The 94,507-nt window shown below is 75.1% G+C and carries 59 protein-coding genes and 1 pseudogene; 37 read left to right on the top strand and 23 right to left on the bottom strand.

Features of this window, described 5'->3' with window-relative positions:
• Positions 1–198: 198 nt before the first annotated feature.
• Positions 199–1,044, bottom strand: a complete 846-nt coding sequence (locus tag ACWGKU_RS05365) for a ferritin-like domain-containing protein (RefSeq protein ID WP_380545078.1) — start codon at positions 1,042–1,044, stop codon at positions 199–201.
• A 328-nt stretch (positions 1,045–1,372) separates the two neighbouring features.
• Between ACWGKU_RS05365 and ACWGKU_RS05370 the strand changes: the two genes are divergently transcribed.
• Complete coding sequence (locus ACWGKU_RS05370) at positions 1,373–2,746, top strand: FAD-binding oxidoreductase (RefSeq protein WP_401051805.1); 1,374 nt, start codon at positions 1,373–1,375, stop codon at positions 2,744–2,746.
• A gap of 21 nt (positions 2,747–2,767) precedes the next feature.
• Here the strand turns inward: ACWGKU_RS05370 and ACWGKU_RS05375 are convergent, their stop codons facing one another.
• The 5 genes from ACWGKU_RS05375 to ACWGKU_RS05395 all read right to left on the bottom strand — a co-directional run bounded on the left by ACWGKU_RS05375 (position 2,768) and on the right by ACWGKU_RS05395 (position 8,254).
• Entirely contained in the window at positions 2,768–3,505 is a 738-nt protein-coding gene (locus tag ACWGKU_RS05375) for a methyltransferase domain-containing protein (protein WP_452177821.1), read from the bottom strand.
• A gap of 139 nt (positions 3,506–3,644) precedes the next feature.
• The gene (locus tag ACWGKU_RS05380; RefSeq protein WP_401051810.1) at positions 3,645–4,850 is read right to left on the bottom strand and encodes an MFS transporter; all 1,206 of its coding nucleotides are present in this window, start codon (positions 4,848–4,850) and stop codon (positions 3,645–3,647) included.
• On the bottom strand, positions 4,847–5,116 hold the full coding sequence (locus tag ACWGKU_RS05385) for a hypothetical protein (RefSeq protein ID WP_452177822.1): 270 nt from the start codon (positions 5,114–5,116) through the stop codon (positions 4,847–4,849). The genes ACWGKU_RS05380 and ACWGKU_RS05385 overlap by 4 nt, the downstream gene beginning before the upstream one ends.
• A 154-nt stretch (positions 5,117–5,270) precedes the next feature.
• The gene (locus tag ACWGKU_RS05390; RefSeq protein WP_452177823.1) at positions 5,271–6,722 is read right to left on the bottom strand and encodes a glutamate-cysteine ligase family protein; all 1,452 of its coding nucleotides are present in this window, start codon (positions 6,720–6,722) and stop codon (positions 5,271–5,273) included.
• On the bottom strand, positions 6,719–8,254 hold the full coding sequence (locus tag ACWGKU_RS05395; protein WP_452177824.1) for a flavin monoamine oxidase family protein: 1,536 nt from the start codon (positions 8,252–8,254) through the stop codon (positions 6,719–6,721). Before ACWGKU_RS05395 ends, ACWGKU_RS05390 begins: the two co-directional genes overlap by 4 nt.
• A 282-nt stretch (positions 8,255–8,536) precedes the next feature.
• Between ACWGKU_RS05395 and eccB the strand changes: the two genes are divergently transcribed.
• From eccB to ACWGKU_RS05440, 9 genes are all read left to right on the top strand, one after another.
• Positions 8,537–10,078, top strand: a complete 1,542-nt coding sequence (gene eccB, locus ACWGKU_RS05400) for a type VII secretion protein EccB (RefSeq protein WP_452177825.1) — start codon at positions 8,537–8,539, stop codon at positions 10,076–10,078.
• Between the two features lie 75 nt (positions 10,079–10,153).
• Positions 10,154–10,480, top strand: a complete 327-nt coding sequence (locus tag ACWGKU_RS05405) for a hypothetical protein (RefSeq protein ID WP_359899443.1) — start codon at positions 10,154–10,156, stop codon at positions 10,478–10,480.
• 32 nt (positions 10,481–10,512) lie between these two features.
• Positions 10,513–10,821: a WXG100 family type VII secretion target gene (locus ACWGKU_RS05410; protein WP_401052727.1), complete on the top strand. Its 309-nt coding sequence runs from the start codon at positions 10,513–10,515 to the stop codon at positions 10,819–10,821.
• 24 nt (positions 10,822–10,845) lie between these two features.
• Positions 10,846–11,214, top strand: a complete 369-nt coding sequence (locus ACWGKU_RS05415; RefSeq protein ID WP_401052724.1) for a hypothetical protein — start codon at positions 10,846–10,848, stop codon at positions 11,212–11,214.
• 92 nt (positions 11,215–11,306) lie between these two features.
• Positions 11,307–13,625: a hypothetical protein gene (locus ACWGKU_RS05420; RefSeq protein WP_452177826.1), complete on the top strand. Its 2,319-nt coding sequence runs from the start codon at positions 11,307–11,309 to the stop codon at positions 13,623–13,625.
• Between the two features lie 141 nt (positions 13,626–13,766).
• Complete coding sequence (locus ACWGKU_RS05425) at positions 13,767–14,216, top strand: YbaB/EbfC family nucleoid-associated protein (RefSeq protein ID WP_359899436.1); 450 nt, start codon at positions 13,767–13,769, stop codon at positions 14,214–14,216.
• The gene (locus tag ACWGKU_RS05430) at positions 14,209–14,508 is read left to right on the top strand and encodes a hypothetical protein (RefSeq protein WP_359899434.1); all 300 of its coding nucleotides are present in this window, start codon (positions 14,209–14,211) and stop codon (positions 14,506–14,508) included. Before ACWGKU_RS05425 ends, ACWGKU_RS05430 begins: the two co-directional genes overlap by 8 nt.
• A gap of 118 nt (positions 14,509–14,626) precedes the next feature.
• Positions 14,627–38,716 (top strand): ADP-ribosyltransferase, encoded by a 24,090-nt coding sequence (locus ACWGKU_RS05435; protein WP_452191356.1) that lies wholly within the window; start codon positions 14,627–14,629, stop codon positions 38,714–38,716.
• A gap of 25 nt (positions 38,717–38,741) precedes the next feature.
• Positions 38,742–39,389, top strand: coding sequence for a type VII secretion system-associated protein (locus tag ACWGKU_RS05440; protein WP_452179625.1), 648 nt, complete (start codon positions 38,742–38,744; stop codon positions 39,387–39,389).
• Between the two features lie 77 nt (positions 39,390–39,466).
• Here ACWGKU_RS05440 and eccD read toward each other — a convergent pair whose 3' ends face one another.
• Positions 39,467–40,834, bottom strand: coding sequence for a type VII secretion integral membrane protein EccD (gene eccD / locus ACWGKU_RS05445; protein ID WP_452191349.1), 1,368 nt, complete (start codon positions 40,832–40,834; stop codon positions 39,467–39,469).
• 203 nt (positions 40,835–41,037) lie between these two features.
• On the opposite strand from eccD, the gene eccCa reads away from it, so the two are divergent.
• Both eccCa and ACWGKU_RS05455 read left to right on the top strand, forming a co-directional pair.
• Positions 41,038–45,000, top strand: a complete 3,963-nt coding sequence (eccCa, locus tag ACWGKU_RS05450) for a type VII secretion protein EccCa (RefSeq protein ID WP_401050780.1) — start codon at positions 41,038–41,040, stop codon at positions 44,998–45,000.
• Positions 45,000–47,375, top strand: a complete 2,376-nt coding sequence (locus tag ACWGKU_RS05455; RefSeq protein WP_452179623.1) for a hypothetical protein — start codon at positions 45,000–45,002, stop codon at positions 47,373–47,375. Before eccCa ends, ACWGKU_RS05455 begins: the two co-directional genes overlap by 1 nt.
• A 13-nt stretch (positions 47,376–47,388) precedes the next feature.
• On the opposite strand, the gene ACWGKU_RS05460 is transcribed toward ACWGKU_RS05455, so the two are convergent.
• Positions 47,389–47,784 (bottom strand): DUF4259 domain-containing protein, encoded by a 396-nt coding sequence (locus tag ACWGKU_RS05460; RefSeq protein ID WP_452191358.1) that lies wholly within the window; start codon positions 47,782–47,784, stop codon positions 47,389–47,391.
• On the opposite strand from ACWGKU_RS05460, the gene ACWGKU_RS05465 reads away from it, so the two are divergent.
• The 4 genes from ACWGKU_RS05465 (at position 47,671) to ACWGKU_RS05480 (ending at position 54,362) form a co-directional block, all read left to right on the top strand.
• Positions 47,671–48,108 (top strand): hypothetical protein, encoded by a 438-nt coding sequence (locus ACWGKU_RS05465; RefSeq protein ID WP_380355891.1) that lies wholly within the window; start codon positions 47,671–47,673, stop codon positions 48,106–48,108. The genes ACWGKU_RS05460 and ACWGKU_RS05465 overlap by 114 nt on opposite strands.
• A 92-nt stretch (positions 48,109–48,200) precedes the next feature.
• Positions 48,201–49,685, top strand: a complete 1,485-nt coding sequence (locus ACWGKU_RS05470; RefSeq protein WP_452191351.1) for a hypothetical protein — start codon at positions 48,201–48,203, stop codon at positions 49,683–49,685.
• Positions 49,686–49,770: 85 nt separating this feature from the next.
• Entirely contained in the window at positions 49,771–53,121 is a 3,351-nt protein-coding gene (locus ACWGKU_RS05475) for a right-handed parallel beta-helix repeat-containing protein (protein WP_401053413.1), read from the top strand.
• On the top strand, positions 53,118–54,362 hold the full coding sequence (locus ACWGKU_RS05480; protein ID WP_452180695.1) for a S8 family serine peptidase: 1,245 nt from the start codon (positions 53,118–53,120) through the stop codon (positions 54,360–54,362). Before ACWGKU_RS05475 ends, ACWGKU_RS05480 begins: the two co-directional genes overlap by 4 nt.
• 187 nt (positions 54,363–54,549) lie before the next feature.
• Here the strand turns inward: ACWGKU_RS05480 and ACWGKU_RS05485 are convergent, their stop codons facing one another.
• Positions 54,550–55,539, bottom strand: a complete 990-nt coding sequence (locus ACWGKU_RS05485; RefSeq protein WP_452180694.1) for a hypothetical protein — start codon at positions 55,537–55,539, stop codon at positions 54,550–54,552.
• Between the two features lie 273 nt (positions 55,540–55,812).
• Here ACWGKU_RS05485 and ACWGKU_RS05490 point away from each other — a divergent pair, with 273 nt between their 5' ends.
• The gene (locus ACWGKU_RS05490) at positions 55,813–56,190 is read left to right on the top strand and encodes a hypothetical protein (RefSeq protein WP_401056232.1); all 378 of its coding nucleotides are present in this window, start codon (positions 55,813–55,815) and stop codon (positions 56,188–56,190) included.
• A 273-nt stretch (positions 56,191–56,463) separates the two neighbouring features.
• The gene (locus tag ACWGKU_RS05495; RefSeq protein ID WP_359899411.1) at positions 56,464–57,102 is read left to right on the top strand and encodes a sigma-70 family RNA polymerase sigma factor; all 639 of its coding nucleotides are present in this window, start codon (positions 56,464–56,466) and stop codon (positions 57,100–57,102) included.
• A gap of 69 nt (positions 57,103–57,171) precedes the next feature.
• Here the strand turns inward: ACWGKU_RS05495 and ACWGKU_RS05500 are convergent, their stop codons facing one another.
• Complete coding sequence (locus tag ACWGKU_RS05500) at positions 57,172–60,033, bottom strand: BTAD domain-containing putative transcriptional regulator (protein ID WP_452180693.1); 2,862 nt, start codon at positions 60,031–60,033, stop codon at positions 57,172–57,174.
• 325 nt (positions 60,034–60,358) lie between these two features.
• Between ACWGKU_RS05500 and ACWGKU_RS05505 the strand changes: the two genes are divergently transcribed.
• Both ACWGKU_RS05505 and ACWGKU_RS05510 read left to right on the top strand, forming a co-directional pair.
• On the top strand, positions 60,359–63,007 hold the full coding sequence (locus ACWGKU_RS05505; protein WP_401046756.1) for an AfsR/SARP family transcriptional regulator: 2,649 nt from the start codon (positions 60,359–60,361) through the stop codon (positions 63,005–63,007).
• A 319-nt stretch (positions 63,008–63,326) separates the two neighbouring features.
• Positions 63,327–65,696 carry an ATP-binding protein gene (locus tag ACWGKU_RS05510; RefSeq protein ID WP_452191353.1) on the top strand — a complete coding sequence of 790 codons (2,370 nt, stop codon included), beginning with the start codon at positions 63,327–63,329 and terminating at the stop codon, positions 65,694–65,696.
• Positions 65,697–65,833: 137 nt separating this feature from the next.
• Here ACWGKU_RS05510 and ACWGKU_RS05515 read toward each other — a convergent pair whose 3' ends face one another.
• Complete coding sequence (locus ACWGKU_RS05515) at positions 65,834–67,108, bottom strand: serine hydrolase domain-containing protein (protein WP_452179892.1); 1,275 nt, start codon at positions 67,106–67,108, stop codon at positions 65,834–65,836.
• Between the two features lie 334 nt (positions 67,109–67,442).
• Between ACWGKU_RS05515 and ACWGKU_RS05520 the strand changes: the two genes are divergently transcribed.
• On the top strand, positions 67,443–68,339 hold the full coding sequence (locus ACWGKU_RS05520) for an alkaline phosphatase family protein (RefSeq protein WP_380549397.1): 897 nt from the start codon (positions 67,443–67,445) through the stop codon (positions 68,337–68,339).
• Between the two features lie 10 nt (positions 68,340–68,349).
• Here ACWGKU_RS05520 and ACWGKU_RS05525 read toward each other — a convergent pair whose 3' ends face one another.
• On the bottom strand, positions 68,350–69,705 hold the full coding sequence (locus ACWGKU_RS05525; protein WP_452179893.1) for an MFS transporter: 1,356 nt from the start codon (positions 69,703–69,705) through the stop codon (positions 68,350–68,352).
• 84 nt (positions 69,706–69,789) lie between these two features.
• On the opposite strand from ACWGKU_RS05525, the gene ACWGKU_RS05530 reads away from it, so the two are divergent.
• Positions 69,790–70,401 (top strand): MarR family winged helix-turn-helix transcriptional regulator, encoded by a 612-nt coding sequence (locus ACWGKU_RS05530; protein ID WP_452179894.1) that lies wholly within the window; start codon positions 69,790–69,792, stop codon positions 70,399–70,401.
• A 59-nt stretch (positions 70,402–70,460) separates the two neighbouring features.
• Complete coding sequence (locus ACWGKU_RS05535; protein WP_452179895.1) at positions 70,461–71,045, top strand: hypothetical protein; 585 nt, start codon at positions 70,461–70,463, stop codon at positions 71,043–71,045.
• A 72-nt stretch (positions 71,046–71,117) separates the two neighbouring features.
• On the opposite strand, the gene ACWGKU_RS05540 is transcribed toward ACWGKU_RS05535, so the two are convergent.
• The 3 genes from ACWGKU_RS05540 to ACWGKU_RS05550 form a co-directional block, all read right to left on the bottom strand.
• Positions 71,118–72,185, bottom strand: a complete 1,068-nt coding sequence (locus tag ACWGKU_RS05540; RefSeq protein ID WP_452179896.1) for a trypsin-like serine peptidase — start codon at positions 72,183–72,185, stop codon at positions 71,118–71,120.
• Positions 72,186–72,315: 130 nt separating this feature from the next.
• On the bottom strand, positions 72,316–73,398 hold the full coding sequence (locus ACWGKU_RS05545) for a hypothetical protein (RefSeq protein ID WP_452179897.1): 1,083 nt from the start codon (positions 73,396–73,398) through the stop codon (positions 72,316–72,318).
• Positions 73,399–73,535: 137 nt separating this feature from the next.
• A complete protein-coding gene (locus ACWGKU_RS05550) occupies positions 73,536–74,018 on the bottom strand; it encodes a nuclear transport factor 2 family protein (protein ID WP_452179898.1) in 483 nt (160 codons plus the stop codon).
• Positions 74,019–74,118: 100 nt separating this feature from the next.
• On the opposite strand from ACWGKU_RS05550, the gene ACWGKU_RS05555 reads away from it, so the two are divergent.
• The 3 genes from ACWGKU_RS05555 to ACWGKU_RS05565 all read left to right on the top strand — a co-directional run bounded on the left by ACWGKU_RS05555 (position 74,119) and on the right by ACWGKU_RS05565 (position 75,279).
• A complete protein-coding gene (locus tag ACWGKU_RS05555) occupies positions 74,119–74,682 on the top strand; it encodes a TetR/AcrR family transcriptional regulator (RefSeq protein ID WP_401049037.1) in 564 nt (187 codons plus the stop codon).
• 263 nt (positions 74,683–74,945) lie between these two features.
• Positions 74,946–75,089 (top strand): hypothetical protein, encoded by a 144-nt coding sequence (locus tag ACWGKU_RS05560; protein ID WP_401049036.1) that lies wholly within the window; start codon positions 74,946–74,948, stop codon positions 75,087–75,089.
• Positions 75,082–75,279, top strand: a complete 198-nt coding sequence (locus ACWGKU_RS05565; RefSeq protein ID WP_401049034.1) for a hypothetical protein — start codon at positions 75,082–75,084, stop codon at positions 75,277–75,279. The genes ACWGKU_RS05560 and ACWGKU_RS05565 overlap by 8 nt, the downstream gene beginning before the upstream one ends.
• Before the next feature lie 4 nt (positions 75,280–75,283).
• On the opposite strand, the gene ACWGKU_RS05570 is transcribed toward ACWGKU_RS05565, so the two are convergent.
• Complete coding sequence (locus tag ACWGKU_RS05570) at positions 75,284–76,534, bottom strand: DUF5685 family protein (protein WP_401049032.1); 1,251 nt, start codon at positions 76,532–76,534, stop codon at positions 75,284–75,286.
• Positions 76,535–76,798: 264 nt separating this feature from the next.
• Between ACWGKU_RS05570 and ACWGKU_RS05575 the strand changes: the two genes are divergently transcribed.
• The 3 genes from ACWGKU_RS05575 to ACWGKU_RS05585 are packed head-to-tail and all read left to right on the top strand — an operon-like array spanning position 76,799 to position 79,627.
• On the top strand, positions 76,799–77,362 hold the full coding sequence (locus ACWGKU_RS05575) for a helix-turn-helix domain-containing protein (protein WP_401053333.1): 564 nt from the start codon (positions 76,799–76,801) through the stop codon (positions 77,360–77,362).
• Positions 77,359–78,903: an MFS transporter gene (locus ACWGKU_RS05580; RefSeq protein WP_452179899.1), complete on the top strand. Its 1,545-nt coding sequence runs from the start codon at positions 77,359–77,361 to the stop codon at positions 78,901–78,903. The genes ACWGKU_RS05575 and ACWGKU_RS05580 overlap by 4 nt, the downstream gene beginning before the upstream one ends.
• Before the next feature lie 28 nt (positions 78,904–78,931).
• Positions 78,932–79,627 (top strand): alpha/beta fold hydrolase, encoded by a 696-nt coding sequence (locus ACWGKU_RS05585; RefSeq protein ID WP_452179900.1) that lies wholly within the window; start codon positions 78,932–78,934, stop codon positions 79,625–79,627.
• A gap of 56 nt (positions 79,628–79,683) precedes the next feature.
• Here ACWGKU_RS05585 and ACWGKU_RS05590 read toward each other — a convergent pair whose 3' ends face one another.
• The gene (locus ACWGKU_RS05590; RefSeq protein ID WP_401053327.1) at positions 79,684–81,132 is read right to left on the bottom strand and encodes a DUF2252 domain-containing protein; all 1,449 of its coding nucleotides are present in this window, start codon (positions 81,130–81,132) and stop codon (positions 79,684–79,686) included.
• A gap of 228 nt (positions 81,133–81,360) precedes the next feature.
• On the opposite strand from ACWGKU_RS05590, the gene ACWGKU_RS05595 reads away from it, so the two are divergent.
• Positions 81,361–81,798 (top strand): ribosomal maturation YjgA family protein, encoded by a 438-nt coding sequence (locus ACWGKU_RS05595; RefSeq protein ID WP_452179901.1) that lies wholly within the window; start codon positions 81,361–81,363, stop codon positions 81,796–81,798.
• Between the two features lie 12 nt (positions 81,799–81,810).
• Here the strand turns inward: ACWGKU_RS05595 and ACWGKU_RS05600 are convergent, their stop codons facing one another.
• Positions 81,811–82,593, bottom strand: a complete 783-nt coding sequence (locus ACWGKU_RS05600; RefSeq protein ID WP_359899372.1) for an SGNH/GDSL hydrolase family protein — start codon at positions 82,591–82,593, stop codon at positions 81,811–81,813.
• 218 nt (positions 82,594–82,811) lie between these two features.
• On the opposite strand from ACWGKU_RS05600, the gene ACWGKU_RS05605 reads away from it, so the two are divergent.
• Positions 82,812–83,705, top strand: a complete 894-nt coding sequence (locus ACWGKU_RS05605) for a 4Fe-4S domain-containing protein (protein ID WP_452179902.1) — start codon at positions 82,812–82,814, stop codon at positions 83,703–83,705.
• Between the two features lie 251 nt (positions 83,706–83,956).
• Entirely contained in the window at positions 83,957–84,784 is an 828-nt protein-coding gene (gene ddaH / locus ACWGKU_RS05610; protein WP_452179903.1) for a dimethylargininase, read from the top strand.
• A gap of 6 nt (positions 84,785–84,790) precedes the next feature.
• Here the strand turns inward: ddaH and ACWGKU_RS05615 are convergent.
• The 3 genes and pseudogenes from ACWGKU_RS05615 to ACWGKU_RS05625 form a co-directional block, all read right to left on the bottom strand.
• A pseudogene (locus ACWGKU_RS05615) lies at positions 84,791–85,231 on the bottom strand (LutC/YkgG family protein); the annotation flags it as partial.
• Positions 85,232–85,300: 69 nt separating this feature from the next.
• A complete protein-coding gene (locus ACWGKU_RS05620) occupies positions 85,301–86,482 on the bottom strand; it encodes a globin domain-containing protein (RefSeq protein WP_452179904.1) in 1,182 nt (393 codons plus the stop codon).
• A 73-nt stretch (positions 86,483–86,555) separates the two neighbouring features.
• A complete protein-coding gene (locus tag ACWGKU_RS05625; protein WP_452179905.1) occupies positions 86,556–87,017 on the bottom strand; it encodes an RrF2 family transcriptional regulator in 462 nt (153 codons plus the stop codon).
• A gap of 313 nt (positions 87,018–87,330) precedes the next feature.
• Between ACWGKU_RS05625 and ACWGKU_RS05630 the strand changes: the two genes are divergently transcribed.
• The 3 genes from ACWGKU_RS05630 (at position 87,331) to ACWGKU_RS05640 (ending at position 90,837) form a co-directional block, all read left to right on the top strand.
• Positions 87,331–88,941, top strand: a complete 1,611-nt coding sequence (locus ACWGKU_RS05630; protein ID WP_401055279.1) for a beta-propeller fold lactonase family protein — start codon at positions 87,331–87,333, stop codon at positions 88,939–88,941.
• A 112-nt stretch (positions 88,942–89,053) separates the two neighbouring features.
• The gene (locus ACWGKU_RS05635) at positions 89,054–89,710 is read left to right on the top strand and encodes a helix-turn-helix transcriptional regulator (protein WP_380353810.1); all 657 of its coding nucleotides are present in this window, start codon (positions 89,054–89,056) and stop codon (positions 89,708–89,710) included.
• A complete protein-coding gene (locus tag ACWGKU_RS05640; RefSeq protein WP_452179906.1) occupies positions 89,707–90,837 on the top strand; it encodes an aminotransferase class I/II-fold pyridoxal phosphate-dependent enzyme in 1,131 nt (376 codons plus the stop codon). The genes ACWGKU_RS05635 and ACWGKU_RS05640 overlap by 4 nt, the downstream gene beginning before the upstream one ends.
• 120 nt (positions 90,838–90,957) lie before the next feature.
• Here ACWGKU_RS05640 and nagB read toward each other — a convergent pair whose 3' ends face one another.
• Together nagB and ACWGKU_RS05650 are read right to left on the bottom strand one after the other, a co-directional pair.
• Positions 90,958–91,740: a glucosamine-6-phosphate deaminase gene (gene nagB / locus ACWGKU_RS05645; protein ID WP_359899350.1), complete on the bottom strand. Its 783-nt coding sequence runs from the start codon at positions 91,738–91,740 to the stop codon at positions 90,958–90,960.
• A 288-nt stretch (positions 91,741–92,028) separates the two neighbouring features.
• Positions 92,029–92,436 carry a hypothetical protein gene (locus ACWGKU_RS05650; RefSeq protein ID WP_452179907.1) on the bottom strand — a complete coding sequence of 136 codons (408 nt, stop codon included), beginning with the start codon at positions 92,434–92,436 and terminating at the stop codon, positions 92,029–92,031.
• Between the two features lie 326 nt (positions 92,437–92,762).
• Here ACWGKU_RS05650 and ACWGKU_RS05655 point away from each other — a divergent pair, with 326 nt between their 5' ends.
• Positions 92,763–93,524: a serine/threonine protein kinase gene (locus tag ACWGKU_RS05655; RefSeq protein ID WP_359899347.1), complete on the top strand. Its 762-nt coding sequence runs from the start codon at positions 92,763–92,765 to the stop codon at positions 93,522–93,524.
• A partial coding sequence (locus ACWGKU_RS05660; protein ID WP_452191355.1) for a serine/threonine-protein kinase occupies positions 93,521–94,507 on the top strand: 987 nt, incomplete at its 3' end. The genes ACWGKU_RS05655 and ACWGKU_RS05660, both read left to right, overlap by 4 nt.

Consider the following 94,507-nt stretch of genomic DNA (forward strand, 5'->3'; position numbering starts at 1 on the left):
CCCACCTATACCAAAACTTGCTTGGGGGCGGGCTCCTTCTTTTGTTTTAACCCCCCGGGGGGCGCGGCGGCCCCCCCCGGGGGGGGGCGCCCGCCTCGGTATGAACCAGTGTTCGTTACTTGCTCGCGCGACGTGTGCTCACGCTGTACTTGTTGGCCGCCTTGGTCTCAGCGCGGACGGCAACCTTCTTGATCTCCATCACACCTCCATGTGTTCTCGCGTGGATTTTCGGCGCCGGGACAGTTCTTGCCGGTCGTCCCGGACGTTCAGGAGTACCCGCATGCGGGTGGCGTGTCGCGCCCGTAGCCAGGCGGCGACCCGTGGTGCCGGAGTACCGGGCAGCAGCCGGTGCACCAGCGAGGCCAGCTTGTCCACGTCGTTGTGCTTCAGCACCACCTGTTCGGCGGCGAGCAGCAACTCGGCGGGCATGCGGCGCAGTCGATCCGCGCCGGGGCCGTGGGTGAGGTAGGCCATGCCGAGCGCGACGTGGCGGGACTCGTCGCGGCGCACCAGCCGGTACACCTCGCCCAGGCCCTCCTCGCGCAGGCCCTCGTCGAACCAGCGGAACTCGTCGGCGGCGAAGCCCTCGGCCAGGGTGTGGGCCAGGAAGCGGGCGGTGTAGTCGTCCAGGGACCACAGGTCGCGCGACAACTCCTCGACGGCGTCGCCCGGATCCTTGACCGACCCGGCGACGGCGTGCGCGTAGCGGTGGAAGACTGCCGAGTGCTTGGCCTCGTCGGCCACCGCGGTGGCCAGCACCAGCTTCATGTCGCCCTCGGGGCAGGCGTGCAGCAGGCCGGCCGCCACGTCCATGCCGACCTGTTCGGCGTAGGTGCTGCCGCTCGCGAGCAGCCAGGAGAGCTCGGAGGGCTGGGCGGTCGCGGTCCGGTCCCGCAGGGCCCGGTGGACCACCTCGGCCGGCTCCCAGTCGTGCGAGCGGGCGTCGCGGATGAAGCGGTCGTGCAGGCCGGGAACGCCGCGGGTGCGGTAGCGGGCCACGCCCGACGGACGCGGCCGGTCCGGAGCGCCTTCGGTCCCAGCCATCCCTCACCCCGTTGCCGTCGTGCCGACCGATGTCATGTGCAGGGAAGCAAAACACGGCGGGCCCCGTTGTTCGAGCGCTTTCGTCGCTCCGGCCCCGCAAATGCGCCAAGATCCCGGTCGGCTGCGGGACTTGAGCGCTCCGCCGGGCGGTCCGAGGCTGACCAGCGGCGATCGGGGCCGGCCGGGTCGCCGGCGTGACCCGTCCGGGAGGGTTCGGCCCGGAACGGAGGATGGCCGAAATCTGATGGATCATCAAATCTTCACGCACACAGTGTCGACGGGCCACCTATCGTGTGTACGCCATGCATCGATCACGGGGGGTGCCGCCATGCCGGAGGACGACGTTCTGCCACGGGCGACACCGCCCGGGCACTGGCTGAGCCCCGGCGACGCCGGGTACGACGAGGCGCGCGCGGTGTGGAACGGGATGCACGACCGCCGCCCCGCCCGCATCGCCCGCTGCCGCACCGCGGCGGACGTGAGCGAGGCGCTGCGCCACGCGGCGGCCCACGGCCTCGACGTCACCGTCCGCGGCGGCGGCCACAACGTCGGCGGCAGCGCCGTCGCCGACGGCGCGCTGATGATCGACCTGTCGCCGATGCGCGCCGTCACCGTCGACCCGGGGGCCCGCACCGCCGAGGCCCAGGGCGGCTGCCTGCTCGGCGACCTCGACCGGGCCACCGCCCCGTACGAACTGGCCTGCCCCGCCGGCGTCATCTCCCACACCGGCCTGGGCGGACTGGCCCTCGGCGGCGGATACGGCTGGCTCGCCCGCCGCTGGGGCCTGACCTGCGACCACATCCTCGCCGCCGAGGTCGTCCTCGCCGACGGCTCGGTGGTCGAGGCCACCGAGGAGAGCCACCCCGAACTGCTCTGGGCGCTGCGCGGCGGCGGCGGGAACTTCGGCGTGGTCACCCGCTTCACGCTGCGGCTGCGCCCGGTCGGACCGGCGCTCTTCAGCATGGGCGTCCACGCGCTGGACGACGTCCCCGAGGCCCTGGCCGCCTACCGGGCGTACACCGCGCGGCAGCCGGCCGGCCTGCACGTCGTCGGCGGGCTGAAGCGCGCGGGCGAGCAGGAGTGGATACCGGAGCACCTGCGGGGGCGGCACGCGCTGCTGCTCCTGGCGGTGTGGACCGGGGACCCGGAGGAGGGCCGGGCGCGGACCGAGGCGCTCTACCGGGAGGTCGGGCCCGCGGCCCGCGTCAGCATCCCCATGACCTACCCGCAGCTGCAGGCGCTCGGCGACAGCAGCGAGCCCAAGGGCGACCGCTACTTCGTCAAGTCCCGCTACCTCCAGGATCTTTCGCCCGAGGCCGTGGCCCGGCTGGTCGAGGCGACCAGGGCCAACCCGTCCCTGCTCTGCTCGATCGACTTCGAGTTCCTGCGCGGCGCCATCGCGGACGTCCCCGAGGAGGACTCCGCCTTCCCCGGCCGCGCCGCGCCCTACCAGGTGACGGCGGAGGCGCACTGGACCGACCCGGCGCGGGACGCGGAGCACATCGCCTGGTCGCGGGCGACGGTGGAGGGCCTGGAGGCCTTCGGCACCGGCGGGGCGTACGCCAACTACGTCCAGGGCGAGGGCGACCGGAAGGCACGGGAGATCTACGGCCCGGAGCGCTACGCCCGGCTCGCGGCCGTGAAGAAGGCCTACGACCCGGCGAACGTCCTGCGCGGCAACCTGAACATCCGGCCCGAGTAGGGCCGGTCGGCCGCGCCGGGCTCAGAGCGGCGCGGACCCGCGCGGCCCGGCGACCAGCCAGTGCGCGGGCAGCTCGATCCGGGCGCCGTCGGGGGTGGACTCGGTGGTGGCCAGCGGCAGTTCACCGGTGGCGAGGACGTCGAGTCCGGCCGCGCGGAACAGCTCGGGGAAGACCGCGTCGGCGACCTCGGCCGGGGCGAGCCCGTGGGCGAACACGGGGCGCAGCTTCGGGGGCGGGCCGGACGGGCCGCGGACCAGCGCCTCCAGCACGCCCTTGGCCGCCTCGGCGAGCTCGAACACGAAGGCCCGGCCGCGGGCCCCGAGCAGGATGCGAATGCCTTCGGCCACGCGTTGGCGGTCGGCCGGCTCGCTCTGGTGGATCACCCCGCGCACGTACACGTTGGCGTCGCCGAGGCGCCGGTGGAGCGCCCGGACGGCCTCGGCGTCGGTGGCGTCCAACCGGGTGAACTCGGCCCGCCCGGCGGGGTCGCCGCGCCGGGCGCGGTCCACCGCGGCGGCGGACAGGTCGACCCCGAGGGCGAGCGGGACGTGCTCGGCGAGGAAGCGGGTCTGGGTGCCGTTGCCGCAGCCCAGGTCGACGACGGGCAGTGCGGGGTCGGCCAGGTGGGGGCGGAACAGTGTGAGGTGGCGTTCGGCACCGAGGGCCGGTTCGGCGTCCCAGATCACCGCGCCCGGTTCCCCGGGCGCATCGCGCCAGAAGGCCTCCCAGGCGTCCAGGTAGCGGCTCGTCACGCTCATGGCGGGGACCTCCGGGTGTCACGCAAGGTATCTGGCTCGTGTCTATCGGCACCCGGCCCGCGCGGCAAGCGGGTGCGGGCGGCACCCGGCGGGCGTGCGCGGGCGGCGCGCGACGGGCGTGTACGGGGGCGCGCGGGGGTCAGCTCCCGACGCGGCGCGCCTGGCGCAGCAGGTAGACGCCGGAGGCGGCGGCGAGCACGGCCATGCAGGCGGCGAAGACCAGACCCGCCTGGGCCAGGCCGAGCGGTCCGGTGAGCAGGCCCACCCCGATCACCGGGACCGAGATGCCGAAGTAGGCGACCACGAACAGCGCCGACAGGGCGCCGCCGCGGTGCTCGGCGGGAGCGGCCGCGGCCACCTCGCCCACCGCCCCGCGCAGGCCCATGCCCTGCCCGGCGCCGCCCACCAGGGCGCTGAGCACCAGCGGGAGCAGGGTCTCCCGGGCGAGCGAGGCGGCCAGCAGGGCCATCCCGGCGATCAGCACCAGGCAGCCCAGCGGGATCGCCCGGGCGGTGCCGAGCCGGGGCACCAGGAGCTGGCCGAGGGTGGAGGCGAAGAAGGCCGTGAAGACCACCAGGCCGATCACCGCGCGGTTGTGGACCCCCAGGTCGACGGCGAGGAAGGCGGGGCTGACCGAGGTGAACAGGCCCAGCAGGGAGAAGCCGGCGAAGGCGGCGACCGCGGCCGGCACGAACACCCGCCGGACCTCCGGCGGCAGGGACGGCCGGTCGGGCCGGGCCGTGCGCAGCGGGCGGGCCCCGGGGACCGTCTCGGGCAGCAGCCAGGTGAGCGCGAACGAGACGGCCAGCAGCCCCAGGTGCACGACGAACGGCAGGACCAGGGGGTTGGGTGCGTACTGCGAGAGCACGCCCGACAGCAGTGGCCCGCAGCCGAGCCCGCCCATGTTGGCGGCGGTCGCGACGAAGCCCGCGCGGGCCCGGTGCCCGGGCGGGGCGAGTTCCAGCACGTACGCCGTCCCGGTGCCGGTGAACAGGCCGGCCGAGAACCCGGACAGCAGGCGGCCCAGGCAGAGCAGGGCGACGCTGTCCGCGGTGAGGAAGACCACGGCGCTGGCCGCCGAGCAGACCAGCCCGCAGAGCAGCACGGGCCGGCGGCCGACGGAGTCCGAGACGTTGCCGATCAGCAGCAGGACGCCGATGACACCGAAGGCGTACACCGCGAACACGACCGTCACCGTCAGCTCGGAGAAGCCGAGCTTCTCCTGGTACAGCCCGTACAGCGGGGTGGGCAGGGTGGTGCCCGCCATGCAGACGGCGAAAGCGGCGGCGGCGACGAGGTACCCCACCCGGGCGACGCCGGGCCGGGCGGTCCGACGATCGGTCATTCGCCCACCATAGGCGCGCACCCCGGGTCGGGGCCGTGCCGTGCGGGGGAGCGCTGCGCCGAATGGCGGTCCGCGCCGGGCCGCCGCCGGGCGCGCGGGCCGGACGGGCGGCCGGCCGGGCGGGGCGTACCGATCGCGCCGAGCACGGTGTTGTCGAGCGGGCTGGCGGCCAGCCGGTCCAGCACCCGCGCGACGGCGGTGCGCAGGCCGTGGCCGTGGCGGGGCACGTCGGGGACGACGGAACGGAACCCAGCGAGGACGGACATGCGGCTCACCTCCGGGAGGACCTGCGGGTCGTGCAGGTGCGGTCCGTCCAGCTTCCGCCGGTTCGCGGCCGCCGCGGGCCGGATTGACGGGCTGCTGACACCGCGCTGACGAACTGCTGACGCGGAGGTGTCCGCCGCGGGGTCCGCCGGGGCGTCAGACCCGGTAGGCGGCGACGTAGCGGGCCGGGTCGCGGCGCAGGTCCCCGTGCCAGCGCTCGCGGCACTGCTCGGCGAAGGTCCGTCCGGTGGCGAGGATCTCCTCCAGCGGGTCCAGGTACCCGAGCACGTGCGGCGGTTCGAGGCCGGCCGCGATCCGGGCGGCGAGGCCGGCCCGGGCCAGCCGCAGCAGCTCGGCGGCCAGCGGGCGGACCGGGTCGCCGCCGAGGCGGGTGGCCAGGCCGAGGGCGGGCAGCTCGGCGAGCGCCGCCCGGTGGTCGTGCAGGGTGTAGCGGCCGAGCAGCTCCCAGGCGGCGGAGAGGGAGGCGGGGTGGTAGCTGAGCCCGGCCCAGAGCGCCGGGACGGCCGGGACGAACGGGTACGGCGGGCCGTCCGAGGCGCGCAGCTCCAGGGTGTCGCGGACCCTGGTGCTGGTCCAGAGCTGGTTGAGGTGGGCCCTCCAGTGGGCCGGGGTCGGCCGCGAGCCGTCCGGGTAGCCGTGCCGGAGCAGTTCGGCGAAGGTGCGCCCGGGGGGAGCCGGGTGGTAGCGGCCGTCCGGGGTGCGGTAGTGGATCAGCGGGATGTCGAGCGCCCAGTCGACGACGGACCCGACGGTGACGTCGGGGCGCAGCGCGGGCGGCAGCACTCCGCCCCGGCGGGGGTCCATCCGCAGCCAGGCCCAGCACCGGTGGGACAGCCGCTCGCTGGAGGAACTTCCCTCCTGTAGAGGCGAGTTGACGAGCAGGGCGGAGATCACCGGGGCGGCGGCGGTCTGCATCCGCAGCTTGCGGGTGAAGTCGGCGGGGGAGAGGTAGTCCAGGGTGACCTGGGTGGACAGCGACAGTGCCATCACGTACCGGGCGCGGCTGCCGGGCTCGCCGAGCCCGGTGAAGTAGTCCCGCATGATGGCGCCCCGGGTTATCGGCACCCACCGCATGTCGGCGAGCCGGTCGAAGGGCAGGTAGGCGCCGGGCAGCAGGGCGAGGCCGAACCGGCCGACCAGCTCGGCGAGTTGCTCCAGGGCGGCGCGCATGTCGTCCACCGCCCTGGCCACGGACGGGACGGGCGTCGAGGAGTACTCGATCTGGCCGCCGTGCTCCAGGGTGATCTGGCTGCCGTCCGGGAGCCGGACCCCGGTGAGCCGTCCGGCGTCCTCCTGCCGCTCGCCGCCCCACCTGGCCAGCACGGCCTCCAGGACGGCCAGCACGCCGCGGTCGCCGTCGTAGCGGGCGGCCAGTCCGGTGACCGGGTCGACCAGGCCGCACTCGACCTCGATGCCGATCAGTTCGCCGCGGCCGGGCCGGAACGGGGCCAGCAGTTCGGCCCGGCCGAGTGCCGGGCCAGGGCCCGCGGCGGGGTCCGCGGCGGGGCCCGGGTCCGTCGGGTTCGGGTCCGCGAGGTCCGGCGCCGGGGCGGGGTCCGGCGCCGGACGGGCCTCGTCCTCCGTCACACCGCCCCCACCCGGGTGACGACCCGGGGGTGCCCCGCCCGGTCGAGCAGCGCGCCCACCGCGCCGAGGGCGGACTGCGCCGCGCCCTGGCACCAGGCGTGGGCGCCGGACAGGTGCTCGCCGGCGAAGAAGATCCGCGGTTGCCCCGCCGGGTGCGCGGAGCCGAGCACGGACAGGTAGCGGGTGTGCTCGCCGGGCGTCAGGTGGGCGAAGGCGCCGCCGCCCATGCCGGTCTGCACGTCCCAGTTGCAGTGCACGATGTCGTCCACGTCCCCCGTGATGCCCGGGTGGAGCCGTTCCAGGCAGTCCAGCACCAGCGCGTCCCGGTCCGCCGGCTCCAGTGCGGCGAAGCGGCGGGCGTTGGCACCCCACAGGTACGCGCCGAGCAGGGCCGTCGGCTCGGCCGAGCGCAGCGGGTCGCGCACCGCCCAGCGGGGGCCGGAGCTGCCGTTGACCCCGTCCTTCTTCGCCCGCACCGCGTTGTCCGACGGGTACCAGCACTGCTGGATCGGCAGGTCCGTGAAGCTGCCGCCGCCGTGGATGCCGTCCTCCAGCTCCCAGCGGCGGCGGGTGAGGTGCAGGACGGTCTTGATGCTGCTCGCGTAGCTGATGCCGCGGATGGCGTGCCGCTGGGCGTGCGGCAGGCCCGGGGTGACGGTGATCCGGTCGAGCGCGGGCGCCGGGACGCAGCACACGACGTAGTCGACGTCCTCGTGCAGCCGGGCGCCGATCCGCCGGCCGTGCAGCCGGACGCCGTCCGTGGTCAGCGTCAGTTCGTCGACCTGGGTGGAGAGCCGCAGCGTGCCGGGGCGCAGCGAGCCGACGAAGGCGTGGATCAGCGCCTCCAGCCCGTCGACCAGCTCGACCTGCCCGCGGTGGAACAGGCCGAAGTAGTCGACCAGCACCTCCAGCAGCGAGGACTGCTCGTAGTGGGCGAGGCCGGTGGCGTGGCCGACCAGGTCCCAGGCGTCCTGCGACAGGTGCTCGTGGACGAACTGCCACAGCGACACCGAGGCCGCCCGCTCCAGCGCCGGGTCGTCCCAGTGGCCCTCCAGGGTGCGGCGCTGCTGCTCCACGGTCAGGGTGCGCCACACCGAACCGAGCAGGTGGTCCAGCACCGGGCCCGGGGGCTGCCGCTCGGCCGGGCGCAGCTCGTACGCGGGGAACAGCGTCGCGACGTCCTGCACCCGGGCCCGCCGGCCGCGCAGGTGGTAGTAGGCGTGCGGGTTGGCGTTGACGAAGGGGCGGGTCGCGAGCCGGAACCGGGAGACGTAGTGCAGCACGCAGTGGTGGTTGCCGGGGATGCGCATGGCGCCGAGGTCCACGTGGGTGCCGTCCCAGAAGCGGTGGGTGCGCACCCGCCCGCCCGGCCGGTTCGCCCGCTCGTACACGACGACGTCGAATCCGCGGCGCTGCAGCTCGTAGGCGCACACCAGCCCGGCGACGCCCGCCCCGACCACCGCCACCCGGCCCCGGGCGCCGGCCACCGGTTCCTCCAGCGAACGCGGGAAGGCAAAGCTCGTCTCGAACATCGGCACCGTACCCCTCTGAGGCGGGACCCCCGCCCCAGCCTCGGCCAGGCACCCCGGGCATGCCACTTCGCGGCGCCGATGCGAGTGACGGGTGGGGGCCGGCCCCGTCCTGGCGCGCCCGGCCCCGTCCCGGTGGGCCCGGGCGGCGACGTCCGGCCGCCGCGGGCCGGGCGGGGGCGGTGAACCCGGCCGGTGCGGGGGGCCGTAGGACCGTAGTGGGCGCGCGCAGCGGTGCGGCCGCGAAGCAGCGGGTGCGTCCGTGAGGAACCGGGGAGGAACTGGATGCAGTCCCGACGCGACCAGGTGCAGGCACACCTGTTCGTGATGAGCAGGCTGGCCTCGGGCATGCTGCGGGCGGAGCCCGACGCGCCGGACACCCCCACCGGGCGTACCACCCGGGGCACCATGACGGGCCTGGCGGTGGGGGTGCTGATCGGGCTGGGCGTCACGGTGTACGGGGTGATCCGGCCCGGTGGCGGTGACGGCTGGGCCAAGCCCGGCACGCTGGTGGTGGTCGAGGAGACCGGTGCCCGGTACCTGTCCATCGGCGGGCAGCTGCACCCGGTGCTGAACGACACCAGCGCCAGGCTGCTGGCCGGTGAGCAGATGACGGTGCGGCAGGTGAGCCGGGCGTCGATCGCGGACGCGCCGCGCGGCGCCCCGGTCGGGATCGTCGGCGCCCCGGACGGGCTGCCGCCGGCCGCCGACCTGGCGGGCGGCACCTGGCTGGTCTGCGCCACCGCCCAGCCCGGCCCGACCGGCACCCCGGTACCGAAGCTCGCCCTGCTGGTGGACCCGGCGGCCGAGGGGCGGGCGCTGGCGCCCGGCCAGGGTCTGCTGGTCGCCGCCCCGGACGGCTCGACGCATCTGCTCTGGCAGGGCCAGCGGCTGCGCGTCGACACCGCCAACCAGGCGCTCCAGGCGCTCGGCTACGGCGGTGCGACGCCGTTCCCGGTGCCGGCCGGGGTGCTGAACGCGCTGCCGGCCGGGCCCGACCTCGCGGCGCCCGCCGTCGCCCGGCGCGGCGAGGCGGGCCCGGCGCTGGGCGGGAAGCCGACCCGGATCGGCCAGCTCTTCGAGGCCCCCGGCGGCGCGCACTACCTGCTCACCAAGGACGGCCTCGCCCCGCTCACCCCGACCCTGTACGCCCTGCTGCTCGGTGACCCGCGCACCCAGAAGGAGGCGTACGGCAGCGCGGCCCCGGCGCCCGCGCCGATCGGCGCCCTGGACCTCGCCGGGCACACCGCGCCCGGCGGACCGCCGCCCCCGGGGCTCCCGGAGGCGCCGCCGACGCTGGTCGCCCCGCTGCACGGCGAGGGCGTCTGCGCGGACCTGCACACCGGCGCCGGCGCCCCGACCACCGCCGTCACCGTGCTGCCCGCCGGCCGGGCCTACGAGGGCCGCCCCCCGGCGGCCCCGGCCGGTCCGGCGAGCGGCACGGCGGGCGCGGCCTGCACCGTCGCCGATCGGATCGCCGTCCGGCCGGGGCGCGGCGCCCTGGTGCGCGCCCTGTCGGGCGCCGGCGCCGGTGGCACCGAGTACCTGGTCACCGAGGCCGGGGTGCGCTACCCGCTGCCCTCGGCGGCGGTCGTCAAACAGCTCGGTTACGGCGGCGCGACGCCGGTCGCCGTCCCGGCCGCGGTGGTGGCCCTGCTGCCGGCCGGCCCGGGCCTCGACCCGGCGGCCCTGGCGGACGCCGCGGCCTCGTCCGCGCCCACCGTCGCGGCGGTCACCGCAGGGGTTCCCGGAACCGCCGGCGTGCCCGTCGCGGGCGTTGCGCTCGACGCCGCCGGGCCCGCCGCCACGACGGCGACGTGCGGCTGAACCGCCGGTCGCGGCGGTCCCGTTGAGTCGATCAGAGCCGCGCGCGACCGGCGCGCGGAGAGAAAGGAGCACCTGGTGAGCACGCCGGCGAACTTGAACAAACAGGACGAGGCGATCCGCAAGGCGCTGTCCGACATCGAGCAGCAGATCGAGGGCATGATCACCGCCGGCCGCACGGTCGAGCGGATCAAGCAGGAACTGGCCAGCGGATACATCTCCGGGGCCAGCTCGACCTTCCAGCAGAAGGTCGAGGACTGGATGACCCGCTACCACACGGTCATCGGCGCGTTCGAGCGCTTCGCGGAGTCCACCAAGGTCGCCGACCAGGTCCTCAGCCACGCCGAGGAAGAGGCCCGGCTGCACGCCGCCGACGGCATCGTCGACGCGCTGAACGGCGCCTGACGGCGCGCCACGGAGAGGAAAGGAACGAGCTCATGTCGATGGACAACTTCGGGAGCATCCAGCTCCACCACGAGACCGTCGCCCAGGCGGCGAGCGAGCTGGGCCAGGCGGGCCAGCTGATGGACGACGCCCTGTGGGAGGTGGAGCGCAAGCTCAACTCCCTGACCGAGAGCGGAAACTTCCAGGGTGCCGCGGCCGACGCCTTCACGGAGTTCAAGCAGGCCGTGACGGCCAACGCCGGACAGATGAACCAGGACATCATCGCCGCCGGCGGGAAGCTCACCAACATGCACCACATCATGAACGAGGCCGACCAGAACGCGCGAAAGCAGTTCGGCTAGTCGAGAGGGCGGAGGCGGTCCCCCATGGGTGACAGCACGATCAAGGTCTCGACCAGCGGCCTCAAGGCGTTCGCCGGGAATCTGGAGACCTTCCGGATCGACCTCGGCACGGAGGCGACCACGGTGCAGAACTGTCCGCCCGTGCTGCCGGGCAACACCAGTGTGGTGGAGATCCAGACGCTGAAGACGGGCGTCGACGCCTTCATGGGCAGTGTGAAGGACGCACTGACCACGATCCAGACCGACGCCAAGCACACCAAGCTGGATCTGGAGATGGCCGGCGTCATGTTCGCGGACGGCGAGGACCACAGCCTGACGGAGGCGGAGACGATGGAGCTCTTCAAGGACGTCCTGGGCGGCGGCACTTCCAAGCCCCCGACCAGCACCGGCTGAGCCCCCCGGTCGTCGGGCGGATCGTCCGTCCGACGACCGGGCCGGCACCCGTTCCGTTCCCGCTCCGCCCCGTGTGCCTCCGGGAGGAAGTCATGGCAGAAACAGCACCGAAGCACTATCCGTGGGAAGACGGCCTGGCGGCGTTCGCGGCCTCGACCCAGAGCTCGATCACGAGCCGGGACGCCGTCATCGGCAAACCGTGGATCACCGGGATCCAGGTCAGCAGCACCCTCAAGTCGACGAACGACGCACTGAAGCCGTACGACAAGGACAAGGGCCAGGCCGGCTTCGACATGTGGGCCGAGTGGGTCTATCCGAAGGCCGACGGCGACGTCTACGAGAGGAGCACCATCGTCGGCGTCACGGTCGACTGGAACTTCTGGCAGCTCCAGCCGCCCGCCGGCGACACCGATACCCCGCTCGGGCACTTCGGGCACGCCGCGGACAACATCCTCGGCCCGCTGATCTGGGGCGGCGGCTTCAACGACCGCACCAATGCCGCGACGTTCGATCAGGCGGCGACGGTCATCTCGGCCGTCAACACCTGGGTCAAGGAACAGCAGGGGAAAGTCCAGGGCTGGGCCGACAGCGTCGAGGGCGCCGGCAGCGAGTTCCAGGGCAGCGCGGCGGGCCGGTTCAAGGAAGTCCTCATCGGGCTGCGGAACCAGCTCATCCAGGTGCACGTCGAGCTCGGCGACGACGCCGACGCCAAGGCGAAGTGCCTGCGCGAGACCGGGGAGGCGCTGCGCGCCGCGTACAAGGGGCTGTACAGCGGCTATGCCGCCTGGCGGGCGGTCCCGAAGGACCGACTCGAGGCGGGGACGAAGTGGGCCCTCAAGAACGACGACCTGGACGAGGACGGCAAGGGGGCGTCGTTCTCCTGGCCGTCCGAGTGCGTCCACTCGGCCTTCGGCGCGGCCACGGCCTACGTGACGCCGACGATGACCACGAACGGCGACGGAACGCGCACCTTCAAATTCACGGCCACCGGAGCGGCCCCGTCGCCGGACGACAAGGAAGCCCTGAAGGCGTGGATCGACGAGATCTCCAAGAAGATCTGGACCTCGTGGATCGAGATCGTCCTGGACAAGCAGGCGACCGAGGTGATGGCCACCTTCAAGACGGCGTACGCGCACGCCGCCGCCGTCCTCCAGAAGCTCGAACCCCCGCAGAAGTGGCTGCCGGCCGACAAGCCGCCGACCCAGGAGGGCCCCAAGCCGCCGCCCGGTACCGGCGGCGGCGGCGCGGGTGACGGCGGTGCGGGCGGCGGTGCGGGCGGTGGCGGCACCGGCGGGATCGGCGGGATCGGTGACAACAAGGACAAGAAGGGACCCGGGGGCGGCTCCGGCACGGGCAAGATCCCGCCTCCACCGCCCACGACGGTGCCCGGGAACCCCGGCGGCATCGGTGGCAACAAGGGCCCCGGTGGCGGCGGCCAGTCGACGCTGCTGGACGGAAAGGGAAAGCCGCTCCTCGGCAAGGACGGCAAGCCGATCACCGTGCCGCCCGGCAGCACCGTCAACGGCAAGGGCGAGGTGATCGGCCCGGACGGCAAGCCGGTGCTCGACAAGGACGGCAAGCCGATCATGGTTCCCCCGGGGACGACGGTCAGCAAGCCGACGACCGTGCCGGGCACCGACAACACGACCGGCGGGGGCGCGTTCAAGGTGCCGGTCGGTTCCAAGCGGAACGACGACGGCACCGTCACCGGCCCGGACGGCAACCTGCTGAAGGACGCCAACGGCAACACGGTCGTGCTCGGCAAGGACGACACGATCGACAAGGACGGCATCGTCCGGGGGTCGGACGGCAGGCCGGTCTCCCAGTTCGAGCAGCTGATGAACGACCAGGCGCACGCCATCATCGCCGGCCGCCCCGGCACCGGCGTCAGCTACCCCGGCGGGGGGATCTCCACCGGGGGCAACTGGACCGGGCTGCCGTCGTTCGGCGGGATCTCCACCGGGACGGGGACGGGTGGCATCACCACCTCGTTCAAGGGTGGCTCGGACCTGGCGGGCCAGTCGTTCGGCGGCTCGGGCGGCCGCGGTGGCATCGGCGGCATCGGTGCGTCCGGCCCGCCGACCATCGGCATCGGCGGCAGGACGGCGGCGATGCTCGACCCGGCCAAGGCCGCCGAACTCGCCGCCGAGGCGCAGGCCGGCCGCTCCGCCGCGGGACGGGCCGCGACTGCCGCCGCCGAGGAGTCCCAGCTGATGGGACGGGGCATCTCGACCACCGGCGGCGCCGGTGGCATGAGCGGCCCGATGATGCCGCCGATGGGTGCCGGTGCCGGCGCCGGGGCCGCCGGCGGCCAGGGCGACAAGGAGCGCCAGCGCACCACCTGGCTGTCCGAGGACGAGGAGGTCTGGGGCACCGACTCCGGTGCGGTGACGGGCGTCATCGGCCGCTGATCGGGGCGCTCTCGGCCGGAGTCGAACCGGGCGGGCGGGCGCAGCCGTAGAGAGGACCGTACGACCCCATGGACCGGTGCGTCCCGGGCCCGACACCTCCGGGCCCGGGACGCACCCTCGGGAAGAGAGGGAGGTGCGGGCGTGGAGTTCCCGTTCACCGCACAGATCGAGCAGGCGATGGCCGCGCTGGGGGAACAGCAGGCCAGGATGGCCGCGGCGGCCAAGGAGCTGGAAACGGCGACCGCCTCGGTGACCTCCAAGGACCGGCTGGTCACCGCCGTGGTCGGAGCGCAGGGACAGGTGGTGTCGCTGACGTTCCACACCACCGCCTACCGCTCGATGGCCCCGGGCGAGCTGTCCAAGGCCCTCATCGACGTGCTCAACACCGCGCGGGCCGACATGGGCGACCGGGTGGCCGAGACGATGAGCGGGTTCAGCGGCCTCGGCGAGACCCTGGCGGCCTCGATGACCGGCGGCACCGAACTGGACGACCTCTTCGCCCCGCTGCGGCAGATGCGGCCCGGGTTCGCCGACGCGGCGGCGGCCGAGGAGCGGCGCAAGCGCGACCGGCAGGAGGAGTTCCGTGGCTAAGCCGAGGCTGACCGCGCTGTCGGACCTGACCGACAAGTTCTCCAAGTACCCCGAACTGTCCGACCTCTTCCAGGAGTTCGAGGTCAAGACCGGGGAGATCAACGCGTACAACAAGAACTCGGCCGGCAACGACGAGATCGGCACGACGTACCACGACAACGTCGACGAGCCCACCACGTCGATCACGGCGCTGTTCAAGAAGGTGCGGAAGACGGTCGAGAGCGCCGGGAGGGGCGGGACGAACACCTCCAACATCCTCAACGACGCCGACCAGGACGCCAAGAACGCCTGACGCGGCCTCCGGCCCGCCGCCGTGCCCGGGCGCGGGCCCCACCGGTCCGTCGGACCTCCGCCGCCGGGCACCCCCCTCCCCGCTCGTCCACTGCCAGGAGTGCACCACCGTGTCGATCATGCTGCCGCCGGGCCTGGCGAAGTTCTTCAGCATCGTGACCGGCATGAAGTGGCCGGAGGCGAACGAGGACCACCTGCGCATGGCGGGCGACGACTACCTGGCCATCCACGAGAAGGTCCCCGAGCTCCGCGGCTACCTGGTCGAGCTGGTCAAGCTCTGCGCCGAGAGCTTCGAGGGCCAGGCGGCCGACGCCTTCTTGGAGCAGATGCGCCAGTTGATCGGCGAGACCGGCGGCACGGACTACGTCTCGGCGGCGGGCCAGATGGCCAAGCAGCTCGGCGACTTCGCCCACAAGGTGGCCAACCAGGTCGAGTACGCCAAGTGGATGATCATCGCCCAGCTCATCCAGCTGGTGGCCCAGATCGCCTGGGCGATCGCCATGTCGCCGATCACCTTCGGCGGCTCGCTCGCGGGGATCTTCGTCGCCTACGAGACCGCGGGCGCGGTGATCAAGCAGGTCTTCATCTGGCTGTTCAAGCAGCTCCTGCTGCACGAGTTCCTCTCCATCACCACCGCCATGCTGATGGACGGGATCATCCAGGGCATCCAGATCGGCCAGGGCCACAAGGACAAGTGGGAGAAGGAATCCTTCATCCAGTCGATCGAGATGGGCGCGATCAACGGCCTGCTCACCGGTCCGCTGGAGCTGTTCACCTTCGGTCTCGGCAAGGCCTTCGGGCGGATCTTCGGGCGCGGCGTCAGCAAGGGGCTGCAGGCCGACCTCAAGGCGCTGGCCGGCTCCGAGTTCAAGGGCCTGCTGAAGAACCTCCCGACCGGCACGTTGAAGGAGGCCCTCAACCTGATGCGGAAGGAGGGCAGCCTCACGCTCAAGACCGCCATCGAGCAGGCCGAGAAGAACGTCGCCAAGGACCTCGCGAAGAAGACCGCCAAGGAAGCCGCGAAGAACACCGCCAAGGAGGTCGCGAAGAACACCGAGAAGAAGGTCCAGGACAACGCCCTCAAGGAGCTCGCGGACAAGGTCGGGGAGAAGTTCGGCAAGGAGGCCGGCGAGAAGGGGATCGAGAACGTCGCCGAGCACCTCAGCAAGGTCGAGAAGCTCACCCAGAAGATGGGGGAGACCTTCGAGCGGCAGCTCGCCGAGCTCGGCATCGACAAGGAACTCTCCAACGCCGCGGGCCGGTTGATCGCCTCGCGGCTCGTCAGCGAGGGCGCCCGCTACGCCATCGACCTCGGAACCGTCAACAAGCTGGTGTCGACACTGATCGCGGCCAGCGGAAGGATGGAGTCGGGCACGCTCAGGGCCGAACTGCAGGGCATCACCAAGCAGATCGGCCACATGCAGAACGAGCTGAAGCAGCTCGGCGGCGGCGCGCTGGACAGCGGGATGAGGGACCTGAAGTTCCTCCAGGCGGAGCAGCAGCACCTGCGGGACACCATCCAGGCCACCCAGGACCTCGCGGGGCGCGCGGTGAGCCTGATGGACGGCCTGCACCCGCAGACCGCCGGGCAGTTCCTGTACCGGTTCGGCGAGGGCGTCGGCAACTACCTCAAGGGCGGCGTCCAGAACATCGTCACCGAGGGCGCGTACAACCTGGCCTTCGGCGAGAACCACAAGTTCACCGTCAGCGTCGAGAGCTTCTACGGCGGCGTCGCCATGGGCGCGCTCGGCCACCTCGGGCACATCGCCGGCGGCCCGCTGCGACTGCGGATGGAGGACATCAACCTCCCCAACTACGCGCGCTTCCCGCTGGCCGTGGTGTCCAACCTGATGGGCCACCCGACCTCCCTGTGGGTCTCCCGCCCGGAGGGGGCGGGGGCGGTGGGCGGCCCCGAGGGCATCGGCGGCAAGCTGCCCGGGACCGGCCCGCTGGACGCCTCGCGGCCGGAGAACCTGAGGACGGACTCCGACGGCTCCGCGGCCCCGGCCGGGGACAAGTCGGCGAAGCCCCCGGCGGGCAGTCCGAGGACGACCGGCGGCGACGGCTCGACGAGGACGTCGTCCGAGGCGCCCAAGTCCTCCTCGAACAACGAGAGGCCGGAGGCGCCGAAGCCGGCCAACACGACGGGGGGCCCGAAGGAGACGCCGGAGCAGGCACCGAGGCACGAAGCGGAGCAGAGGACGGCGGAGCAGAGGACGGCGGAGCAGACCTCGGAGGGGTCCGCCCCGCCTGTGACGCGGTCCAGGACGGAGTCGTCGGCCGAGGCGCCGATGACGGCGGAGCAGCCGGCCGCACCGCCCCGGCAGCACGACGACGGCGGGAACCAGGGCACCCGCGAGCGGCAGGACCTCGACCCGAAGCCGAAGGACTCGCACGACCCCAAGGACCCCCAGGACCCCAAGGACCCCAAGGACCCCCAGGACCCCAAGGACCCCCAGGACCCCAAGGACCCGAACGAGTCCAAGGAGCCCAAGGAGCCCAAGGGGTCCGACAGGTCCGACGGGTCCGACGGGTCCGACGGGCCGTCGAGGCCCCGGCCGGAGCCGCAGCCCGACCTGCAACCGAAGCCCGACGCACAGCCGAAGCCCGAGCCGGTCGTCCACGAGCGTCTGGACTACCTCCGCACGGGCGGCGACGGCGACGTCCCGTGGGACCGCGGCAACTTCCTGCCCGAGGGCGAGGGGCGGCAGCCCGGGTGGGTCGCGGGCAAGCCGGGCGCCGACCTGCCGGACGTGCTGTCGCTGCTGCCCGTCCGGAACGACCGCTACACCGTCGCGATCCACACCGACGAGAGCGGCGTGCCCGTATCGGCCAAGGACCTGGCCGCCGTGATCGTGGGCCTGGACAGCCTCGGACACCTGTCGGGCGGTCGCCGCACGATCGAGTTCGTCTCCTGCAACCTCGACAGCGCGCACCCGAACTACATCAGGCAGGTGATGGCCGAGGTCTGGTCGCACCCGAAGCTCGCCGACCTGAAGGCCGTCGCGGCGAACGGGCCGGTCTGGGTGGCGCCGGGGTTCGACGGTACGACCATGAAGACGGCCTCGGGCACCGGCCACGTGATCGTCGCGGACAAGGTCGGCTTCGACTCGCTGGGCCGCCCGGCGGTCGTCGGCGGCGGCGAATGGCACACGTACTCCAAGTCGCCCGACGGCGACCAGCCGATCGTGACCACGACCGCGTCGACGAAGCCGACGGAGTACCAGCACCAGTCCGAGGGCGACCTGCGCCCCATGGACACCGCCGTGCGCTTCGGCACCGAACCGGACTCCTACCACTACACCGACGCCCCCGAGCACATCCGCGCCGAGGCGGACGGCGAGCGGGCGGAGCAGTGGCGCCGGACCCAGCGGGACCTCCAGGACCAGTACGAGGCCAAGCTCACCGATGCGGCCGAGGAGCTGCGGGCCGACCCGGACGGCAGCGGCCACCGGCGCGAGGACGAGGCCGAGCGGCTGCTGAACGAGGCCCTCGACGCCCCCGGCCGGTTCCCGGAGGATGCGCCGGCGAACCTGCGCGGAGCGGTCCACGAGCGCGCCCGGGCGATGATGTACGAGGAGCTGGCCGCCCGGCCGGGGGAGCGCGAGCGGATCCTCGGCGACCTCGACGGCCTGGTGCGGGTCGCCTCCGTCCGCGAGGCGGCCGTCCGGGTGGCGGTGCAGCACTTCGACCGGGCGGCGGCCGCCTGGAACGCCCCGCGGATCACCGACGGCGACACCGGCGTCGCCCACACCCCCGACCGCACCCCCGCTCCCGTCGTGGACCTCGTCCGGCAGGACTTCAAGGCGCGGGCGGAGGCGGAGGTCGCCCGGATCTACGCCGACGCGGACAGCCTCACCACCGAGGCCAACACCCGGGCCGGGGACGCCCTCCAGCGGCTCACCGAGCACGCGCGCGACGAACTCGCCCTGCACACCGACCGGGCGAACGCCCTGGCCCTCGCCAAGGACCGGGTCGAGCGGGCCGCCCACGACTGGTACGAGCGGCTCTCCCCGGCCGACCGGGAACTGCTCGACGCCGCCGGGGTGACGGAACGCCCCGACCTGTCGTCGAGCAGCATGCAGGCGGTCCGGGACCGGCTGCGCGACCGCCTCGCCGCCGACTTCGAGAAGGCGGCCGGCCCGCTCGACGCGGCGACCGGCAAGCGCCGGGACCGCGACGAGGCCGTGGAGCTGTTCACCCGCTCCCTGGCCGGGCACGACCGGGCGCTGCCGCACGAGTTCGCCGTCCAGGCGGTCCGCGAGGCGGCGATCCGCCGGGCCGTCGCGGAGACGGAGAAGGCGGCCGAATCCTGGGCCGAGGACGCCGCGCGCAAGGAGTTCGCCGAGAAGTTCGGCGCCGGCGAGTCCGACGTGCTGCGGGCCAGGGACACGGTGATCCGCGAACTCGCCGAGGAAGCGGACCGGGCCGCCGCCGAACGCGTCGGCGAGCCGGCCGCGCTCCGCGGCGCCCTCGACCGGCTCACCGACCCCGCCGCCCTGCACGACCGGCTCACCCACCAGGCCGCCCGCCTCGCCGTCCGCCGGCAGGCCACCGCGGAGGCCCAGGCCGTCGCCCGCGAGCACGGCCTGTCCACGCACGCCGCCGAGCGCCTGGCGGAGGGCCACGGCGACCGGATCGCCCGCGCCTTCGACGAGTCCTTCCGTTCCCACGAGGACCTCGCCGGCCGCCAGGAGCACTGGGAGGAGAGCCGCCGCGAGCTCACCGGGGAACTGGCCGAGCACGCCGCCTTCGAGAAGGAGGCCGCCCCCGCCCTGCGCGAGGCCGCCAAGGGCTTCGACGGGCTCGCGGCGCGCCACGACCTCAACGAGGCCCTGACCGACCACCTCAAGCGCGAGTACGGCGACGACTTCATCGCCCACTACCGCGAACTGTGGACGCTCGCCCACTTCGACGCGGCCGGCTGGAAGGCCCACCAGCGCGCACACGAGGACGCCTTCGGCCGCCGGACGGAAGCACATCCCGAGGAGGGCGGCGACCGCTCCCCGGACGGGGGAGCCGCGGGGGCCCTGATCCGGACCACCGGCGGCGACCACGGCGGCGCCGACGACCGGGGGGCCGCCGACCGAGGGGCCGACGGCGGAGGTGCCGTCCGGGCCCGGGACACCGCCGACCTGCCCGGTGGGGACGACCTGACGGCGGTCGTCGCCTCGGCGCTGGGCGCCCCGGGCGCCCTCCACGAGCGCCCGCCGGTCACGACCGAGATCCGCCCCGGCGTGCACTGGCTGGCCGACCGCGGCTCCGACCCGCGCGCCACCGACGAGGCGCTCGCCCACTTCCCCTCCGACCCGTCCCACTTCACCCTGGTCTTCCACGGCAAGGGACCGGACGGCGCGCCGCATGTCGACGGAAAGCCCGTCCCGCCCCGCGAGTTGGCCAGGACCGCGCTCGACCTGTACGACCGGGGCGTGTGGGACGGCCGGCCGCTGCGCCTGGCCGGCTGCGACGCCGGCCGCGGCGGCGCGGACTCGTACGCGGGCCGTTTCGTCGCCGCGCTGCGCGAGCAGCGACCGGCGCTGAAGGTCGAGGTGGACGCCCCGGGCGGCACCCTGTGGCTGGTGCCCGACCGCGTCGCGGGCGACGGTTCGCGCCGGCTGGTCGTCACCCGCGACGTCGGCTTCGACAGTGCCGGACTCCCGCGCGTCGAGCCGGGCGGCCACTGGGTCCGGCTCACCGCCCCGGCCGAGCACGTCCAGGTGGTGGCCACCGAGCTGCCGTCCCACCAGGACGGCGGGTCCGCACCGCTGACCGCCACGCCCGAGCACCGGATCGTCACGCCGGACCCGCAGGCGCACGAGTTCGGCGCAGGCCGCAAGCACCTGTACAACGCGCCGGAGTACGAGACCGTCGCGCAGAACTTCGAGAGGTCCGTCGGCCTGCTCGCCTACCGGGACGAACGGGCGCTGCAAGCAGCCCGGGGAAGTGCGTACCGGCTGTACGAGGTACTGAAGGCGGCGCACGGCGACCCGACCGGCGAGCAGGTCTACCGGGTGTTCCTGAGCAAGGACCCGACCTCGGCCGGGCAGGTCGGTGAGCACCTCACCCGGGACGAGTTCCACGAGCTGCTGGCGAACGGCAACCTCCGCGAGCTGATGACGGCCTTCTTCAACGCCGCCTACGCCCACGACGGCACGCAGGCGCCCGGCTCGTACGGTCTCAAGCAGGTGCTGAACGGCCTGACCGAGCACGGGAGTCCGGCCGCCCGGCTGCGCGAGCTGGGACTGGACACCACCCGGGTGCCGCAGCAGCTGGACTACCTCAACAGCACCACCCGGAAGGTCTCGCACGCGCTGACCGGCGGGACCAGCTACTTCGACAAGGACTACTTCGCCACCGGTGCGGTCGCGCACCGGGCCCCGATGGCACTCCAGCGGGAGTACCGGGCCAGCTCCGACGCCCGCACGCCGCGGACCGAGACGAATCCACCCGAGCTGGACCGGAAGCTCATCGAGATCCGGATGCCGCTGAGCCCCCGGGAGACGACGTTCCAGGGCGCCGAGGCCTCCCGGACCCTCCAGTGGGAGCCCGGCAACTTCAAGCACGACGTCAACACGGCCTCCACGTGGTACGGCGAGGCCCGGAACACCAAGGGGATGCAACTCAGCACCGGCGTCTCGGCGACGACGGCGAAGATGCTCGGCGCGTTCCGCGCGCTCAAGGTCCCGGACGTTCCGGCGGAGGACATGCTGCTCGCGCTGGTCGGCTGGATGCTGCCGCTGGGCGACCACTCGCTCTACGAGATCCTCAAGGGCGCCGAACTCGCCGGGGAGCTCCCGCCGGTACCGTCGCACCTGTTGACCGAGGCCGCCGCGATGTACCGGCACGTTCCGGGCCTGCCCGAGAGCACCCTGCGCCGGGAGCTCGGGATGCTCCCGCACGAGTCGGTGTACCACGCCCTGGCGAGCCGCTCCCGCCGCAACGGCGGCTTCGAGGAGGAGGGCCTGGAATCCGTTCGCCGGGTGTGGCAGCGGATGGTCGAGCCGGGGCAGGTGCCGTACCCGTTCGAGCGGGAGTGGCTGATGGACAACGGGCTGACGCGGGAGGAGCTCGGCGCGCGGCTGAGCGTGGCCCACGTCGAGGCGCTCAACATCTACACCGGCAAGGCCTACCCGCTGATCAACGTGCTGTTGAAGTTCGACGGACCGTTGCTGCACACCGCGCTGACCAAGCAGATCGACACGCTGCTGACCGGGAAGGTCGAGGCGGTGCCGTCGATGCTCCTGGACCACCCGGAGCTCGGCGGGCTCATCGCCAGTCCCGGACCGAAGTACCGGACGCCCGAGCACACCGCGGAACTCTCCCGGATGGCTCGGGAACTGCTGCCCGAGATCGAGAAGGAGCTGCGGATCCACGCCGAGATGATCATCGAGGCGTTGGACCGGCTGCCGGCCGTGACCGGGGTCGTCTACCGGGGAGAGTGGGGGCTGGGCCGCCTGGACGGCCCGGAGAGCGTGTTCACGGCGGCCAAGCCCGGCAACAAGCAGAGCAGTGCGGGGCTGCTCAGCACCAGCCGGCTGGAGGAGACGGCCCAGGAATTCCTGGCGCCCGACGAGAAGCTCGCCCAGTACCGGCTGGCCCACCGGGTCCTGGCCCGGATCCGCCTGGCGGGCGAGAACGGTGTCGACATCACGCCCTTCTCCCGCTATCGGGACGGGGAGCGGGAGATCCTGGTGAAGCCCGATACCGTCCTCACGGTCACGGGCAGCGGCACCGGCAGCACGAGCACCGGGCCGTACGAGCGGATCGACTACGTGGAGAACGGATCCGCGCGGCCGTTCGAGTGGCAGGACGGTTCGCCGCAGTGGCCCCGGCAGCTCCACGAGAAGCTCAGGTCCCAACTGGCCCGCTTGGCCAACGCGACCGAGGTGCGGTTCCACCGGGACCTCTGGCAGCTGGCCAAGGCCGCGGGCGCCCACGTCGGGCTGCCGGACGCGCGCCGGGCCCAGGCGGCCGCCCCGGACGAGGTCCTGGTCCGCCGGGCGACCGAGCACCTGTGGGACGCCGCGCGGATCACCGCCACCCTGCACGAGGCCGTCGGGCACGGCCTCGCCGAGCTCACGGGCGTGTCCCTGGTCGCCACCCTGGCCCGCACCGAACTCGGTCTGTCTCCGGACCACCGGATCACCCAGGACGACCTGCAGCGGTTCACCGGACAGGTGACCGGCGGGACCGGAACGGGCGATCACGACCTGCGCCGGCTGCTGGCGGTCGCACAGGACGTGGAGTACACCGACCACACCTCGGCCCTGGCCGACCTGCGGACGGCCTGGGAGGCCGTCGGGCGGGCCGACACCGAGCCGGTGGTCCCGGGTGAACCGGGCCTGTACCTGCTGGGGGACCGGCCCGCGGACCACGACGCCCTGGTGCCGCTCCTGACGACGCTGCAGTTCCGGGACGACTTCCTCACCGTGGTGCTGGACACCGTCGGCGGGCGCCCCGCACTGCACGGCACCGCCCTCACCCCGACCGAGGCCGCGCACGCCCTGTTCAAGCTGGTGGAGGACGGCAGCTGGGACGTCCGCAGGCCGCTGCGCCTGCTGGCCACCGACCTGGCGTCGGACGCCCACCGGTCGTACGCCGACCAGATGCTGAACCACCTGTGGCGGATGGACCGGAGGATCCACGCGCTCGCGGCGGCGGGGAAGGTCTGGATCGCCGCCTCGCCGCTCGGCACCACGCACCTCCTCGTCGCCGAGAAGGTCGGCCTGTCCCTCGTCGGAGAGCAGGTGCACGTCGGCCCCGGGAACTGGGTCTGGCTGGAGCACGGGAGCCGGCCGGAGAAGCTCGGGCCGTACTTCGCGGACGAGAAGACCGAGTTCAGGGTGAGCAACGGCGAGGGAATGCCGCTCGTGGGCCCGGCACCGCACACCGTCGGGCTCAGCACCGAGGTCACCTCCTGGGAGACGCACCCCGATCCGGACCCGGCCGACGACCAACCGGTGCACGAGCCGGGGCAGGAGTCCGAGGGAAAGATCATCGAGCTGGACGACCTGGTGGGGGACGACGGGAGCACCGCGCCCGGATCGCCGACGGGGGACGGGAACGCCGCCGCGGGGCAGCAGACGGGACAGGCCGCCCAGCTGCCGCCGACCTTGCCGCCGGTGTCCGGTCCGGTCGTGCACCGACTGCCGGGCGACGCCTGGGTCCAGCAGGGCCGGCCACTCACGGACACCTCGGGAGGGTTCCACGGCTGGGTGCTGGACGGCACGGTGCTGCCGGAGTTCGGGTACGTCGAGAGCTCGTCCATGTCGTTCGAGATCGTGGGCCGTGTCGACGCGGACGGGCTCCCGACGGTCGACGGGCACCAGGTCACCTCCTGGGAGATGGCCCGTCTGATCGCGGACCTCAAGAAGCACGGGTACTGGAGCGGGACGGGGGACATCGAGCTCGCCGTCCCCCGCCTCGGTGCGACGCAGGGCGGCGTGTACCTGGCCACACTCCACGTGTACCTCTCCATGAGGGGCGTGCAGGTCACCCTCCGGGCACCCAAGGAGGACCTCTGGTTCGTGCCGTTCCCCGGTCGCCACATCGGCGATCCCGTGCCGTCCGGGGGCGGTCGGACCTTCGTCGCCTCGTCCTCGACCGGCTACGACTCCCACGGCTTCCCGGTGGTCGCCACGGGCGGTACGTGGATGATGGTCAAGCCCGATGCGGGGCAGAGCGGCAGCAGCGTGCAGATGGTGCCCGCGGTCCTCGAGGTGCCGGCCGGTTACTCGGGGGTTCCCGTCGACCAGGTCGCCACGGAACTCCCGTCGGAGCTGCGGCTCACCGCACCGGCCCCCACTCCGCCGCCGCCGGCCCCGGTGTCGCAGCCGCCGTCGCCGACGGGCACGGGGCCGCAGCAGCCGCCGTCGCCGACGTTCCCGGCGCCCGCTTCGACCGGGCAGGACGGACAGGCCGTGGTGGGCCGGCCGCCGGTGGGGCTGGGTGGCGGGGAGATGCCGGTGCCCGGGCCGCTGCACGAGTGGGTGCAGGCGCTGGACCACCTGTCGTCGGAGGACCGGCGGGAACTCGTGGCGGACGAGGCGTACCTGACGGGCCTGCGCGAGGAGTTGGGGCCGGAGGACTTCGTGCAGGCGGCCGCCAGGCTGCTGGTCGAGGTCGATCCGAGGGCGCACCAGCCGGTGGCGGCGCGGCGGACGGCCGAGGACCTGGTCGTGCGGATGCTGGCGAACAAGGAGGTCGCGGATCGGCTGCTGGCCTCGGGGGTGCGCGTCGTGGTGGTGCCGCGCGACGTCCCGATGACGGAGGTCCCGGGCTTCGCGGCGTCCGGGCACGGCACGGGGGACGGGCGCGACTGGTCGCTGGTCCGGGGGTCGAGCGGTCACGGGCTGGTGCTGATCACGGAGGAGAACCTGCTGGGCACCCGGACGCCGGTGGGACCGCACCGGACGTACGCGGAGGGGTACTCCACGTCGGCGCACGAACTGGCTCACGCGATCCACGAGTTCGGCCTGACCGAGGCGCAGCGGGAGCTCGTGGGGCAGGCGTTCGCGGACCGGAGCGTCTCCGACGCGCTGGCGGAGCTGTTCGGCGAGGAGTCCGTCTCGGCGTGGCCGGACGGCGGGCTCACGGACGGGGGCGGCAACCGGGTCGGGAACTACTCGGCGCGCAACGAGCACGAGTTCTTCGCGCAGCTGGTGACGGCGTACTTCGGCCACAACCACGGCAGCGACCCGTTGACGGGGCTGGCGCGCAACAACGGCGCCGAGTGGGTGCGGGAGAACGTGCCCGAGCTGGTGCCGCTGCTGGAGCACCTCTTCGGGGCCGACCCGCGGGCGGACCACCCGGAGCCGGCGAACCAGGTGAGCCGGGCCGAGGCCGAGGAGCAGTTGTTCACCGGCTTCCGGGAGTTCATGGAGTCGACCGAGCGGGAGAGCCGGTCGGTCGTGCGGCCGGGCGAGGAGGAGGTGTTCGGCAGGCTCCGGGCGTTCATGGACTTGGTGGAGGGGGAGAGCCGGTCGGTCGTTCGGCCGAGTGAGGATGAAGTGCTCGACGGCTTCCGGGAGTTCATCGACTCCACGACGCGGACCGAAGGACAGCACGAGGACGACGGCCCCGTCCTGCAGCCGGGCGACGTCGTCACCGAGGCGAACGGGACGCAGCACACCGTCCTCGGCCCGGTCCTGCCCGCCCGTCCGCCCCGGATCGACGAGCACGGCCTGGCGGCCTCGGACGTGCTGATCGGGCTCGGCAGCACCCGCACCCAGCTCCTGGAGCACTTCACGAGCCGGTTCGCCCAGGTGCTGCACGGAGAGGACGCGGCGGCCAGGACGCTCGCCGAGACCCTGTTCGGCGCGGAGACCCTCCAGGCCAAGCTCACGGCACTGTCCCGGGGCGAGGTCTGGGACGTGCCCTTCTCGGTGGGCACCTGGACCGGCACCGTCCGGGTCGGGGCCGACCTGGGCCGCAGCACCTTCGTCAGGGCGGCCGACGACTTCGAGTTCGAGTACGGCTCGGAGCGGCAGACCTCGGTCGGTGTGACCGGCGACCGCCTGCTCCAGCTGAACGTCGGCGCCCAGGCGAAGTTCAAGTTCGGCAAGCCGGCCGACCTGACCGAGACCGTCGGCTACCAGCACGGCTGGCAGCACGGGACGGCCGACGCCCAGGCGAGCCGGATGGTGGCCCGTGGCAAGACGTCGGAGACCGCCGCCCTGTTCGACACCGTCTTCCGCCTGAAGGCGGAGTTCCTCGACCTCGGCCGGCGCACGGTCGGCGTGTTCAGGGAGGTGTCCTCGGAGCCGGTCCCCCCGGTCGACGTGCAGGCCCAGGTCGCGGTTCCGCTCCGGGAGACCGGCGCTCCGCAGCCGGCCGTCCTTCCGCTGCTGCCCCCGCCCGGGGCCGGGCCGGGCGGGGGCAGGCTGTCCGGCTCGCACATCGTGACGGACGTGTGGGCGCTGCGGCGCGGGCCGGGGGCGACCGAGGAGGCCGAGGGCATCCCGCTCGTCGAGCTGAACGCGCCCAGGACCGCCGCCAAGGGCATGGCCGAGTTCGTCGCGGGCTTCGAGGCGCAGGCGAGGGAGCACTTCGGCAGCACCTGGCCCGCGCTGAGGGCCAGGCTCCTGGAGCAGGTCGACCTGGGCACGCTGCACCAGGACCTCAAGGCGCTGATGTCGGGCGAGACCAGGACGATCGAGGTGGACGGCCTCCTCGGCCCCAAGGCCGTCATCACCCTGAAGAACGCCCGGATCCACACGATCGAACCGACGGCGGAGCTGCCGCCCACCGAGTTCAACATCGCCACCGGGACGTCCCGCTCGCACACGGAGCAGGACACCACCGAGTCGGGGTGGCAGTTCCCGCTGGTGGGCAGCGCGACCGGATCGGCCAAGAGCGGCGGCGCAGGCCTCGGCGCCGGCGTCAGGACCGGCCGGGAGAAGGTCGTGCTGAACGGCGGCGGCGACGAACTGTCGCTGGGCACCAAGGTGAAGACGGCCGGGGTGGTGTTCGAGGGCGAGGCGCGGATCGAGGTCGAGTTCGGGGCCTTCGGCAGGGTGCAGCGCGTCCAGGCCCGCTCGGTCGACGCCGGGCTCGGCTTCCGGGTGGTCGTCGACCGGTCGGAGACCAGCCCGGTCACCCCGGGCCAGGTGGAGCCCGCCCCGCACCCGGACCACGCGCCGCTGCCGCCCGGCGCCCTGGTCCCGCACCCGCCGTCCGGGATCTGGCACGGCTCGGCCGCCTACACCGGGCTGCCCGAGACCACGGTCGTCCGCGACGTGCGCAGTGTCGCACCGCTGCACGCCCGGCTGGACGAGCTCGGGCGCGCCCAGCTGGGGGCGAAGGCCTGGGGCGAGGTCAGGGAGGACGTCCTGCGGGCGTTCTCGCAGTCGGCCGTCGGCGCCCACCTGGTCGGCATGACGCAGGACGTTCCGCTGCGCAGCCCCGCGGTCGCGCTCGGCCCGCTGAGCAAGCTCGGCCTCGGCGTCACGGCGCACGTCGCCGCGTTGACGTACCGGCGGGAGCAGGCGTCGGCGGACCTCAACCCGGTCCGGGAGAGCACGACCTTCGAGTCGAAGCGGCTCCTCGACTCCGACACCTGGAACGTCTCGGCCCAGGGCTTCGGCAAGGGGCCGGTGCACACCCGCGAGAACGTGCTGGACGAGAGCGGCAAGCCGTTCACGGACACCCTCCAGGGCACCGCCACGGTCACCCGCGAGGTGCGCGACCGGGACGGCTGGCGGGGCGGGACCTCGGCCAAGAGCTACGCGAGCGGCAAGTACCGCAGCGCGCAGGTGCTGTACGACGCCCGGTTCGAGCTCCAGCTGACGCTGAACGGCAAGCCGCACGGCGAACACGTCGTGCTGGAGGCCTCGCTGAGCATGGAGCAGGCGCACACCCGGCCCCAGGCACGGAACAGCCGGGTCATCGGCAACCCGTTCGACGGGGCGGCGCCGCGGCCCGACGTGCCGCTGCCCGGGCCGGAGCACACGGGGCAGGCGCCCGCGAACCTGCGGGTCCCGGACAGGCTCGGCCACTCCGACGTGGTGCTCGGCGTCGGCCGGCGCGGCCCGTCCGTGCTGGACGAGGTCCAGCGGCTCCTCGGCACGGTCGGCCCGGTGTCGGCCCAGGCGTCCGTCCGCCTGGCGTCCCAGCTGGACGGGGCCGGCCTGACCGCCTCGCTGTCCCGGCTCAGCCGGGGCGGCAGGCTCAGCGTGGCGGTGGACACCGGGAGCTGGAAGGGGAAGGTGGAGGTCACCGTCGCCCCGCTGGCCCTGCGGCACCGGCGGACGGTGGACGGCTTCGAGTTCGAGCTCGGGAGCCAGCAGCGCACCGTGGTCGGCTACAGCTGGGACCGGCTGAACCGCTGGCGGGCCGGGGCCGCGCTCAAGGGCACCGTCCCGCACGTGACCGTCACCGGCGACTACGCCCGCACCAGGGACAGCGTTCGGGGCCTGACCATCGAGCGCACCGGCGGGACCGGAAGCCGCGGCAAGAGCGTGGAGACGGCCGAACTGTTCGACGGGGACGCCGTGTTCACCGTCCGGTTCATGCCGGAGCGGTTCCAGCGGTCGCTCGCGGGGACGACCGCGGCGGCGCCGGTCCTGGTGGCCGCGCCGCACCGCGACGTGGTGCTGCCCCCGGCGGGCCACAACCCGCCGGCCCTGCAGCTCCCGGACAAGCGGCTCGGCTCCTCCGACATCGTCACCCGGGTCCACCTGGAGGGCGCGGACGGAACGGTGCACACCGGTCCCGAGGCGGTCACCACGGTGGTCGCCGAGCTGCAGCCGAAGGGCCGGGCGGCGCTCGGCCGGGACTGGGAGGGGATGAAGGCCAAGCTCCTCGACGCCCTCGACTTCGACAAGCTGCACCCGCTGCTGAAGCCCATGACGTCGGGCCACGAGATCGTCCTGACGCACGGCCGCAGCACGGTGCGGATCACCGCCTCGGTGGACCGGGTGACCAAGTCGGGCGACGCGCCCCAGGTCGAGTTCAACATCGGCTCCAGCACCCAGACCGCCTTCACCAGCTCCGAGGCCGGCACCAACTCGGGCAGCGGGCAAGCCGACTCGCTCGGGCTCACCGTGCTGGGGACCGTGGGCACCGGCGTGTCCGCCGTGGTCGGCGGCGGCGTCGCCCACACCCGGCGGCAGGACGCGCTGGACCACCGCCGGGACGTCGTGGTGACCGGAACGGCCGTCAAGACCAAGCTCGCGGCCGAGGCGCACCGGGCCGTGATCCGGCTCTCCGTGGTGATGGAGCGGCGTCCCGCCGTACCGCTGTCCCTGGAGACCCGGCCGGTGGTCCCCGTCACCGGCCCCCCTCGGTCCGGGATGCCCGGGGTCGTCCACCGCCTGGCCGAGGCCGGCAACGCCGTCGTCCCGCAGTGGCGGCTGCGCCGTACGGTCGCGGAGACCGTCGTCCACGCCGACGTGCTGACCGAGCCCAACCGCTCCACTCCCGCCGCCACCGTGCCGGGACGGCGCCGCGGGCCCGTCCTGCCGCAGGAGCTGCGGGTGCCGCCCGCCGAGATCTTCACCTCCGGCCTGCGCCCGGGCGACGTGCTGCGATGGGTCGGCGACACCGCGGGCCTGCGGGGCCTCCTGCGGACCGAGGGCCCGCGCTTCTTCGGCGAGGGACCCTGGAAGCGGCTGGAGCCCGTGGTCTCCGCCGGGCTGAGCCACGCCCAGCTCTCCGCCCTGCTGACCCCTGCAGTCGGAGCCCACCAGGGCACCGGCGGGGCGGTCGGCCCGCAGCGGGCGATCGGCACCCCGTCCGTGAGCCGGCGCTGGTTCGTCGACGACGTCCAGGTGGCGGTCAAAGCCTCCCTCGTCCAGTTGGAGTACCACGGGGACAGCGCCAGGGCCGCGCTGAGCCCGGCGAACGAGTCGGGCGGCGGCAACCGGAGCACGCAGCTGACCGGCCGGCAGTGGAACCTCCGGGGCCAGGTCGGCGTCCAGGGCGACCTCGGCGCCCTGGTCGAGGGCACCGGCTCGCTGCTGGTCGGCGGCGCCTACCGGCAGCGGCTGGGCACCGTCACCGACGCCGGCGGCCGGAACGTGGCCAACGCCAAGGCGAACACCCCGATGGCCCGTTACACGGGCTACGTCCAGCTCGAAGTGACCCTCCACAAGGGCGGCGACCCGGCCGGTCAGGACCCCGGCAACGAGCGGTCGCTGTCCGGGCTGATGCCGGTCGAGCTGGAGATCCCGCACGCCGACACCACGGCCGGGGTGTCGCCCGCGGACCACTGGACGCAGTTCACGCCCGACCACCCGGACGGCGAGGCGCTGTCGCGGCGCCCGGTCGGGATCCAGGTGGCACGCTCCCTGACCCCGCACCACGAGGGCGGCGTCCGCGTCCTGCGGGACCCGCTCGCCGACCAGGCCACGCACGAGAACCTGGAGCGGAGCGTACGGTCGATCGAGGAGGACCCGCGCTACTTCACCATCGCCTACCACGCCGTCACGGAGAACGGAGCGCCGGGCTGGAACGGCTGGCCCCTGCACCCGGACGACCTGGCCCAGTCGCTGGCGGAGCTCCACGCCACCGGTGAGTGGGACGGCCGCCCGCTGCGGTTCGTCGCCTGCGACGCCCAGGAGTACGTCACCCAGGTGCTGCGGTCCCTGCGCGAGCGGCTTCCCGGGGTGGAGCTGCAGGCGTACGTCGGGAACGGCAAGCTCTGGGTGGTCCAGGACCAGGGCCGCACCCACCTGGTGGTCGGCTCGCGGGTCGGCTGGGACGCCTCGGGCCGGCCCCGGCTGGAGGCGGGCGGGCAGTGGCTCCACCTGAGGCTGCCGGTGGAGGGCGCCGGGGCGCACACCCCGACCGTCGACAACGGGGCGGGCGTCCACGCCCCGCCGCCGGAGCACGCCCCGCCGCCGGCCCACGGGCCGGTCGTGGAGGTCGTCGAGGTCCACGGCCCGCAGCTGCACGACCCGCAGCCGCTCGCCGAGGCCACGGCGCAGCACCCGGTCGTCGACCAGCGGGACCTCCAGCCCCTCGGCGTCCCCAAGCAGGCGCTCCACGCGACCCCGGAACACCGGCGGCGCGCCGAGGAGTTCGAGGCGCGGCTGGGTGCCTACGCCTTCGCGCACCCCCAGGCGCAGGCCGCGGCCCGCAACGCCGTTCAGCGGCTCTACGACGCCCTGCGGGCCGCCCACCCCGAGACCCCGGAGGGGGAGCTCTACCAGGTCTTCCTCAACACCGACAGGAAGCCGGAGGAGGGCTCCGCCGGCCAGGTCGGCGAGCAGCTCGGCCTGGCGGAGTTCCGCACCATGATGCGGACCGGCAACACCCGGGAACTGCTGACCGCGTTCTACAACGCGGCCTACGTCAAGGACTCCCCGTTCGGCCTCAAGCAGGTGCTCCAGCGGATGCTGGAGTCCCCCGACCCCACGGCGACGGCCGAGGCGATGGGGCTGGACCTGCGCGAGCTGGCGGCCCAGCAGGACTTCCTCCGGAGCGGGACCCGCTCCGTGCTGGAGATCCTGCCCGGCCTCAACACCATGTTCGCCAAGGACCACTTCGGCACCGGCACCGTCATCAAGCAGGGCGCGGAACCGCTCAAGGCCGGTGCCGAGTACCTGGCCAGCCTGAAGGCCCGCCAGGCCCGTGAGCCGGTGCCGCCGAACGACCTGACGGCGCAGGGCCTCCAGGACCGCGGCATGCCGCTGAGCCCCCGGGAACTGGCGTACCAGCAGGGCGTCGGCGACGGGGAGGCGCTGACGTGGAAGCCCGGCCGGGCGCACTACATGCTCAACGAGAAGTCCGCCTGGTACGGCGAGGCCCACCGCGACAAGGGCATGCCGCTCAGCACCGGCATCTCGGCCACCACGGCGAAGATGCTGAACGCCTTCCGACTGCTCAAGGTCGTGGACAGCGCACCGCAGGACATGCTGCTGGCCCTCACCGGCTGGATGCTGCCGCTGGGCGACCACTCGCTGTACGAGATCCTCAAGGGCGCGCAGCTGCTGGACGAACTGCCCCCGCTCCCGCCGAACGCGCTGGACGACGTCTCGACGCTGTACCAGCACATCCCGGGCATCCCGCAGCAGCAGGTGCGCGCGCTGCTGGGCGAGAACGGCATGCTGCCCCACGAGGCGGCCTACCACGACCTGCTCCACAAGCCGCGCGCCGACGGCGGCTGGCGGGACGACGTGGTGGAGAACGCGCAGCGCAACCGCGACGGGTTCACGGTGGCCGCGAACGACCCGACCCGGGCCTCGCGGGTCGTGGCCGAGTGGCTGGGCCGCAACCCGCTGAGCGCGCGGGAGGTGCTCGACCGGCTGACCCCCGCGCACTTCGACGCGCTGGCCGTCTACACCGGCCCCGCCTACGCGCTGATCAACGTGGCCCTGAGGTTCGGTCCGCTCACCCGGCAGCGGGCCCTGGAGGTCCAGATCACGGGGCTGCTGCGCACACCGGACCCGGCCCGCCTGCCGTCGATCCTCAAGCACGACCAGGTGCTCGCACCACTGCTCACCAAGCTGCCCCGCAACCGCACCGCCGACGACTGGAAGGCCCTGAAGAGCGCCGTGAAGGAGCGGCTCCCGCAGATCGAGCGGGAGCTGATCGCACACGCGGAACTGATCTCCGAGTCGCTCGCCAAGCTCCCCCCGTACTCCGGCGAGCTCTGGCGCGGCGACCGGGTCCTGGGCCTGCCGGGACCGGTCGGCAGGCGGCTGTCGCCCTCCTACGGGGGAGAGACCTTCCGCAACCCCGACTTCGTGAGCACCAGCATGGACCGTCAGACCGCGATGATGTTCATGCAGACCCGCACGGAACTCCCGCTCACCTACCGCGCCCTACTGCACTTCTCCGTGCGCGGCGGCGGCAGCGCCTTCGACATCCAGCCGTTCTCGGACAAGCAGGGCGAGGCCGAGGTCCTGATCCGGCCGGGCAGCACCTTCGACCTCGGCGGGCGGCAACTCCTCCAGTCCTCTCTGCGGGAGCCGTACGTGCAGATCGAGGCCACCGAGCGGACCACGCCCTCGCCGTTCCCGAAGGCGAGCGACGCGGACCAGCGGCTGCACGAGGCCCTGGCCGGGCTCGCCAACGTCCCCGGGCTGCGCACCCACGACGACCTGTGGCCACTGGCCGAGTACATCGGAGCGGACCACGGGCGCCCGCTCGCCGGCCGGGTCACCGACCTGGTCGCGGGGGAGGCGGCCCGCCGCGAGGCGAGCATGAACGCCTGGCGCACCGCCAAGCTCGCCCAGGAACTGCAGCAGGGCACCGAGCGGATCACCCTGGCGCACCTCACCAGGCTGCGCCGCACCGCCGACCTCGTCCGCGAGGCCCTGCATCTGCCGGCCGACCGGCAGGTGACCAGGGCGGACCTGGTCGACTACGTCCGGACGCTGAAGGGCGACGGCGGCGGCGAGGTCGACGCGGGTGACCTGAGGACCCTGGTCGACGTGGTCGACAAGCTCAAGCGCCCCGGCCGCGCGGTGGCCGTCACCGAGGTCGAGCAGCGCTGGCGCGACCCCGGGTACGAACCCGCCCCCGAGCTGACCGTGCTGGAGTCCCAGGCGCTGTACTGGGTCGGCGACCGGCACGCCGACTGGCGGACGCTCACCGAGTCGGTCTTCCCGAACCTCCCGCACGCGAACGACTACCTCACCCTGGCCATGCACACCGCCGACGGCGTGCCCGTGATGGGCCATGTCGTGGTCGCCCCGGCGGATGTCGCGGGCGGGCTGCTCAAGCTCTACGAGGAGGACGGCTGGGACGGCGAGAAGCCGGTGCGCTTCGTCGCCTGCGACCTCAACGTCCGGCCGGACCGCGAGTACGTGCGCGAGGTCATGGAGCACGTGTGGGCCCGGCTGCCCAAGGCCGTGGCCTACGCCGCCGACGGCCAGGTCTGGTTCGTCCCGCCGGCTCCCGCGGCCGGCGCGGCGGGCGGCGGCCGGGGCCACCTGGTGGTCACGTCCGGCGTCGGGATGGACGCGCACGGCCGTCCGGTGATCGTCCGCGGCGGCAACTGGCAGCGCATCGCCCAGGACGGGACCGTGGACCTCGGTGCCTACCTGAACGACGACGGCAGGGCGGCGTACCCGGAGGCCGACCGGGGCGACGTCCACGGCGGGATCGACGGAGCGGTGAAGTTCGGCGTCGACACGCCGCTCGACACCGACACGCCGCTCGACCAGCAGCTCCACCCCGGCGACGGCTCCCCGCCCGTCGTCCTCCCCGGTGCCCAGCCGCCGCCCACGGCAGCGGTCGTACGGCACACGGTCTTCGACGAACCGCGGTACCGGCACCACACGGAGGCCTTCGACCGGGAGCTCGGAGCGTGGACGGCGGGCGACCCCCGGGTGGTCGACCGGGCCCGTGCGGCGCTGCGCCGGATCGCCGAGGCCACCGGGGCGGAGGGCACCGACCACCTCGTCAGCGGCGGGAGCCTGCACGAGGTGATGCGGGAGTTCCACCGGCTGGCCCGGGACGAGCGGTTCCGGCTCGACGATTCCGGGGCCCTGCGGGCCGACGCCGTCCGGCAGGCGGACCTGCGGGAGCTGGGGATCAGGACGGCGGACGGCGCGGCCTCCCGGGTCGCGGCCGAGGCCATGCAGGCGTACCGGCTCCTCGGGCAGGGCGACCACGACCTGTTCGCCCGGGCGCTGTACGGCTGGCTGCTGACGGGCGGGGAGCACTCGCTGCACGAGGTGGTGGCGGGCATGCGGCTCGCCGGCGCCTTCCCCGGCCACCGGTACACCGACGGTGCCGAGCTGTACCGGAACGTGCCCGGGGTCCCGCCGGCGGAGCTGCGCCCGCCGGTGGAGGGCTGGGACGGGCCGGTCAGGCCGGCCTTCGAGCACCCGGCACCGGCGGAGCTGACGGCCGGACTGCCGCACGAGCGCACCTACCTGGAGTGGGCCCTCACCTCGAAGGAGGTGAACGACACGGTCCTGGAGGAGACGCGGCGGCGCTGGGAGTCGCTGACCGAGACCAACCCGGACGAGGGACTCGGGGCGCCCCCGTACCTGCAGTGGATGGCCCGCAACGGCGTCGCGAGGGCGACGGACGTGACCGACCTGCTGGGCCCCGCGCACTTCGTGGCGCTGTACACCTACACCGGCCCGGCCTACTCGCTGATCAACGTGCTGCTCAAGAACCCGGGCCCCGACGCCGTCCCCGCGCTCCGCGGGAAGATCGCGGCGCTGATCGCCAAGCACTACCGGGACCCGGGCACCGCGCTGCCCGGCTCGATCACCGGGATCCCCGAGCTGCACGAGGGCATGCGGGCGAGGACCGAACCGTGGAGTCTCGCCGACTCCCTGACCGCCGAGCAACTGGCGGGCATCCAGCGGGAGATGCAGCTGCACAGCCATCTGCTGGCGGACGCGCTGCGGCTGCTGCCCGCGGCGAGGGGGACGCTGTTCCGCGGCGACGGCACCCTGGAGGACCCGATGCGGCCGACCGGCCGGCCCGCCGGGCCCGAGTACGGCGGCGACGTCATCCTGCACCGGACGTTCGCGAGCTTCAGCACCAACGAGAGCACCTCGTTGGGCTTCATGAAGAAGTACGACGGCCAGGACGAGTACCGGGTCCTGCTGGAGCTGGAGGCGACCGGCCTCAACGGCCGCGACATCGCGCCGTTCTCCTCGCACATGGAGGAGGAAGAGGTCCTCTTCCTGCCCGGGGCCCGGATGCGGGTCACCGAGCGCACGCTGACGCGGACGGAGGACGGCGTCACGTACGTCCGCCTCAGGGCCCGCGAGTCGGCGTCCGACGAGACGGACAACACGGCCGCCGTGCCGCCGCCCCGGCGCACCGGCGACGAGCCCGCCACGGACCTCACCGAGGAGACCGGGCCGGCCTCCGGCGGTGTGCGCCTGGCGGACGGACGGACCGTCCCCGACGAGCTGCTGCTCACCCACACCATCACCGACGCCACCGGCCGGGAGACCGGGCAGGCGCTCTTCGACGAGGCCGACTGGGCGAAGCGGTCGACGCTGTACCCCGGGCTGAGCGAGGTCACGAGCTTCGTGCCGCGCTCCACCGACGGCTTCGCGACCGGAGTGCCGCAGCAGGTGCCGTGGGACGGGAAGCACACCTACTTCTTCGCCGCGCACGGCCGTTCGGAGGGATTCGACCTCCCGCTGACCGACGGCACCAAGGCCCACGGGGTCACCGGCACCGAGGTCGGCGCCCTGCTCAAGCGCCGGCTCGCCGACCTCGCGCTGAAGGCGGCCGACGCGCACCGGAACGTGAACGCCGACGCGGACGGCGACCCGGACGGCGGCCCGAGCCGCGGCCCGGCCTCGATCACGCTGCTCAGCTGTGAGTCCGCCGAGCACGCCCAGGCCGTCGCCCGGCAGACCGGACTGCCGGTCCACGCGCCGACCGGCCGTACCGGCGTCAGCGGCAGGCCGGCCGGCCCCGACGGTCCGTCGACCGCGAGCGTGTACGTCAAACCGGGCCCGGACGGGTCGACCGGGCTGTTCCGGACGTTCCACCCGGACCCGGCCGGCGCCGCCCCGGACGGTACGCCCCCGTCGCACGCCCCGGCGGCCGGCCGGCTCGAACGGTCGGCGCCGGTACGACGCGCGCTGGACAACACGGGGAACGGCGAGGGCTCCTCGCGGTCCGGCCCCGAGGTCCGCCACGAGAACGGTGTGGAGATCCACCGCTACGCCACCGGGGAGGAGGTCCACTTCCTCCCGGACCGGGAGGTCCACTACCTGGCGGACCGCGAGGTCCACCACCTCACGGACGGAACGGAGATCCAGCGCTTCGCGGACCGGGAGATCCACTTCCTCCAGGACCGGGAGGTCCACTACCTGGCGGACCGCGAGGTCCACTACCTCGCCGACGGGACGCAGATCCACCGCCACCCGGACGGGACGGAGTTCCACCGCTTCCCGGGCGGCGGGGAGACCCGCTACCTCGCCGACGGCCGGGTGGACACCTACGACGGGGAGGGCCGGCTGGTCGAGCGGTACCGCGCGCCGGAGGACCACCACCACGGGCCCGACCTGCGCCCGCTGGACGTCGCCCTCGACGAGCGGAACGCCTACCTGGACACCGAGTTCGGCGCGCCCGAGGTCCCGCTGGTGCCGAGGGACGACGTCCCGCACGCCGCCGCGCAGGAACCCCCGAACCCGGTCGCGACGAGCCGGTACGTCGACCTGGACGCGCTGCGGGAGGCCCAGTCCGTGCCCCTGATGTGGCGGTACGACTCCGGCCACCTCTACCGGTGGGAGCGGAGCCGCTCCGACATGGTCGACTACCCCGAGGTCTTCGAGGGCGGAATGCGGCCGAGGCAGGAGGACCGCTACCCCGACCTCCAGGACTACGTGGGGAGCAACGAGGCGTCGGCCCTGGTGAGCACGACGCGCTCCCGCACGGCCCAGCACGTCGACTGGGGGACCTGGCACCGCTACGTGATCGACGCACCGGGAGGCATCGACGTCCGGGAGACCCTGAACCGTCCGGGCCTCTCGGAGGAGGAACAGGAGGTCGCGTTCCCCGGGGGCATCGACGGCCGGTACATCGTCGGCGTCGAACTGGTGCGCGGCATCGAACTGGACCACGCGAGCGGCCGGTACGCGGAAGCGGTCGAGTTCGTCCCGAACGAGGCCTACCGGCCGGACCACCGGACCCCGGAGCAGACCGCGGCGATGGGCTTGACGGAGCCCGCCGCGGAAGCGGACGGGAACCCGGGCGGGCACGTCGGCGACCACACGGCCGACGACATCGAAAGCGTCCTGAACGGCCTGGGCGGGCTGAGCATCGTGAACGGCGACGACTCCTCGGTGGGGTCCGACTCCGACAACAGCGCGGCGCCGCCGGGAGGCTGGCACCACCAGCTCCCGGAGCACGACCCGGAGGTCTGGGCCGACCCGTCCGGCTGGGCCCTGGCGGGCATCGACGGCACCCGGGCCGCCGACCTGTTCTGGCGCGACGGGGGCTGGACCATGAGCACGGCCGAGTTCGACGCGATGCCGCGGGCGTTCCGGGAGCGCCTCGCGCAGCTGGAGCTCTTCGGGACCGACCAGCAGAGGCTCGGCCGCGACGCCTACTACGACCGGCAGGGGCTCGAACCCATGGCGGAGCTCGTCCGCGGGCTGAGCGACGAGGAACGCGGGGCGCTGGAGTTCTACACGGCCCCGAGCGAGACCGGGGACGGCGAGGTCGCCGAGCAGTTCTCGTACTACGAGGTCAAGCAGATCCGGTGGCAGCTGACCATGGCGGGCCGGGACCACACCGCCCTGCCCCCGGGCCCGGTGCGGGAGGTCATCGGGAACCTGGACAGTTCCATCGAGCAGAGCCCGGTGACGGGGGACCTCGTGGTGAGCAGGGGAGCGCCGTACGTCGGACCCGGGCTGCACCCGGGCGTCCTGGAGGTCGGGCAGGTCGTCACCGAGCCCACGTACGTCTCGGTCTCGGCGGGCAGCCGGCTGCACGGGGCCTTCGGCCAACGGCTCATCCGGCTGTACCTGATGCTGCCCGACCGGACACCGGGGGCGTTCCTCCGGGAGGTCTCGCACAGCCCGGCCGAGAACGAGATCCTGCTCGGCGCCGGACTGCGCTGGCGGCCGGTCCGGATCATCCCCCCGGACCACCCCCTGCAGCAGGGGGCCCTGGACGGCGGGGAGGCGGACGTGCCCCCGGAGAGCCAGTGGATCGTCTACGGCAGGGTGGAGCCGCCGGACGACGACGCCGACGAGGACTTCGAGCCGATGGGGGACGAAACGGCGGAGCAGTTCGCCCCGAACCCCGACTACGGCCTGACCGACGACTGACAGCCACCAGACAGCGAGGACCGCGATGACCGCTCCCGGACAGGGCCACGACGAACCGACGGCCGCCACGCCGCCACCCGACACGGCGCCGGTGCCCGAGCGCATCCTGGCCGCCGCGCGGGCCGCGCCGGGGCAGTGGATCGGGCTGGTCGACCCGAACTGGCAGGGCGAGGGGCAGCCACCGGACTGGGCGGTGATCGGCCGGTGGCGTGCCGGCGAGGACGGTTCCGTCGAGGAGTTCGCGCCGAACGCGGAGTACCGCCCGTCGCCGCTGGCGCGCGAGTGGCCCGCACCGACCGACCCGGTCGACGCCGCCGTCCAGCTGGCCGCGACCGGGTACGGGCCGGGCGACGACGTCTACCGCGCGCTCGCCTCGGCCCGGGTCGCCGTACTGCTGGACGAGTTCGGCACCGTCGGCGGCTTCGGACTCCCGGACGGCGAACCGGCCGTGGTCGTGTTCTCCGCGCGCTCCTGGCTGGAGGCCGCGGGAAGCCCCGGGCACGCGGTGGTCGGCCCCGGCACGCTGCTGGAACGGCTGCCCCCCGGCCTCGGGATCGTCGTCAACCCGGGAGCCCCGGCCGCGATGAGGCTGGAGCCCGGCTCCCTGTGGGCGGCCCTCGACGCCCGGGAGCGGGCCGGCGACCGGGGCGGCCCGCTCCGCCCGTTCGACTGACCCGGCCCGTACCGGGGCGGGCAGCGGAAGGGCCCGCCACCGGGGGACGGTGACGGGCCCGCGGATCCCCGCCCGGCTCAGCCGGCCAGGCCGCGCAGGGTGTGGTAGACCCCGCAGGCCTGGAGGGCCAGCGGCAGCAGGGCCAGCGCGCACAGGGTGTGCAGGACGTCCGCGAGGCGGCCCCAGTAGGGCAGCAGACGGCGGCCGGGCACGGTCCAGGCGGCGACGAGGAGGGCGGCCGTCAGCGTCAGCAGGACCGCGAGCAGGAGCAGCCGGTCGGTGGTGGAGGCGCCGGCGGCGGCGCGGGTGAGCAGCACCAGGCCGCCGAGGACGCCGGGCAGCAGGACGGCCAGGCGCTGGCGGATGCTGCCGACGGCCCGTCCGTGCAGCAGGAGCAGCAGGCTCAGCGCGCCGGCCTCGGCCGGGCCGGCCCAGCCGTCGGCGAAGGGCAGCACGGTCAGGCAGACGGCGCAGACGGCGCCGATCGCGGTGTGCAGGGCCATCAGGTAGTCGTCGGCGACCAGGGCGCGGGGCAGCACGGCGGCGGCCGGGACCGGCTCGATGTTCTCCTGGAGCTCGTCCGCGTTGCGCGGCAGCATCGGCAGCCGCAGCCCGGACAGCCGGAACGCCAGCGAGGGCACGAAGGCGCCGACCAGCACGGCCACCACCCCGACCACCGCCACCAGCTGGGCGAGCGTCATCCCGGCCAGCACCAGCACCCCCGACAGCACCCCGAGCAGCGCGACCAGCGCCACCCCGAGGAACAGCGGCGCCGCCGCCCCCACCGCCGCCAGGGCCAGCACCGCCGCCCCGGCCCCGGCCGAGGAGGCCGCCAGGATCCGGGCACCGAGCAGCTCGCCCCCACCGGACCCGCCGGACCCGCCCGGCCCGTTCGGCAGCAGCAGCGCGGCGAGCGCCAGGTACGGGACGGCGGCGGCGCCCAGCGCGGCGCCCGCGCCCGCGTCGGCCATCGCCCGGGAGGCGCTGGCCGCGCCGAGCAGCAGCAGGACGGCGACCGCCGCGGCGGCGGCCTCGCGCGGGGCCGCCGGGCCGGACAGGGCGAGCAGCACCCAGCCGGCCGCCAGCGCCGTCAGCGCCAGGGCCAGGGAGAGGACCCGGGTGAGGGCCGGGCGCCAGGTGTCGCCGCGCTCGTTCATGCCGGTGGCGACGCCGTCCACCAGATCGTCGAAGTGCACCTCCGGCAGGGCCTCGTGGCGGGCCCGCAGGTACAGGGCGTCGCCGTCGTGCAGGCCGAGCGCCTCGGCGGTGCGCTCCTCGTCCAGCGGATCCTCGCCGAGCCGCTGGAGCACCCAGCCGCCGTGCTCCAGGCCCTCCTCGGCGAGCCCGGGCCCGGCGTGCCCGAGGACGGCGGGCAGCAGGTCGGCCAGGGGCACATCGGCGGGGACGGCCAGCTCGAAGGCCGTCCCCGGCGCATGGAACCTCAATCGGCACAGTCCTGCCACGACACTGCTGCTCACGCCGGTCCTCCGGTTCGCTGGGCGGTGGTCCGCCTCTCCGCCCGGATGAACGGCCTGCCCGGCGTGCTGCGTTCAACCGGTGTGCCGCGGTCGGACCCCGCACCGCTGAACCTCCGGTGCCGCGCCGTCCGTCACCCAGAGGGAACGGCCGTGGTGAGAAGGAGCCCTGAGTGAGCGTGGAGCTGATCAACCGGACGCCCCGGCGTCCGGGGCCCGAGATGCCGGACGGCGAGATCCAGCTCCAGGAACCGCCGGGCCTGCCGGAGAAGCAGAGCGGCATGGCCAGCGTGATCAGCATGGCGCCGATGGCGCTCGGCTCGCTGTCGATGGTGTTCATGTTCCTGCACCCGGGCGGCGGCGAGGGCAGCGGCGGCATGCTCAGCTACGTCGCGATGGGCATGATGGCGCTGTCCGCCGTCGGGATGCTGGTCACCCAGCTGATCCGCGGCTCCAGCGACCGCAAGCAGCAGCTGCGCGCCGAGCGCCGCGACTACCTGCGCTACCTCTCCCAGATGCGCCGTCAGGTGCGCCGCTCGATCGACGCCCAGCGCAAGGCCCTGGCCTGGCGGCACCCGGCACCGACCGAACTGGGCTCGCTGGTCGGCACCACCCGGCTGTGGGAGCGACGGGCCGCCCACCCCGACTTCAGCGACGTCCGGATCGCGCTCGGCGCCCAACGCCTGGCGACCCCGCTCGCGCCGCTGGCCACCAAGCCGGTGGAGGACCTGGAGCCGCTCTGCGCCCACGCGCTGCGCCGCTTCATCCACGCCTACGGCACGCTCGCCGACCAGCCGATGGCGATCCACCTGCGCGGTTTCGCCCACCTGCTGCTGCGCTCCGACGACCCCGAGGCCGCCCGCTCGCTGGTGCGGGCGGTGCTGGCCCAGCTCGCCGTGGTGCACGGCCCGGACGAGCTGTGCATCGCCGTCGTCACCGACCCCGAGCGGCGGGCCGAGTGGGAGTGGGCCAAGTGGCTGCCGCACGCCCTGCACCCGACCGACACCGACGGCGCGGGCCCGGTCCGGCTGGTCGCCGGCAGCCTCGGCGAGGTCGAGCAGCTGCTCGGCGAGGAGTTCACCGGCCGTCCCGGCTTCGAACCGGACGCCGTACCGGCCCGGGACGAGCCGTTCACCGTCCTGGTCCTGGACGGCCCCGGCGCCCACTCCGGCAGCCGCGCCGCGCTGGCCGGTTACCGCAACGCCGTCCTGATCGACCTCGCCGACTCCCTGGAGTGGCGCCCGGCCCGCACCACCCTGCGGCTGCGGATCGAGGACGGCCGGCTCACCATGGTCGGCGCCGACCGCAACCGCAAGGACGTCGTCACCGACCTCGGCCGCCCCGACGGGCTCCCCCTGCCCGCGGCGACCCGCCTCGCCGCCCGGCTCGCCCGCTACCGGATCGCCGACGGCGTCGACGCCGCCGAACCGCTCGCCACCGACTTCGACCTCACCGCCCTGCTCGGCATCCCCGACCTGCACGCCCACGACGTCGAGGCCCTCTGGGCGCAGCGCGGCATCCCGCAGCGGCTGCGCGTCCCGCTCGGCCTCGGCCCGGACGGCCGGCCCGTCGACCTGGACCTCAAGGAGTCCGCCCAGGGCGGCATGGGCCCGCACGGCATGCTGATCGGCGCCACCGGCTCCGGCAAGTCCGAGCTGCTGCGCACCCTGGTGCTGGCGCTCGCCGTCACCCACTCCTCCGAGGTGCTCAACTTCGTCCTGGTCGACTTCAAGGGTGGTGCGACCTTCCTCGGCCTGGACACCCTGCCGCACACCTCCGCCGTGATCACCAACCTCGCCGACGAGGCCGCCCTGGTCGACCGGATGCGCGACGCCCTGCACGGCGAACTCGTCCGCCGCCAGGAGGTGCTGCGCGAGGCCGGGTACGCCTCGCTGCTGGACTACGAGACCGCGCGCGCCGCCGGCACCGCGCTGCGGCCGCTGCCCACGCTGTTCGTGGTGGTCGACGAGTTCAGCGAACTGCTGTCCGCGCACCGGGACTTCATGGAGCTGTTCGTGATGATCGGCCGGCTCGGCCGCTCGCTCGGCGTGCACCTGCTGCTGGCCTCGCAGCGGCTCGACGAGGGCCGGATGAGCGCCCTGGAGTCCCACCTGTCCTACCGGATCGGCCTGCGCACCTTCTCGGCGATGGAGAGCCGCGGCGTGCTCGGCGTCCCGGACGCCTACCAGCTGCCCTCCCAGCCCGGCAACGGCTTCCTGCGCAGCGACATCTCCACCCTCACCCGGTTCAAGGCCGCGTACGTCTCCGGCCCGTACCGTCCCAAGCGCCGTGCCGCCCAGCAGGCCGCCATCGCCGGGCAGGTCGTCGCGTACGGCACCGAGTACGTGATGCCCCGGCAGCTGCCGGTGGCGGCGGCCGAGACCGAGGAGGAGCAGGTCTCGGCCGGCTCGCTGCTGGAGATCGCGTCCGGCCGGCTCCGCGACGCCGGGCCGCCCGCCCACCGGGTCTGGCTGCCGCCGCTGGACGTCCCGCCCACCCTCGACGAGCTGCTGCCGCCGCTCGTACCGCACCCCGAGCGCGGCCTCACCACCGAGGACCGGGCCCGGCACGGCACCCTCGGCCTGCCGGTCGGCGTGGTCGACCGCCCCTTCCACCAGCTGCGCGACCTGCTCACCGCCGACCTCTCCGGCGCCGGCGGCCACGTCGGCATCGCCGGCGCCCCGCAGAGCGGCAAGAGCACCCTGCTGCGCACCCTGATCACCGGGCTCGCGCTCACCCACACCCCGCGCGAGGTCCAGTTCTACTGCCTGGACTTCGGCGGCGGCACGCTCTCCGCGCTGCGCGGCCTGCCGCACGTCGGCGGAGTCACCGGCCGGCACGACGGCGAGCGGGTGCTGCGGACCGTGGCCGAGGTCAACGGGATCATCACCCGCCGGGAGAAGTACTTCGCCGAGCTCGGCATCGACTCCGTCGCGTCCTTCCGCCGCCGCCGGGCCGCGGGCGAGCTGCCCGACGAGACGCACGGCGACGTCTTCCTGGTGGTCGACGGCTGGAACACCCTGCGCCAGGAGTTCAACGACCTCGTCCAGCCGCTCACCCTGATGTCCCAGCGCGGCCTCAACTACGGCGTCCACCTGGTCGTCGGCACCACCCGCTGGGGCGAGATCACCGGCGGCCTGCGCGACCAGCTGCAGACCCGCTTCGAGCTGCGGCTCGGCGACTCCGTCGACTCGATGATCAACATGCGGGCCGCCGCCAAGGTGCCCAAGCTGCCCGGCCGCGGCCTCACCGACGAGCAGCTGCACTTCCTCTCCGCACTGCCCAGGATCGACGGCTCCGGGAACACCGACGACCTCGGCGAGGGCGTCGCCGACCTGGTCGACGCCGTCGCCGCGCACTGGACCGGGCCGCGCGCCCCCGAGGTGCGGATGCTGCCGCTCGTCCTGGACGCCGAGCGGCTGCCCGCCCCCGAGGGCCGGCTGCGGGTGCCGATCGGCCTGGAGGAGACCGAGGTCTCGCCGCTGTGGCACGACTTCGAGGAGAACCCGCACCTGCTGGTGGTCGGCGACAGCGAATCCGGCAAGACCAACCTGCTGCGGCTGATGATCAAGGCCATCACCACCGCCTACACCCCGGCCGAGGCCAGGATCATGCTGGTCGACTACCGGCGCGGCCTGTACGACGCGGTGCCGGAGGAGTACCGGCTCGGCTACGCGGTGGCCGTCGACAAGCTCCGCCAGATCGTGGACGGCGCGTCCCGGGCGATGAAGAACCGCGTCCCGCCCGCCGACATCACCCCCGCCCGGCTCAGGCTGCGCGACTGGTGGACCGGCCCCGAGCTGTTCATCCTCGTCGACGACTACGACCTGGTCGGCTCGGGCAGCGGCGGCCACCCCTTCAACGTGCTGCTGGAGGACCTCGCCCAGGGCACCGAGATCGGCCTCCACGTGGTCGTCGCGCGCGGCGCCAACGGCATCGGGCGGTCGCTGGGCGACCCGCTGATCCGCAAGCTCCAGGAGGTCAACTCGCCCACCCTGCTGATGTCCTGCCCGCCCTCCGAGGGCTACCTGTTCGGCAACCTCAAGCCCCGCCAGTTCCCGGCCGGCCGCGGCCTGTACATCACCCGGCGGCGGACCGTACAGGTGCAGACCGGGCAGCTGGCGGAGGAGGAGTGATGGGCGCCTCGACGCTGCGGGCGCTCGGCCCGCACTACGTGATCGCACCGCCCGGCGCGGAGGCGCACGGACTGGCCGAGGCACTGGCGCCGGTACGCGCCGAGCCGCGGGCCCTGCTGCTCCTCGCCGCCGCCGAGGACGCGGCGCCCGTGCTGCTGGCCTCGCTGGACGAACTCGCCCGGGCCGCGCGCGAACGCGACGCCGACGTGCTGGTGCTGGCCGCCTCCGGGCTGGCGGCGCTCGGCCCGGACGGCCGTCGGCCCGCCGAACTGCTCGCCAGGCGCTGCGGGTTGACGGTCGTCGCGCCGGACGCGGTGGTCAGCGTCGAGCCGGACGGCACCCTGCCGGCCGTGAACGGGACGTGGTGGCGCTGCCGGCCCGGCGGGGGAGCGGAACCGCTCGGCAGCCGCTGGCCCGCCGCCGCGACCATCACCCCGCTGGCCGGCGGGGTGTTCTGGGTCACCGAGGCGCCGGTGGGGCCCGCCCTGCCCGCCGTACTGGAGCGGGCCGCCGCACCGCGGGACGGGCTGCTGCTGATCATCGGCGAGCCGGCCGGACCGCTGCCCAGCGGCGCCCAACTGGCCAACGCGGCGGTGCTGCTGCAGGAGACGGCCGGACGGGCGGACCACCTCGTGCTGAGCGCGCCGTGGGCCGCACCGGTCGAACTCATCGAACTGGCGGCGGTGTTGGCGGCCTCGCTCGGACAGGAGGTGCGGGCGGCGATCGGCGTGCCGGTGAGTGCGGCGGGGGCCGCCGGGCCCGACGTGCGGACCGTCCACGTGGCGGCGGACGGCGGCGAGGGCTGGGAACCGTACCTCACCGAGCTGGTCGCCCGCCCGAGCGAACGCACCGTCACCGCCGTCGGCTGGCGCACCCGACCCGACCTGCCCCCGGCCCCCGGGACGGCCCGCTACCCGGCCTTCCCCGGCTGGGAGCTGGAGGCGGTGGCGGCCGGACTGTGGCTGCGCCCGGCCGCCGCCGCGGACCGCGGACCCCGGCTGCGCCGGCCGGACCCGGCGCGGCCGGTGCTGGTCGTCGGCACGCCGGGCCGGCCGGTGCCGGAGACGGTCTGGGACCACCTCGGTGCGCTGCTGGGCTCGCTCCCGACCGGGGCGGCGCGGCTCGCGCTCGCGGTGGCGGGGATGCTGGACGTGGAGTCGGCGGCGGTGGGGCGGTTCTGCGCGCGGCTGTACGGGCTGGACTGGATCGGGGCGGAGTCGGTGGCGGCGGGTGCGGTGGTGGAGCCGTGGCCCCGGGCCGAGGTCGAGGTCGAGGCTGCGGTGGAGCCGGAGCCGGAGCCGGAGCCGGAGCCGGTGCCTGCGCCCGTGGCCGTGCCCGATCCCGATCCCGAACCGGTGACGGTGCCGGCGCCCGCTGCCAGGGTGTCGACCTCGGGCGGGGCCTTCGTGGCGGAGACCTCGGGGGAAACCAGCGAAGGAACAATATTGCTCCCTGAGGCGATCGGCGAGGAGCCCGAGGCGGCCCCCGAAGCCCCGACCCCCGAGGCAGGCCCGGTCCCCGAGCCCGAGCCCGACCCGGCTCCCGAGCCCGAGCCGGTCCCCGAGCCCGAGCCCGACCCGGTTCCCGAACCCGTGACACCGGTGGCGCCCGTGACGCCCCCGCCCGTGACGCACCCGCCCGTGACGGCGGCGGACCCCGCCACCCCCGCCGAGGACGGCGCGGCCCTGGCCGCCCGACTCGGCCCCGCCTACCAGCGCCTGGCGCGGCGGGCCGAGGACGTCGCCTCTCGGCTGCCCGCCCTGCGCGCCCGGGCGGAGGAGGGCGAGCAGGGCCCCGAACTGGTCGCCGTCCTGCTGCAGCACGGCGACTGCGGCCCGCTGGCCCCGCGCGCCGAACTCCTCGCGGCGGCCCGGTCCGGCGCGCCCGGCCCCTACGGCCCGTACCTGCGCTGCCTGGCCGCGGGCCTGCGGCGGCTGCCCAGCCACTACGGCGGCGTGCTGGTCGCGGGCCCGGCGCAGGACTGCGACCTCGCCGCGTACGCCCCGGGCGCGGTGCTGACCGAGCGGGCCCCGGTGACCGGCCTGGCGGCGCCCGGAGCGGATCTGGGGGAGGACATCGGGATCGAGTTCGCCATCTGGTCCGTCAGCGGCCGCCGCAGCTCGGCCTTCGGCGGTCCGGGCGACCAGCCGACGGTGATCTTCGCCCCGGGCACGGAGTTCGAGGTGGTCGAGGTCGAGCCGGCCGCCCCGGAGGAGGGCCGTCCGGCCCGGGTGCTGCTCCACGAGATCGGCGGCGTCCGCCCGGGCCCGGACCGGCTGCGCACCTGGCTCGCCCGCCGCGACGCCGTCGCCCCCGCCGACCGCGTCCGCCCCGCCGACCCCTCCCGCTACGCCCTGGACCTGGGCGCCGCCTGACGGTCGACCGTTCCTAGAGGTCGAACAGCGCGTCCTGCGGCTCGGGATCGGGTGCGAGCACGGCGCGCGGGCGCCTGACGGCCTGGCGCCACTTCGTGCCGTCGGGCGCCTCGTCCCAGAGCTCGGCGAGCTCGGACCCCCCGGCGACCACGCGGTCGAGTGCCTCGACGGCGAGCGGCCGCAGGTCGGTGGCGAGGACGGGAAGCGCCCCGCGCGTGCCCCGGTGAACCCCGGGCCGCCGGTCGGCCGTCGGACGGAACGTAGGGCTGTGGTGATCGGCAGGAGGAGTACGGGGATGGGCGAGACGGTGAACGGCGGGTTCCGGCTGGCGGCGGTGTTCGACGCGGTGGATCCGGTGACCGGGCCCGGGTTCGCACCGGACCGGCCGCGGCTGGCGGCGGGGGCGGATCGCGAGGCCGTCGCCCGGTACCTGCGGGCCGGGGCGACGGTGCTGCTGACGCCGATGCTGATGGACGACGTGGTCGACCCGGGGCGGCGCGGCGTCGTGCCGATGGGCTTCCGCACCGACGGCCGGTGGATCTGGACCGACACCGTGACGTACTACCTGGAGGAGTACGGGCTGGCGCCCGACCCCGAGTTGCTCGCCCACGTGCGCGAGCAGCTCGACGAGCCGTGGACGCAGCCCTCGGCGGCGGTGCTGGAGCAGGCCGTGTCCTTCGTGCTGTCCCCGCCGGAGGCGGCCGCGGAGCCGGTCTGGACGGTCGGGACCTGAAGCGCGCCGGCCGGCCGAACCGGTCCGGCTGAACCGGTTCGGCCACGCGGGCCGTAGCTCCCCACAGGAGTGTCGTCGAACGCAGGGGATGCATGGTGGGCGAGGAGCAGCGCGGCGAGCCGGAGCGGAGGGCGGGCGGCTTCCAGCTCCCGGCGGTGAACTGGGCGTTGGCGGCCGAGGCGGACCCCGGGGAGCCGGCGGAGCCGGCGCAGGAGCCCGCGAGCGCCGCGACGGCGGTGCTCCCGGCGCCGTCGGGTGCCGGTGCGGGTGCGGGCGCCGCGGGCGCCGCGACGGGCGGGGCACGGACCGGACCGAAGCCCGAGGCCGGACCGAAGCCCGAGGCCGAGGCCGAGGCGGAGCCCGAGTCTGCGGCGCCGACGGGTATCGGGCCGGCGCCGCTGCCGTCCCCCGTCGCGGCTTCGACCGCCCCCGGGGCGCCCGAGGCGGTGGCACTCGCCGCCGTCGCGTCCGCCGAGCCGGCCGGTGACGGCGCCACGGACCCGGGGCCGCGCCCCGGCCGGGTCTCCCGGCCGATGATCGCCGCGGCCGTCGCCGTCGGCCTGGTGCTGGTCGGCACCTCCGTGGTGGTCACCCAGCTCGGCGGCAACGACCCCAAGCACGGGCCCGCCCAGGCCGACGTCCCGCCCGGCTACGGGCAGGGCGGCGGGGACGGCGGCAACGGCTACGTCCCCGGCTTCGACGAGCACGGCGGCACCGGCGGGGGCGCCGCGCCGGACGGGCAGCCGGGTGCGGTGGTCCCGCTGCCCGACGGTTCGGCCGCACCCTCGCCGGGCGACCAGGCGGCCTCGGCTCCCAACGGCGCCGTCGTCCCCAACGGCGCCGGCGGCACCGGTGCGGCCGCCCGTCCCGGGGGCGGCGCGGCCAACCCCGCCCCGGGCGGCGGGACCGACCGCTCCCAGGGCGGTGCGGCGGCCGCCTCGGGCGGCGCGGCCTCCGGCGGCACGGGTGGTGGCGGCGCGGCCAACCCGGCCCCCAACCAGCCCCCGGCGAACCCGCCGGCCGCGCCGCCACCGGCGGCCCAGCAGCCCGCGCCGCCGCCGGCCGCCGCCAAGCCGCCGGCACCGGTCACCGTGATCGCCGGCCCGTACTGCTCAAGCGGCGGCCAGTACAAGCCCAACGGCTGGTACGACCAGGGCACCAAGGGCTGGCGCAACAACTCGGGCGGCTACAGCGGCGACGGCTGCAACGGCACGTACGCCTCGATGCCGATGTCCGGCGACGCGAACAAGGACGACAACAGCAACTCGGTGGTCTGGACCTTCACCGTGGACAAGGTCAGCAGCTGCACCCTGTCCGTCTACATCCCGGCCAGCGGCGACGTGAAGCAGGTCGGCGGCAACCCCAGCCTCTACACGGTGCAGAGCGGTGGCGGCCAGATCGGCTCGTTCTCCATCAACCAGACGGCCAGCCGGGGCAGTTGGGTGAACCAGGGCCCGTTCTCCTACCGCGGCCCGATCTCGTTGACGCTGCACAGCCGCGGCCTGGACTGGTCGGGCAGCACCGAGACGTTCGCCCACCACGCCGCCAGCGCCGTCCGCGCCACCTGCACGGCCTGACCCCGCCCGACCCCCCGCCCCCCCCGAACCACCGAACCCCTGAACCACCGAACAACAACGCCCCACGACGAAGGGAACCCCAGGCATGTCGCGCCCGGTGCTGACGGTCTGCGCGGAGCAGCGGGAGCCCGGCTCCTACCGCACGATCGGCGAAGCCCTCCAGGCTGCCCGCAGCGGCGCGGTGATCTCGGTCCGCCCCGGCCGGTACGACGAGAACCTGGTGCTCACCAAGGTGGTGAGCATCACCGCCGAGGACGTCCGGGGCAGCGTGCGGATCAGTCCCCGCCGCGGTTCGGTGGTCCAGGTGCTCACCGAGGCCGTCCAGCTCACCGGCCTGGTGCTCCAGGGGCAGGACGACGACCTGCCCGCCGTCGACGTCCCGCGCGGCCAACTGGCCATGCAGGACTGCGAGGTGATCGGCAACGCGTGGACCGCCGTGCTCACCCGCCAGCAGGGCGAACTCGCCATGCGCGGCAGCCGGGTGACCAACCCGGCCGGAGCCGGGCTGGTGGAGACCTCCACCGGCACCAGCGTGATCGAGGACAGCGTCATCGAGCACCTGGGCACCTCGGCCGTGGTCATCGGCGAGCGGGCCAACCCGACCGTCCGGCGCTGCGTGCTGCGCGACGCGCGCGGCAACGGCCTGTGCGCCAACGGCGAGGCGCGCGGCCTCGTCGAGGACTGCGAGATCTCCGCCACCGACAAGCCCGCCGTCGCCCTGGAGGAGCAGAGCACCACCCGGCTGCTGCGCACCGAGATCCGGGACAGCGCGCTCGGCGTCTTCATCGGCTCCACCGCCCGGGTCGTGCTGGAGGACTGCACCGTCACCGCCGTGCGCGCCCACGGCTACGTCCTCACCAACGGCACCGACCCGCTGCTGCGCCGCTGCCGCGCCGTCCGCCCCCAGGGCCACGGCCTGCACATCGCCGGCCGGGCCCGGGGCACCCTGGAGGACTGCGAGGTGACCGCCCCCGCCCTGGCGGGCATCCACGTCGGCGAGTCGGCCGGGCCCAGCCTGGTGCGGGCGGTGGTGCGCGACGCCGGGACGGACGGCGTCGAACTCACCGGGGAGAGCGCCGCCGAGTTCGACCGCCTGGAGGTCCGGGACGCGGCCGGCGTCGGCATCGTGGTGCGCGACGGCGCCAACCCGCTGCTGCGCCGTAGCACCGTCACCGCCGCCGGCGGCCACGGGATCGAGGCGCTGCGCGACGGGCGCGGCCGGCTGGAGGACGTCACCGTCGTCGACGCCGGTGGGCACGGGGTGCGGATCGCCGACGGTGCCAACACCTACCTCGGTGGCAGCCTGGTGCGCGGCAGCGGATCCTGCGGGATCTCGATCGGCGCCGAGGGCATCGTCACCCTGCGCGACGTCGAGTCCGCCGACAACGCCCTGGACGGCGCCGAGGTCGAGCACGGCGGCGACCTGACCGCCACCCGCACCCGGCTGCGGACCAACCGGCGGCACGGGCTGCACCTGCGGTCCGGCGCCCGCGCCACGCTGACCGCCTGCCAGCTCAGCGACAACACCGTGGACGGGCTGCGCTCCGACTCCGTGGAGCCCGTGCGGCTCACCGACTGCGTGGCCGCCGAGAACCAGGGCGCCGGGCTGCGGCAGACCGAGCCGACCGACCGTCTCGCCGTGGAGAACCTCGACAGCCGGGACAACCGCTCTCCGGACGCCCACGGCGCGGCGGCCGTCGCCACCACCGAGCCCGGCGCGGCCCCCGCCGGCGACGGGTCGGACGCCCCGGCCGAGGGCGCCGCGGCTCCCGCCCCGGCCGCACCGCAGGGCCCGCAGGCCGTCCTCCAGACCCTGGTCGGGCTGCAGGGCGTCAAGGAGCAGGTCGCCACCCTGGTCAACCTCAACAAGCTGGCCCGGCGCCGGGAGCAGGCCGGGCTGCCCGCCCTGCCGATGAGCCGGCACCTCGTCTTCGCCGGCCCGCCCGGCACCGGCAAGACCACCGTCGCCCGGCTCTACGGCGCGATCCTCGCCGAGCTCGGCGTGCTGCGCAGCGGCCACCTGGTCGAGGTCGCCCGGGCCGACCTGGTCGCCTCGATCATCGGCGGAACGGCCCTGAAGACCACCGAGGTGGTCAAGGAGGCGCTCGGCGGGGTGCTGTTCATCGACGAGGCGTACACCCTGTCGGCGGGCTCCGGCGGCACCGGACCGGACTTCGGCCGCGAGGCCATCGACACCCTGGTCAAGCTGATGGAGGACCACCGCGACGACCTGGTGGTGATCGTCGCCGGGTACGAGGCCGAGATCCGCGAGTTCCTGGCCTCGAACCCGGGCCTGGCCTCCCGGTTCAGCCGCACCGTCGAGTTCCGGAACTACAGCGACGAGGAGCTCACCACGATCGTCGAGCACGCCGCCGCCGGGCACGGCTACGAACTCGTCGAGGGCACCCGGGAGGCGCTCGCCGCGCACTTCGACCGGATGCCCAAGGGCGCCGACTTCGGCAACGGCCGGGCCGCCCGCAAGGTGTTCGAGGAGATGGTCGACCGGCAGGCCTCCAGGCTCGCCGAACTGGAGCACTTCGACAACGAGGCGCTCACCCGGCTGCTGCCCGCCGACGTGGGCGAGCAGGCCGCCGCCGACGAGGCGAAGGCCGACGAACCCGGCCTGCTCGACCGGCTGCGCGCCATGGTCGGCCTCGCCGCCGCCAAGGAGCAGGTCGAGGACCTGGTCAACCTGACCCGGCAGACCCGGCGCCGGGTCGAGGCCGGGCTGCCCGCCGCCACCATCAGCCACCACCTGGTGTTCTCGGGCCCGCCCGGCACCGGCAAGACCACCGTCGCCCGGCTGTACGGCGAACTCCTCGCCGAACTCGACGTGCTGCCCTCGGGCCAGCTGATCGAGACCGCCCGCGCCGACCTGGTCGGCCGCTACATCGGCCACACCGCCCAGCTCACCCGGGACGCCTTCGAACGCGCCCGCGGCGGCGTGCTGTTCATCGACGAGGCGTACACCCTGACGCCCCGCAACGGCTCCGGCGGGGACTTCGGGCAGGAGGCCGTCGACACCCTGATGAAGCTGATGGAGGACCACCGCGACGAGGTCGTGGTGATCGTGGCCGGATACCAGGAGGAGATGCGCGGCTTCCTCGCCTCCAACCCCGGCCTGGCGTCCCGGTTCTCCCGGGAGATCACCTTCGACCACTACGCGGACGACGAACTCGTCACCATCGTCCGGGTGCAGGCCGAGGCCGCCGGCTACACCTGCACCCCGGAGACCCTGGCCGCGCTCGGCACGCTGTTCGCGGCCGTCCCGCGCGACCGCTCCTTCGGCAACGGGCGGTTCGCCCGGCAGGTGCTGGAGGCGATGATCACCCGGCAGGCGGGCCGGCTGTCCCGGCTGGACATCGCGGACCTCGACGAGCTCAGCCTGCTGCTGCCGCAGGACATCCCGGCCGAGCGGATCGGCAGCCTCGCATGAAGCGGGCGCCCCTGGCCCGGGCGGTGGCCGCACCGCTCCTGGCCGGGCTGCTGCTGCCCGTGGCGGGCCCGGCCGCCGCCGACACGCCCGCCGGCCCCGACGCCCTGCCCGGCGTCAGCCAGCAGCGGCGCGACGCGAGCGGCCGGTCGGCCGGCTGCCTGCCGCCGTCCACCAAGGGCACCCAGCTCACCCCCTGGCCGCAGACCTTCCTGAGGCCCGACCGGGTCTGGCCGCTCAGCCGCGGCGAGGGCGTCACCGTCGCCGTCCTCGGCTCCGGGGTCAAGGACGGCAGCGGCCTGCTGGCCGGCCGACTCGACCTGGCCCAGCTGCCCGGCGGCCCCGACCCCGCCCAGGACTGCGTCGGCCACGGCACCTTCCTGGCCGGCCTGATCGCCGCCGACCAGCGCGAGGGCGCGGGCTTCGCCGGCCTCGCGCCGCGCGCCCGGATCCTCGCCGTCCCGGTCACCAACGAGGCCGGAACCCCCTCGGCGGACCTGCTGGCCCAGGGCGTCACCGCGGCCGCCGACCGCGGCGCGCGGGTCATCGCGGTCGGGGTGGCGCTGCCGAACGGCACCGACGCCCTGGCCGCCGCGGTCCGCGCGGCGCGCGGCAAGGGCGCGCTGATCGTCGCCCCGGCCGCACCCGACACCGTCCCGACCGACGGCTCCGGAACCGCCAAACCCGTCCCGGCGGTCTACCCGGCGGCCTACCCCGAGGTGCTCGCCGTCCGCGACCTCGCCCCCGGCGGCGCGCTCCCGGACGGCCCCTCGGCCGTCCCGGTCGGCGGCCGGGTCGACCTCGCGGCCCCGGGCGACGCCGTCACCGGCCCCGGCCCGGCCCCCGGCGGCTACTACACCGGCGCCGGCCCCAGCTTCGCCACCGCCTTCGTGGCCGGCACCGCCGCCCTCGTCCTCGGCTACCGCCCGGACCTGACCGTCGACCAGCTGACCCAGCGCCTGGAAGCCACCGCCTACCGCAGCCCCGACCCCCAGTACGGCCACGGCACCGTCGACCCCGTCGCCGCCGTCACCCGCCTCGCGGCCCCCGGCGCCCCGGCCCCGCCGACCGCGGCCGCCGCCCCCACCATGCCCCCCGTCCCGCCCCCCAGCGACGCCGGCCACCGGGCGGGCCTGATCGCGCTGTCCTTCCTCGCCCTCGTCGCCCTGGTCGCGGCGGCGGGCGCGGTGGCCCCCCGCGCCCGCGCCCGGGGCTGGCGCCCGGGCCGGGCGGAGGAGAGCTGACGGGTCGGCCTGGACCGCGGGGGAACGCCTCCTCGTGAGTGGGCGAGGCGGTGTCCTGCGGCGGATCGCCGTCCTCTTCCCGGCCTCCAGGCCTCCCGGCGCCCGCCGGGAGGCCTGGAAGAGGCGTGGCCCGCGCCCGTCCGGTAGGGCGCGGGCGGGCGGTGGGTCGCTCCTTCTGCGGCCTCCCTCAGCCCCGGCGTTCGGCCATGGCGTCGCCGATGAGGGCGGCGAGTTCGAGGTAGTCGAGGCGGGCCCGGGGGCGCAGGGCGGCGGGGGCCGCCTGGGGGCGGCCCGGGAGGGGGAGGGCGAGGGCGCCGCGGCAGCGGGTGCGGAAGTGGGGGAGGAGGTCGCGGCCGGCGACCGGGCGGTCGGTGGGCGGGGCGGGGGTGAAGACGGCGGTCGCCCCGCGGGCCAGCCGGTCGTGGCCGAGGGCGGTGAGGTGGTCGAGGAGGGCTTCGGTGATGCGGGCGCCGTCGGCGCTGGCCGGGGCGCAGAGGATCAGCTGGTCGGCCCGGTCGACGGTGGCGAGCTGGACCTCGGCCGGGGCGCCGGTGGTGTCGGCGAGGACGACCGGGTAGTGGCCGCGGGCCTCGTCGAGGGCCTCCCGCAGGGCGGCCGGGTCGGGTCGTACGGATCGCAGTACGAGCCGGCCGCCGGTACGGCACTCGCTCCCGGCGGGCCCGGCGGTGGACAGGACGAGCACCGGGTCGGCCCGGTGCTCGGCGAGCAGGGCGCCGAGGACGGCGGCGGCCCCCTCGGCGGGGCCGCCCAGGACGGCGATCCGGTGGCAGGCCCGCAGCGGCACCCGGACGCGTTCGACCAGGCGCCGCCGCCGTGCCTCCCCGCCGCCGGGCAGGACGAGCCGCAGCGCGCGCGGGAGGTCCGTGCCGGGGCGTTGTGCGGGCGGGTCGGGCAGCGGTCCGGCTGCCGCGCCGGTGTCGGTGCCCCGGGCCGGCGGCTCCGCCGGAGGGACGGCCGAGGGCGCCGCCGAGGGGGGTTCGGCGGTCAGGGCGCGGGTGAACAGCTGCCGTTCGGCGGGCGGGATGAGGACGGTGCCGAGCGGGTCGAGCGGGCGCCGGGGCAGCAGGGCGACCGGCTCGGGCCAGGCGGCGGGCGAGTAGTCGGGTGCGGCCGGGGTGGTGCTGCCCGCGCCCGCGGTGCCGTCGGAGAAAGCCATCGGATGACCTCCCGGTCCAGGGTGCGCCGGACCGGTGCCTCCGGTCCGGCCGGCCCGTACAGCCGGGAGTACGGCTGAAGGCGCCCCTCCGGTTCACTGAACCGCCCTCGGTGGGGGGCCCGTTGAGCGGGGCAGGGTGCACGGAGCACCCCTGGTCGCATCGGGAGGTCCGCATCGGAAAACCCTCCGCCCCACCGGCTACCGATCGGTACCGTCATCCGGTGGCACCCGGCGCCTGCCGAGTGCCACCGAGTCGGAAGGAGCGTGAGTCCCGTGAACGGGACGGGGGAGGGACGCGGCATGGCCGCGGACGGGCCGGAGGCGCGGGAGTTCGTCGCGGCCCTGGTGCGGGCCGGGGCGCCGAGCGCGGACGGGCCGGCCGCGCTGGCGGTGCCCGAGGCGGAGGCGGAGGAGGTGATCGCGGTCGCCCGACGGCTGGCGCTGCGCGTGGTGCCGGAGGGCCGGTGGTGGCCGCGGCCCGCGACGGCGCTGCTGGACATGGCGACGGCGCTGGTGGTGGACGAGCACCCGTCGGCCCCGCGGTGGTCGGCGGCGGAGCGGCAGCGGCTGACGGGCTGGGTCGCGGTGCTGATCGAGCACCGGGGCGAGGACGGGGTGCAGGAGCTGCTCCGGGCGCTCGGCGGGGGCTGAGACCGCCGGGCCCGGGCGGTCGGGGCGCCGTCCGGGCGGCGGCGCGGGCGCCGCGGCTCACGGCCGCTAACGACCGGCCAACAGTCGTCGGCGCCCGCCAACGGTGGCACCCGGGACCGGTCCGAGTGCCCCGGGCGGGGGCGTTGGTGCTGCCTTGGTGCGGACTTGGCGGCCTCCGGCAGTGTGCTGTTGCAGCCACCGCCGGGGGATGTCCGGTCGCTGCCCAGCACGCCCTGCCCGTGCTGCGCCCCTGCCCGACCTGAGAGGTAGCGCGTGTCGAAGCCGTCCGTCGCCCAGCCCACGTCCGTCACCCCGTCGTCCGAGGGTCCGGCGGACGCGCCGGAAGGCGTCACCGCCCCGGCCCGTCCGACCCTCGACCCGGACACGCTCGCCGAGATCCACCGGCTGCACGGCGGCTACCTGCTGCGCGCGCTGCTGCGGGCCACGGGCGGGGACCGCGGCAAGGCCGAGGACATCCTCCAGGAGACCCTGCTGCGCGCCTGGCAGCACCCGGAGGCGCTGTCCGCCGGGCCTGAGGCGAGCCGGCCCTGGCTGTTCACGGTCGCCCGCCGGATCGCGATCGACCACTACCGGATGGCCGCCGCCCGCGCCAAGGAGGTGATCGGCGAGCCGATGGAGGACCGGCCGGTCGCCGACGACCCCTACGAGCGGGTGGTGGTGGCCCGGGACATCGCGCTGGCGCTGCGCCGGGTGCAGAAGCACCACCGCGAGGTGCTGGTCGAGCTGCACCTCAAGGACCGCTCGGTGCTGGAGGCCTCGGCCCGGCTGGGGGTGCCGCCGGGGACGGTCAAGTCCCGCAACTTCTACGCGATCCGGGCGCTGCGCCCGGTGCTGGCGGCGGAGCACGGGTACGCCCCGACGGAGCGCGGGGCCGCCTCGGCCGCGGGCTGACCGGGCCGCCGTCCCGTCGGGCGGCACGGGCCGCCGGCCGGCCTCCGCCAGGGCCGGCCGCCGCCCGGGTCAGTCGTCCGCCGGCCGCCGCCCGGTACGGAGCTTGAGCGACGCCTCCAGGCCGGTGGTGAACCCGCTCCGGTAGCCCGCGCGCCGGTCGTGCGAGCGGAAGCGCTCCAGCGCCGAGCGCAGCCTGGCACCCACCTCCGGTTCCCGGCCCCGGGCGGACAGGTGGGCGGCGTAGGACTGTTCGGCCAGGGCGTGCAGGTACAGCAGGCCGGCCTCCTCGCACGCGGCGAGCAGCCGGTGCCAGGCGAGGTCGGCGGCGACGTCGCGGACGGTCGGCGGGAGGGCCTGCGTCTCGGTCAGCAGCGACCAGAGGTGGACCTGGGTGACGGGCGTGGCCGGCAGCAGCTCCCGGGCCTCGCGGGACCGGCGCTGGGCGCCCTCCCGGTCCCCGACGGCCAGGCTCACCCAGCCCTGGTGCACCTTGGCGTCGACCAGCCGCCGGCGGTCGCCGGACTCCAGCGCGAGCGCGGTGGCGCCGGCCGCCAGCCGTTCGGCCTCGGCGCCGTGGCCGAGCATCGCGGTGACCATGGCCAGCGTGGCGAGCGCCCGGACGTGCGCGGACACGGCCGCGGGCCCGGTCCCGGACTCGGCGGCGGCCACCGCCCGCCGGGCCGCCTCCGCGGACTCCTGCCGGCGTTCCAGCGCGACCAGGGCCTGCGCCCGGCAGTTGAGCAGCAGGGCGAGCGCGACCGGGTCGCCGCACCGTTCGGCCGCCGCCTGCCCGAGCCGGGCGCAGGCGAGCCAGTCGGTGAAGCGGCCGGCGCCGTAGTAGAGCGAGCCGCAGGTCAGCGCGAGCCGCCAGGCGCGGGCCGGGTCGGTGTCGGGGGAGGCGACCAGCGCGGAGACCGCCGGCTCCTCGGCGTCGAACCAGTCGAGCGCGGTGCGGATGTCGACGGCGGCCGGCAGGGACTGCGCCGGGCCGGCGGGCGGGGCGGTGTCCTCCTGGCCGGGGTCGAGGAAGGAGCCGCAGTGCCGCAGGGCCGTGAGGTAGTGGTCGGCCAGGCGTTCGCGCAGCAGCCGCCGGTGCCGCTCGGGCCGTTCGGCGAGCAGCCCGGCGCCGTAGCGCCGGACCAGGTCGGTACGGACGTGGCGCCCGGGGGCGGTGCCGGTGAGCAGGTGGTGGGAGGTCAGCTCGCCGAGCGCCCGGTGGGCGGTGGCGGTGTCGCTGCCGAGCAGCGCGGCGCTCGCCGAAGCGTCCAGCTCGCGGCCGGGGTGGGCGGCCTGGACGGTCAGCAGTTCGGCCGCGGGTTCGCAGAGCCGGCGGTGGGTCAGCCGGAGCCGGCCCGCGACGGAGAGCGTGCCGTCGGCGTCCAGGGCGGCCAGCCCGGTCCGCTCGTCGGCGAGTTCGGCGACCAGCCCGGCGATCGTCCAGTCCGGCCGGGTGGCCAGCCGGGCGGCGGCGATCCGCAGGGCGAGCGGCAGACGGTCGCAGAGCCCGGCGAGCCGGGCGGCGGCCTCCGGCTCGGCGCGCAGCCGCTCGGGCGTCAACGCGCGCTCCAGCAGGTCCAGGGCGTCGTCCTCGGGCAGTGCGGCCAGGCGCAGCAGGGTCGCTCCCTCCAGTGCGACCAGGCCCTCCAGCGCGCCCCGGCCGGTGACCACGGCGGTGCCGGCCGGGCCCGCGGGCAGCAGGTCGGCGACCTGGTCGGCGTCGGCGGCGTCGTCCAGCAGCACCAGCAGCCGCCGGCCCCCGGTGCGTTCGCGGTAGAGCGCCGCCCGGGCGGCGCGCCCGGCGGGGATGCCGTCCCGCGGCACGCCGAGCGCGCGCAGGAAGCCGGCCAGGACGGCCTCGGGCCGGGCCGGGCCGTCCGGGGCGAGGCCGTGCAGCTCGGCGTGGAGCAGGCCGTCCGGGAAGCGGTCGGCGACCCGGTGCGCCCAGGCGGTGACCAGCGCGCTCTTGCCCACCCCGGCCGGGCCGACCACCAGCACCGGGCCGTCCCCGGCCCGGCCGCCCCCGTCGGGGCCCGCCCCGCAGGCCCGGTCGAGACGGGCCAGGTCGCCGGTGCGGCCGACGAAGTCCGGTTGGCGACGCGGCAGTTGGCGCGGAACCAGCGGGACCGGCGGGGCCGGCGGGGTCTGCGGCGCCGGCTCGGCGGCCGGGGGAGCGGCGGCCGGCGGCTCCACCGTGCGGTCGTCGGCCAGCACTTCGGCGAGTGCCGCCCGCAGCGCCGGGCCGGGGTGGATGCCCAGCTCCTGGGCGAGCCGCATCCGGGCCTGGTGGTAGGCGGTCAGCGCCTCGGCGGGCCGGCCCGCCTGGTGCAGGCAGCGCATCAGCAGCGCCACCAGTTCCTCGCGCAGCCCGTCCGTCCGGACGCCCTGCTCCAGCACCGGCACGGCCGACGCCCCGGCGCCCTGGCCCAGCCGCAGCCCGGCCCAGCGGAGCAGGGCGGCGGTGCGGGACTGCCGCAGCCGGTCCACCGCGGCGGAGCGCAGCGGGGTGTCGGGCAGGTCGGCCAGCGCCTCGCCGCGCCACAGCCGCAGTGCCCCCTCCAGCAGCGCGACCGCCGTGGCGCAGTCGCCGTGGCCGGCCTGCCGGTCGGCGGCGCCGGTGAGTTCCTCGAAGCGCAGCGCGTCCACCTCGTCGGCCGGCCCGGCCAGCAGGTAGCCGGAGTCCCGGGTGTGCAGCTCGAACGGGGTGCCGGCGAGCACCTTGCGCAGCGCGGCGACGTGGCCCTGCACGGCCGCCCGCGCGCTCGGCGGCGGCTGCTCGTCCCACAGCAGCTCGCACAGCTGGTCCACGGTGACCAGGTGCCCCAGCCGCAGCGCCAGCAGCGCCAGCACGGCCCGCCGCTGCGCGCCCGCCACGCTCGTGAAGCCGCCTGCCCCGATCCGCAACTCCACCGGCCCGAGCAGCCGAATCCGCACCAGTACCCCCACTTCACCGCAGAACCGCGCATCACGCCCCGAAGCGGCCATCGGCCCTCGGGGTGGAGCAGTGTAGTGCGAGAAGATGTCCGGTCATGTCGGTCGGTTGTCCCTGCCCCCGGTTGACGCGTCGGGAGCGGCGGATGGTTGCGCCGGCGGGGGATCGGGCCGGAACACCGTGTCGTACCCCTCGGTTCGGCCGGGGCGCCGTGTCGTACCCCCGCGGTACGGTGCCCGAGGACGGCCCCGGACCGGTGCGAAGGGCCTGACCGGCCCTATCCTCGGTCGGGCCGGGGAGTCGAGGACGGGGGAGGGGAACGGGCGCGTGCACATCGATCTGCTCGGACCGGTGGTGGTGCGGCGGGAGGACGGGACGGCGGTGACGCCCTCGGCGCCCAAGCGCCGGGCGCTGCTGAGCGCGCTCGCCGTGCGGCTGAACCGGACGGTGGCCACCGAGGAGCTGATCGAGCTGGTCTGGGAGGGCTGCGCGCCGCCCACCGCGCGGGCCGCCCTGCAGGGCCATGTCGCGGCGCTGCGCCAGCTGCTGGACGGCTCCGGACTGGAACTCGACACCCGCGGCTCCGGCTACCTGCTGGCCGGTGAGCCCGACCGGATCGACGTGCTGCGCTTCGCCCGGTTCTGCGAGCAGGCGGGCGTGCTGCTCCCCGAGCCCGCCGGCCCGCCGCGGGGCGCCGCGCCGGACCGGGCACTGCCCCTGCTGCGCGCCGCGCTGGACCTCTGGCGCGGTCCGGCGCTCGCCGACTGCGGCTCCGCCCTGCTGCGCGAGCGGACCCTCCCGTACCTGACCGACCTGCGGCTGCGCGCCCTGGAGCTCCTGGCCGACGGCCTGCTCCGGGCCGGCCGGGGCGGCGAGCTGGCCGCCGAACTCGACGAGGCCGCCGACGGCCACCCCGCCCGGCAGCCGCTGGCCGCCCGGCTGGTGCGCTGCCTGGAGCAGGACGGGCGGAGCGCCGAGGCGCGGGAGCGCTACGAGCGGGCGGTGGCCCGGCTCAGCTGGCCGCCCGGCCCCGAACTGCGACGGGCCGGCGAGCTGGCCGGCGCCCGGCCCGCCGCCGACCGCCGGTTCGTCGGCCGGAGCGTCGAACTCGCCCGGCTGGAGCAGGTGTTGCCCGCCGCTCGGGACGGCCGGCCGATCCTGGTCACCGGGCCCGCGGGGGTCGGCAAGACCAGCCTGGTCCGGCAGTGGACGGCCCGGCGCGGCGACGCCTACTTCCCGGACGGCGTCCTCCGCGCCGAACTGCGCGGCTTCGACCCGGACGGGGCGCGCGAACCCGGCGAGGTGCTCGGGGAGCTCCTCACCGCCCTCGGCGTCGACCCGGACGCGCTGCCCGCCGAAGCCGAGGACCGCGCCCGCCGCTACCGCGAACTGATCGGCGGCCGGCGGATGCTGGTCGTCCTGGACGACGCCGCCTCCTACGAGCAGCTCGCCCCGCTGCTGCCCGACCCGCCGGCCACCGACAGCGAGCCCGCCCCGGTCGCGATCGTCACCAGCCGCAGCCGGCTGCGCCACCTGCTGGTCCGTACCGGCGGCATACCGGTGCCGCTCGGCGCGCTCGGCGCCGACGAGGCCGCCGACCTGCTCGCCCGCATCCTCGGCCCGGACCGCACGGCCGGTGAGCCGGAGGCCGTCGCCGAACTCGCCGAGCGCTGCGACCACCTGCCGCTCGCGCTGCGCCTGGCCGCCGCCCGCCTGGCCGCCCGGCCCGACTGGTCCGCGGCCGACCTCGCCGCCGAACTCGCCGACGAGCAGACCGGCCTGGCCGCCCTCTCCGGTGCCGGCGCCGGCACCGACCGCGGCCCGCTCGGCCTCACCACGGCGCTGGACCGCACGTACCGCGCGCTGGCCCCGGACGCCGCCCGGCTGTTCACCCTGCTCGGCCTGCACCCCGGCGCGGAGATCGGCACCGACACCGCCGCCGCCCTCGCCGACCTCCCGCCCGCGACCGCCCGCACCCTGCTGACCCGGCTCGACGCCGTGCACCTGCTGGAGGAGACCAGCCCCGGCCGGTACGCCCGGCGCGAGCTGGTCCGCCGCCACGCCGCCGCGCAGGCCGCCGAACTCGCCTGCGACGAGCGGTACCTGGCCCTCGACCGGTTGATCGCCCACTACCTGGACGTCACCGCGGACTGGGCGGGCGAGGGGGCGGAGGCCGGGGGCGCGGCGGCCGGGAGCAGTGGGTCGGCGGCGGCCTGGTTCCGCCGCGAGGAGAGCGCCCTGCGCGCCGTCGTGCTCTGCGCCGAGCAGAAGGGACGGCCCACCGCGGCCTGGCGACTCGCCCACCGGGTCGGCCGGTTGTACGAGACCACCGGCCACGACCGGACGCACTGGCGGGCCGTGGTCGAGGCCGGGCTGCGCGCCGCGCACGCGGACCGGGACGAGGCGGCGGTCGCCCGGCTCGGCACCGACCTCGCCGTCCTGCACGTCGACCGCGCGGCCCACCGCACCGCCGCCGACCAGTTGGAGCGGGCGGTCGACGCCGCCGACCGGGCCGGCGACGCGGCGCTGCGCCACCACTGCCGCAGCCGGGTGGCGGCCGCGCTGCTGCGGACCGGCCGGTACGAGCGGGCGGTGCCCATGCTCGGCGACCTGGTGGCCGCCGCCCGCACCCCGGCCACCGACCACCTGCTGGTCCGCGCGCTCACCGACCTCGCCGACGCGCTCGTCCTGGCCGGCGATCCCGGGCCCGCCCTGCGCCACGCCGACGAGGCGGTGCGCGCCGCCACCGCCCGCTCCGGCGGCGCCGAGGCCGTCCTCGCCACCCACAGCCGGGCCCGCGCCCTGCACGCACTCGGCCGCCGGGACGCCGCGCTCTCGTCGGCCCGGCTCGCCGTCGCCCTCGGCCGCACCGTCGGCGACCCGGCCCTCGAAGCCCGCTCCCACGGCCTGCTCGCCGACCTGCTGGACGCCCTCGGCCGCACCGTCGAGGGCGCGGAGGCGAGACGCCTGGTGTAGGGCCGTCGCCCGCCGGGCCCTGCCCCGGCCGCCCCCGTGGCGGGAAACCGCCGCCGGAGACCGGCCGTCCGTGGCGGAAAACCGCTGATCGGCCGGCGGAACCACAGGCGGAACTATCGGCGGTCCGCCCCCGCGCAACCGCCCCCGCCTGCGTCGCCCCGCCCGCAAGCATCCCTCCTGACCTGGGCGGATATCCTGAGGGAGGGGCGACTGGGAGGAATCCGTCCGCCCGGGCATACTTCTGCCTGGAACGAACCGCCGGAGGCGACTCCAGGCAGAAGTGCGGAACTGCGCAGGACCGAGTGAGTGGGGGCGGGGCATGGCGGCCGGGGGCGGTACGGACACGGACGCGAACGAGTTCAGCTGTCTGCTGGCAGGGCACCGGGTGGTGGCGGGCCTGACCCAGGAGGAGCTCGCCGCGGCCGCCGGGGTCAGCCTGCGCGCCCTCGGGGACATGGAGCGCGGTCGCACCCGCGGCCCGCAGCGGCGCACCGTGCGGGCCCTGGCCGAGGCGCTCGGGCTGGACGGCGTGCAGGCGGAGGCGCTGGACCGGGCCGCGCAGTCCGGACGCCCGCGCGGGGTGCGGCCGGGCTCGGCGCCCGCCGGGGGCCGCGCCCGGCCCCGCCGGTCCGCCGCGCACGAGGCCGCCGCCCGTACGGACGCGCCGCGCGCCGCGGCCCCGCCGGTGCCCGCCGCCGAGACCGGCCAGAGCGCCCTCGCGCTGCCCCGCGACATCGCCGACTTCACCGCCCGCGAGGACGCCCTCGCCCTGCTCGCCCGGCTGGCCGAGGACGAGCGCCCGGCCCACCCGCGCGTGGTGCTGGTCAGCGGCCAGCCCGGCCTCGGCAAGACCTCCTTCGCCCTGCACGCCGCCCACGTCCTGGCCCCGCGCTTCCCGGACGGCCAGCTCTCGCTGGACCTCGGCGGCATGTCCTCGCAGCCGCTGCCCGCCCGGGACGCGCTCGGCCAGATGCTGCGCGCCCTGGGCGTGGCCGATGCCGCGGTGCCCGCCGGGACGGAGGAGCGGGCCGGCCTCTACCGGGCGCTGGTGCGCGAGCGGCGGCTCGTCCTGGTGCTGGACAACGCCGCCGACGAGGGCCAGGTGCGTCCGCTGCTGCCCGGCTCCGGCCCGGCCGTGACCATCGTGACCAGCCGCAACGTGCTGCCCGGCCTGGAGTCGGTGCACCGGTTGAGCCTGGACGTGCTCTCCCCGGCGGAGGCAGCCGGGCTGCTGGCCCGGATCGCCGGCCGCGAGCGGATCGAGGCCGCGCCCGACGCCACCGCCGAGCTGGCCAGGCTCTGCGGCTACCTGCCGCTCGCGCTGCGGATCGCCGGGCAGCGCCTGGTCGCCCGCCCGCAGCAGCCGGTCGCCCACCTGGTGCGCCAGCTCACCGCCGAGGAGAACCGGCTGGACCTGCTGGAGACCGGCGACCTGGCCGTCCGCCCGGCCTTCGAGCTGTCCTACCGGCGACTGCCCGCCGAGTCCCAACTGGTCCTGCGCCGCTGCGCGCTGACCGCCGGGCAGGACTTCACCGCGGAGATCGCCGCGGCCTACGCGGGCCTGTCGGCGGCCCGCACCGAGCTGGTGCTGGAGCAGCTCGTCGACGCCGGGCTGATGCAGGCGGCCACCCCGGACCGCTACCGCCTGCACGACCTGGTGCGGCTCTACGCGGGCGAGCGGCTGACCGCCGACGAGACGGGCCAGGAGCTGGCCGAGGCCCGCACCCGGGCCGGCCGCTGGATCCTCGGCCGGGCGGCGGAGTACGGACTGCGGTTCGACCCCGACCACGCCACGGACGCGGCCGGCACCGGCGGCGCCGCGCCCCCGCACCTCACCGAGGCGGCCGCCTGGCTGGAGTACGAGCACCCCGAGTGGCTGGCCGCCCTGCACCAGGCGCAACGGGCCGGCCGCTACCGGGAGGTGGTGGACACCGCCGAGGCGATGCACTGGTTCTCCGACCGGCTGCTGAGCTGGGGCATCTGGGCCGAGGTGTTCCAGCTCTCGGCGGACGCCGCCCGCGCGACCGGGGACCGGCGGGTGGAGGCGGTGCACGTCAACTACCTGGCCTGGACGTACATCACCTGCCTGCACCGCTACCAGCGCGGCATCGAACTGGCCACCGAGGGGCTGGAGCTGGCCCTCGCGGTGGGCGACCGGGAGCAGCAGGGCTGGGCGCTCACCTACCTCGCCTCGGGCCTGCGCTACCTCCAGCGGCACCGGGAGGCGACCGACGCCTTCCACCGGGCGGCGGACGCCTTCGCCGAGCTCGCCAGCCGCTCGGCGATGATCGGCCGGCTGGTCACCCTGCGGGGCGCGGCCAACTGCCTGCGGGAGTCCGGCCGGGCGGAGGAGGCGGTGGATTCGCGCCGGCGGGCCCTGGCCGGGGCGCTGGAGCTGGTGGAGCGCTGGTCCTCGCCGCTGATGCACCTGCTGGCGGCCATGACCGCGCACGAACTCGGTCTGGACCGCGCGGCGTTGAGGCGCTGGCCGGCCGCCGAGAAGGCCTACCGGCAGGCCCTGGTGCACTTCGAGGCGGTGGGCCGCCCGGACAGCATGACCAAGACGCTGACCGAACTGGGCACCGCGCTGATCGAGCAGGGCCGCGCCGAGGAGGCCCGCGAGCTGCTGACCGAGGCGCTCACCGACCTGAGCGCGGAGGGACCCCGCGCGGCGGGCGCCCGGCACTGACCGGTTCTCCCGAGGGGCCCGGCCGGTGGCGCCCAGAGCCGGTCGGCCGTAGCCGGAAACGCCCCCGCCCGCCTCCGGTCTCACCGGAAGCGGGCGGGCGCGCGGGCCGGAGCGGCCGGTGGGACCGGTGGGACCGGTCAGATCCGGGTGTCCTCCACCACCGGCAGCGAGTCGACCGGTACCGAGGCCGGTGCGGAGGCGGGTGCGAAGGCCGTCCGCGGGGCGACGGTGGGCTGCTTGCCGCAGAAGGCCGGCTCCAGGGTGTTCATCAGACCCTGGGTCACCGAGCCGTTGTTGGAGGCGTTGGCGAAGACCACCACGCTGCGCCGACCGTCCGGGGTGGTGAAGGACTGGCTGTTGAAGCCCTGCACGATGCCGCCGTGCCCGTACACGTCCCCGCAGGAGAGCGAGATGCGGCGCAGGCCCAGGCCGTAGGAGATCTTCGCGGTGGGGGTGGGCAGGGCGGCGGTCATCTGCTGGAGCGAGGCGGTCGAGACGAGCCCGCCGTTGTCGCCGGCCGTCAGCGCGGTGAGGAAGCGGTCGAGGTCCTCGGCGGTGGAGATGACGGCCCCGGCGGCCCAGACCCAGGAACCGTTCTGCTCGGTGGAGTTCAGCAGCGGCTTGGTGCGGTCGTCGTTGGTGAGGTAGCCGGTGACGTGGGCGCCGCGGATCGCCTGGTCGGGCACCACGAAGGAGGTCTTGCGCAGGCCGAGCGGCTGGATGATCCGCTCGTTCAGCACCTCCGGGAAGGGCTGGCCGGTGAGGTGCTCGACCGCCAGGCCCATCAGCACGAAGTCGGTGTTGGAGTAGGAGTAGCGGGTGCCGGGGGTGTACTGCAGGCCGTGCTTGACCGACATCGCGACCAACTCGCGCGGGTCGTAGACCGTGCTGCGGATGCGGGCCTCGAAGGCGCTGGTGGTCTCCTCGCCGGCCTGCTCCAGCAGGTCGTTGGTGTGGTCGAAGATCCCGGCCCGGTGCTCCAGCACCTGGCGGCCCGTCATGGTCCAGCCCTCCGGGAGGGTGCCCGCGGGCAGGTACTCGCGCAGCGGCCGGTCGAGGTCGATCCGGCCCTCCTGCGCCAGCTGCATCACGAGAACGGCGGTGAACATCTTGCTGTTGCTGCCGACCCGGAACCTCCACGAGGAGTTCATCGGGGTCCCGTCCAGGTCGGCCAGGCCGACGTTCACCGAGCGGGTCCGGTCGCCGCCGTCGTGGTCGCGGATCACCGCGAAGGCGCCCGGGGCGCCGGCCGAGACGGTGGCCTGGAGGGCGGCGCGCACACCGGCGAGGTCGGGGGCGGTCGCGGCGGTGGTGTCCTGGCCGGCGGCCGCGGCGGGCACGGCACCGGTCGCCACCAGGACGGCGCCGGCGGCGGCCACCGCGAGCGGGCGCAGAAGGCTGGTCTTCGCCATGTTCCTCGGTTCTCTCGTGAGCTGACGCGGTGTCGGACCGCGTCGTTCGAAGATCACTATCACCGGCCCGGGCGGTCCGTGGCAATGTGAACCGGTTCGCCCGCATTTCGCGTTGTCGATGCGGCGGTCGGCGGCCGCACCGTTCGTTTCCCGCGCCGGGGCCAAGGTTTCACCTGCCGTCGTCTACCCGCGTCGAACTCGGCGCCCGATGCTGTTCGGGCGCTTTGCGCCCGGTCGTACCCCGGGCGCCGCACCCCGGACGCCGCATACCGGCGGCAGGCACCTCCCGTCCCGAGCCCGGCTCGCCGGGCCGTCTTCCACCCGAGGAATTGTCATGACTTCGTCCACGAAGGCCCTGAGCCCCCGCTCCCGCCGCACCGCGACCGCGATCGGCTCCGCCGTCGCCCTGCTCGCCGCCTCCGCCGGCCTCTGGGCGGCCACCGCCACCACCGCCCAGGCCGCCGCGCTGCCCACGCCCGACCACATCGTCGTCGTGGTGATGGAGAACCACGCCTACACCCAGGTCATCGGCAGCAGCAGCGCCCCGTACATCAACAACACCCTGAAGGCGGGCGGGGCCAACCTCACCCAGTCCTTCGGCATCACCCACCCGAGCGAGCCGAACTACTACGCGCTGTTCTCCGGCTCCACCCAGGGCACCGTCGACGACAGCTGTGTGACGGTCGGCGGCTTCCAGGCCGCCAACCTCGCCTCCGAGGTGATCGCCGCCGGCAAGACCTGGGGCAGCTACAACGAGTCCCTGCCCAGCCAGGGCAGCACCGTGTGCAGCAGCGGCAGCTACGCCCAGAAGCACAACCCCTGGTTCGGCTTCGGCAACGTCCCGCTCGGCTCCGCCAAGACCTTCGCCCAGTTCCCGACCGACTACAGCACCCTGCCGAACGTCTCCTTCGTGGTGCCGAACCTCTGCAGCGACATGCACGACTGCTCGGTCGGCACCGGCGACACCTGGATCAAGAACAACCTGGGCGCGTACGCCACCTGGGCGCAGACCCACAACAGCCTGCTGGTCGTCACCTTCGACGAGGACAACAAGCTGTCCGGCAACCGGATCCCGACCGTGATCTACGGCGCCCACGTGACGCCCGGCAGCAGCAGCGCCACCACCTACAACCACTACAACGTGCTGCGCACCCTGGAGGACCTGGCCGGTGCCTCCGGCCACGCGGGCAACGCGGCCTCCGCCGCGGACATCACCGGCATCTGGAACTGAACGGCGGCGGTCAGGCCCTGATCCCGGCCGGGTCCTGTTCCGGGGTCCGGTCCCGTCCCGGGGCCTGTTCCCGGGCCTGGTCCGGCTCCTGATCCGGGGTCCGAGCCCGATCGTGAGCCCGGGTCCGGGCCGGTGGCCGTTCGGCCGCCGGTCCGGACCCGGTTCCGGCGGCCCGCCGGGCGCCGTACCGCCGGACGCCGGGCACCGCCGCCGTGCCCGCGCAGACCGCCGTCACCAGCCCCGCCACCGCCAGCAGCGGCACCCGGTCGCCCCAGGCGTCGGCGGCCAACGGCGCCAGGACGTACCCGAGCGGGGCTCCGGCCAGCGACAGCAGCCAGTCGTACGAGGTGACCCGGGCCAGCGCCCCGGGCGGGAACTCCTGCTGGACCACCGTCTCCCAGACCGGGTTGAGGAAGCCCAGCCCGGCCATCGCCACCGCCTGTGCGGCCACCGCGAGCGGCGCCGGGGCCGGGAGGGCGAGCGCGAGCAGCGGCAGCCCGTACAGCGCGAGGGCGAGGTTCCCGGCCAGCACCGGGCGGCGGGGCCGCAGCCGTCCGGCGATCAGCGAGCCGACCAGCAGACCCACCGCGCCCGCCTGGGTCAGCGCCACCCAGGCGCCGTCCCCGCCGAGCCGGGTGGCGGCGATCAGCGGGCCGAGGGTGAGCAGCACGGAGCTCGCACCGTTCCACACCCCGTGGGCGATCAGGCTGGTCCAGTACCAGTCCCGGGAGCGCACCTCGCTCCAGCCCTCGGCGAGGTCCCGGCGCAGCGAGCGCGGTTCGCCGGGCACGTGGTCGATGCGGAGCCGGGTGAGCAGTGCGGCGCTCAGCGCGAAGGAGGCGCCGTCCAGCACGAACGCCCAGCCGGGCCCGGCGGTGTACACCAGCAGCCCGGCGAGGGCCGGGCCGCCGAGCCGGGCGGCGGCGGTCGTGGAGCCGAGCAGGGCGTTGGCGCGCAGCCGCAGCTCGCCCCGGACGGTGGCGGCGACCAGCGGCGAGGCGGTGGGCATGGCGAAGGCGGAGGCGGTGCCGCCGACCGCCGAGGCGAGCGCGACGTGCGTCAGGTCCGGGTCCCCGCGGAGCAGTTCGAGTCCGACCAGCAGTTGGGCGGCGGCCCGGACCAGGTCGGTGGTGAGGGCGACGAGACGTGGGTCGAAGCGGTCCCCGACCACGCCGCCGACCGGCAGCAGGAGCAGTCTCGGCACCATCGCGCAGCCCAGGACGAGGCCGAGTGCGCCGGCCGAGCCGGTGGCGCGGGTGACGGCGATGGCCAGGGCGGCCGGGACGACGGCGTCGCCGAGGGTGGAGAGGGTCCGTCCGACGAAGAGCAGGCGGAAGCCGCTCAGGTTCAAGGGGTGTCGTGTCACGCGCCGCACTGTATTTCGCTGCCAAAATTTCGGCAACGAATATTTTGGTGCCGTTGTTTCCGCCGCGGTTTGTAGACTCCTCCCATGGCCGAGCACCCTCCAGAGCAGCCCACTGCGCCCCGCGACCGGACGGACAGCCGTGACCGGACGGAGGCCCGGGACCGGACGGGGACGTCCGACCGGACGGAGGCCCGGGACTGGACGGAGGCCCGGGACTGGACGGACGGCCACCTCGACCGCTGGCAGCCGGTGCTGCCCGGCCTCGACCCGGACATCGAGGCCTCCGTCACCCGGATGTCGCGACTCACCCGCCACCTCGGCCGGGTCCGCGAACAGGGCGTCGCCGACTACGGCCTGCACAAGCACGAGTTCGACACCCTGCACGTGCTCGCCGGCCGCGGCGGCCACGCCGCCCCCTCCGACCTCCGGGCCGACCTCAACCTCGCCCCCGCCTCGGTCACCGGCCGGCTGGAGACCCTGGAACGGCGCGGCTTCGTCCTGCGCACGCCGTCCACGGAGGACCGCCGGAAGGTCGACATCGTGCTGACCGAGGCCGGCCGCGCCGCCTGGCAGGAGGCCCTGGACGTGGTGGGCCGGGAGGAGCGGCGGCTGCTGGGAGTGCTCTCCGAGGAGGAACGGCGCACGCTGGCGGACCTGCTGCGGAAGGTGATGCTCGCTCAGGAGGGCGAGCGGTAGGCCCCCGGGCAGCCGGCCGGGGTCGACCCGCGGCGTCCGCCCCTGGTATCGATAGGGGCGTGCGATTCGAACTCGTGCCGGTGCCGGACGGCGTGGGGGCGCGGCCCAGGGACGGGCGGGGCTACCCGGTGCCGGCGATCACGCCGTGGCAGGGCGACGTCCCGCAGTTCGCGCTGACCGACTACGGGCGCAGCGCCGACTGCGCGCTGGAGCGGCGGTGCTCGGTGTGCGGGCGGTTCATGGACCGCGGACCGGTCTGGCGGGTGGTCGGCGCCGCCGAGAGCGCGGCGATCGCCGGGGCGCTCGCGGCCGGGCAGCCGTACCGCAACCTCGCGCCCACCATGGAGGGCCCCGGCCACCGGCCCTGCATGCTCTACGCCGCCATGGTCTGCCCGTACCTGGCGCGCCCCAACGCCCGGCGGCGGGCGAGCGCCGGGGACACGGCGGACGAGCTGACCTCGGCCGCCGTCCGGGGCGCGGCGCGCGGCGGCACGGGCGCGGTGGTCGGGTTCGGCGACTACGAGTACGCCGTCACCGGGACCCGGGTGCTGTTCCGCTTCCTCGACGTGGTCGAGTTCCTGCCGCACGAGTCGGCCGACGAGCACCTGGCCGAGCTGCGCGCCGAGTTGGCGAAGCCTCTGTAGCTCCCATGGCCCGTGCGGCCCCGGTGGCCCGGCCGGCGGAGTTGCCGGCCGGGCGGGTTCGGGGCCGAGGGGTCAGACCGCCCGGGTCTGCGCCCAGTCGTAGAGGCGGCGGGCGCCGTCACCGAGGCGGGTGGCGTACGAGGTGCCGGCCGGGCCGCCCGCGAGTTCCTCGGAGGTGGTGGTGACGCCGACGAGGGTGCCGGTCCCGGTGGCGGGGTCGAACCCGGTGAAGTGGGGGCCGCCGCTGGCCCCGTGCGACATGTCGCAGGGCTCGCCCCACAGCAGCGGGGCCTTGGGCCCGGGGTGGCTCGGTCCGGCGCAGTGGATCAGGCGCGAACCGGTGTACTTGCCGTCGGGGTTGTTCAGCCGGTCCTTCGGATACCCGAAGGCGTGGACGAACTCGCCCTCGACGGGCGGGGTGAACGCGATCCGCTGGCTGCCGGTCACGTCCGCGATCCGCCGCCCCTCGGCCGAACGGTTCGCCACCAGGACCGCGGTGTCGTGGCCGGCCACGGCGACCTCGTCCGACCCGGTCCCGCTCGGCGCGGAGTCCCAGCGGGAGGAGGTGGCCATGGTCCTGATGCTGAAGCCGCCGAGCGGCTTGGTCCCGTTGCGGTACCCGGGCACGAAGTAGAGGTTGTGGTTCCAGGTGTCGGCGGCGGCGGGCGCTCCGACCCCCCGCAGGCAGTGGGCCGACGTGACGACGGTGCTGCGGTTCGCGCCGGCGACGACCGTCGCGGTGCAACTGCCGTCGTAGCCGTCGGAGAAGGTGAAGAAGAGCCGGCCGACGCTGCGGGTCACCGCTCCGCCGTGGGTCCACACGGCCCCGGGGTCCGGGGTGTCCGCGGGCAGCGGCCGCGGGTCGTCGGGTGTGTTGTCGTCCTCGGGTACGGGCGTGATCTCGGGGACCATGGCCCCCGCCAGCTTCATCCGGGCGGGGGTCCAGTAGGCGTCGACCAGGTCGCGCTCCGGTGCGGTGGTGGCGCCGGCGTGCGTCGTGACGGTCTCCCGATCCGCGGCGAGGGCGGCGTTCGGCAGCAGCACCGCCGCCGTGGTCGCGCTCAGCAGGAGGGCGCCCACGGCGGCGAGCCTGCGGGGCAGTACGCGGCCGGTGGTCGGTGTTCCGGGTGTCTTCGGCATGCACGGCACCGTAGGCGCGGGACGTCAGGCTCCCGTGTGGATCGGGTCTCGGTCGGCCGTCGAAACGATCAGGTTCCGGTAACGGCGTCTCGGTCCTGTACCGGTGGCCGACGACCGGGCCGGACGGCCGTCAGGGCCGGTAGGAGGGCAGGCCCTTGACGGTGGAGACCTGGGTCGGCGCGGCCGAGCCGTCGGCGGGCAGGGTGCTGATGCCGTCCGGGGTGCGGACCGCGATGGTCCTGCCGTCGGGGGACCAGGCGGGCTGGGTGTAGTCGGTGGTGGCCGACGGGGTGAGGTCCTTCTCGGCCTTCTGGTCGATCTGGGTGGAGCGGGTGAACAGGTGGTCGTGCCCGTTCACCGAGCGGACGAAGACGAGGTGCTCGCCGTCCGGGGCGAGGGCCGGCTGCGAGCCCTTGCCCAGGTCCCGGGTCGCCGGGCGGATGTAGTCGTCGTACAGGTACACCTCGTTGGTCGGGGTGTTGGCGTAGACGATCTCGCCCCGGTGGCCGCCCGCGTTGGCCCAGGTGTTACCGGTCTGCGGCGGCTGCGGCACCGGATCGCCGCCGCCCTCGGAGATGTGCGGGGTGAGCACCTCGGGGGTGGCGCCGGGGGACTTGCTGGGGACCTTCTCCAGCCGCAGCGTGCCGCCCTTGTCGGAGGTGAGGACGATCGCGGCGAACCGATCCAGCGCCTCGCCGCCGGCGGTGACGCTCGGGTCGGCGGTGGCGTGCTGCCAGGTGGGGTGGGACCAGGTCTCGCCGCCGGGGTTCTTGGCGAGGACGACCTTGCCGGTGCCGTCCGGGTTGGCGGTCATCAGGTCGCCGTTGCCGTTGACGAAGGCGGCCTTCTTTCCGTCGGGGGACCAGGCCAGGTCGCGGACGACGGTGCCGAAGTCGACGGTGGTGCCGTTCAGTGCGACGGTCGCCGTGCCGGTGGAGATGGTCAGGTGGTTGGCGGCCGAGGTGCCGTTGACCTCCTTGCCGCCGCCGGGCGCGGCGCTGCCGGAGGGGGCGGAGGGGCCGTTCCCGGCCGTTCCCGGCGACGCCGCCCCGGGGGTGGAGCCGGTCGGTGCGGCGCCGCCGGTCGGAGCGGCGGTGGGGGCGGAGTCGCCGTTCTCGGGGCCGCAGGCGGAGACCAGGACGGCGCCGACGCCGACCACCAGGGCGATCGCCGCGGTGGTGCCGAACCGGTTTCGCACGGAACTGTTGCGCACGGACATCTTCCTGGTCCCCCTTGTGTGCTGTTCTCCTTCGACCAGGAGCCTCGCAGTGCGAGGTCAGCGGCGGATGCGTGCCGTGTCACAGCCGTGGAACAGCGGGGGGAGCGCCGTGGCCCCGCGGCGGGGGCGGTTCAGAGGCCGAGTTCGGTGAGGCCCGGGTGGTCGTCCGGGCGGCGGCCGAGCGGCCAGTGGAACAGGCGCTCCTCGGCGGTGATCGGCAGGTCGTTGATGGAGGCGTGCCGGCGGGCCATCAGGTCGTCGCGGTCGAACTCCCAGTTCTCGTTGCCGTAGGAGCGGTACCAGCGGCCGTCGCCGTCGTGCCACTCGTAGGCGAAGCGGACCGCGATGCGGTCGCCGTCGTACGCCCAGAGTTCCTTGATCAGGCGGTAGTCGAGCTCGCGCTGCCACTTGCGGGTGAGGAAGTCGGCGATCCGCTCGCGGCCGGCGAGGAACTCGGAGCGGTTGCGCCAGCGGCTGTCCGGGGTGTAGGCGAGGGCGACCCGCCGGGGGTCGCGGGTGTTCCAGGCGTCCTCGGCGGCCCGGACCTTACGGCGGGCGGTCTCCTCGGTGAACGGGGGCAGGGGCGGGCGCTGCTCGGTGCCGGTCTCGGGCATGGATGCTCCTCGGAATGGTCGTTCCGCTGGTGAGAACGATCGTTCTCACTCTGGTGGCTACGATAGGAGAACCATCGTTCTCACGCAAAGGGCACGGCAGATGGAGCAGGAAGACCCGCGGACCCGGATCCTCGACGCGGCCGAGGAGCTGTTCTACGGGCAGGGCATCCAGGCGGTCGGCATGGACGCCGTCCGGGCCGCCTCCGGCATGACCATGCGCCGCGTCTACCAGCACTTCCCGTCCAAGGGCGAGCTCGTCGAGGCCTACCTGCTGCGCCGCGACGGCCGTTGGCGGGCGAGCCTCGCCGAGTACGTCTCGCGCACCGGTGGCGACCCGCGGGAGCAGCTGCTCGCGGTCTACGACTGGCTCGGCCGGTGGTTCGCCGAACCCGGTTTCCGGGGCTGCGCCTTCGTCAACTCGCTCGGCGAACTGGGCGCCGTCAGCCCCGCGGTGGTGGCCGCCGCCCGGCACCACAAGGCTGAGTTCGGGAGCTACCTCGCGGGCCTGGCCCGGGCCGCCGGAGCCCCGCCCGCCACGGCCGTCCACCTGACCCTGCTGGCCGAGGGGGCGATCACCAGCGCCGCCGTCCACGGGGATCCGACGGCCGCCGCCGACGCGAGGGAGGCCGCCCGGCTGCTGCTGGCCGCGACGCCGGGGCGGTAGTCGGGGGAGGAGGCGACGGCCGGGGCCGGGGGGCGGGTGTACCCCGTCGCCCGTGGCAATGGCCCCGTGCGGGGCCGTCGTTGCCCCTCGGCCTCGGGCGGTGCCGGGCGGCAGCGGGTGGTGCCGAGGGTGTCGGCGGTGCCGGCGGTGTGGAGGGGACGCCATGAGGGGCGACCGTTCCCGGCCGAACCGCACCGGGCGAGTGCTTTTCGCCCGAACGCGCGTTTATCGCCCATTGATCGCCACCGCCTAGCCTCGGGCGCATGGACGAGAGAGCGGCCGAGCGGCCGGGGGCGTCGCCCGAGGGGCGGATGACGGAGCAGGACACCGAGCGGTTCCGGCGGTTGCTGGCGCGGCTGGAGGACTCGCTGGTGGTGGACCGGAAGGCGGCGGGGCGCGATGTCTGAGTGCGCCGAGCCGCCCGAGTGCGCCGGGCCGGGTCCGGTGGCGGTGCTGCCGGTGGCCGTCCTGCCGCTCTGGCGGCGCGGGGAGGCCGGGCAGGAGCGGAACGCGGACCGGCCCGGGGTGCTGCGGGGGCACCCCGGGCCGGTGGTGGGCGGTCGGGAGCGGGAGGGCGGCGCCGACCGGAGGGACTGACCGGTCAGCTGCAGCCGCAGTCGCACGAGCAGCAGTCGCACCCGTCGCAGCAACCCCCGTCGCAGCACTGGCAGCAGTCGCCGCAGCCGCTGCAGTCACCGCACTCGCAGTCGTTCCGCACGCAGAAGCCCTCGCGGCGCTCGCGGCTGAACGGGTCCTCGTGGTCGCAGCAGAGCAGCTGGCAGGTGCAGGCCATCAGTGCCCACATCGCGCACCCGGCGAGCAGGTTGCGGGGGTTCGGCGGCTTCTGGCCGGGCGGGGTGAAGCCCGGGCCCTGCGGCACCCACGGCGGGATCGGCGCCTGCCCGGGCGGCGTCTGCTGCGGCGGCGCCTGGTGCGGGTGGTCGCCGGTGGCGGCGCCCGCCGCGTCCGGGCGGCGGCAGGCCGCCCCGTGCCGGGCCGGTCCGAAGACCCGCTCCACCGCCCGCTCGGTCTCGTGCGCGAGCAGTACGTGCACGAGGGTGCGGTCGGCGAGTTCGACCTCGCGCAGCGCGAGCCGGATGCCGTGGACGGCGTCGCGGCAGAGCCGTTCGGCCTCGGCGTGGTCGGTGCCGGTGGCGGTCAGCGGGTTCCAGGCGCCCGAGGCCGCGTCGGCGGCCTGGTCCTCGGCGGCGTCGAGGAGGTGGGCGAGCCGGCCGAACAGCCGTCCGGCCTCGGCGAGCGGGGCGGCGTTGCCGGGGCGCCCGGCGATCACGGCGGTGTGCGCGAAGGCGGCCGAGGTGGCGGTCTCGGTGGGCTCGGTGACCAGCAGGACGGACCCGCCGGGCCGCAGTGAGCGCTCCAACTCGCCCTGCCGGGAGGCCGCGTCGAGCAGCACCGCGGTGTCGAAGCCGACCGTGGAGGCGCTGCCCGCGCTCTGCCGGTCCCAGCGCCGGGTGACGGCACGGGCTCCGGCCGCGACCGGGCGGCGGGCGAAGACGCCGTCGCGGTCCTCGACGTGGTCGCGGATCTTGACCGAGGCGAGTGCCAGCGAGACGGCGGCGGCGAGCCGGGCGCCCTCGCCCTTGGCGACGGAGGCGGTCCGCATGCCGCGCAGCGGGCAGGGCCCGGCGGTGCGGCGCCAGGAGGAGTCCTCCCGGGCGGCCTGGGCCTCGACCAGCACGGAGATGATCAGACCGTCGTAGTTGGTCGCCGTTCGCGCCAGCTGCCCGTGGTCGTCCCGCAGCGCGAGGCAGAGCCCGCACAGGTGGGCCATCCAGGACGTCTGCAGGCGCTCCGACAATCGGTGCCTGCACGGTCTGATGATGCCGAACACGCTGGTCCCCCTTGCTTCACGGGCCGCCGACCGGCCACGATCCGCCGTACATCATATGATCGGCGCCCCGTTCGGGCCGAGGCCCCGTCAAGCCCCGGAGACCGGGCGGAGGTGACGGACGCACCTCCCCAGGGGTGCGCCACTCGCCGCCCGCCACTCGCCGCCCGCCCCGCCCCCTGGCCGCCGTCCCGGCTGCGCCGGCCGGCCGGAGTCGTGGGCCCGGAGCCGGTGAGATGATCTCAGATCCGGGATAGCATCGCGAATATGGGAATCGACACGGCCGCCGACGAGCGGCTGGCGCAACGGCTCGCCGAGCTGAGGCTGGAACGCGGATGGACCCTGGAGGAGTTGGCGCGGCTGGCGGACGTCAGCCGCTCGACGCTGTCCCGGGTGGAACGGGCGGAGGTCAGTCCGACGGCCGCGCTGCTCGGTCGGCTGTGCGCCGTGTACGGGCGGACCATGTCGCGGCTGCTCGCCGAGGTGGAGTCCGGCCCGGCCCGGCTGGTGCGGGCCGGGGAGCAGCAGGTCTGGCGGGACGGGACGACCGGGTTCGTCCGCCGGTCGGTCTCGCCGCCGCACGGCTCGCTGCGGGCGGAGATCATCGAGGGCCGGCTGCCGGCCGGCGCGGACATCGCCTACGACCGCGCCTGTACGCCCGGCCGGGAGCACCACCTGTGGCTGTTCGAGGGGAACCTGGAGCTGACCGTGGACGGCGAGCCGCAGCCGCTCGGCCCCGGCGACTGCCTGCGCCACGTCGGCGTCACCAGCCGCTTCCGCAGCCTCGGCCCGGGCGAGGCCCGGTACGCGCTGGTGGTGGTCGAGCCGTGAGCGCCGCCGCCGACCCGATAGCCGGGGAGCCCGGGAAGCCCGAGGACAGCGGGGAGGCCGAGGACGGCAGGAAGCCCGGAGGATCCGGAAAGCCCAAGGAGCGCTTCGACGCCGCCGGGCGCCGGATCCTGCTGGTCTGCGTCGCGGGCGGCTTCACCACGCTGCTCGACCAGTCCGTCCTCAACACCTCCATCCCCGCCCTGCGCGAGACCCTGCACGCCGGGCCCGCCGACCTCCAGTGGATCGTCGCCGGCTACTCGCTGGCCTTCGGCCTCGCGCTGATCCCCGGCGGGCGGCTGGGCGACGTCAAGGGCCGCAAGTGGTTCTTCGTCACCGGCCTCGCCCTGTTCACCCTGGTCAGCCTGGTCTCCGCGACCGCCACCGAGCCCGGGGTGCTGATCGCCGCCCGGCTGCTCCAGGGCGCGGGCGCCGGCCTGGTCAACTCCCAGATGATCGGCACCCTCCAGGACGTCTTCGACGGCCAGCTGCGGGCCCGCGCCCTCGGCATGTACGCCGTCACCGGCGGCCTCGCCTTCGCGCTCGGCCCGCCGATCGGCGGCGCCGTGCTGGCCCTGGCCGGCCCCGAGAACGGCTGGCGGCTGACCTTCCTGCTCAACGTCCCCTTCGGCCTGGCCACCGTCGCCCTGGCGGCCCGCCACCTGCCGAAGCCCCGCCCCAGCGCGCGCGACGCCAACCTCGACCTCCTCGGCCTGCTGCTGGTCGGGGCGCTCACCCTCGCCCTGATGCTGCCCTTCGTCCGGCCGCCCGGCTGGACCGGCTGGCTCGCCTTCGCGGGCACCGCCCTGCTGCTGCTCGGCGCGCTCGCCTGGTGGCAGCGCCGCTACGCCCGGGCCGGCGGCCGGCCGCTGATCCACCCGGCCCTCACCCGCTCCGCGCCGTACGCGCTCGGGACGGCCACCGCGATGGCCCAGTTCGGCTCCTCGCTCGCGGCCTCGCTGGTCCTGACCATGTTCCTGCAGGACGGCCTCGGCCTGTCCCCGATGGGCGCCGCGCTGGTCGCGCTGCCCTCCGCCGTGGCCATGGGCACGGCCTCCGCGCTCGCCTGGCGGGTCGTCCAGCGCTACGGCCGGCGCACCGTCACCGCCGGGATGGTCGGCTCGGCGCTCGCCATGCTGCTCAGCGGGCTGCTCGCGCACTGGGCGCCCGCCGCCGTCCTGCCCTGGCTGCTGGCGCTGCTGCAACTGCTCGGCGGCGCCTCGGTCGGACTGATGGGCTCCACCAACCAGGCGTTCGTGCTGCGCCACGCGCCCGCCGAGGCGGCCGGGGTGAGCGGGGCGATCCTGCAGATGGCGCAGCGGATCGCGGCGGCCGTCGCGATCTCGGCCCTGTCCGGCGTCTACCTGCGGGAGACCGCCGGCGGCGGCGGGCACCGCTCGGCCTTCCTGACGGCGAGCACGGTGTGCGCCGCGGTGGCCGGACTCGCCGTCCTCGCCTCGGTGCTCGCCGGCCGCGCCGCGGCCCGCGAGCAGCGTGAGGGCGAGCCGGTCGCGATCCGCCGAGGGCGAACGCCGGTCCGCTAGCCGGTGGTCCGTGCGTACCGTGGCGGGCATGACCGACGCCGTACGGAACCGGACCGTGGACCTGCCCGGGGTGACGCTCGCCTACCGGGAGAGCGGACGCCCCGGCGGCCCTCCCCTCGTCCTGCTGCACGCCCTCGGCGAACGCGCCGCCGACTGGGCACCCGTCCTGCCCGGGCTCGCCCCCGGCCACCACGTGTACGCGCTCGACCTGCGCGGCCACGGCGGCAGCTCCCGCACCGCCGCCTACTCGCTGGAGGCGATGCGGGACGACGTGCTGGCCTTCCTCGACGCCCTCGGACTCGCCCGCGTCGACCTGGTCGGCCACTCGATGGGCGGCGCCGTCGCCTACCTGCTCGCCCAGGCCGCGCCGGAGCGGATCGACCGGCTGGTCCTGGAGGACATCCCCGCGCTGTACCCGCGCCCGGCGAGCGCGCTGCCCGAGGATCCGGACCCGGACGTGCACTTCGACTGGGCGATGGTCCGGGCCGTCAGGGCCCAGCTCGACGACCCCGACCCGGCCTGGCGGGCGGGGCTGGCGAGGATCACGGCCCGCACCCTGGCGGTGGCCGGCGGCCCGGCCAGCCACATCCCGCAGGAGCGGATCGCCGAACTCGCCCGGCTGATCCCGGACTGCCGCCTGGTCACCGTCGAGGCCGGGCACCTGGTGCACGGTGCCCGGCCCGCCGAGTTCGTCGCCGCGGTGGCGCCGTTCCTGGCCCGCTGAGCCGCCGGCCCGCTGAGCCGCCGGCCCGGTGAGCCGCGAGGCCGCGGCCGGGCGGGTCAGACGCCGTGCTCGACGGGCAGCCGCCCGTTGCGCACCGCCGTCAGCAGGTCGGCGTGGTCGGCCTCGGTGCGGTCCGCGTAGGCGACCGCGAAGGCGGCGACCGCCTCGTCCAGCGTCTCGCCCTTGCCGCAGTACCCGGCCAGCAGGCCCGGGTCGGCGGTGTGGGAGTGCGCCCGGGCCAGCAGGGCGCCGGTGATCCGGGCGTAGTCGTCCAGCTGGGACGGCCGCAGGGCGGCCGGGTCGACGCTGCCCTTGCGGTTGCGGAACTGCCGCACCTGGTAGGGGAGTCCGTCGACCGTGGTCCAGCCCAGCAGGGTGTCGCTCACCACCTGCATGTGCTTCTGCCCGAGCACCACCCGGCGGCCCTCGTGCCCGTCCGGCACGGACCGCGGCCCGGCCGGCAGGTACGGCAAAAGCGCGGAGGGACGCGCCTCCTTCACCTGCAGCACCAGCGGCTGGTCCCGGTGATCGGTGAGCAGCACCACGTACGAGCGGGTGCCCACGCTGCCGGTGCCCACCACCCGGAACGCCACGTCCTGCACCCGGTAGCGGGACAGCAGGGTGCGCACCTCGGCCGGCACCGTCTCGACGTACGGGCCGAGCGCGTGCGCGACGGCGCGGGCGGTCGCGTCGGTCACCTCGGTGAGCACCGGGGGAGCGGCCGTGAAGCGCCAACCGCCGTCCGCGGTACGGGCGGTGCTGCGGGCGGCGAACCGCGCGCTGGTGTTGCCGAGCGCCTTCGCGCCGACCTTGCGCAGCACCTCGGCGAGGTCGTGCGCCTCGGCGAAGGAGACCAGCTGCTCGTCCGCGATGGCGTTCCAGGCGTCCAGCCCGGGGAGTTTGGCGAGCGTGCGCACCGTCCGGCGGTAGGAGCCGGCCGCGTGCTGGGCGGCCTCGCGCGCGGTGCTCTCGCTCGCCCCGGCCTCGCGGGCGGCCAGCACCAGGCTGGCGGCCAGCCGCTTGAGGTCCCACTCCCAGGGGCCGGGGACGGTCTCGTCGAAGTCGTTGATGTCCAGCACGATCTGGCCGCGGGCGTCGCCGTACAGACCGAAGTTGGCGGCGTGCGCGTCCCCGCACAGCTGCGCGCCGACCCCGGTCACCGGGGTGCCCGCGAGGTCGGCGGCCATCAGCCCGGCCGACCCGCGCAGGAACGCGAACGGGCTCGCGGCCATCCGGCCGACCCGGATCGGTACCAGCCGGGCTATTCGGCCCGTGTTGGAGGTCTCCAGCGCGGACACGGCGGTCGGCCGGTCGGGCGCGGGCGCGAACTCCGCGTGCCGCTCCCGGGGCAACGTTGCCCGCAACTCCTTGCCGCGCTCCCGCGCCCTCCCGTCCTGCGCCGGGGCGAACCCGGCCACCGCGAACCCGCGCCGGGTCCGCTCGTCCCGCCCCGCCGCCGGCCCCGACCGATCCTCGGCCGCCTCGGCCCCACCCACGTGCGCCACGTGTCCCGCCCGTCCCTTCCGGTCCTCATCCCGCCCGCGACCTGCGCGGACGTTCGTCGGGGGGAGTGACGTGCGGCGTCGCGCGGTGGTTCCGGGGGAAGGGGGTCCGGTTGCGGGGCGCAGGTGGCGCGGGTCGGGATCGGGCGCGGCGCGGAGCGTGTGGGCTCCGGGGGGCGGGCGGCGGGCGGCCGGGGCGGAGTGCGTGCGGCGCGGGGTAGCGTGGGGCGGGTGAACGATCTTGGGGGGAAAGGCCTTCGGGTGCGCCTGGCGGCAGGGGCCGCCGCCGCGCTGACCGTGGCGGCCGGGCTGGGGGTGCGGGCGGCGCTGGGCGGAGACCTCGCCAAGGACGCCGGGGACGCGCTCTACACCGTCCTGCTGTACGCCCTGCTCGTGCTGGCCGCGCCGGGGCTGCGCCCCGGCCGGGCCGCCGTCCTGGCCGCGGCGCTGAGCTGGGCCGTGGAGCTGTTCCAGCTCACCGGCCTGCCGGACGCCTGGGGGCGGCACAGCGTCCTGGCCCGGCTGGTGCTGGGCTCGACCTTCAACCCGCCGGACCTGTTCTGGTACCTGGTCGGCGCGGGCTGTGCCGGAGCGCTCCACCGGCTGCTGCGGACCTCCCGAGTCGCAGCGGTCGGCGGAGCCGTTCGGTGCAGCCATCCGGCGGAGTGAGCCGACGGACCGTCAGAGCGGAAGCAGCTCCGGCCGCTTGGGCTCGACATGGTCGCCCGAGGACTCGCCGCGCAGGCGCCGGCCGACCCAGGGCAGCAGGTGCTCGCGGGCCCACTGGATGTTCTCCCGCCGCTGGTCGGCCGGGGTGAGCACGCGGGCGTCCGGCCACGGGGCCTCCGGGTCCTGCGCGGTGCGCAGGCCCAGCGAGCGGGCGGCCAGCAGGGCGACCCGCTGGTGGCCCTCGGGGGACAGGTGCAGGCGGTCCTCGCTCCACGCGCGGCGGTCCTGCACCGCGCGCAGCGACCACAGGTCGGCCACCTGGCAGCCGTTGCGGTCGGCGACGGCGCGCACGTGTCCGTTGTAGGTGGCGATCTTGCCGCGCAGGTGCTTCAGCAGCGGCACGTCCTTGGTGTCGAAGCCGGTGCAGACCAGCACCGTCCCGGCGTTCTCGGTGAGCTGGACGACGGCGGCCTCGAAGCGTCCGGCCACCTCGTCCGGGTCGCTGCCCGGCCGGAGGATGTCGTTGCCGCCCGCGCAGAAGGTGACCAGGTCGGGCTGGAGGCGGCGGACCTGCGGCACCTGCTCGGCGGTGATCTGGTCCAGCAGCCGGCCGCGCACGGCGAGGTTGGCGTAGCGGAAGTCGCCCGGCGGGCGTCCGTCGGCGAGGATTCCGGCGAGCCGGTCGGCCCAGCCGGCGAACCTGCCATCGATGCCGGGGTCGTTCAGACCCTCGGTGAAGCTGTCCCCGAGGGCGGCGTACGAATCGAGGTCAAGGGTCTCCTGGAGATTCGGCATGAAAGAGATAGTTCACCCAATCAAGTGACCTACGCCACCGTAGGTGACCCCGGCGGCACGTGAGATGGGCCACGTACCCGCACCGGGCGCCTCCGCCCGCAGAGACCCGGTCCCCGGAAAGCGCAAGATCGGCACCCCCTTCCGCTTTCCGGCCCGTCCGGCGGATGCTCGAAGGGAGCGGCCGGCTCCGGCCGCAGTCCTCCTGGGGGAAGGCATCCATGACCACCGACCTGCGCTCCGGCCCGCCCGAGAACTGGTCCATCGACGACCGCTGCACCAACTGCGACGTCGCCCGGCAGCTCGCGCCCGGCCTGGTCCGCGAGCACGAGGGCCGCTCCGAGCTGCTCCGCCAGCCGCGCGACGCGGCCGAGCGCCGACAGCTGCTGGCCGCCGCCCACGCCTGCCCGACCCGCTCCATCCGCCCCGGCACCGGGCCGCTGGACCCGGCCGAGGACCCGTTCCCGCTGGCCCTCGCCGACGACCTGCTGCTGCTCGGCCACAACTCCCGCCGCATCGCGGGCGCCAACTCCTACCTCTGCCGCCGCCCGACCGGCTGGGTGATGGTCGACACGCCGCGCTACAGCGAGGCCCTGGCCGCCCGGTACGCCGCGCTCGGCCCGGTCACCGACGTCCTGCTCACCCACCGCGACCACGCCGCGCACGGCCGGGCGTACGCCGACCGCCTCGGGGCCCGGCTCTGGATCCACGAGGGCGACCTGGAGGCCGCGCCCGACGCCGACCGGGTGCTGCGCGGCACCGGGCCGACGGAGGTCTCGCCCGGCCTGGTCGCCCACCCGTTCCCCGGCCACACCCGGGGCAGCGTGCTCTACCTCGCGGACCAGCGGTACTGCTTCAGCGGCGACAGCCTGTACTGGTCCCGCACCACCGGGGACATCGAGGTGGCGGAATCGGTGACCTGGTACTCGATCGAGGAGCTCGCCGCCTCGCTGCGGCGCGGCCTCGGCGTACTGCGCTTCGAGTGGCTGCTGCCCGGCCACGGCGGGCGGCGCCGGATGTCCGCCGAGGAGGCGGACCGCCGGCTGCGGGCGCTGGCGGAGCGGTGCCGGGAGCTGCGGCCCGGGCCGGTGGACTTCGGCGCGGTCCGCTGGTAGCCGGGGTCCACGGGCAGGGCGGCTCGCTGCGGCGGCCGGGGTTCGCGGGCGGCGCGGCCCGCCCGCGGGCGCCGGAGGGCCGGTGCGCCGGTGCCTGCGCCGGGTGCGCGGGGGCGTGCGACCGCCGGGAGCGCCCGCCCGGGTGTGCGAACGGTTCCGCCGGGGCAGCCGCCTTGGGAACGAAGGTGTTCGGCCTCGCGAACCCCGAACTCCGTGCGACGAACTCCCCGCGATCCAAGGATGGTTGAGTCATGCTCACGCAGACACCGGAGCGCCAGGCCCGGCCGCGGCGCTACCTGATGTGCCGGCCGACGCACTTCACCGTGGACTACGCGATCAACCCGTGGATGGACCCGTCCCAGCCCACCGACACCGCGCTCGCCCTGCGCCAGTGGGAGCGGCTCTACTGGACGTACCGCCGGCTCGGCCACACCGTCGAGCTGATCGACCCGGTGCCCGGCCTGCCCGACATGGTGTACGCCGCCAACGGCGCCACGGTGCTGGACGGCCGGGCCCTGGTCGCCACCTTCCGCCACCCGGAGCGGGCCGCCGAGTCGGACGCCTACCTGGCCTGGTTCCGCGAGCACGGCTACCGCGAGGTGCGCCGGGCCGGGCATGTCAACGAGGGCGAGGGCGACCACCTGGTGGTGGGCCGCCGGGTGCTCGCCGGGACGGGCTTCCGCACCTCGCGCGCCGCGCACGCCGAGGCCGGGGAGCTGTTCGGCGTCCCGGTGGTCAGCCTGACCCTGGTCGACCCGCGCTTCTACCACCTGGACACCGCACTGGCGGTGCTCGCCGACGACCACGTCATGTACTACCCGGAGGCGTTCGACGCCGACAGCCGCTCGGTGCTGCGCGCGCTGTACCCGGACGCGGTCCTCGCCGACCGGGCCGACGCCGAGGTGTTCGGGCTCAACGCGGTCTCGGACGGTCGCCGGGTGCTGCTGCCGGAGGCGGCCAAGAACCTGGCCGGCCGCCTGGCCGAGCACGGCTACCAGCCGGTCCCGGTGGACGTCTCGGAGCTGCTGAAGGGCGGTGGCGGGGCGAAGTGCTGCACCCTGGAGCTCAGGCCGCGGTGACACGCCCTACCCGGCGTCCCGTTCCGCCGCCGTGACCAGCAGCACCTCCAGGGTGCGCGGCCCGTGCACCCCCTCCACCCGGTCCAGTTCGATGTCGCTGGTGGCGGACGGCCCCGAGATCCAGGTCTGCGGGCGCACCGGATCGAGCCGCGGCAGGGCGAGCGGCACCGAGGCGACGACCTGCTCCGGCGCCCGCACCACGCAGACGTGGTGGTCGGGGACGAGCGAGAGCAGCCGCCGGCCCCGGCCCGGACCGGCGACCAGCACGATCGTCCCGGTCTCGGCGACGGCCAGCGCGCAGCCGGTCACCACGCTGTCCGCGGTGTCCAGCCGGGCGGCGGTCGGCGTCCCGTCGTCCGGGAGGAGCGCGACCCCCTCGGCCTCGGCGGCGGCGAGCCAGCCGGCCGGCAGACCGGCCGGCACCACGACCGTCCGGCTGCCCCGCTCGTGATCGTACCGAGCGGACCGGTGCCGCGGGGGGACCTCAGGACCTCAAGGCCTCAGGGCCCCGGGATCTCAGGCGCCGAGCCAGAGGTCCGGGCCGAACACCTCGTAGTGGATGTCCGCCGCCGGGACGCCCGCGGTCAGCAGCTGCTCGCGGACGGCGCGCAGGAAGGGGAGCGGGCCGCACAGGTAGGCGGTGGTGCCGGCCGGGACCTCGACGGTGGAGAGGTCCACCAGGCCGGTGCGTTCGGCCGGCCACTCGCCGAGCGGCTGCTCGTAGAAGACGTGCGAGGTGGCGTTCGGCAGCGTGGTGGTGAGCCGTGCCAGCTCGGCCCGGAAGGCGTGGCTCAGCTGGTCGCGGTCGCCGTGCACGGAGACGATCCGCCGGGTGGAGCCGGTGGTGGCCAGGTGGTCGAGCATGGCGGTCATCGGGGTGTTGCCGATGCCGGCGGAGGCGAGCAGCACCGGCCCGTCGCCGTCGGCCAGCGCGATGTCGCCCAGCGGGGGCGCCAGGTCGATCGGGTCGCCGGCCTTCAGGTGGTCGTGCAGGTGGCCGGAGACCTCGCCGCCGTCCTCGCGCTTGACGCTGAAGCGCAGCGCGCCGTCGGCGCCGCCGGAGAGGCTGTACTGGCGGATCTGGTGGGCGCCGTCGGCCAGTTCGGTGCGCACGGAGACGTACTGGCCGGGGCGGAAGGCCGGCACCGGACGGCCGTCGGTCGGGCGGACCAGGTAGGTGGTGACGGCCTCGGTCTCCTGGACGCGGGCGACCACGGTGCAGGGGCGCCACAGGTCGGCCGGGTCGCCGCCGGCGGCGACCTCGGCGCGCAGCCGGTCCTCGACGGCGATCAGCGCGTTGGCCATCAGCCAGTAGACCTCGTCCCAGGCGGCGGCGACCTCGGGGGTGACGGCCTCGCCGAGCACCTCCACGATGGCGGCGAACAGGTGCTCGTGGACGATCTTGTACTGGTCGTCGGCGATGCCGACGGAGACGTGCTTGTGGGCGATGCGGGCGAGCATCGCGTCCGGCCGCTGGTCCGGGTTGGCGATCAGGGCGGTGGCGAAGGCGGCTATCGAGCCGGCCAGGGCCTGGCGCTGGCTGCCGTTGGCCTGGTTGCCCCGGTTGAAGAGGTCGCGCAGCAGCTCCGGGTGGGCGGCGAACATCCGGTCGTAGAAGCGCGGGGTGATGTCCCCGATGGCGGCGCCCACGACGGGCAGGGTGGCCTCGATGACCTCGGCGGACTTCGCGGACAGCATCAGACGACTCCTTATTGGTATCTGAGATTCGCATTAAAGGCCGCAAGGGGGTGCGCGGCCCCGGGCGGCCCGATCAGCCGGTGGGTCCGGCGGCGTCAGGGGGTCCGGCGGTGAGGCTGAGCAGGACCGGCCCGGTGGGGGAGGCCACCAGGTCGGCGACGGAGAGGTGGTCGAGCGCCGCGAAGAACGCCTCCTGGGCGTTCCGCAGCGCCCCGCGCAGCCGACACGCGGCCCGCAGCGGGCACGGCGGGTCGTCCTCGCAGCCGACCACGTCGCCGACCCCCTCCAGCTCCCGCAGCAGTAGTCCGAGCGAGCCGGTGCGCCCGGCGAAGGTGAGCATCAGCCCACCGCCGCGACCGCGCCGGGCCTCCACCACCCCCAGGTGCTGCAGCCGGCTGACCACCTTCGCCGCGTGGGTGTACGGCACACCGACCGACTCGGCCACCTCGCGGGTGGTCGGGTTGTCGCCCTCGCCCAGGACGGCCAGTCGCATGGCGATCCGCAGGGCGATGTCGGTGCTCTTGGTCAGCCTCACGTTCGGAACGCTACCGAATACGAATCTCCAACTCCAATTTTCTGCACGACTCCGACCGCGACCGTGGTCACGTTGCCCCCGGGGAGGCGGGCGCGGAGCCTGGCTGTGTCGCGCTGCGATCGGATCTGAACATTTGGCGACATTAGTAGTCACTCCCTGACGGAAAGTCAGAGAGCCTCCTACGCTTCCCCCTGCTCCGAGCACCACCACATCCGCACCACCCGCACGTGCCGAGCAGCAGGAGAGATCCATGAGAACACCCCGCACATCCCGTGCGCCCCGCATACCCCGTGCACCCCGTACCCGGACGGCCGTGGCCGCGACAGTCGCGACCACGGCCGCACTGCTGTCGCTGCCCGCGACGGCCGTGGCCGTCACGCCGCCGCCGGCCGTGGCCGCGCACGTGGCGGTGGCGCCCTACCCGGCGGGCGTCGCGCTGACGCCGGACGGCGGCCACGCCTACGTGACCAGCCAGAGCAGCGGCGCCGTCAGCGTGCTGGACACCGCGACCAACACGGTGTCCGGCACCTTCACCGCCGGGAGCGGCTCCTACGCCGTCGCCGTGTCGCGCGACGGGCACCGGGCCTACCTGACGCACCATCTGGACAACACCGTCAGCGTCGTGGACACCGCGACCAACGCCGTCACCGCGACCGTCCCGGTCGGCGCCCAGCCCTGGGGCCTCGCCCTCGCGCCGGACGGCTCCCGGGCCTACGTGAGCAACGTCGCCGCCAACACGGTGAGCGTGCTGGACACTTCGTCCGGAACCGTGACCGCGACCGTGCCGGTCGGCGCCGAACCGCACGGGCTGGCCGTCTCCGCGGACGGCGCGCGGCTGTACGTCGCGGCCTCCGGGGACAAGGCCGTCACCGTCGTCGACACCGCGAGCGGCACGGTGAGCGGCACCGTTCCGGTCGGCCACGGCGCCTTCGGGCTCGCGCTCAGCCCGGACGGCACCCGGCTGTGGGCCGCCGACGGCGACGACGGCACCGCCGCGGTGATCGACACCGCGGCCGGTACGGTCCTCGGCACCGTCGCGGTCGGCTCCGGCCCCTACGCCGTGACCCTCTCCCCGGACGGCGCGGCGGCCTACGTCTCCAACTACGCCGACAACACCCTGAGCGTGGTGGACACCGCGAGCCGGACGGTCACCACGACCGTCCCGGTGGGCGCCGCTCCGTACAGCCTGGCCCTGACCGCCGACGGGCGGCACGGCTACCTCGCCGACTTCACCGGCAACGCCGTCGACGTGGTGGACTTCCCGCTGCCGGTGCCGGACGTGACCGCGATCAGCCCGAACGGCGGCTCCGGGACGGGCGGCACCACGGTGACCGTCACCGGCACCGACCTGGCCGGCGCCACCGCCGTGACCTTCGGCGCGGCCGGCGCCGCGGCCTCGTTCAGCTGCACCCGGACCAGCTGCACCGCGACCGCCCCCGCGACCACCGTCACCGGGCCGGTGGACGTGCGGGTCACCGGGCCCGGCGGCACCAGCGCGGCCGTCGCCGCCGACCGCTTCACCTACACCGCCCCCGCCGCCCACCTGGGCGTCGCGCTCACCGCGACCCCGGTGACCGGGCTGCTGTCCAGCCGGGTCGACTACACCGTCACCCTCACCGGCCAGGGCCCCGACCCGGTCACCGCGGCCACCGTCACCGCCGACCTGCCCGCCGGACTGACCACGACCTCCGGCGACTGCACCGTCGCCGCCGGGAAGCTCGGCTGCGCGCTGACCGCGCCCCTGGCCAAGGGCGCGAGCACCACCCGGCACTTCTCGGTCGGGGTCGGCCTGTTCTCGCTGCTCCGCAGCTGGGACGTCACCGTGGCCCGCACCGCCGGGGCGCCCGCCGACCCGTCGCCCGCCACCAGCCGGGCCACCCGCAGCTGCTCCGCGGTCCTGGGGCTGCTGATCACCTGCAAGTAGCGCCCGCCCGACGCACACGGGCAGCCGCACCGGGCCCCGCCGAGACCCTTCGGCGGGGCCCGGTGCGCGAAAGTCCTGGACGAAGTGTCCGATCCGGACGTACAGTCCGATCATGTCTGCGGAAAACCCCGACCCACGCGTGCCGACCTGGTCCCCGGTCTGCCGCGCCGTGGCCCTGCTGCTCGGCCCGTACGCCGAGGTGGTGCTGCACGACACCGCCACCGACCGGGTCCTCGCCATCTGGAACCCGATGACCCCCCGGGCCCCCGGCGACCCCTCGCTGCTCGGCGAACTGGACGGGATCGACCCCTCCGCCCCCGACGTCTACGGCCCCTACGAGAAGCTGCTGCCCGACGGCCGGCGGCTCTCCTCGGTCAGCGCCGTGCTGCGCGACGAGGCCGGGAAGCCCACGGCGGTGCTCTGCGTCAACCTCGACCGGGGCCCGCTGGAGCAGGCCGCCGCCCTGCTGGCCGGCTTCGCCGCCCCCACCGCGCCGCGCCCCGAACCGCTCTTCGAGCGCGACTGGACCGAGCGGATCAACGACGTGGTCGGCGGGTACGTCCGCGACCGGGGCCGCCCGTTGGAGCGGTTCACCCGCGAGGACCGGCTCGCCGTCCTGACCGAACTCGACCGGGCCGGGGTGTTCGCCGTCCGGCGCGCCGTCCCGGTCGTCGCCACCGCGCTGCGGATCTCCCGTTCCACCGCGTACAGCCTGCTCGCCGAGCTCAAGCAGCACCCGGCGGGCCCCGCCAAGGAGTACCACCAGTGACCCAGCTCCCCGACTTCCGGCTCGAAACCCACTTCTCGCGCTGGGAGTTCACCGCCCGGTACCACCTCACCGCCTCCGACGCGCAGACCATGACGATGGCCGAACTGCTCGCCCTGGCCGGCCCCGAGGACCGCGAGGCCTGGGACACCCTGGCCCTCGGCTACACCGAGACCTTCGGCGACCCCGGGCTGCGCCGCGCGGTCGCCGGGATGTACGAACAGGTCGGCGAGGACGACGTGATCTGCTTCGGCGGCGCCCAGGAGGGGCTCAACCTCGCCATGCAGGTGCTGCTCGAACCGGGCGACCACGCGGTGGTGCTGACCCCCAACTACCAGTCCGCCGAGACCGTTCCGCTCTCGCTGTGCGAGGTCACCGGCGTCGCGCTGGACGCGGAGCGGGACTGGGCGCTGGACCTGGACGCGGTCGAGGCGGCGCTGCGCCCCAACACCAGGGTGCTGTCGGTCAACTTCCCGAACAACCCGACCGGCAAGGTGATCGACGCCGCCGACTTCGTCCGGCTGGCCGAACTCTGCGACGAGCGCGGCATCCGGCTCTTCTCGGACGAGGTCTACCGCGGCCTGGAGCACGACCGGGCCCGCACCCTGCCGCAGGCCGCCGACCTCTCCGAGCGGGCCCTGTCGCTCAACGTCACCTCCAAGTCGCTCGGCCTGCCCGGCCTGCGGATCGGCTGGATCGCCTGCCGGGACCGGGAACTGCGCTCGCGCCTGGAGCGGGCCAAGCACTACACCACGATCTGCAACTCGGCGCCGAGCGAGGTGCTGGCCCGGATCGCGATCACCGCCCGCGAGCACATCCTGGCCCGCAACCGCGCGATCATCGCCGAGAACCTGCCGCGGTTCGACGCCTTCTTCGCCGAGTTCGCCGACCTCTTCGAGTGGCGCGCGCCGGACGGCGGCTGCGTCGCCTACCCGCGCTACCGGGGCCCGGGCGACGTGGCGGAGTTCTGCACCGCCCTGGTCGAACAGGCGGGCGTGCTGCTGCTGCCCGCCGACGTCTTCCGCTCGGAGCTGACCCCGACCCCGGCCGACCGTTTCCGGATCGGCGTCGGCCGCCGCGACCCGGGCCCCGGCCTGGCGGCCTTCGGCGACTGGCTCCGCAAGCGCTGAGGCGCACTCGGGGCGGACCCGGTGCGCACCCGGGGCGGACGCGAAGCGGCCGGGGCGCCGGCCACCGAGGGGAGTCGGCGGCCGGCACCCCGGCCCGTCAGGGGTGCCGCCCGGGAGTGGTCAGAGCTTCTGCCAGGCCGGCTTGGCCGCGTAGGTGTCGCGGAAGTAGTCGGCGAGCTTGAGGCGGGAGGCGGCCGCCTCGTCCACCACCACGGTGGCGTGCGGGTGCAGCTGGAGCGCCGAGGCGGGGACGACCGCGGACAGCGGGCCCTCGACGGCGAGCGCGACGGCCTCGGCCTTGGCCTCGCCGGTGGCGAGCAGCACCAGGTGGCGGGCCTCCAGGATGGTGCCGATGCCCTGGGTGATGACGTGGTGCGGGACCTCGTCGATGCTGTCGAAGAAGCGGGCGTTGTCCACCCGGGTCTGCCGGGTGAGGGTCTTGATCCGGGTCCGGGAGGAGAGCGAGGAGCAGGGCTCGTTGAAGCCGATGTGGCCGTCCGTGCCGATGCCGAGCAGCTGGAGGTCGACGCCGCCGGCCTCGGCCAGCGCGCGGTCGTAGGCGACGGCCGCCGCGGCGATGTCGGACGCGTTGCCGTCCGGGCCCAGGAAGGAGTCCTCGGTCAGGCCGAGCGGCTCCACGACCTCGCGCAGCACCACCGACCGGTACGACTCGGGGTGGCCGGCGGGCAGGCCGACGTACTCGTCCAGCTGGCAGATGCGCGCCTCGGCGGCGTCCAGCCGGCCGTCGCGGACCCGCTCGGCCAGGGCCTGGTAGATCGGCAGCGGGGTCGAGCCGGTCGCCACGCCGAGCAGGGCGTCGGGCTTGTCGGTCAGCAGATCGGTGATCGCCGCGGCGATGAGGTCGCCGGCCGCACGGGCGTCAGGGACGATCACGATTTCCATACTGGGTCCACCGTTCTGAGGCGAGTCTGAGGTCTAGACCTCCGAGGTCTAGACCAGTTTGCCGTGAAGGGGTGCCCCAGGTCCACCCGGGTCCGACTGGCGGGCGATCTTCCGCCCCTGCCCGTTCTGCCGGGTGGGAACGGCCGGGGCCGGCCGTCGGGGGATGTCCCGACGGCCGGCCCGGTGTTCGTGTCCGCTACGGCTTCCTGCTCACCGGTCGTCCGGACGGCTGCCCGGTCGTACGGACGGCGTGGGGTGGGCGGGTGCGGCGCCTCGGCGGCCCCGCGGTCAGAACGGGTTGGTACAGGTGGTGACCTGCTGGGCGACGTCCAGCGCGGGGCCGGCGGTCGCGCAGATCATGCGGGGGGCGGTGGTGGTCACCCGCGGGGTGACCGCCTCGGCGGAGCCGAACCGCACGGTGGTCGCGGCGGCGACCGTCTTCCACGGGCTGCCCCAGGCGGCCTGGGTGCGGATCTCGACCCGAACCAGCGTCAACTGGCCCCGGTCGGCGCTGACCCGGGCGACTCCCACGATGCCCCCGCCGTCGGCCTGGTGCGAGACGCAGGGTCGGTTGAGCACCGCGGCGCAGGCCGCGCCGTCGGTTCCGGGCGTCGCCGCGGCCGCTATGGCCGGGGCCGCCGACAGGCCGGCTATCCCTGCCGCTGCCATGACCACAGCTGCGATCCGAGTGCGCATGATGCGAACCTCCTTGGAAATTAAGGGAATCTCACTCCTTGAGATGAGTCTTGCACACATTGTGAACTCGGCGTGTGTGCGTTGCGTCACACTCATGGTGACGGTTCAACTACATCCTGCAACCATTTGCCGCCCGTTCAGCACACGGACAACTCCAGTCCTGACGGACGATCGGTTCATCGGGAAGCGGCGGGTGGCATCGGCAACCCGCCCACGGCCCGGCGGGGTTGGCGGTGCCCCGGCGCTCCTCTCACCCGTCCGGGTGGCGGGTTGCCCCCGGGGCGAATCGGACGGATACCATCGACCCGATCCCACGGAGGTGCCGCGTGGACACGGTCATCGTGCAACTTCCCGGCCCGGGGCCCGAGGTGGCGCCCGGCGAAACCCCCGGCCTGCTGCGGATGGGCCCGGGCGAGACCGCGGTGTTCGGGCGCGGGGAGCCCGGCCGGCCGGTCCCCATCCCGCTGCCCGACCAGGGCGTCTCCCGCCGGGCGGGAGAGGTGGTCGCGGCCGAGGACTACTGGCGGCTGTCCAACTTCAGCACCTCGGCCACCTACGTGGTGGAGAACCTGGAGGGCGCGGGGGAGCACGTCAAGGTCGCGCCCGGCCGGATCGGCGCGCCCGTCCCGTTCGAACTCTCCCGGGTGCTGCTGCCCGCCCTCGGCGGGCCCGCCGCCTTCAAGGTCTTCGCCCCGCAGCACGCCTACCTCGACGGCCGGCCCGGCGGCGCCGAGGGCGAGCGCACCGTCAGCCCGTTCGCCCTGGACCCGACCGCCAAGTACTTCCTGGTCCTGCTCGCACTCTGCGAGCCCAGACTGCGCTCGCCCTCCGCCGCGGCCGTCCCCGGGGTGACCGAGGTGCTCGCCCGGCTGCGCGCCCTGCCCGGCTGCCGCGGACTGAGCCGCTCGGCGGTCAACTACCACATCGACTACCTGGTGGCGACCAAGCTGCGGCTGCGCGAGCCGTACGAGGAGGGCCCGGGCGGCGGAAAGCGCGAGGAACTGGTGGCGCTGGCGCTGAGGTTCGACCTCGTCCGGGAGGAGCACCTCGCACTGCTCCCGCCCCGGCGCCCGGCCGCCCGGCCGTGACGCCCGGTGCCCCGTCCGGGCCGGAGCCCGAGCCGCCCGGCGGCGGGCCCGCGCCCGGTGGCCCGCCGTTCGCGGTCCCGGCGGGCTACCCGATCGCCGGCTACCGCCTCGGCGCCTTCCTCGGCGCGGGCGCCTGGGGCAGCGTGTACGCCGCCGAGGGCCCCGACGGCGGCCCGGCCGCCGTCAAGATCCTCGGCGCGGCCCGGTTCAGCCCCGGCCAGCGCCGGACCGTGGCCCGGATGGCCCGCAGCGAGCAGCGCTTCAGCCGCCGCGCCGACCATCCCCACCTGATCCGCACCTTCGCCGTGGCCACCGTCGAGGACCCGGACCACCCGGCGCTCGACGGCGCCGTCGCCCTGGTGATGGAACGCGCCGCCCGCAACCTCCAGGACCTGCTGGCCGAGGCCCGCCCCGGTACGGCGGCGCCCGGAGCCGAACGCATCCTGACCGAGGTCTGCGCCGGGCTGACCCACATGCACCGGGCCGGCTGGGTGCACGGGGACCTGAAACCGGCCAATGTCCTGCTGATGCCCGACGGCACCGCCAAGATCGCCGACTTCGGCCTCACCGCCGAGCTGGAGGGCACCCACGCCTACGCCCCTCCGCTCGGCTCGCCCGACCACGTCCCGCCCGAGTGGTGGTCCGAGCGCACCGGTGCCCGCGGCGTCGCGGTGCGCCCCAGCGCCGACGTCTGGGCCTTCGGCGTGATCGCCCACCAACTGCTCACCGGCGGCCTGCACCCCTTCCTCGGCGCGACCGCCCGGGCCCGCTCGCTGGCCGCCCAGGCGTACGCGCGGGGCGCCGCGCCGCTGCGGCTGGACGAGGCGCTGCCGGCGCGCTGGCGGCCCGTGGTCACCGCCTGCCTCGCCCCCGGGCGGGAGGAGCGGACCCGGACCGGGCTGGCCCTGCTGGTCGCCCGGGCCGCCGCCCCGCCGGGCCGGCGCCGCCGCGCCGCCGTCCGGGCCGGCGCGGGCCTGCTGGCC

The sequence above is a fragment of the Kitasatospora sp. NPDC054768 genome (assembly GCF_053612025.1).

Bases quoted from the DNA above. Each gene is read 5' to 3' on its own strand.
- ACWGKU_RS05585 (WP_452179900.1), top strand. From the start codon at position 78,932: ATGACCGACGCCGTACGGAACCGGACCGTGGACCTGCCCGGGGTGACG.
- ACWGKU_RS05600 (WP_359899372.1), bottom strand. From the start codon at position 82,593: ATGCCGAATCTCCAGGAGACCCTTGACCTCGATTCGTACGCCGCCCTC.
- ACWGKU_RS05575 (WP_401053333.1), top strand. From the start codon at position 76,799: ATGGGAATCGACACGGCCGCCGACGAGCGGCTGGCGCAACGGCTCGCC.
- ddaH (WP_452179903.1), top strand. From the start codon at position 83,957: ATGCTCACGCAGACACCGGAGCGCCAGGCCCGGCCGCGGCGCTACCTG.
- ACWGKU_RS05555 (WP_401049037.1), top strand. From the start codon at position 74,119: ATGGAGCAGGAAGACCCGCGGACCCGGATCCTCGACGCGGCCGAGGAG.
- ACWGKU_RS05540 (WP_452179896.1), bottom strand. From the start codon at position 72,185: ATGCCGAAGACACCCGGAACACCGACCACCGGCCGCGTACTGCCCCGC.
- ACWGKU_RS05440 (WP_452179625.1), top strand. From the start codon at position 38,742: ATGACCGCTCCCGGACAGGGCCACGACGAACCGACGGCCGCCACGCCG.
- ACWGKU_RS05515 (WP_452179892.1), bottom strand. From the start codon at position 67,108: ATGGCGAAGACCAGCCTTCTGCGCCCGCTCGCGGTGGCCGCCGCCGGC.
- ACWGKU_RS05375 (WP_452177821.1), bottom strand. From the start codon at position 3,505: ATGAGCGTGACGAGCCGCTACCTGGACGCCTGGGAGGCCTTCTGGCGC.
- ACWGKU_RS05510 (WP_452191353.1), top strand. From the start codon at position 63,327: ATGGCGGCCGGGGGCGGTACGGACACGGACGCGAACGAGTTCAGCTGT.
- ACWGKU_RS05365 (WP_380545078.1), bottom strand. From the start codon at position 1,044: ATGGCTGGGACCGAAGGCGCTCCGGACCGGCCGCGTCCGTCGGGCGTG.
- ACWGKU_RS05605 (WP_452179902.1), top strand. From the start codon at position 82,812: ATGACCACCGACCTGCGCTCCGGCCCGCCCGAGAACTGGTCCATCGAC.
- ACWGKU_RS05650 (WP_452179907.1), bottom strand. From the start codon at position 92,436: ATGCGCACTCGGATCGCAGCTGTGGTCATGGCAGCGGCAGGGATAGCC.
- ACWGKU_RS05470 (WP_452191351.1), top strand. From the start codon at position 48,201: ATGGTGGGCGAGGAGCAGCGCGGCGAGCCGGAGCGGAGGGCGGGCGGC.
- ACWGKU_RS05370 (WP_401051805.1), top strand. From the start codon at position 1,373: ATGCCGGAGGACGACGTTCTGCCACGGGCGACACCGCCCGGGCACTGG.
- ACWGKU_RS05485 (WP_452180694.1), bottom strand. From the start codon at position 55,539: ATGGCTTTCTCCGACGGCACCGCGGGCGCGGGCAGCACCACCCCGGCC.
- ACWGKU_RS05530 (WP_452179894.1), top strand. From the start codon at position 69,790: ATGGCCGAGCACCCTCCAGAGCAGCCCACTGCGCCCCGCGACCGGACG.
- ACWGKU_RS05550 (WP_452179898.1), bottom strand. From the start codon at position 74,018: ATGCCCGAGACCGGCACCGAGCAGCGCCCGCCCCTGCCCCCGTTCACC.
- ACWGKU_RS05565 (WP_401049034.1), top strand. From the start codon at position 75,082: ATGTCTGAGTGCGCCGAGCCGCCCGAGTGCGCCGGGCCGGGTCCGGTG.
- ACWGKU_RS05410 (WP_401052727.1), top strand. From the start codon at position 10,513: ATGTCGATGGACAACTTCGGGAGCATCCAGCTCCACCACGAGACCGTC.
- ACWGKU_RS05435 (WP_452191356.1), top strand. From the start codon at position 14,627: ATGCTGCCGCCGGGCCTGGCGAAGTTCTTCAGCATCGTGACCGGCATG.
- ACWGKU_RS05480 (WP_452180695.1), top strand. From the start codon at position 53,118: ATGAAGCGGGCGCCCCTGGCCCGGGCGGTGGCCGCACCGCTCCTGGCC.
- ACWGKU_RS05415 (WP_401052724.1), top strand. From the start codon at position 10,846: ATGGGTGACAGCACGATCAAGGTCTCGACCAGCGGCCTCAAGGCGTTC.
- ACWGKU_RS05380 (WP_401051810.1), bottom strand. From the start codon at position 4,850: ATGACCGATCGTCGGACCGCCCGGCCCGGCGTCGCCCGGGTGGGGTAC.
- ACWGKU_RS05420 (WP_452177826.1), top strand. From the start codon at position 11,307: ATGGCAGAAACAGCACCGAAGCACTATCCGTGGGAAGACGGCCTGGCG.
- ACWGKU_RS05620 (WP_452179904.1), bottom strand. From the start codon at position 86,482: ATGCTGTCCGCGAAGTCCGCCGAGGTCATCGAGGCCACCCTGCCCGTC.
- nagB (WP_359899350.1), bottom strand. From the start codon at position 91,740: ATGGAAATCGTGATCGTCCCTGACGCCCGTGCGGCCGGCGACCTCATC.
- eccB (WP_452177825.1), top strand. From the start codon at position 8,537: ATGCAGTCCCGACGCGACCAGGTGCAGGCACACCTGTTCGTGATGAGC.
- ACWGKU_RS05465 (WP_380355891.1), top strand. From the start codon at position 47,671: ATGGGCGAGACGGTGAACGGCGGGTTCCGGCTGGCGGCGGTGTTCGAC.
- ACWGKU_RS05455 (WP_452179623.1), top strand. From the start codon at position 45,000: ATGGGCGCCTCGACGCTGCGGGCGCTCGGCCCGCACTACGTGATCGCA.
- ACWGKU_RS05395 (WP_452177824.1), bottom strand. From the start codon at position 8,254: ATGTTCGAGACGAGCTTTGCCTTCCCGCGTTCGCTGGAGGAACCGGTG.
- ACWGKU_RS05520 (WP_380549397.1), top strand. From the start codon at position 67,443: ATGACTTCGTCCACGAAGGCCCTGAGCCCCCGCTCCCGCCGCACCGCG.
- ACWGKU_RS05560 (WP_401049036.1), top strand. From the start codon at position 74,946: ATGGACGAGAGAGCGGCCGAGCGGCCGGGGGCGTCGCCCGAGGGGCGG.
- ACWGKU_RS05385 (WP_452177822.1), bottom strand. From the start codon at position 5,116: ATGTCCGTCCTCGCTGGGTTCCGTTCCGTCGTCCCCGACGTGCCCCGC.
- ACWGKU_RS05475 (WP_401053413.1), top strand. From the start codon at position 49,771: ATGTCGCGCCCGGTGCTGACGGTCTGCGCGGAGCAGCGGGAGCCCGGC.
- ACWGKU_RS05635 (WP_380353810.1), top strand. From the start codon at position 89,054: ATGTCTGCGGAAAACCCCGACCCACGCGTGCCGACCTGGTCCCCGGTC.